The 111,106-nt window shown below is 54.0% G+C and carries 112 protein-coding genes, 4 tRNA genes, 10 pseudogenes and 1 riboswitch (2 of these 127 only partly in view); of the genes and pseudogenes, 33 read left to right on the forward strand and 93 right to left on the reverse strand.

The window, feature by feature from the left end; all coding sequences use genetic code 11:
* The 3 genes from H9K75_RS20795 to H9K75_RS20805 form a co-directional block, all read right to left on the reverse strand.
* Positions 1-308 carry the 5' portion of a hypothetical protein gene (locus H9K75_RS20795; RefSeq protein ID WP_187723958.1) on the reverse strand. Its footprint begins 571 nt before the window's first position, so only the first 308 of its 879 coding nucleotides appear in the window; the start codon lies at positions 306-308; its stop codon lies beyond the left edge, outside the window.
* A 93-nt stretch (positions 309-401) separates the two neighbouring features.
* Positions 402-1,304 (reverse strand): ankyrin repeat domain-containing protein, encoded by a 903-nt coding sequence (locus H9K75_RS20800; protein WP_187723959.1) that lies wholly within the window; start codon positions 1,302-1,304, stop codon positions 402-404.
* A 94-nt stretch (positions 1,305-1,398) separates the two neighbouring features.
* On the reverse strand, positions 1,399-2,238 hold the full coding sequence (locus H9K75_RS20805; protein WP_187723960.1) for a transporter substrate-binding domain-containing protein: 840 nt from the start codon (positions 2,236-2,238) through the stop codon (positions 1,399-1,401).
* 132 nt (positions 2,239-2,370) lie between these two features.
* Between H9K75_RS20805 and H9K75_RS20810 the strand changes: the two genes are divergently transcribed.
* Positions 2,371-2,817 carry an ArdC-like ssDNA-binding domain-containing protein gene (locus tag H9K75_RS20810; RefSeq protein WP_187723961.1) on the forward strand — a complete coding sequence of 149 codons (447 nt, stop codon included), beginning with the start codon at positions 2,371-2,373 and terminating at the stop codon, positions 2,815-2,817.
* Positions 2,818-2,825: 8 nt separating this feature from the next.
* The gene (locus H9K75_RS20815) at positions 2,826-3,395 is read left to right on the forward strand and encodes a zincin-like metallopeptidase domain-containing protein (RefSeq protein ID WP_187723962.1); all 570 of its coding nucleotides are present in this window, start codon (positions 2,826-2,828) and stop codon (positions 3,393-3,395) included.
* A gap of 1 nt (position 3,396) precedes the next feature.
* On the opposite strand, the gene H9K75_RS20820 is transcribed toward H9K75_RS20815, so the two are convergent.
* The 7 genes from H9K75_RS20820 to H9K75_RS20850 form a co-directional block, all read right to left on the reverse strand.
* Positions 3,397-3,552 (reverse strand): hypothetical protein, encoded by a 156-nt coding sequence (locus tag H9K75_RS20820; RefSeq protein ID WP_187723963.1) that lies wholly within the window; start codon positions 3,550-3,552, stop codon positions 3,397-3,399.
* Between the two features lie 11 nt (positions 3,553-3,563).
* Positions 3,564-3,950 carry a hypothetical protein gene (locus H9K75_RS20825; RefSeq protein ID WP_187723964.1) on the reverse strand — a complete coding sequence of 129 codons (387 nt, stop codon included), beginning with the start codon at positions 3,948-3,950 and terminating at the stop codon, positions 3,564-3,566.
* Between the two features lie 13 nt (positions 3,951-3,963).
* Positions 3,964-4,899 carry a hypothetical protein gene (locus H9K75_RS20830; protein ID WP_187723965.1) on the reverse strand — a complete coding sequence of 312 codons (936 nt, stop codon included), beginning with the start codon at positions 4,897-4,899 and terminating at the stop codon, positions 3,964-3,966.
* 98 nt (positions 4,900-4,997) lie between these two features.
* The gene (locus H9K75_RS20835; protein ID WP_187723966.1) at positions 4,998-5,882 is read right to left on the reverse strand and encodes a lysozyme family protein; all 885 of its coding nucleotides are present in this window, start codon (positions 5,880-5,882) and stop codon (positions 4,998-5,000) included.
* A 223-nt stretch (positions 5,883-6,105) separates the two neighbouring features.
* A complete protein-coding gene (locus tag H9K75_RS20840; protein ID WP_187723967.1) occupies positions 6,106-7,863 on the reverse strand; it encodes a type IV secretory system conjugative DNA transfer family protein in 1,758 nt (585 codons plus the stop codon).
* Positions 7,860-8,348, reverse strand: coding sequence for a hypothetical protein (locus tag H9K75_RS20845; protein ID WP_187723968.1), 489 nt, complete (start codon positions 8,346-8,348; stop codon positions 7,860-7,862). The genes H9K75_RS20840 and H9K75_RS20845 overlap by 4 nt, the downstream gene beginning before the upstream one ends.
* Positions 8,345-8,839, reverse strand: coding sequence for a hypothetical protein (locus tag H9K75_RS20850; RefSeq protein WP_187723969.1), 495 nt, complete (start codon positions 8,837-8,839; stop codon positions 8,345-8,347). Before H9K75_RS20850 ends, H9K75_RS20845 begins: the two co-directional genes overlap by 4 nt.
* Before the next feature lie 91 nt (positions 8,840-8,930).
* On the opposite strand from H9K75_RS20850, the gene H9K75_RS20855 reads away from it, so the two are divergent.
* A complete protein-coding gene (locus H9K75_RS20855; RefSeq protein ID WP_187723970.1) occupies positions 8,931-9,560 on the forward strand; it encodes a hypothetical protein in 630 nt (209 codons plus the stop codon).
* Here H9K75_RS20855 and H9K75_RS20860 read toward each other — a convergent pair.
* From H9K75_RS20860 to H9K75_RS20915, 12 genes are all read right to left on the reverse strand, one after another.
* Complete coding sequence (locus H9K75_RS20860; RefSeq protein ID WP_187723971.1) at positions 9,541-10,161, reverse strand: ankyrin repeat domain-containing protein; 621 nt, start codon at positions 10,159-10,161, stop codon at positions 9,541-9,543. The genes H9K75_RS20855 and H9K75_RS20860 overlap by 20 nt on opposite strands.
* Complete coding sequence (locus tag H9K75_RS20865) at positions 10,158-10,979, reverse strand: ankyrin repeat domain-containing protein (protein WP_187723972.1); 822 nt, start codon at positions 10,977-10,979, stop codon at positions 10,158-10,160. Before H9K75_RS20865 ends, H9K75_RS20860 begins: the two co-directional genes overlap by 4 nt.
* Before the next feature lie 78 nt (positions 10,980-11,057).
* Complete coding sequence (locus H9K75_RS20870; protein WP_187723973.1) at positions 11,058-11,798, reverse strand: hypothetical protein; 741 nt, start codon at positions 11,796-11,798, stop codon at positions 11,058-11,060.
* Positions 11,799-11,849: 51 nt separating this feature from the next.
* Complete coding sequence (locus H9K75_RS20875; protein WP_187723974.1) at positions 11,850-14,714, reverse strand: TraM recognition domain-containing protein; 2,865 nt, start codon at positions 14,712-14,714, stop codon at positions 11,850-11,852.
* Positions 14,711-15,223 (reverse strand): hypothetical protein, encoded by a 513-nt coding sequence (locus tag H9K75_RS20880; RefSeq protein ID WP_187723975.1) that lies wholly within the window; start codon positions 15,221-15,223, stop codon positions 14,711-14,713. Before H9K75_RS20880 ends, H9K75_RS20875 begins: the two co-directional genes overlap by 4 nt.
* A gap of 9 nt (positions 15,224-15,232) precedes the next feature.
* The gene (locus tag H9K75_RS20885; protein ID WP_187723976.1) at positions 15,233-15,493 is read right to left on the reverse strand and encodes a hypothetical protein; all 261 of its coding nucleotides are present in this window, start codon (positions 15,491-15,493) and stop codon (positions 15,233-15,235) included.
* A 122-nt stretch (positions 15,494-15,615) separates the two neighbouring features.
* The gene (locus tag H9K75_RS20890) at positions 15,616-16,032 is read right to left on the reverse strand and encodes a hypothetical protein (RefSeq protein ID WP_187723977.1); all 417 of its coding nucleotides are present in this window, start codon (positions 16,030-16,032) and stop codon (positions 15,616-15,618) included.
* Positions 16,033-16,315: 283 nt separating this feature from the next.
* Positions 16,316-19,675, reverse strand: a complete 3,360-nt coding sequence (locus tag H9K75_RS20895) for an AAA family ATPase (RefSeq protein ID WP_187723978.1) — start codon at positions 19,673-19,675, stop codon at positions 16,316-16,318.
* Positions 19,672-20,064 carry a hypothetical protein gene (locus H9K75_RS20900; RefSeq protein ID WP_187723979.1) on the reverse strand — a complete coding sequence of 131 codons (393 nt, stop codon included), beginning with the start codon at positions 20,062-20,064 and terminating at the stop codon, positions 19,672-19,674. The genes H9K75_RS20895 and H9K75_RS20900 overlap by 4 nt, the downstream gene beginning before the upstream one ends.
* A gap of 50 nt (positions 20,065-20,114) precedes the next feature.
* Positions 20,115-20,363 (reverse strand): hypothetical protein, encoded by a 249-nt coding sequence (locus tag H9K75_RS20905; protein ID WP_187723980.1) that lies wholly within the window; start codon positions 20,361-20,363, stop codon positions 20,115-20,117.
* Positions 20,364-20,366: 3 nt separating this feature from the next.
* Complete coding sequence (locus tag H9K75_RS20910) at positions 20,367-21,212, reverse strand: hypothetical protein (RefSeq protein WP_187723981.1); 846 nt, start codon at positions 21,210-21,212, stop codon at positions 20,367-20,369.
* Positions 21,213-21,237: 25 nt separating this feature from the next.
* Positions 21,238-22,011 carry a hypothetical protein gene (locus H9K75_RS20915; RefSeq protein WP_187723982.1) on the reverse strand — a complete coding sequence of 258 codons (774 nt, stop codon included), beginning with the start codon at positions 22,009-22,011 and terminating at the stop codon, positions 21,238-21,240.
* Positions 22,012-22,397: 386 nt separating this feature from the next.
* On the opposite strand from H9K75_RS20915, the gene H9K75_RS20920 reads away from it, so the two are divergent.
* Positions 22,398-23,156 carry a hypothetical protein gene (locus H9K75_RS20920; RefSeq protein WP_187723983.1) on the forward strand — a complete coding sequence of 253 codons (759 nt, stop codon included), beginning with the start codon at positions 22,398-22,400 and terminating at the stop codon, positions 23,154-23,156.
* Between the two features lie 43 nt (positions 23,157-23,199).
* On the opposite strand, the gene H9K75_RS20925 is transcribed toward H9K75_RS20920, so the two are convergent.
* The 22 genes from H9K75_RS20925 to H9K75_RS21030 form a co-directional block, all read right to left on the reverse strand.
* Positions 23,200-23,958 carry a hypothetical protein gene (locus tag H9K75_RS20925; RefSeq protein WP_187723984.1) on the reverse strand — a complete coding sequence of 253 codons (759 nt, stop codon included), beginning with the start codon at positions 23,956-23,958 and terminating at the stop codon, positions 23,200-23,202.
* Between the two features lie 218 nt (positions 23,959-24,176).
* Positions 24,177-24,635, reverse strand: a complete 459-nt coding sequence (locus H9K75_RS20930) for an N-6 DNA methylase (protein WP_187723985.1) — start codon at positions 24,633-24,635, stop codon at positions 24,177-24,179.
* Between the two features lie 145 nt (positions 24,636-24,780).
* Positions 24,781-25,530, reverse strand: coding sequence for a DNA methyltransferase family protein (locus H9K75_RS20935; RefSeq protein WP_187723986.1), 750 nt, complete (start codon positions 25,528-25,530; stop codon positions 24,781-24,783).
* Positions 25,531-25,538: 8 nt separating this feature from the next.
* Positions 25,539-26,570: a hypothetical protein gene (locus H9K75_RS20940; RefSeq protein ID WP_187723987.1), complete on the reverse strand. Its 1,032-nt coding sequence runs from the start codon at positions 26,568-26,570 to the stop codon at positions 25,539-25,541.
* Positions 26,571-26,587: 17 nt separating this feature from the next.
* Positions 26,588-27,778, reverse strand: coding sequence for a hypothetical protein (locus tag H9K75_RS20945; protein WP_187723988.1), 1,191 nt, complete (start codon positions 27,776-27,778; stop codon positions 26,588-26,590).
* Between the two features lie 17 nt (positions 27,779-27,795).
* Positions 27,796-28,134, reverse strand: coding sequence for a hypothetical protein (locus tag H9K75_RS20950; protein ID WP_187723989.1), 339 nt, complete (start codon positions 28,132-28,134; stop codon positions 27,796-27,798).
* Positions 28,135-28,285: 151 nt separating this feature from the next.
* A complete protein-coding gene (locus H9K75_RS20955) occupies positions 28,286-28,783 on the reverse strand; it encodes an HNH endonuclease (protein WP_187723990.1) in 498 nt (165 codons plus the stop codon).
* Positions 28,784-29,088: 305 nt separating this feature from the next.
* Positions 29,089-29,286, reverse strand: coding sequence for a hypothetical protein (locus H9K75_RS20960; RefSeq protein ID WP_187723991.1), 198 nt, complete (start codon positions 29,284-29,286; stop codon positions 29,089-29,091).
* Between the two features lie 10 nt (positions 29,287-29,296).
* Entirely contained in the window at positions 29,297-29,527 is a 231-nt protein-coding gene (locus tag H9K75_RS20965) for a hypothetical protein (protein WP_187723992.1), read from the reverse strand.
* A gap of 184 nt (positions 29,528-29,711) precedes the next feature.
* Complete coding sequence (locus H9K75_RS20970; RefSeq protein ID WP_187723993.1) at positions 29,712-29,972, reverse strand: hypothetical protein; 261 nt, start codon at positions 29,970-29,972, stop codon at positions 29,712-29,714.
* A 522-nt stretch (positions 29,973-30,494) separates the two neighbouring features.
* Positions 30,495-30,836, reverse strand: a complete 342-nt coding sequence (locus H9K75_RS20975) for a hypothetical protein (RefSeq protein ID WP_187723994.1) — start codon at positions 30,834-30,836, stop codon at positions 30,495-30,497.
* A 466-nt stretch (positions 30,837-31,302) separates the two neighbouring features.
* Entirely contained in the window at positions 31,303-31,689 is a 387-nt protein-coding gene (locus H9K75_RS20980) for a hypothetical protein (protein ID WP_187723995.1), read from the reverse strand.
* A gap of 3 nt (positions 31,690-31,692) precedes the next feature.
* Complete coding sequence (locus H9K75_RS20985; RefSeq protein ID WP_187723996.1) at positions 31,693-31,833, reverse strand: hypothetical protein; 141 nt, start codon at positions 31,831-31,833, stop codon at positions 31,693-31,695.
* A gap of 192 nt (positions 31,834-32,025) precedes the next feature.
* Positions 32,026-32,973 (reverse strand): amino acid ABC transporter substrate-binding protein, encoded by a 948-nt coding sequence (locus H9K75_RS20990; protein ID WP_187723997.1) that lies wholly within the window; start codon positions 32,971-32,973, stop codon positions 32,026-32,028.
* A 9-nt stretch (positions 32,974-32,982) separates the two neighbouring features.
* The gene (locus tag H9K75_RS20995; protein WP_187723998.1) at positions 32,983-33,300 is read right to left on the reverse strand and encodes a hypothetical protein; all 318 of its coding nucleotides are present in this window, start codon (positions 33,298-33,300) and stop codon (positions 32,983-32,985) included.
* A 227-nt stretch (positions 33,301-33,527) separates the two neighbouring features.
* Positions 33,528-34,283, reverse strand: a complete 756-nt coding sequence (locus H9K75_RS21000) for a hypothetical protein (RefSeq protein ID WP_187723999.1) — start codon at positions 34,281-34,283, stop codon at positions 33,528-33,530.
* Positions 34,284-34,293: 10 nt separating this feature from the next.
* Positions 34,294-34,560, reverse strand: coding sequence for a hypothetical protein (locus tag H9K75_RS21005; protein WP_187724000.1), 267 nt, complete (start codon positions 34,558-34,560; stop codon positions 34,294-34,296).
* Between the two features lie 234 nt (positions 34,561-34,794).
* Positions 34,795-35,298 (reverse strand): ankyrin repeat domain-containing protein, encoded by a 504-nt coding sequence (locus tag H9K75_RS21010; protein WP_187724001.1) that lies wholly within the window; start codon positions 35,296-35,298, stop codon positions 34,795-34,797.
* Positions 35,299-35,834: 536 nt separating this feature from the next.
* Positions 35,835-36,497 (reverse strand): hypothetical protein, encoded by a 663-nt coding sequence (locus H9K75_RS21015; protein WP_187724002.1) that lies wholly within the window; start codon positions 36,495-36,497, stop codon positions 35,835-35,837.
* Entirely contained in the window at positions 36,455-37,516 is a 1,062-nt protein-coding gene (locus H9K75_RS21020) for a hypothetical protein (RefSeq protein WP_187724003.1), read from the reverse strand. The genes H9K75_RS21015 and H9K75_RS21020 overlap by 43 nt, the downstream gene beginning before the upstream one ends.
* 128 nt (positions 37,517-37,644) lie before the next feature.
* Positions 37,645-37,824, reverse strand: coding sequence for a hypothetical protein (locus tag H9K75_RS21025; protein WP_187724004.1), 180 nt, complete (start codon positions 37,822-37,824; stop codon positions 37,645-37,647).
* A gap of 85 nt (positions 37,825-37,909) precedes the next feature.
* The gene (locus H9K75_RS21030; protein ID WP_187724005.1) at positions 37,910-38,110 is read right to left on the reverse strand and encodes a hypothetical protein; all 201 of its coding nucleotides are present in this window, start codon (positions 38,108-38,110) and stop codon (positions 37,910-37,912) included.
* Positions 38,111-38,371: 261 nt separating this feature from the next.
* Between H9K75_RS21030 and H9K75_RS21035 the strand changes: the two genes are divergently transcribed.
* A complete protein-coding gene (locus tag H9K75_RS21035; protein ID WP_187724006.1) occupies positions 38,372-38,581 on the forward strand; it encodes a KTSC domain-containing protein in 210 nt (69 codons plus the stop codon).
* A 38-nt stretch (positions 38,582-38,619) separates the two neighbouring features.
* On the opposite strand, the gene H9K75_RS21040 is transcribed toward H9K75_RS21035, so the two are convergent.
* The 10 genes from H9K75_RS21040 to H9K75_RS21085 form a co-directional block, all read right to left on the reverse strand.
* Positions 38,620-39,444, reverse strand: coding sequence for an ankyrin repeat domain-containing protein (locus tag H9K75_RS21040; RefSeq protein WP_226858338.1), 825 nt, complete (start codon positions 39,442-39,444; stop codon positions 38,620-38,622).
* Positions 39,445-39,987: 543 nt separating this feature from the next.
* Positions 39,988-40,422 carry a hypothetical protein gene (locus H9K75_RS21045; protein WP_187724008.1) on the reverse strand — a complete coding sequence of 145 codons (435 nt, stop codon included), beginning with the start codon at positions 40,420-40,422 and terminating at the stop codon, positions 39,988-39,990.
* 77 nt (positions 40,423-40,499) lie between these two features.
* The gene (locus tag H9K75_RS21050; protein WP_187724009.1) at positions 40,500-40,700 is read right to left on the reverse strand and encodes a hypothetical protein; all 201 of its coding nucleotides are present in this window, start codon (positions 40,698-40,700) and stop codon (positions 40,500-40,502) included.
* Between the two features lie 489 nt (positions 40,701-41,189).
* Entirely contained in the window at positions 41,190-41,942 is a 753-nt protein-coding gene (locus H9K75_RS21055) for a hypothetical protein (protein WP_187724010.1), read from the reverse strand.
* Between the two features lie 174 nt (positions 41,943-42,116).
* On the reverse strand, positions 42,117-43,412 hold the full coding sequence (locus H9K75_RS21060) for a Y-family DNA polymerase (protein ID WP_187724011.1): 1,296 nt from the start codon (positions 43,410-43,412) through the stop codon (positions 42,117-42,119).
* Entirely contained in the window at positions 43,409-43,819 is a 411-nt protein-coding gene (locus H9K75_RS21065) for a LexA family protein (RefSeq protein ID WP_226858339.1), read from the reverse strand. Before H9K75_RS21065 ends, H9K75_RS21060 begins: the two co-directional genes overlap by 4 nt.
* Positions 43,820-43,940: 121 nt before the next feature.
* Entirely contained in the window at positions 43,941-44,990 is a 1,050-nt protein-coding gene (locus H9K75_RS21070) for a hypothetical protein (RefSeq protein ID WP_187724013.1), read from the reverse strand.
* Complete coding sequence (locus tag H9K75_RS21075) at positions 44,987-45,949, reverse strand: ankyrin repeat domain-containing protein (protein WP_187724014.1); 963 nt, start codon at positions 45,947-45,949, stop codon at positions 44,987-44,989. Before H9K75_RS21075 ends, H9K75_RS21070 begins: the two co-directional genes overlap by 4 nt.
* Positions 45,950-46,155: 206 nt before the next feature.
* A tRNA-Val gene (locus tag H9K75_RS21080) sits at positions 46,156-46,232 on the reverse strand.
* Between the two features lie 472 nt (positions 46,233-46,704).
* On the reverse strand, positions 46,705-47,103 hold the full coding sequence (locus tag H9K75_RS21085) for a DUF4345 domain-containing protein (protein ID WP_187724015.1): 399 nt from the start codon (positions 47,101-47,103) through the stop codon (positions 46,705-46,707).
* A 189-nt stretch (positions 47,104-47,292) separates the two neighbouring features.
* Between H9K75_RS21085 and H9K75_RS25805 the strand changes: the two genes are divergently transcribed.
* Positions 47,293-47,661 (forward strand): GFA family protein, encoded by a 369-nt coding sequence (locus H9K75_RS25805; RefSeq protein WP_187724016.1) that lies wholly within the window; start codon positions 47,293-47,295, stop codon positions 47,659-47,661.
* Between the two features lie 59 nt (positions 47,662-47,720).
* Here the strand turns inward: H9K75_RS25805 and phnX are convergent, their stop codons facing one another.
* The 5 genes and pseudogenes from phnX to phnD all read right to left on the reverse strand — a co-directional run bounded on the left by phnX (position 47,721) and on the right by phnD (position 52,420).
* Positions 47,721-48,605: a phosphonoacetaldehyde hydrolase gene (gene phnX, locus H9K75_RS21095; protein ID WP_187724017.1), complete on the reverse strand. Its 885-nt coding sequence runs from the start codon at positions 48,603-48,605 to the stop codon at positions 47,721-47,723.
* Between the two features lie 113 nt (positions 48,606-48,718).
* Positions 48,719-49,809 (reverse strand): annotated as a pseudogene (psrA, locus tag H9K75_RS21100) (iron-containing alcohol dehydrogenase PsrA).
* A 55-nt stretch (positions 49,810-49,864) separates the two neighbouring features.
* Positions 49,865-50,706 (reverse strand): annotated as a pseudogene (gene phnE / locus H9K75_RS21105) (phosphonate ABC transporter, permease protein PhnE).
* Positions 50,703-51,548 carry a phosphonate ABC transporter ATP-binding protein gene (phnC, locus tag H9K75_RS21110; RefSeq protein ID WP_226858341.1) on the reverse strand — a complete coding sequence of 282 codons (846 nt, stop codon included), beginning with the start codon at positions 51,546-51,548 and terminating at the stop codon, positions 50,703-50,705. Before phnC ends, phnE begins: the two are co-directional and overlap by 4 nt.
* Positions 51,545-52,420: a phosphonate ABC transporter substrate-binding protein gene (phnD, locus tag H9K75_RS21115; RefSeq protein WP_187724018.1), complete on the reverse strand. Its 876-nt coding sequence runs from the start codon at positions 52,418-52,420 to the stop codon at positions 51,545-51,547. The genes phnC and phnD overlap by 4 nt, the downstream gene beginning before the upstream one ends.
* A gap of 152 nt (positions 52,421-52,572) precedes the next feature.
* On the opposite strand from phnD, the pseudogene H9K75_RS21120 reads away from it, so the two are divergent.
* The 8 genes and pseudogenes from H9K75_RS21120 to cobJ all read left to right on the forward strand — a co-directional run bounded on the left by H9K75_RS21120 (position 52,573) and on the right by cobJ (position 59,289).
* Positions 52,573-53,422: pseudogene (locus tag H9K75_RS21120) on the forward strand (LysR substrate-binding domain-containing protein).
* A 331-nt stretch (positions 53,423-53,753) separates the two neighbouring features.
* Positions 53,754-53,942, forward strand: coding sequence for a hypothetical protein (locus tag H9K75_RS24275; protein ID WP_226858342.1), 189 nt, complete (start codon positions 53,754-53,756; stop codon positions 53,940-53,942).
* A gap of 558 nt (positions 53,943-54,500) precedes the next feature.
* Positions 54,501-54,872, forward strand: a complete 372-nt coding sequence (locus H9K75_RS21125) for a nuclear transport factor 2 family protein (RefSeq protein ID WP_187724019.1) — start codon at positions 54,501-54,503, stop codon at positions 54,870-54,872.
* Positions 54,873-54,920: 48 nt separating this feature from the next.
* On the forward strand, positions 54,921-55,355 hold the full coding sequence (locus H9K75_RS21130; protein ID WP_187724020.1) for a hypothetical protein: 435 nt from the start codon (positions 54,921-54,923) through the stop codon (positions 55,353-55,355).
* A 50-nt stretch (positions 55,356-55,405) separates the two neighbouring features.
* A riboswitch (cobalamin riboswitch) is annotated at positions 55,406-55,657 on the forward strand.
* A gap of 241 nt (positions 55,658-55,898) precedes the next feature.
* Positions 55,899-57,119, forward strand: coding sequence for a nitrite reductase (locus H9K75_RS21135; protein WP_187724021.1), 1,221 nt, complete (start codon positions 55,899-55,901; stop codon positions 57,117-57,119).
* A pseudogene (locus H9K75_RS21140) lies at positions 57,103-57,731 on the forward strand (precorrin-8X methylmutase). Before H9K75_RS21135 ends, H9K75_RS21140 begins: the two are co-directional and overlap by 17 nt.
* A gap of 11 nt (positions 57,732-57,742) precedes the next feature.
* A complete protein-coding gene (gene cobI / locus H9K75_RS21145) occupies positions 57,743-58,510 on the forward strand; it encodes a precorrin-2 C(20)-methyltransferase (protein WP_187724022.1) in 768 nt (255 codons plus the stop codon).
* Between the two features lie 2 nt (positions 58,511-58,512).
* The gene (gene cobJ / locus H9K75_RS21150; RefSeq protein ID WP_404826371.1) at positions 58,513-59,289 is read left to right on the forward strand and encodes a precorrin-3B C(17)-methyltransferase; all 777 of its coding nucleotides are present in this window, start codon (positions 58,513-58,515) and stop codon (positions 59,287-59,289) included.
* A 28-nt stretch (positions 59,290-59,317) separates the two neighbouring features.
* Here the strand turns inward: cobJ and H9K75_RS21155 are convergent, their stop codons facing one another.
* Positions 59,318-60,085, reverse strand: a complete 768-nt coding sequence (locus tag H9K75_RS21155; RefSeq protein WP_187724023.1) for a cobalt-precorrin-6A reductase — start codon at positions 60,083-60,085, stop codon at positions 59,318-59,320.
* Here H9K75_RS21155 and H9K75_RS24280 point away from each other — a divergent pair.
* From H9K75_RS24280 to adhP, 9 genes and pseudogenes are all read left to right on the forward strand, one after another.
* The gene (locus H9K75_RS24280) at positions 60,084-60,524 is read left to right on the forward strand and encodes an SAM-dependent methyltransferase (protein ID WP_226858343.1); all 441 of its coding nucleotides are present in this window, start codon (positions 60,084-60,086) and stop codon (positions 60,522-60,524) included. The two genes, H9K75_RS21155 and H9K75_RS24280, sit on opposite strands and share 2 nt — an antisense overlap.
* Positions 60,514-61,278 carry a precorrin-6Y C5,15-methyltransferase (decarboxylating) subunit CbiT gene (cbiT, locus tag H9K75_RS24285; RefSeq protein ID WP_226858344.1) on the forward strand — a complete coding sequence of 255 codons (765 nt, stop codon included), beginning with the start codon at positions 60,514-60,516 and terminating at the stop codon, positions 61,276-61,278. The genes H9K75_RS24280 and cbiT overlap by 11 nt, the downstream gene beginning before the upstream one ends.
* Entirely contained in the window at positions 61,275-61,763 is a 489-nt protein-coding gene (locus H9K75_RS21165) for a cobalamin biosynthesis protein (protein ID WP_187724024.1), read from the forward strand. The genes cbiT and H9K75_RS21165 overlap by 4 nt, the downstream gene beginning before the upstream one ends.
* Positions 61,760-62,556: pseudogene (cobM, locus tag H9K75_RS21170) on the forward strand (precorrin-4 C(11)-methyltransferase). Before H9K75_RS21165 ends, cobM begins: the two are co-directional and overlap by 4 nt.
* Positions 62,557-62,559: 3 nt before the next feature.
* Entirely contained in the window at positions 62,560-63,315 is a 756-nt protein-coding gene (gene cobF, locus H9K75_RS21175; RefSeq protein ID WP_187724025.1) for a precorrin-6A synthase (deacetylating), read from the forward strand.
* A 192-nt stretch (positions 63,316-63,507) separates the two neighbouring features.
* Positions 63,508-64,061, forward strand: a pseudogene (phaR, locus tag H9K75_RS21180) (polyhydroxyalkanoate synthesis repressor PhaR).
* 95 nt (positions 64,062-64,156) lie between these two features.
* Positions 64,157-64,705 (forward strand): MgtC/SapB family protein, encoded by a 549-nt coding sequence (locus H9K75_RS21185; protein WP_187724026.1) that lies wholly within the window; start codon positions 64,157-64,159, stop codon positions 64,703-64,705.
* 86 nt (positions 64,706-64,791) lie between these two features.
* Positions 64,792-66,186 (forward strand): 30S ribosomal protein S12 methylthiotransferase RimO, encoded by a 1,395-nt coding sequence (rimO, locus tag H9K75_RS21190; RefSeq protein ID WP_187724027.1) that lies wholly within the window; start codon positions 64,792-64,794, stop codon positions 66,184-66,186.
* A 208-nt stretch (positions 66,187-66,394) separates the two neighbouring features.
* A complete protein-coding gene (gene adhP / locus H9K75_RS21195) occupies positions 66,395-67,423 on the forward strand; it encodes an alcohol dehydrogenase AdhP (protein ID WP_187724028.1) in 1,029 nt (342 codons plus the stop codon).
* A 74-nt stretch (positions 67,424-67,497) separates the two neighbouring features.
* Here the strand turns inward: adhP and efp are convergent, their stop codons facing one another.
* The 3 genes from efp to H9K75_RS21210 all read right to left on the reverse strand — a co-directional run bounded on the left by efp (position 67,498) and on the right by H9K75_RS21210 (position 70,183).
* Positions 67,498-68,052, reverse strand: a complete 555-nt coding sequence (gene efp, locus H9K75_RS21200; protein ID WP_187724029.1) for an elongation factor P — start codon at positions 68,050-68,052, stop codon at positions 67,498-67,500.
* Between the two features lie 152 nt (positions 68,053-68,204).
* Positions 68,205-69,272 carry an elongation factor P maturation arginine rhamnosyltransferase EarP gene (gene earP / locus H9K75_RS21205; protein WP_187724030.1) on the reverse strand — a complete coding sequence of 356 codons (1,068 nt, stop codon included), beginning with the start codon at positions 69,270-69,272 and terminating at the stop codon, positions 68,205-68,207.
* Positions 69,269-70,183: a LysR family transcriptional regulator gene (locus H9K75_RS21210; protein WP_187724031.1), complete on the reverse strand. Its 915-nt coding sequence runs from the start codon at positions 70,181-70,183 to the stop codon at positions 69,269-69,271. Before H9K75_RS21210 ends, earP begins: the two co-directional genes overlap by 4 nt.
* Before the next feature lie 225 nt (positions 70,184-70,408).
* On the opposite strand from H9K75_RS21210, the gene H9K75_RS21215 reads away from it, so the two are divergent.
* From H9K75_RS21215 to H9K75_RS21225, 3 genes are all read left to right on the forward strand, one after another.
* On the forward strand, positions 70,409-71,563 hold the full coding sequence (locus H9K75_RS21215) for a CaiB/BaiF CoA transferase family protein (RefSeq protein WP_264294049.1): 1,155 nt from the start codon (positions 70,409-70,411) through the stop codon (positions 71,561-71,563).
* A complete protein-coding gene (locus H9K75_RS21220; protein ID WP_187724033.1) occupies positions 71,560-72,555 on the forward strand; it encodes a hydroxymethylglutaryl-CoA lyase in 996 nt (331 codons plus the stop codon). Before H9K75_RS21215 ends, H9K75_RS21220 begins: the two co-directional genes overlap by 4 nt.
* Positions 72,556-72,627: 72 nt before the next feature.
* Positions 72,628-73,611, forward strand: coding sequence for a Bug family tripartite tricarboxylate transporter substrate binding protein (locus H9K75_RS21225; protein ID WP_187724034.1), 984 nt, complete (start codon positions 72,628-72,630; stop codon positions 73,609-73,611).
* Between the two features lie 113 nt (positions 73,612-73,724).
* Here H9K75_RS21225 and H9K75_RS21230 read toward each other — a convergent pair whose 3' ends face one another.
* The 22 genes and pseudogenes from H9K75_RS21230 to H9K75_RS21325 all read right to left on the reverse strand — a co-directional run bounded on the left by H9K75_RS21230 (position 73,725) and on the right by H9K75_RS21325 (position 94,877).
* Entirely contained in the window at positions 73,725-74,237 is a 513-nt protein-coding gene (locus tag H9K75_RS21230) for an ATP-binding protein (RefSeq protein ID WP_187724035.1), read from the reverse strand.
* 184 nt (positions 74,238-74,421) lie between these two features.
* A complete protein-coding gene (locus H9K75_RS25665) occupies positions 74,422-74,685 on the reverse strand; it encodes an ASCH domain-containing protein (protein WP_187724036.1) in 264 nt (87 codons plus the stop codon).
* Complete coding sequence (locus tag H9K75_RS21240) at positions 74,645-76,117, reverse strand: GNAT family N-acetyltransferase (RefSeq protein ID WP_187724037.1); 1,473 nt, start codon at positions 76,115-76,117, stop codon at positions 74,645-74,647. The genes H9K75_RS25665 and H9K75_RS21240 overlap by 41 nt, the downstream gene beginning before the upstream one ends.
* Before the next feature lie 34 nt (positions 76,118-76,151).
* Positions 76,152-77,003 (reverse strand): hypothetical protein, encoded by an 852-nt coding sequence (locus H9K75_RS21245; RefSeq protein ID WP_187724038.1) that lies wholly within the window; start codon positions 77,001-77,003, stop codon positions 76,152-76,154.
* Positions 77,000-78,124, reverse strand: a complete 1,125-nt coding sequence (locus tag H9K75_RS24290) for an AAA family ATPase (RefSeq protein WP_226858345.1) — start codon at positions 78,122-78,124, stop codon at positions 77,000-77,002. Before H9K75_RS24290 ends, H9K75_RS21245 begins: the two co-directional genes overlap by 4 nt.
* Positions 78,073-78,744: an OLD family protein gene (locus H9K75_RS24295; protein WP_226858346.1), complete on the reverse strand. Its 672-nt coding sequence runs from the start codon at positions 78,742-78,744 to the stop codon at positions 78,073-78,075. Before H9K75_RS24295 ends, H9K75_RS24290 begins: the two co-directional genes overlap by 52 nt.
* A gap of 2 nt (positions 78,745-78,746) precedes the next feature.
* Positions 78,747-79,844, reverse strand: a complete 1,098-nt coding sequence (locus H9K75_RS24300) for a restriction endonuclease subunit S (protein WP_226858347.1) — start codon at positions 79,842-79,844, stop codon at positions 78,747-78,749.
* A complete protein-coding gene (locus tag H9K75_RS24305) occupies positions 79,799-80,728 on the reverse strand; it encodes a restriction endonuclease subunit S (RefSeq protein WP_226858348.1) in 930 nt (309 codons plus the stop codon). Before H9K75_RS24305 ends, H9K75_RS24300 begins: the two co-directional genes overlap by 46 nt.
* Positions 80,728-82,503 (reverse strand): class I SAM-dependent DNA methyltransferase, encoded by a 1,776-nt coding sequence (locus H9K75_RS21260; RefSeq protein ID WP_187724039.1) that lies wholly within the window; start codon positions 82,501-82,503, stop codon positions 80,728-80,730. Before H9K75_RS21260 ends, H9K75_RS24305 begins: the two co-directional genes overlap by 1 nt.
* A gap of 35 nt (positions 82,504-82,538) precedes the next feature.
* A complete protein-coding gene (gene hsdR, locus H9K75_RS21265; RefSeq protein WP_187724040.1) occupies positions 82,539-84,965 on the reverse strand; it encodes an EcoAI/FtnUII family type I restriction enzme subunit R in 2,427 nt (808 codons plus the stop codon).
* A 27-nt stretch (positions 84,966-84,992) separates the two neighbouring features.
* Positions 84,993-85,412, reverse strand: a complete 420-nt coding sequence (locus H9K75_RS21270) for a type II toxin-antitoxin system VapC family toxin (protein ID WP_187724041.1) — start codon at positions 85,410-85,412, stop codon at positions 84,993-84,995.
* Complete coding sequence (locus H9K75_RS21275; protein ID WP_187726135.1) at positions 85,409-85,663, reverse strand: FitA-like ribbon-helix-helix domain-containing protein; 255 nt, start codon at positions 85,661-85,663, stop codon at positions 85,409-85,411. Before H9K75_RS21275 ends, H9K75_RS21270 begins: the two co-directional genes overlap by 4 nt.
* Before the next feature lie 194 nt (positions 85,664-85,857).
* Positions 85,858-85,933, reverse strand: a tRNA-His gene (locus H9K75_RS21280).
* An 84-nt stretch (positions 85,934-86,017) separates the two neighbouring features.
* Positions 86,018-87,923, reverse strand: a pseudogene (locus H9K75_RS21285) (peptidylprolyl isomerase).
* A gap of 385 nt (positions 87,924-88,308) precedes the next feature.
* A tRNA-Val gene (locus H9K75_RS21290) sits at positions 88,309-88,384 on the reverse strand.
* Between the two features lie 19 nt (positions 88,385-88,403).
* Positions 88,404-88,676, reverse strand: a complete 273-nt coding sequence (locus tag H9K75_RS21295; RefSeq protein ID WP_043387285.1) for an HU family DNA-binding protein — start codon at positions 88,674-88,676, stop codon at positions 88,404-88,406.
* Positions 88,677-88,988: 312 nt separating this feature from the next.
* Positions 88,989-89,558, reverse strand: coding sequence for a CDP-diacylglycerol--glycerol-3-phosphate 3-phosphatidyltransferase (pgsA, locus tag H9K75_RS21300; protein ID WP_187724042.1), 570 nt, complete (start codon positions 89,556-89,558; stop codon positions 88,989-88,991).
* Between the two features lie 82 nt (positions 89,559-89,640).
* Positions 89,641-91,563 carry an excinuclease ABC subunit UvrC gene (gene uvrC, locus H9K75_RS21305; RefSeq protein WP_404826372.1) on the reverse strand — a complete coding sequence of 641 codons (1,923 nt, stop codon included), beginning with the start codon at positions 91,561-91,563 and terminating at the stop codon, positions 89,641-89,643.
* A 163-nt stretch (positions 91,564-91,726) separates the two neighbouring features.
* Positions 91,727-92,626, reverse strand: coding sequence for a ZIP family metal transporter (locus tag H9K75_RS21310; protein ID WP_187724043.1), 900 nt, complete (start codon positions 92,624-92,626; stop codon positions 91,727-91,729).
* A 66-nt stretch (positions 92,627-92,692) separates the two neighbouring features.
* Positions 92,693-93,319: a superoxide dismutase gene (locus H9K75_RS21315; RefSeq protein ID WP_187724044.1), complete on the reverse strand. Its 627-nt coding sequence runs from the start codon at positions 93,317-93,319 to the stop codon at positions 92,693-92,695.
* 55 nt (positions 93,320-93,374) lie between these two features.
* Positions 93,375-93,923, reverse strand: coding sequence for a DUF2325 domain-containing protein (locus H9K75_RS21320; protein ID WP_226858349.1), 549 nt, complete (start codon positions 93,921-93,923; stop codon positions 93,375-93,377).
* Between the two features lie 165 nt (positions 93,924-94,088).
* Complete coding sequence (locus H9K75_RS21325) at positions 94,089-94,877, reverse strand: IclR family transcriptional regulator (RefSeq protein WP_187724045.1); 789 nt, start codon at positions 94,875-94,877, stop codon at positions 94,089-94,091.
* Between the two features lie 138 nt (positions 94,878-95,015).
* Between H9K75_RS21325 and H9K75_RS21330 the strand changes: the two genes are divergently transcribed.
* From H9K75_RS21330 to H9K75_RS21350, 5 genes are all read left to right on the forward strand, one after another.
* Positions 95,016-96,029, forward strand: a complete 1,014-nt coding sequence (locus H9K75_RS21330; protein WP_226858350.1) for a Bug family tripartite tricarboxylate transporter substrate binding protein — start codon at positions 95,016-95,018, stop codon at positions 96,027-96,029.
* 97 nt (positions 96,030-96,126) lie between these two features.
* On the forward strand, positions 96,127-96,813 hold the full coding sequence (locus tag H9K75_RS21335; RefSeq protein WP_187724046.1) for an RraA family protein: 687 nt from the start codon (positions 96,127-96,129) through the stop codon (positions 96,811-96,813).
* Entirely contained in the window at positions 96,810-97,739 is a 930-nt protein-coding gene (locus H9K75_RS21340) for an NAD(P)-dependent oxidoreductase (RefSeq protein ID WP_187724047.1), read from the forward strand. Before H9K75_RS21335 ends, H9K75_RS21340 begins: the two co-directional genes overlap by 4 nt.
* Before the next feature lie 12 nt (positions 97,740-97,751).
* A complete protein-coding gene (locus H9K75_RS21345) occupies positions 97,752-98,714 on the forward strand; it encodes a Bug family tripartite tricarboxylate transporter substrate binding protein (protein WP_187724048.1) in 963 nt (320 codons plus the stop codon).
* Positions 98,715-98,758: 44 nt separating this feature from the next.
* Positions 98,759-99,682, forward strand: coding sequence for an SMP-30/gluconolactonase/LRE family protein (locus tag H9K75_RS21350; RefSeq protein WP_187724049.1), 924 nt, complete (start codon positions 98,759-98,761; stop codon positions 99,680-99,682).
* A 70-nt stretch (positions 99,683-99,752) separates the two neighbouring features.
* Here H9K75_RS21350 and H9K75_RS21355 read toward each other — a convergent pair whose 3' ends face one another.
* The gene (locus H9K75_RS21355; protein WP_187724050.1) at positions 99,753-100,124 is read right to left on the reverse strand and encodes a hypothetical protein; all 372 of its coding nucleotides are present in this window, start codon (positions 100,122-100,124) and stop codon (positions 99,753-99,755) included.
* Between the two features lie 262 nt (positions 100,125-100,386).
* On the opposite strand from H9K75_RS21355, the pseudogene H9K75_RS21360 reads away from it, so the two are divergent.
* Positions 100,387-101,468, forward strand: a pseudogene (locus tag H9K75_RS21360) (metallophosphoesterase).
* Positions 101,469-101,483: 15 nt separating this feature from the next.
* Here the strand turns inward: H9K75_RS21360 and H9K75_RS21365 are convergent.
* The 7 genes and pseudogenes from H9K75_RS21365 to H9K75_RS21390 all read right to left on the reverse strand — a co-directional run bounded on the left by H9K75_RS21365 (position 101,484) and on the right by H9K75_RS21390 (position 110,230).
* Positions 101,484-102,452 carry a response regulator gene (locus H9K75_RS21365; RefSeq protein WP_187724051.1) on the reverse strand — a complete coding sequence of 323 codons (969 nt, stop codon included), beginning with the start codon at positions 102,450-102,452 and terminating at the stop codon, positions 101,484-101,486.
* Positions 102,453-102,511: 59 nt separating this feature from the next.
* Positions 102,512-103,207 carry a sensor histidine kinase gene (locus H9K75_RS24310; RefSeq protein ID WP_226858351.1) on the reverse strand — a complete coding sequence of 232 codons (696 nt, stop codon included), beginning with the start codon at positions 103,205-103,207 and terminating at the stop codon, positions 102,512-102,514.
* Positions 103,201-104,364, reverse strand: coding sequence for a DAHL domain-containing protein (locus tag H9K75_RS24315; protein WP_226858352.1), 1,164 nt, complete (start codon positions 104,362-104,364; stop codon positions 103,201-103,203). Before H9K75_RS24315 ends, H9K75_RS24310 begins: the two co-directional genes overlap by 7 nt.
* 27 nt (positions 104,365-104,391) lie before the next feature.
* Positions 104,392-105,378: a cytochrome-c peroxidase gene (locus H9K75_RS21375; RefSeq protein ID WP_226858353.1), complete on the reverse strand. Its 987-nt coding sequence runs from the start codon at positions 105,376-105,378 to the stop codon at positions 104,392-104,394.
* A 492-nt stretch (positions 105,379-105,870) separates the two neighbouring features.
* Positions 105,871-105,947 (reverse strand) — tRNA-Arg (locus tag H9K75_RS21380).
* A gap of 143 nt (positions 105,948-106,090) precedes the next feature.
* Positions 106,091-107,913: pseudogene (locus tag H9K75_RS21385) on the reverse strand (M14 family metallopeptidase).
* 388 nt (positions 107,914-108,301) lie between these two features.
* Positions 108,302-110,230, reverse strand: coding sequence for a DEAD/DEAH box helicase (locus H9K75_RS21390; protein WP_187724053.1), 1,929 nt, complete (start codon positions 110,228-110,230; stop codon positions 108,302-108,304).
* A gap of 258 nt (positions 110,231-110,488) precedes the next feature.
* Here H9K75_RS21390 and ettA point away from each other — a divergent pair.
* Positions 110,489-111,106, forward strand: a pseudogene (gene ettA / locus H9K75_RS21395) (energy-dependent translational throttle protein EttA); it runs 1,043 nt beyond the window's last position.

Genomic DNA, 111,106 nt, shown 5'->3' on the forward strand with positions numbered 1-111,106 from the left:
ACTGGCTCTGTGAAACCTTCTACCTCAAACTCAACTGGTCTTCTATTTCTTTTGAGTATGTTTTCTACAGTGTACGCCTCGTCGTATTCTTTGAAAGTGTAGGTATCATTGTTATCAGGGTCTATATTGTTATCTACAAATTTTGCGACAATACTAATGTCTTGACCGTCTTTGTTTATAGTGTAGATATCCCAAGTGTGATCTTCACCAAAAAGTTTTTGGATTATGTCGCCTCCAATAATTCTGTTTCTAAATTTTTGGCTTGTACGCTCTGCTGTTAGCAAGTCCAATTTTGTGATTTCTATCATTGTTGTTCTCCTTGTTGTTCCTTATAAGATAGCAGGTATATAGGAAAACGCAAATTTGGGGCAACAAAAAAAAGCACCACTCGGGTGCTATTTTTAAATTTTCATTCTTCGCTCTTGTTTCATTTGAGGTTTGACTGCAAGTGAGCTTTCCAAGTCTTTGACTCTATCAATTGAGTTCAATATTTTGGCGGCATGTTGACCAGTCTCATAGTCTTGAAATTGGGAAATGGTATCGCGTACTCTTGGCGTAGCCTCTAAGTTCATGTCAATCATGGCTGTACTAACAATATCATTGCTACCACTTTTTAAGATAGCCTGAATGTTTTTATCGGCGTACTTTGGATTATTGATATCAGCGCCTCTATCGTACAAGTCTTTGAAAGCTTCCTTGTTGCCAAGCTCTGCAGCAAGGTGAAGTCTAAAGTTGACTTGTTCGTCATTGTAGAAGTCGGTTAAAAATGTGCCGTGCTGAATGTCGTGGTCAAAAGCTTGCTTGAAGTCCTTTCCATAGACATTGATTTTTCTGGATACGTTTTCAATCAGGTGGTTTTGAGCACACTCCTTAAAGTACTCTTCTGCGCATGGTGAGAACTGAACCTTCAAAGATTTGGCTGCTTGTTTGTAGCCGTCCTCGTCTACTGCTCCTGTACTGCTTGCGCAATACTGGTAGTCGCGGTCTACAAAGAGTGAAACGGGTTCACTGAAAGCCTTTGTCCTCACTTCAAGAGGTTTGCTTTCCCTGAGTATGCTTTTATTGCTCTGAGCTACTTCGTATTCCTTGAGAGAGGCGTATGTATGCTTTTCAAGATCGGTGTTGCTGTCTTCATATCTAGCCGCAATGCTTATGTCTTGACCGTCTTTCTTCATGGTGTAGATATCCCAAGTAATATCATTTCCACGGAATACTTCGTAGCTATCTACGTCACCACCTATATTGTCAAATTTCTGGCTGCTAAGCTTGGCATTGAGCAAGTCTTGTTTTGTGATTTCTATCATTGTTGTTCTCCTTGTTGTTTCTACTAAGATAGCAGGAAGATAGGAAAACGCAAATTTAGAGCAATAAAAAAGCACCACTAGGGTGCTATTTTTTTTAGTTGCCTAAGACTGCTTTTCTTTGCTCGTCTGTCCATTTCAATCCAAGAGGTGTAAACCATTTGGAATACAATCTTTCTAAAGTGCCGTCTTTCTTGATACGCGCCTCAACTACTTTCACCATACGCTCTAACTCAGGGTCATTTTTTGGATACATGATTCCGATAAGTTCAGCCTCACCTACGATTACTTTAGGTAAAAGTTTGAACTTGCCATTGTTAAGTTTGGATATCTCACCAGCTAACAATACACCATTGGTAGATACGGCGTCTGTTCTTCCTTGTTCCACTTGAAGGAATGCTTCTGGATAGTCCTTGGCTAAAACAATAGTTGTTCCCCAGCCTTTTTCAGCATTCAATTTTTTGAAGATTTTTTCTGCTGTAGTACCTGCTACTACAGACACTCTTTTTCCTTTGAAGTCGTCCAAGGATTTGATACTGTTGTTGTTTGCTAAAGTGGCTGGAATCACTGGGTCGGCGTCAACAATCATGAAGTTCACTACCTTGGCTCTTTCTTCAGTGTAGCTAGTAGAACCACATTCAAGCTGAGTTGTGCCATTCATGACTAATGGTTGGCGTGTCTTACCGTCCACTTCTTGCATGGTCATGGCAAGAGTTTTTCCAAGTTTGCTTTCAATTTCCTTGATTATCACTTTACATATGTCGGTTGAGTAGCCTTCTGCTACACCTCTGGAAGTAATTTTTGAATAAGGAATTGAGTTTGCTCTTGAACCAATGTTCACATTACCAGTTTCATTGATTCTGTCGATTGAAGGACCTGCTAATGCTGAGCCTGCTAAAGTAATTCCTGCTGCGATTGCTAAAATTGTTTTTATCATTGTTGTCTCCTTGTTGTTAATGATAAATTCATTTAAGCAGATATATTGAAAAAGTCAATACCTCTTTTTTGACATTGTTTTTTATTCTGTTATTAATAAAGGATAAATAACTGATTCATTTAGGGGAATAACATGGCAACAAAAGGAAAATATAACGCTAAAGATTACGAAATAAAAGACCACCACCAAGAGCTAACCAATCGAATGATTGCTACTCTTGAGGAATCTAGGGAATCGGGCTGGGTCAAGCCTTGGTTTACCTGTAAGGAACTTCCTTTTAATCCTGTCACTGGAACAAAGTACAGGGGAATCAATGCCGCCACACTCATGACGGCTGGATTCTCTGACCCTCGTTTTTTTACCTTCAAGAATGTTCAGGACTATGCTGAGAGCAATGGTCTTGAGCTCCACGTTCGCAAGGGGTCAAAGGGAACACCTGTCTTTAAGGCTCTCAATATCGTGGTGTCTGGTGACACTCCCGAAGGGAAGAGGAAGGTGTTCTACCTGGTCAAGTCAAGTCGTTTTGGGTACAAAAATACGCTGGGACTGTCTTCAACGGTACTCAGATCGAGGGGTTAGAGCCGTATGTGAAGCTGGACAATGTTGTTGAGGACCACAAGGACATTGAGCTCTTCGCGCAAGCTCTGGAAGTGAGGACTGGACTCACCATTGAACACTCTGGCCAAGGACGTGCCTACTACCAAATAGGTGCTCACAAAATTCACATGCCGAACAAGGAATTGTTCAATTCCACTGACGCTTACTACAGCACCTTTTTACATGAGGCTACTCACGCAAGTGGCAAAGAACTGGGTCGTGATATGGGTGGTATGTTTGGCTCCAAATCCTATGCCTTTGAAGAGCTCGTTGCTGAAATGGGTAGCTACTTTATTGGCGCTGAACTGGGCCTTCCCTATGACCCTTCAGGACATGAAAATCACGCTGCTTACATGGAGTCCTGGCTAGGTCTGTTGAAGTCCGACAAGAACGCAATTTTCAGGGCTGCGTCTGGTGCGAGCAAGGCAACTGATTTCAACATGGGACACTTCAATGAACACAAGCTTGAGCTTGAAAAGTCCCTTCAGAACGATATCGTGATTGCCCAAAAAATAGAGCCTCAACAAGTGAGGACTCAGAAGGTTGTCATGAGCATGTAGCTCACATTTTCGGAATGACGGTAGGCTCCTTTTTAGGGGTCTTTTCTTGTGGCTTGACATACCTCTGTTTGAGGTCGCTCATGCCCTTGTCTAGCAAGTTTTGCTCTTGCATGAACTGCTCTGAAATACGCTTGAAAGCTGCTGCGAATCTGTTCATATTTTTCTCCTTTACATTGAACGAATTTTGGTTTGTGTCTTGGTACGGTCCTGGATGCGTTCCTGGCTACGCCCAAAAGATTGCTCTTGTGAGGTCAAGCTTGGGTACAAGGTGTCCTTGAGCCATGTGTCTAAACTTGCTGGGTCTGAGGTCTTGAAAACGTCTTCGTTGTGGCGATTCAAGGCACGAATAAAAATGTTTGGGCTATCGTCCCCTTTGGTGATAGTGACGAAGTAGCCAAGCTCTGTATGGTCACCCCAGCCTCTGTCTTTTTGTATGTGATAGCCATGTGGCGCGATACGGCTGTTGATATCGCAAAGGTGCGCGTATCCGTATAGTTCTGAGTAGGGGTTTGCTGCGAGTAGCAAGCGTTCGTAGGCGGCTTTTATCTTGTTCATTTTCTTCGTCTCCTTATGACATTGAACGGTTAAATTTGGGCTGTGTTTTCGGCTGCCTTTGCTGGATAGGTGCTTGTCGCTGAGGTTGAGCTACCTCGTCGGAAGGTGTACCAAGGAACAAATCTTTGGTCTTCATTTGAAGCAAACCTTGGACTCCTAAGCTCTCGCGCATACCGTCAAGAATCTTGGCGTCATGTGGTGGAACTTGGGGGTAGCGTGCGACATTCCAGTTGCTGATAAGAATGCCTTTCCAGTCTTCGCCAAAGTGTTCAGCGAATGCCATGAGTGCGTCTTTTTGAGTGCGATTGAAAGGTAGTGTTCTGGACTGCTCAGGTGCTTGTTCGCGTTGCTGAGTAGGCTGGTATTCAGACACTGAAACTCTTCCAGTGGGACCTACACTCATGTAGCGCATTTCTCCCATTGGGAAGTGTTTTTTTACGGCGTCTTCACGGTTCAAAAACTCGTCGCGTCCTTGAAGTACAGCATTGGTTTTGACAACCTGAAAGTACCTGTTGCCGTCCCTCTCGCCTTGCTCTAACACTGCGAAGAATTTCCCAGCATGAACCACCTTTCCAGTGGTGTAGCCACTCTCAGGTAAACGGTACTTGAAGCATGGTGTAGCACCATTGGAATGGTCAAAGGCAACGGTGTATTTGAAGTCCTCATGCTCGTTTTGAATTTCCTTGCTGGTACTTCTTGCGCTGATCATTTTTTGGTTGAAGTCGCGTACCTTGTTATCCGTGTTGAGTTTGTCTAAGGGAATGGTGAAGTAGGCTCTTGAAGGGTCTTCACTTCCATGGCGTTCAGCATAAGGAACACCGTTCTCGTCCTTGCGACTAAGTGACCAGTAAATGTCAAAGTTGTTTGGTGTGGATATGACGGCTCTGTTGTGTTCTGGTTCTGTCCAAACTTCGATTCCGTCAAGATTGATTTCTTGTATTTTTAGCATGTTGCCTCCCAATAATTCAGTGATACTTATATTGGTAGCAGAATTTTTTTTTTAATCAAATTTTCAGGCAACAAAAAAGCACCCGAAGGTGCAAATTTTCAGATTCCCCAAAAGACAATCGCATTGTTTCGTACCCTTGGTTTTGTGGGTGCTGGTGCTGTTGCTTGTGGTGCTGCTTGAAGTATCACGGTGTATGGAATACCTCTACTGATTAGCACCTCTTTAGCTTTGCCGTAGTCGTCCTGAATCTGGTCTTCTGCTGGTTTGCTGGTGTCAATTTTTTGACCTGAAAGCTGAGCTACTTTGCCAAAATCTGCAGGTGCTTTTGTGGTGCCAAGCAAGTAGGTGTATGCCTCAGGACTGGTGAACAAAGCACCCAGATAAAGAGCACTGCGAGCGTCTTGGTAGACGGTGCCATTTATGGTGTATTTGTAGGTGAAAGTGCCTGCTACTTTGAGCTTGTTTTCTTCACTCGGATTGGCTGCGTATGTCTTCAATGCTGCGAGCATTGAGGTGTACTTGGCTGCTCCACCAGCACCTACTTTATAGGCGTGATACACCAAAGCGTCTTGCTCATTTCGTTTGAGTTGTGACCAGCTTGGAACAAGCTTTCTCATGGGTGCTTCATACTGTTCGCGCATGAGCTCAACGGCTTTGCTTGACTGCTCTGGTGTGATTGCCACATTGGGAAGTGAAGTGGGGTTCTGAACACCTGAGTACGGTAGAAGTGCCTCAGTGCTTACGCCGTCCATTTCAATACCGAAAGCAAGCTCAGTATTGCGTTTGCGTGATTGCTGTCCAATGTTCCAGCCGTTGCCGATAGCAATTCCCTTGTTGTCAAAATATGGCCTGGAACGATAGCCCTCCACCTCAGACACGATTGAGGCGTACCAGTTGCCTTTTTCGGCCTGGGCAAGTGCTACCTTGCGACTTGTCGATTGAGAGCCGTATGAGCTGTTCTGAACGGTTTTAGGCTTGCTCACTGCTGGGGTGGTCGCAGTGTTTGAGTTCCCGATAGGTACGGGTATCAAGACTGGTTCTTGGGTTGCCCTACCTGGTTGAGAAGGCTTTTGGGTGTCCTCTGGAAACACAATGTCTTGAGGGAACAAGGGGCATGTTCCTTCTTCAAGCTCATGTAGTAGCCTGCGGCCGCAAGGACCACAAGCGTAGCAATCGCTATGACGGTTTTTGGGGATTGAAGTGTTCTCATACAACTTCCCCGAAGTCCACATTTTTAGTCAATAGCATTTGCTCTACGGTCACTGGAATTTCGTTGAAATCAGCGTCAAGAGGAATGGTTTTGATTATGTCTCTGCGTGGCACGCCTGCTCTTTGAAGAACGGCAATGGCTGTGAATGGCTCTGTGTTGATTACCTGAATGTCCTTGTCTTGAAGCAAGAAAACAGGCTCTTGCGTGAGTGTCATGGTGGCGTATGCGCCTGGACCAGTTTTGGCACCAGCACTACCAAGAGTCAACCTGCTCACCATGTTTCTCACCACTCCAAAGCTATGCAACTTCAACCAGCCACGCATTGGGTTTGTTGGGTCGAAAACTGGGTTTGCTAAAGCAAGTTTTGTGGTGAGTCCATAGCTGATACTTTGACTTTGTGAACTCTCAATCCAGATACGGTTTTTACCAATGCGATTGCGTAGGTATTCGTAGGTTGTGTGGGAAGATTTCAAGCTCACGAATGAACCCAAAGAGTCCAGCATGACAAGTGTTTTCTCTTCGCCATAGCGTGCTTTGTAGCTCTCCACATTCTGGGTTGCGAACACACATGACAAGTTCATTGAGCGTGCCATTGGCAACATTGCCAAGTCGCTGGAATCCACAACACGCTGAGCCTCGTCTATGAACAAGAACACTTTGGTGTTGCCGTCTTCAAGTTTGTCTCCACGGGTTTGAACTGCTCTGTAGAAGTTGCGTTTGAACAAGGCACTAGCGATCTTTCCAGCCACTGGGAACTCAGATTCTGGAAGGCACACGCCTACTTTTTTGCCCTTCAAGGTTTGAAGTATGTCCACGCTAGAAACTGCGCAATCACACCATGAGCGTAATTTTTCAGAACTGAAAAACGGTGCTAACCAAGCGTCAATGGTTGACTTGATATTCTGTTTGGTTTCGCCTTCCATACCTAACAAGTTGCTGTAGTAGGCAACTGCGTCCGCATACAACTGGGATTGCTTTTCCATGCCGTTGATATCGGCAAGCATGTGATTCATGGCTGAGAAAGCTTCGTCGTCACTGCGGTAGAGCATGTCCACCATGTGCTTGAAGTTGTTCAAGGTGTTGAGGTATGGCTTGTCTTTGTCCTTACTCTGGTCCACTTCATTCAAGTAGGTGCGATACAGCGCGGTATGAAACACCATTGCCACAAAGACACCTTGGCGTGCTGAGTCACTGAAGAATTTGCCATTGCCTTGTTGTCCACCGTCTGGTTCATTCAACTCTTGAAGTGTTGAGGAAAAGATTTCTGGGCTGGTCCCTTCAAGCAAATTCATTGGGCTGGTGTGATCGATTACGGCGTCTAATTTCTTGGCGCAATCGCGTGCCAAGTAGCCTTTACCGTCCAGCATGAGAGTGCCTGATTTGCTCGCTGCTACCTGCTTGAAAATGGTTCTGAGCAAGGTAGTTTTCCCTGCGCCTGTTGAACCAAACACGCCAAGGTGAGTGCTGAGGTCATAGATTGTTTGACCCATGCCAATGCCTGCGTCTACACCGAATGAGTCACCACTATCAGAGAGCAATCCCATGCTGTAGCCCATTTTGACGAATGGGGTGTGGTCACCTATGGCACGGATTGTTTGGATATGCCTTGCCTCGTTTTTGCCTGTTTTTGGTGCTCTTACTACAGCATTGGCAAACATTGCACCTTGGTAGGTAAGCTGGGAAGCTCTGTTCTTGTTCAAGTAGAGCATGTATGCCATGGGCATAAGGGTAGGTATCAAAGCTATGTAGTTCATATTCCGCCTCCTGTTATTGTTATGAATGCTTTGGCTGTTTGAAGGTATCTTTCCAAGTAGGGAAGAATCAATGTTGCGGCAACAGTCAAACCAGCAACAAGCAATGTGAATCGCAAGCTAAAGAACGCTATGAACCCAAGTGCGTAAAGAGCAATCATTGGTAGCACCAAGAACCTCAAGCCCACTTCAGGAAGGAATCCCGCAAGCGCTGCGACTACGGCAAACATTCCAAGGTACAAGGGAGTGGCTGGACTCATGGAACCAATGCCCGTGTCCTCTGGAAGAAGTTGCCCAGCAACTGGGTAGCCGTCTTTGGTCAATTGCCACGTTCCTTTTATGTCGCGCAAGTCTTCTGGAACATTGCTACCTTTTGGAATGTCGTGACGGCAACTCACATTGTTTACGTAGTCCATGTTTTCTTTGTTGATTGCCTCCCATGAGAACAATCTTGAGATATTTAAAATTTTAGAAATGTTGAATTTCATTTTGATTCCTCCAGTTTGTCGAATTCGTTTTGTAGCTCTTTTGCGCGAAGCAAATACTCTTCTTTTGAAATCTTCCCTGATTGCACGTCGTCCGCTAACTTTTTAGCCTCTTTCTGAATGGCTAATATTCGCAATGAGATTTCGTCCTTGGTCTTCATGCGTGCCTGCGCTGAGCTCACTAGCTCTTTTCCCTTGACAATGGTTGCTGTAGCTATGAAACCACCAGTGAAAATAACGATTGCTGCTGCTGTAGCAACATAGGTTATGTGTTTGAATGCTCTTCTGCGTGCCAAGTCCAAAAACAATGCTCTGCGCATGTTTTCCCATTTGTGAGCATTCAATGGGTGAAAAGCGATGGGGTTAGTTGCTGAACGTTCGTTTGGCAAACAATAGAATTCTTCCGGTGAACAATTTATTCCAAAGTTCTTTGGATTTCCGTAAATTAGAGTTCCCAAATAAATCAATACCCTCGATCTAATTGTTAGTTTCATATATATTTCTCCTTGTTGTTAAATATATATAGCAGATATATTGAAAAAATCAATATATCTGTTATGCTATTTTTGAAGGAGATTGAAAATAATGAATAAACAATTAGAGGAAATATTAAATACACTCACAACTGAAGAGCGTTCAAAGACTTTTGAATACTTGGAAAAGTCGGAAATACTTAACAATCCTATACTTGAGCAATACTTTGTCTTTCAGTATCAGAGTGCTCAAAGAATGAATGGATTGAGAGAGGACTTGGAAGGTATCGAACAAGTAGGGGATAAGTGGCGTCAAGAGTTCGTAGAGAACCTTCAACAAGAGGCCAATGTTTTTATGGATTCAATGGCTGAGTTCGTCGCTGAGCAAACCTATAAGCTCAAACAAGAGAGCGACAACATGGCAAAGACAATCGTTAATTTGCCACCTCATGTAATTCAGTCCGTGCGTGACCTCATTGAGCATGAGAAGGCTCAATTTGAAAAGGACATGACGGCTAGGCAACTGAACTGGGGTTTCCGTCTTGCTGAGCTCACTGAGACTGAGCGCAATAAAATTTTGAAGGAATTGCGAACTACCATGAAGACGGAACTCAAGCCTGCTGTAGAGAATGTCTTTGGTAGCACCTTGGACAAGTTCAAGCTCAAGGTGGTGTGTCGTGATATCGGTGTCGTGCTGATCGCCTTCGGACTATTTCAGGGAATCAAAGCAATCCTCTTTTGAGGGTTCTGGTAGGTGCTGGTGCTGGCTCTGGTGTTGCTATGTCGTCTCTCATGGCAAGGACCTTCAGGGCATAGCTCGCGTTGTTGTCCTTGAGGCGTTGCTGGTTGTTTGGGGACACGTCCAGGCTGAGCTCAATGAGGAAGTATTCGACTACCTCTTTGGCGTCGTTAAACGCTGCTCCAAGCAATGCTTGACCGTCCTGAGCTTCAGGGTCTGCGCCTCGCTCTATCAACACTTTGACGGTTTCAAGGTGGTTGTTTTCAGCGGCATTCAGAAGAGCGTTATCCTCTTCGGTGTGGATATCGGCGTCATGGTCCAGTAGGTAGGAAACAACCTGAGTGTGTCCATTGAGTGCGGCCACTCCAAGGGCATTGCCACCGAAGGAATCAATCTCTGCTCCACGGTTTAGAAGGTTCTCAACGGCGTTCAAATGACCGTGTTGAGAGGCTTGGGAAAGTGCCCAGTTCTTCACTGATTGAAGGTCTTGGATTCCCATGGGACTACTCACCATTCCAGCACCAAAAAGGTGGTTTAGCTGTTCGGTATCACCGTCCTGAGCCGCTTTAAAAATCTGCTCTCTCGTTTTCTGCGAAGGGTTCATGACATGTCCCTCCCTTTACCTTTAGCTGGTGCCATTCCTGAGGTAATTTGCTTGCCCACTTCCTGAAATTTCAGGGCATTGACTAAACGGGATCTGAGCGTGTCCAAATCGAAGGTGGTGCTGTTGCTATCCACTCTGAAAGACTCAAGAAGTTGCTTGTCTACCATGCTGGTATTACCAGTGGTGTTGCCTTGCTGCTGCTCATGACGAATAGCCAAGCGTGCGAGAGTGAGGTAGTTGTAGCCATGGCTCTCACGGCTCATATGAGCAAGTGCCTTGAGTCCAAATTTCTCAGCACATGTCGAGGCTAGGTTGAAGTCCTCGGGGTTCACCTTGAGTGCGAATGTGGCTTGCTCAAAACTCATACGGGACTGCTCGCGCTTGTCCAAGGTACTGAGAGCTACAAAGTGCTGGTTCTGCTCGAGCTTTGACCTGGTGGAAGGTGTTACCTCCATGTCTCTCTCAATGAGAAGGTAGTCCACAATTTCAGGTTGACCGTAATTAGCTGCGCTCAAAAGTACCTTCTGGTCATGAGCGTTGATATCGGCGCCACGGTCTAAAAGGAACTTGACGACTTCAAGGTGTCCGTCCTCTGCAGCTTGGGTGAGTGCCGTATTGCCAAAGGCATGAAGGTTGAGGTTTGCGCCACTATCAGCAAGGTATCTCACAAGGGGCAAGTGTCCATTGGCTGCTGCTACACGAATGGCGTAACCCTCGTCTGAATTGAGCTTGGCTTTTTCAACCTCAATCATTCTTTGGACTTCTTGTAGATTGCCGTCATAGCAATACTGGTAAAGTTCTTCTTGTTTTATGTTCATATGATTCTCCTACATAATATTAGATTAGCGTAGGAAAATGAATAGTCAAAAAAAAGCACCTTGAAAGGTGCTAGTGTTTTACATACCAAATTTTTGCCTCATGGCTCCTATGTTCTTGACGATTGCTTTGGTTTGCTCGGGTTGAACAACAGGCTCAGATTTCACTTGCTCTTGTTGAGTTTTGTATTTCTCAACAATAGGGTTCACCTTCAATTCATTGTTGATTTTAGGCACATAGGCAGGTTTCTCAACGGGTACTTGCTGATTTGTTGAGATACCAAATTTATCAGCATAGTATTCTTTGTATGCTTGGTGAGCCTGAAGATATTTCTTCTGAGCGTCTGGTTCATTCAAGTAGCTAGATTCCTGCGCGGCAAAGTATGCCTTCTCAAACTTATGTTGAGGCTCAAGCAAGTGAGCCATTTCTTTCGCCTCTTGGCGTTCCTGTTTGTGAGTCAACTCCATGTTGCGATAAGCAAGGTCGCGTGTGTCTTGAATCTTATGTTGAGCTGTTACGTCGCGTGAGTCCATTTTTTCATACTTTGAACGAATGTCTCTCACATTGAGCATACTATTGAACACCTGAAGTGTTTCGGCGTTTTGAGTAGTGTTGAAAAAGTCGCGTCCTTTGCGAGCCTCAGGTTTCACTCTCAAGCCGTTCATTCTCATTTCGTCGTCCATAGCTTTGGTAGTAAGCATTGGGTGAAGTTGAGTCTTTGGTTGAGCTTCGTGAGTTTCAATCCTATCCCTCATTCTGGATAAATAACCAGTAAAGGATTGAGCTTCTTTTTTCATTTCATTAGTAATGTCGTTGTTCATATATGTCTCCTTGTTATATATATTATTAAATTAGCAGAAAAGGCCAAAATGTCAATTTTTGGTGAGTGGATCTAAGCCTTCTTTTTTCTCTTTTTTCTTCCAGCTTTCGTGATACTTTGTTCTGGAAGTAGTGAGGTTCTTTGCCTTGGCTCCCAAAGCGTCAAGCAAATGAAGTCCAGTCTGTACAGCGCCACCACCGACCACCTCACCGATTACGTCTTTGAGAATGGTGTCTTGCATGTTCTCGTCCTCAGTAGGCAACTGGTAGTAGGTGCTACGCTCTTCCTTTTGGGTAGCCATTTCCAAAGCGTCTAGCTCTTCAGGGCTGAGCTCAAATTCGTCTGCAGCGTCGGCAACAGGTTTGTCTTCCATGTAAAGCCCTTTGGGGTTCGCTTTGGGTTTGTCCATTGATACACCACCACCACTACCACCTGAGCTAGAGACTGAGCTTGTGCCGTAGCCTTCCACTGCTTTCTTGATATCCTGAGTTGTGATTCTGGAAGGTTTGTAGGTCTTTCCAGATATCCAGTCTGCAGGCTCAGCTTGATACAACACTGGATAGTTCTCTACTGGAAGAGTGAGCATGAAAACGTCCTTCTCATTTCCAGGAAGATACAAGAATGTGGTTTCGCCGTGGGGTTTACCATTGACTTTGGTAAACCTCGTTCCAAGGAAACTATTGATTTCGTCGGGTGTAATAACGAGTTCATTGTCATGTACCTGAGGACTAAAACTTGACGAAGTTCCACTTTCCTGCTTTGTTTGGCTAGCATGAACTTTGCTGATATGTTTTTTACCGACAAGGTTAGACACCATTTCAGCAGAATCACCAGAATTCATACCCATGATATAAATGTTCATGGTGTTCGCAAGTACGAATTTTAAGAATTCTTCTTGATAGATAGCCTTCAATTGTGAGAAGTCTTGGCAACATAAATGTACAGTCACACCTTTAGAGGCAAACATTTCAAGTGCTGGTTCAATGAACTCCTTGACATTGCCTAAGTTCTGGAACTCGTCAAGAACCATGTGAAGGTTTCTTACGGTTTGACCATTCTTCTTGTCGTCCTTGAAATACTTGTCATTGATAGTACTCTTCATGTAGTACAACAATCCTTTGATAATTCCGTCAAGTTGATTATTGAAACGTCCTGAAGGTTTCATAATAACAATTTTGGTTTGGGGATTCTCGTCGTACAACCATTCTCTCATTGAGAACTTAGGACGGGTTTCATAGGCGTCCCAAATTTTGGCCCACTTCACAATAACTTCAATGTTCGCAATGTAGCTCTTGATATTTGACCTATCAAAAATCCTAATATCAAGCTTTGGATTGTCGCGCGTAACCATGCTCACTTGATCAGCCCATTTAATAAGTAAACGTTCTTTCAGGTCTACCCATTGCCAATCTGGATTAGATTTTGTTAAATCTTTAAAATGGTAATCAAGAATTGCTAGAGTTGCTTTTTCTCCATTTTTACTATCAAAGATTCTTTGCTTCAATCTTTCTTCAATTCTTATATTTTCCTCAAGTTCAGCAATTTCCTTATCTTTATCTTCAGAGGTTCCTTTTTTCGTATCAGCGAGAGATGTCTTTAATGAGGAAATTAACTCGGACTTCTTAAATATATCCTCCTTATTTTCCTCAGTTAATTCAATTGATAGGAATTTGTCTAAAAACCATTCTTGCCAGAATTGAAGTTTGAGCATTGCAGCGGTCATTTGGTGGATTTCTTTCTTGTAGTCGTACCCTTCCCAAATACGGGCAACGTCATTCATAAAGCCTAGTGAGGCGGCTAATGTTCCCATTATTGAACTCAATGGTTGCTCACCCATAGCTAGAATTTGATTTGACTCTGGATAATATTTTTTGAGAAGTGCGGCTATCTCTTCAGGCGGTAAATCTTTGAAGTATGCGAAGTGTGAGTAGCCCCAAAGTCCTTTTGCCTCTGCGCAAAGAAATGCTCCTATCCCAGTTGCTACACTTCTTGCCGCATTGCCCCAAAACGAATCTTTATCTGATACTGGAATCATTCCTGCTACAAATTGAGCCACGTCCTGAGTGAGTTCTAAATCAAGACTTATAGCGTGTGGTGTCATGTATTTTTCGTCTGTTGTGATTTGAAGTGCATGTCTCTTCTTGAACAAGCTCGCGTACTCACCTTTAGGCGTATCCACAATGAATAGCTTGTATGGCGTATCGTTCAAAGGCTTGAACTTGCGTCTAATGTTGTGGTAGTACATTTGCATGACTACCTTTTTGGTAGTGACACCTTTACCTCTGCGTGAGCCACCTATGTAAAAACAATGTCCACGGCGTTGAGGGTCGGGCATGTAGATTACGTCTTTGGGGTCTGCGAATGATTTTGCGTCAAGCACATTGAACCCCAAGCCCTTGTTACTCGCAATAATGTATGAGGCTCCTGCTGAGCTCGCCTGAGCGTCAAATGAGCGTTTCAGTTCAGCAAACCCTTCCTTCCCTTTCCAAAGCTTTCTACCTCGTACCTGGCGCGATTGCTCCACTGGTTTGAATGCTTTCCTACCGAAGAGCCAAGCTCCTGCTCCACCGGCAATGAGGGCAAGAATCCAGCGAATGACTATCAAGTACACCTCACCACGGCTCTCCCACCAAATAAGTGCTCTCGCGTAGGTTCTGAATCCCTCAAATTGAAAGGCTGGTGACACCATTCCAAAGGCAAGCTTGAAGAAGGCAAGGACGTGGAACCATGCTGGTTGATTGTTCGTCGGCATGGGGAAGAACGGATAGTTGATACATAGCACGGTGAGCGCTATGGTGAAAGCAAGTAAGAACATGAATATGGTGCTTAATAGCGCGGAAACCATATAAACATGTGGTCGTGTGCGATCATTAACTAATTGACTTGAGAACCAAACATAGATAGGTTTGTCGTTCATTTGAAAAGCACCTCTTTCCAGTTTGCTTTGAAGTAAACCCAAGGCTCTGGTGCTTTGTAGTTTTTCTTTTCTTCGTCGGCTTCAGCGCATAACATTTCAACGGCTTCTTCGTTCTCAATAATTTCTCTTGCCTTCTCGTAGACTCCACCTTTATTTCCTAATGATTTGTCTGCTTTTACAGCTTCGTAGAGTTCTGCGTTGTCAACCTCACTGAGAATAAATTTGATTTTTTTGTTATCCATTTCGCTTGTGGGTTTAAGGCAACTGAACTGATATGACTCGTCAAGTTCTTTTTGAACTCTGATTGATTCGCCTGCAATTGTTCCATTAACATTGTTCATTACACGGATTCCCCAGTAAGACGCTGGAACTCCCAAGATACACAACATAATAAAACTACCCATTACTATGCCTTCAATCTTTTGTCTAAAGTAGATTGCTTTTAGTTCTTCATTGAGCTTGCTGTTTACTTCCTCAAGAGCGTCAATTTTTTTATTCAAATTACTCATGGCGACTCCTTAAAATAAACTAACGATTGCTTTGATAACTTCGTATCCACCGAAAAGGATTGTTGTCGCTGCTGCGGTCACGGCAATGGGGGTAAGAGCATGGGTGTACTTGCTACGCAAGATTGAGAAGTTCACCTTTGTTCTAGTTGCCAATGCTTGTACTGGTTTAGCTTTGTAGCCGTCCATGATTGCAGGGGCAATGTAGCTATCTTGTCCGTCTGGACTATTTATGAAATCCTCATGATCTGTTAATTCATTTCTCAAAGTCATATCGTTCTCCTTTTATGTTCTTCTAATTTAGTTTTAGCAGATATATTGAAATAATCAATACCTCTTTGCCAAAAAAAAGCGACTTTTAAAGCCGCTTGTCTAATAGTTCTACCTTCCGTCGATCAGGTGATATCGTCATTCACTTCACTACCACTTTGACCTAATAATTCTTGAATGAATGGGTCTTCCAAGATATCTTTATTTGGTTGCTCTTGAGGCTGCTCTTCCTGAGGTTCAGGCTGAGTAGGGGAATCTTCAAGTGGAATGTTGTGGCTACAAATTAAGGTTGTGCCTATTTCTTTCGGTGTGTGAATGTCTTTATGGAACTTTTCACAATAGCCGTAAGCGCCTCTATTGTTAGCCGTCCAGCCTGCATGCGCACAATTGATACAAGTGAGATCTTCAGGTGGTGGTTTAGCACCTTCAGGAAGGTTTTCTAAAACGAAGTTGCCATTCTTGTTCTTGTTCATTCTTATGATTGCCACTTGAGGTAATTTCTCATTTGGTATCACCAGTGGTCTTTTTGTTTCTTTAGTCATTTGTTTTCCTTGTTGTTCTTTTAGTTGTAGCAGATATATTGAAATAATCAATACCTCTTTGGAAATTTGACAAACAGAATTGCTCTGCTATATTGATAATTGAAAAGTCTTTATCGCTCTTCAATTTCCTTTCTATAGTTCAAATATATCCCTTCCTCCGAGGGATATTTTTGTTTATGGAATAGGCAAAAAAAGTCCACCTTTTTTAAGGGTGGTCTTTTTCTACATTACAAGGAAACTCATACAACACTATATTAATAGCACAATTTTAGTGATTGTCAAATTACATGACTCTTCCTTTGTTGAGCTTTAGCTTTTTCTCTGGTTTCTTTGGCTGCTTAGGTTCAGGTGTAGGCTCAGGTTTGAAGATTTCCTTCACTTTATCCTTGACCACATGGATACCTGCGGCTATTGCTCGTTGCGCTTGTAGTCGCTTGAGTACATGCATTGGGATAGGTATCTCTTTGCTCTGTTGAGGTGCCTGCTCTGGTTTACGCTCAGCGATAGGTACGGCTTGAGGCTTGGATAAAGGTTTGTTGTCGTTGTCCATGCCCATAGCTTTCTTCAAGCGATTGGATAGGTAGCTCTTGACTTCGTGGTACTTCGAATACTCTTCCTCTTTACCCAAGTTGTAGTCAAAGGTGGTTTTCTTGAAAGCAGTCTGAGACATTGCCATGAAGATTTGCTTGAATGAGTCCAAGACGTTTTCTTGAGTAGGAACTTGCTCACCGTTAGAGCCCATTTTGTAGGTGTGCTTGTTCAAGAACTCGCGTGTCTCTTTGAATGATTTCAATGTTTCAGGCGCAAGCTCAATGTTCTCTTTTTTGGCAATCAACTGGGCTGTTTTAACCATACCTTTTGTCGGTGGTTTGCCGTCAAGCTTGTTCACCGTGGACTCAACCATGTCATTGGACAAGTACATTTTTAGTGTTTCTCTATGGCGAGAACATGCAACGTAGGCTTGGTGAAGATTGTTGAGGGTAGGACTCACCCAGTAGTAAACGGAATCCTTGGTGGACCCTTGGGACTTGTGGACGGTAGAGGCGTAGCCGTGCTTGATATTCAAGGGCTTGCCAAGGTTCAAGAAATGCTCTTCGCCGTTGTCCAGCTTGACCCTGATTGTGTTGAGCTTGCCGTTTGTAAGGCGTGTGAAACCTATCACCGTGCCACGCTCTGAATTGCTGATTTTTTCGCGCTCAGTACCTGCGTTGTCGCTCTTCTGTTTCTTGGTGAAAATGATTCGATCACCTTCCATGAAGTCGCGCCTGATACCGTCCTTACCTTCAATCTTCACCTCAGGACCCTCAAGCTTTCCTTGGCTCTTCAACTCGGCACGAATCGCATTGTTGATTGTGTCTACGTCCAAGTTTGTAGCCGCCACAATGAATTTTTCAGTGTAGGCTTTTGGGTCGGTCACATAGTCTTTGACAATTTGTTTTAAGCGTCCTTCGTTTGTTTTCTTGATAACAACATTGCCTTTTGAATGAAGGTAGTCAATTGCTTTGTTTGCTCTTCCACAAGCGAAGTCTTCCACCATTTCACGGTCTTTGGTATCAATTTGCCTGTTGATATCGGTCACTGCTTTGGTGACAAATCTTTCATTCATTGCCTTGAATAGGCCACCATATCCTACGCTCTGTAGCTGTTCCTTTTCACCGACTAAAATTAGTTTAGCTCCAGCCTCATTTGACGCCTTCACTAATTTGTAGAAGGTTTCTGTATCAGCCATGCCAGCTTCGTCAACAATACAAACGGTGTTAGGTTTGAACTTGTAGGAACCAGCTTTGAAGGCAATGAAAAGCTCTGCAGTGTTACAACATTTCTCAGCATTCATTCCTGTTGATTTGGCAAGTTCTTTGGTTGCCTGATCGCTTGTTGAAGTGCCTATGACTTCAAAGCCTGCTTTCTCGTATTGCTGTACAACGACTTTGAGCAATGTTGACTTACCTGCTCCTGCTCTACCAGCAATATTAATGATTGAACCCTTGTCCGTAAGTGCTGCTATCGCTGCTTCCTTTTGACCTTTGGCGAACTGGAAAGGCTTACCCTTGAATGGTTTCTGAGCCTTCTCAAAGTCCATGATTGCTTTAAAAATTTTGGTTTTATCAAGCTGGAACTTGGTTTCACGTATGCGAGCTTTTGAGGACTCAACAACATACTCTTCCATTTTGAGAATGGTCTTGCTGGTGAACCTTACGTCGCGTCCATAACGGATTTGCTTTTGCTTGTACTCGCGTGGGTCGGTGATTCTTCCCTCAATGAAGTCCTTGTAGTACTCAGCCTTTTCAGGCTCCAGAATCAAGACACCTTCCTCATTGAAAATTTTCTCGGCGTACTCGCGTGCCTTCTCACCAGTAGTGAGTCCAAGTAGCTGTTTGGTGACGTGTGCCTTCCACTGGTTTTCAGTAAAGGCAATGTCCTTGTGCTTGCGCATGAAGTTGCTCATGAGCTCAGCACCAGTAGGTAGCGCTGGTTCCACCTCTTTGACCTGGTTGAAGTCCTGGTGAGCCTTCATGTACTCAGCACTGAAGCCATGGCGCTGATACCACTTTGCCCACTCTGCTTTGAGCTCTGAAGGGGATAGCTCTGATTTGTCCTCGCGTGATTCCTTGCGGGCAATCTCCATGGCCAGGAATCCACCATGTCCTTGTGAGCGTGCGAACTCTTCCATTTCCTTGGTGCGCTTGCCAAGCTCAGTACGAAGTGACTGAGGAAGGAATTTGTCGTCAACGTCCCATGAGGTAATGTTGCGCTCGCTATCGGCTAGGTACTCGTTATCGCGGTCCTCGTCCAGGTAGATTGGCTTGAAGGTAAGGCCAAAGTTTTGCTCAAGGGCTGGTTTCAAATGCTCTTGGAAGATAGCCGTATAGACTTCCTTGTTTTGGCATATCAAGTCATTCATGACTGAGTAAAGTTCGCCGTCTTCCTCACCCATTGCTGTATTCAAAATATCGAAGTGGAAATGACGGAATGGCTCAGGACCTGAGGTGTCTGTTCCGCGATTCTCTATGTGCTGGAAACAAGCAATCAGCAACCCACTGGTGTAGTCTATTTCTGCGCCGTCCTTACCTTTACGAATGCCTCCGTCAATCTCCATTTGCGGAATGATATTTTTGATAAAAATATCCTTGGCAATGTCGGCAAATTTCTTCTCAACGCTTGGATCTGCTATAGCTAAAGCAGTGAGAGCATTGGAAGTGTTTTGACCCAATCCAAACACGAATTCAGTCCCTATACGCTTGTCCTTGGGTTGAAGGTCTGGACGGTACTCACCAGCCACAATAGGGGTAGGATTTTTGTTGAGCTTGACCATAGGACCGCGCTCGGTTTCAACTACTTTGTTTGAAAGTAGTGAGCCTTCAAGAAGGTACTTTGCTGGGCAATAGCCATTGCTCAAATCGCGCCAAAGCTCCAAGGTGAGTACTTCCTTGTCGATACCTAATTCCTTCGCTAGAGTGCCTGTGAGCAATGGTGCGAATGGGTGGTTCTCAATGATTTTTTTATACTTGGGGTCACTGAAATTTGGGTTGATATCCTCAGGAAAGTGCTGCTTGATTTCGGCAAGCAATCCAGTCATGTTGTATTCAATTTGCTTCTCATGGTATCCGCCACTTGTCATGTTCATGAAGTCGATTACTCTCATATCTTCACCTTTTTAGTTGTTGTTGTTTGTGTAGGTAGTGACTTCTCCAGATCGGCTTTTACAGTGATTGAAGAGATTTCAAAGTCGTGCTTGTGAAGGAAGTCAACAAGTGCGTGGAACTCAGTCACTGGGTCATGTAGGTCCTTGTACTCAACGACACAAAGAGTCTCGTAGTCATGCTCCAGCCTGAAGAAGTAGCGTGGTGGGATTCCTTTAGGTGTGTCGTTGTCTTGCCATTCGCGCTTGATATAGCAGACGGCCAAAAAGTACGCTGAAAGGTAGTCGTTCACTTCCTGCAGGTAGTCAAGGAATACGTCCTCGCGCTTGCCTCTGAGTAAGTGAAGGTCATGGCCTATGGCTATCTGTTGCCTTCTCAAGTCTTCGCTCATGTTCTTGAGAATGGATAGCTTGGTTTGGGTGGATTTAGGGCTAGGCAAGCTCATTGAACACCTCCCTGAACCACAAAGTACAACTGGGCTATCTGCTCCTTGAGCTCGCGTATTTCAGCGGTGAGACTTGCTACCTCTTGGTGTAGCTGCTGCGTGTCCTGGTAGCGTTCCAGGGCGATACGGTAGGCTCTGGATTTGCCTTGCTTTTCGCTGAGCTTGTGTTCGCTCATGATTGCCTTGAGAACCTTGTCGTCCTCAGGGAACACCTTCAATCCGTCGATACGAATGTGTTGTCTCATGGCTCACCTCACAATCCAAGCAAGGGACCCGACAAAGTAGGCAAGTGCGCCAATCTGGAACCACATGAATTGATTCTTCAGGCTTTTAAACTTCTTGGATAAAGCTTTGCCTGTTAAAAGTATGTGGTCACGGTCTTCAATGATTGTCTCAAGTGCCTGTTCTTTTTCTTTTAGGACTGTGGAAAGTTGAGAGCTATGTTCCTCAAATTGCGCTTGAACATTAGTCCAAGTGTTCAAAATCCTATCCATATTAGCTTGGTGTCTTTCCTCTAAAATTTTTCTTTTAGTATCCCAAGCCAATGTTGCTCTTGGGATTGAACACCTTATGTAGTCGGAGTAGTCATAAGCTTTCTGAACAAGTAAAGCAGGGTCGTTTACATAGCGAGCTAACCTTTTTGTTAAAAGGTGGATAAGTCTAGTGTTGATTCTTGATCTGCTTTCTGTATCTTGGTGGAAGTCGTAATAACGAATGAAGAATTCTGCTCTGTACTTAGTACCTTCACTCAAAGATAAAGCGTAATTCAGTGCGCCGTCTAAAAGGACGAAGTGTAGTGAATGGTGAACACTATAACCATGCTCTTTTAAAAGCTGGTGGGCATGTTCATGACGGGTTACATGGTATCCAGTCCAGTATTTTTTATCAATGTTTACTACATTGACAACAGTAGTCTTTTTTTCAGTGTCAGCGTAGCCACCTTGAGGAATGTCCTCGTTTGGCATTTCTAACTTGAGGTCTTTGACTGGTAAATTGTCATTCCAGAAATTAAACCATTTGGTTACGCACTCATTGGTGCTTAGATTGTCGAATTCGTTTTTCTCAGGAATTCCTTTGAGCTTGTTGTTGTTCATTCTTGTTTCCTTGTTGTTGTTCTTGTTAAATTACTGCTGCTATCAAACTCACCAAACCAAATACACAAGTTAAAATTTTAAATATTGTATTTTTGGTTTTTAGCTTGCCTATCTCTTCGTCTTTACTTTGAATGATTTCCTTGTAATCATTGTTTGACTCACTCCATTTGCTAAAAAGGTCTTCAATCTCCAAAGTATGTTTTGTGTTGCTTTGAAGATAAAGCTTTTCATAGTTGTACTTCTTGGAGCTTGTAGCACCTGTAATCATTTCGGCATAGATATCAGCTTTAGAGCAAAGAGTGTTAATGTCATTGACATGACGACTCAATCGTTTAATTGCTATGAACATTGCTCTTATATTCACGTTGCCATTGGCTCTATCGTTTTCATGAAGGTCATAGAACCTTATGAAATATTCGCCTTTATTTCCCATTAGATTTCTGAAATGATAAATGATTGCGTTCTGAACTAAGCAAAATTGAAGTGTGTGAACATGGAAATAGTGTTGTTGAGCTAAAATGTGGTGAACATGCTCATGAACAACGATATCAAAGTAGTGCCAAGTTTTGTCATTGACCAGGCTATTATTGAATGTTGTAGTGTTTTCTCTTATATCTGCTTGCGCTGCAGTTTCGTTACCTAAGTCGGAAAATTTGTGAGTCAAGCCTTCAATTGGATATCTATCATTCCAGAAGTGAAACCAGTAACTTACGAATTCCCTATCACTCATATTCTGTTTTATAGATAGTCCTGATTTTGTTGGTATCAAGAACTTTTGTTTTTTCTTTTGTTCTAGCATATTTATTCCTTTTCTTGTTCTTATAGGAATATTAATAGCACAAAAAAAGGAAATTTCAAGGTTAAACCTTACATTTTTTTTAAAAGTGGCTGTAAGCCTTTCTGGTATTCGGTTTCAAGGGTTTTTTACTAAGAATACATTTTAATGCGTTGGGTGCTTTGATCGTTAGACGCTAAACGAAGTGACAGAATATTGCGTAGCATAGAGGGGTATTAATATGACTTGGAATGACATTGCTATTTATTAAACGGTTCTTAATGTGACTTGGCATGACATTAAACGGTTATTAAACTGTTATTAATAGGTTCTTAATACATTCTTAAAGTTTTGGGCCTTGTTTTTTTGTTTTTGTCTGCTATTCTTTAAATAAAGGATAGGAGACTGAAATGAATGATAATTACAATGATATTGAGGCTTTTGTTTCGTCAATGGAACAAAAGGTGAAAGATATGTCTGAATCAAATGTGAACGTAGTGAGGAAGAACTATGCTCACTTTGAGAAGCTTTATGAGCTTCACAAATCAAATCCAAACCTTGCGCAAGCTGTCGGTCAAACTGCTGGTGAGCAAGTAGCGTTACTTTTACTGTCTAAGGGTGTGTGCAATTCGGAAGGTGGCGCTCTCTCTATCAATCAGGTTCATAACCTAATGAGCCGTGTACGCAAGGAACGCACTGTAAAATTGAGAGCAAATGAGGACGGCAAACTTGACCTAACAGGCGTTACTCTTACTGTTCCGAAGGTTGCCAAACCCTCTAAAACGCCTGTTGTAGCCCCTGAACCCGTTGCCGTGGTGCCTACCCCTGCGCCTGAGGTTAAAAGGGCACAATTGACGCCTAAACCAAACCCTGAATTGAAGTATGGGTTTATTCCCGTCATTGTTCCTGGTGTAGAACCTATTGAGATTACAGACTGGAAGTTACATGGTCAAAGAGTCAAGGACGAAGTGAAGATTAAAGATAGTGTTCCTCTGGTGTGGACTGGTGAAGATCAGTTCATGCATGAGGCTATCTATACGGCTGCTCAGAATTACCGTCTTAGACTTCCAAGCGAGATTTACAAACTTGAGGCTAAATTAGAAAACGTTTGGATGGGTGAGGCTATCAACGCCGTCTTCGAGAAAACTATTTATATCAAAAGACAATGATTATTTGGGCATAAAAAAACCAGCATTGCGCTGGTTTTTCTGTTTAGAAGACTTTGCTCCAAATTGCCTCTGTTCTGTTTTTCAATTGTGAGGCTAAGATTCTGGATTTGAAGTCGCCTTTTTTATCTTCAATGATTGTATTTAAAGGATACTGTTTCAACAATGTTTGAAAGTCCGAGGTCGGTACATTGTTGAAGGTAACTACTGTACCTTTGCCTGAGACAATACTATCTTTGACAAAATTGTTTTCATCAAATGCGGTTACGATTGCCTCTTTACCGTTTGCTTTCATGATTGACTCATTCAAGACAAAGATTACTCTGAAGTCATTGGTAGTTTCTTTGAACAACTGGTTCAGTCTAGATAAGCCGACAATACTTTTATCCAAGGTAGCAACTGGAACTATGAACACTGGTGTGTTCTGCGCCATATCCATACCCATGAGATAAGTATCTAAATCCCCCAAGACTTCGGTAAAGATATCAATGAATGCTGCTGGAGTATCAATGATAGTTACTTTGGCTTGCTCGTCTGCTGAGTTTATGAACGGCGCATTGTCCAAGCGAACGTCAAAACTTTTGGCATTGTAGAGTTTCACTAAGTCCTTGTGATTGATATCCCCTGAAAGAATATTCAAGTCGTAATTTGGTCTACACTGCTTGAAGAACTCAATCAAGGTACAAAGAATCAATGATTTACCTACGCCACCTTCATTTGATATTGGAATCAAAGTAAACTTGTCGTGGGGCATTGATAGTGTAGCTGTAGGCTCTGCACTAGGTTTAATGTTTGTTGCATTCATAGTTATTTCCTTTTCTTGTTATGCAACATTCATTTAAGCAGATATATTGAAAAAATCAATACCTCTTTCCAGTTTTTACGCAGGAACTTGAAAGAAATCTTTGTTTTTATTCTTTAGTTTCCTGTATTCAAGTTTGTCTTGATTGCTCAGTTCATTGTTCTTCATGTAGCTAGGGCAATCATAAATAGCGTATAGCGCCACTTCTTCATTCAGCCTGGTCAAGACATTCCCCCGATTACTTTTATGTGCGATAAGGGGATCTGGTGAACTATGGACGATAGAACCACCTGAGCGCTTGCTAGTTTGACCATGTGAGGGTCAATGTCCTGTAGCTCCAAGTAGAGGTTCTGTATCGCCTCCTTGCCTTGCGAGTGGTAGAGAGCATGGAGTTGCCCCAGTATGAGAGAGCCACCACCTACGCAACAGTCATGGATTGAGTTCGGCGTTCTCTCTTGGGCTACCTGTAAAGCACCCAGCAATTGCGATACGTCCCATGGCGTGAAGAATTGCCCAAGGTCCTCACCCAAATACTGGTCATACTGCGAGCTCATGACGTCGAAGAATGGCTCATTCTCGGCAATCAGGCTGAGCCATGTCTTGAACATTTCTACAAGCTGTTCCTGGTCGGACACACTCAGGTCAGTAGGGGACTTGGCGTAGTGAGGATTGAGGCTCATGTACCCCTTGGGAAAGCTCGCTCCCATAGCTTGGGGTTCGTGAGGTTGTTAAAGGCAATCTGAAAGAGGGCTTCCAGTGCCTGCTTTGGCCGGCGAATGGTTTTTGAGGACTTGACCAGTTCCTCAATCTGCTTAGAGAGTGTCTTCATAGTTGCCCCTCCAGTTCGCTAACCTTCGTCCCATAGGTTTCCATGTAGGCATACAAGCCCTTGAGATCGCTGGTGAAGACATAGGAAAGTGTCTTGGGGTCATTCGTCACGTAGTAGCGATAGTCAATGATTCCGTGCCCACGGTGTACGAAGAGGCTACCCAGTGGAACCGTGAAACGGATACAGGGAATGACGATTTGGCAAGCAGTGAGCAACACCATTTTGGGGTCGATATCTACTGCTTGAAGGTGTACCAGATTGAGCCTGGCTGGTGTGTCCTCGTAGATTGTGCGTAGTGGCGCGAGTAGTAATGAACCTGCTCCGCAACCCCCACAATCTGAGATAAATATCGGCTTGTCCTCGACCGACACTTCAATGAATTTGGCCGCGCCTGTTGCCACTTTGGACGGCGTGAGGAATTGCCCCAGTTGTATGGCAAGCTTTTGGTTCGGGAAACCAATGAGCTCAAACACGTCCGTGAAGGGTGGGTTGCTATCCACCATTTCAATGTAGTCCTTGGCAATCTCAACCAAGAGTGCGAAGTCTTGGGGTGCGTCCCTGTACTCACTGAGTCCATTGAGTACCCAGTCTGCGGAGAATACGTCCCAGTCATTGAGCTTGATGTACATGCTCGCCTGCTTGAGCGATAGCTGAGCAATGTCATGGATAACTTTGACCGGGGTAAGGCCCAGTTTGGAACTCTGGACAAGCCTCTCAATCTTTTTCTGAATAGTGTCATTTTTCATATGTCTCCTTAAATTTTGAATCGGTTTGTTATTACTTCCTTTGTGGAAAGATTATCTTCAAGCGATAAAGCAAGCTTCCTCGCATTGAGCTTTGGAATGAACTCATGTGCTCTCTCACCGTTGAAAGGGAAGTCGTAGCGCTCAGCAATCCTGTTAGCAATCCCCCAAGGATCTGAGTAGAAATCTTCGGATTCCTTGACTAGGTATTCCATGTACTTCAAAAAGTACTCTTCATTGTTCATGTCATTGATATAAAACTTAGGATAGAGGTCTGGACGGATTTCAATCGCCTTCTTTTGAAATTCTTTATCACAAAGCATATAGAGTGGTGGATTGGCTAGGCTCGCGCTACTCAGTACCCAGTCAATGTATTCAGGTTGTTCCATTACATAGGTCGCATACTTGAAACGAAGGGTATTCTTTTTACCCTCAACCAGTTTCTTAGCCTCTTCAATTGAAGGAAAGCTAGTTTGCTCAGAATCATTGAGTACCTTAGAAACAGGGAAACCACAAATCTCAAAAGTATTGATTGCCTCAGGACTTGTCAAAAGTTCATGTGGAACTGAAACCATGTACTCTTCAAGTTCGTTTGGTAGAACCTTCCAGTATTGCCAATAGCGAATCCAAAAGGAAGTATTCATACGCTGCTCTTTCGTACATAACTGAATGTTGTTAGGGTTAAATTTCAAATAAGCTTCCATGAGTTCAAAATCTTGAACGTCGAGGTGGTTGTCGCCAAATGGAATTACTTCAAGGAAGTTGTCACCTGTTGATTCAGCGAAGTCCATAAGAAACTGCTTACTAGCAATAATCTCGCGTGGAACATGCTCTATTACTTCTTCGTCGGCATAAATCATTGCCGCAACCAAAGGAATGTTATGAAGGTTCTCAGCCACAAACTCAGTCGTTACCTCCAGGCGATTGCCGTTTTCATTTGCTGCTAATATGCAATCAACGTCCGTCCAGAATTCTTTATAGATAGGGTCGTTGATATCTGCTGTATCGTTTTCAATGTGATACAAAAATTCTTGCTTGTTCATAGTGTTGTCTCCTAAAATTAGATTGCGAAAAGTTCGTGGTACTGCTTTGGAATGCTCTTCTTCACTTCTTTGTGAAAACGAGTAATCTCAGCAATGGAATCAGTCATAGACTTTGAGTAGTACTTACGAAAGAACTCAATGTATGAATTGAAGGACTTCACCGCTGCAACATATGAACTCTCTTCAAGCGATTGCTTGATTTCAAGTTTGATACACTGCTCGACCTCATGAATGTTGTCTTCATGTGATTTGCTCCAGTCGTATTCTTGGAGCCATTCAATGACGGTAGCCCTTGGGTTGTAGGTAAAGCCATACTTGTCGGCAAGGCGTACACCCATTTTGTTAAAGACCTTGCTGTAGTTTTTAATCAGGTTACGGCGTGTCTTTGGCACTTTCGTAGACTCTTCGTACTCAGCAACACGGTAGAGGAACTGAACAAACACCTCTTCCTCTTGATTGAGGATTTCAGGCACTTGAACATTGCGCTTGTGTGCCTTTGGTGACTTGCGAACTGCTGGGCTATCAGGCGTATCTTCAAAGGGATTGAAGTCGTCTGGATCTTCAAAAGGGTTGAAGTCCTCTTCTTGATAGTCAGCCATAGACACACCATTCGTGTCAAAAGTGGTCTGTACCTGGTCGGCAAAGTTTTCTTCAGCAAGGACCGTGAACATATCAAGCTGAGATTCGTCCACGACTTGACCACGCTGGATAGCGTCAATGAAGTTGTAGAGCTCTTCCACATGGGTAGGCAAGCTATCCTTGAAGGCGCGGTAGCAATAAGCGTCATGCTCCTTGGTCTGAGCCTCGCTTGTTGAGTGGTACTTGTTGTAGTACTCCAGATAGTGAAAGTACTCAGTAGCTGCGACAAAGTAGTTGCCCTCAGCTACAAGGGATTTCACTTCCTCAAAGCAATCGAACCACATGTCGGCAAGGTGAGCACTGGTTTGGGAATGCTCGCTGTATGTATCCAGCCAGCTAATCAAAGTAGCCTCAGGGTTGTAGGCAAAGCCATACTTTTGAGCAATCAGGTTTGCGTAGTCGTCCTCGTTGTATGAGTTCACGCAAAGCTCAGAATCACTCTTGTAATCCATTTTGTTGTAATCGCCGTGTACTTCGTCTTCATGATTGAACCCAAGTTCCTGGTCACGGATTGCCCAAAGTTTGGCTACAAAGTCTTTTTCAGTTTTGTTGAATGTTGCATTGTTCATAGTTAGTCTCCTTAAAATTAAATAGATTCGATTTCGGTAATGTTTACTTCAATTTCGTGGGCGCCTTCTTCAGATTCAACAAGAAGAATGTTGTCACTATCGATTACGACAACATAAATTCCATAACAGGACATGGTGTAAGTGCTGAAGGCTGTAGTCATGAGGGCTGAAAAGTCTTCTTTAACTTCGCTACTAAGAATTTCTTGAATTGCTGGTGTATTCAACACCTTCACAATGCCCATACAAAATTCGTCTTTACGATTGAGTACGTCATTTGTGTCTTCAAAGCGAGCCGATACCTCATTCATAGATTTGGAAAACTTTTTAGCGATTTTTTTGGTTTTAAATGATTTCATGTTGTCGTTCCTTTCATTTGTTTGTTGCGACAATTGAAGTGTCTCAAATAAAAAGGAATTCACCTATACGACATAATTTAGGAATGTCTGAACTTGTCCGAATATGTCGGAACTTGTCGGAATATGTCGTAGTGGGTTTTAATGTTGTTTGTTAATAGAAAACAACAGTTGAGCAATTACTTTTCTCGTTTTCAGTGAATTCAGTTCCCAAAAACGAATACTCGTAGTTATTCAAATAGGTGAGGTCTAGGGTCCAGGTGTAGGCGCTACGCTCCTTGACGGTGGCCATGGACTCACTGATATAGACGTCAAGCTGCGCTTCGCTCCAGCGGTTCACTCTCATGAGGTGCTTGCGTACCTGGCGCTCGTATCCCTGCTTGACGGCTAAACCGTAGTGCTTGGCTTTGTGGCACATAGGGCATAGAGAGAGCATTCCAGTGAGGGTCTGGGTGTGCCTCTTGTCGTCGTAGTGCCACTTCTCATGACACTCAACGGGCCACTCAAAGCCTTGGTCCTTGCCAGATTGCCTACAGATTTGGCAATGGTGTTTGAGTCCAGCTTGCTTGTGGACCACCTTGCAGACCTTCTTCCATTCTTCACTTGATATGCGAGAGCGCACATTGGCGCCATGCATAGTGAAAGGAACCATTTCTATGGAAAGCCTCGGTTCCTTTGTTTTGCTTGAACTACCTCCAAATAGCCAAGACCATATCTGTTTTATTATTGTTATCATGTCTTCCCCTATTTCTATTCAGAATAGGGAAAGATTTCATAATGTCCAGACGTTAAAACTAAAAATTTTAAATGTCTTCGGTATCAGATAAAGTAGTGAGTCACTACAGACACTACATGACAAAATCCGCAAGTAGCTAAAATAACTACAGGGGTGAATGCGATATAAAATTTGTTGTCCATGATATTCTCCTTGTTGTTGTTGTTGTTGTTTTATGTTGATTACCATATAAGTGTGAAGTCTGGTCCTTCTAATTTCAAGAATACGTCTATAGCATTGATATGTTTTGCTAAAGGTACTAAACCCTTGATATCCTGAATGTAGTTGTCTGCGTCGGCAAAGGTGGGAAATTCAAAGATTGCTCCCATAAATTTGTCTGGTACTTCTACATAAAATTTGCTTAAATCTATTTCTCTCATTGTCTTCTCCTTAGTTGTAAATGTTCATATTTTTGATTGCTTTGGTGAAACGGATTGATCTCTTTGGATTGCTCAAATAAAGTATCTCAGCGCATGTGATTACGTCGGTTATGCTGGTTTCCATTCCTGATAACTCTTCGTATATCATTCTGTTGCTTTGTAAAACGGCATACTTCAATTGATCTTTCCAGTCACTTAAAGCTTTTAATTCAGTGTTGATTTCTCTTGTTCTTGTGTTCATGATTGGCTCCTTTTTTATTCTTCTTATACTTATATTTAAGCAGATTAAAAGCTAAAGTCAAATTATTGAGGGTAAATATTTTAGGTTTCAGATAAGCGGTAAAACTTTAAGATATAAGGTTGATAAGGCTTTCAGGACGAAAAAAAAGCCACTGGGGTAGTGGCTCTTCTATCTATCTTTTGAATCATTTGAGTTTGTTGTAGCAGTCTTCGAGGAACTCTTTAAAGGTTCTTTTCTCATTCTTCAAGTTGAACTTCTTGGCTGTTTCGTTGTACTCCATGAGAGCGAACCTGAACACTGTTTCAGTCATGTCCTTGAACTCTACCTCACGTAACTCATTGAGGAAGCAACCCATGTTTGTGACTACGCCAGTACTATTCTGAGGCTTGTAGTTGAATGCTGGATAGTGCTTCATTTGTCTGTATATTTCGTTGAATGTTCTCATGATTGCCTCCTTTAGATTTCAGTGTTTAGAGTGTTGTAGCAGGACTCCATGAACTTTCTGAATGAGATTCTGTTAGTTCTGAAGTTCAAAATGAATTGTTTGGCTGAGTGTCTGTAAGACATTAAAAGAAAGTTGTACTTTTCAACACTCATGTCTTTGTATTCCTTCTCGCCTAATTCCTTGAAGAAGATATTCATGTTGTTGCTTGCCTCTTCCATAGTGGAAGGTGCTACTTTGTAGTTGTTATAAAGTTTAAGTTCGGTGTAAATAGTATTGAATTTTCTCATTTTGTTTTCCTTTGTTGTTAATACTATTTAAGCAGAAATTCATTAAATGTCAAATATTTGAGGGTAAATAATCAAATATATTTTTACTTTCAGATAAACGGTCGATCTAAAAGAATAGTGGCAATGATTGACGAAGTGAGAATGCTCGTAGAGTAAACCCCCTTTCAAAAGGAGGCTGTTTGGCTGTTGTGGGCGTTAAAAAAGCACCCGTAGGTGCTTTAATGTGCGTGAGCTATCAGTTCAGTTTCATATACAAGACTATGAATGACTCAACGACTTCACGCTTGTATGCCTCTATATGAAGATTGGAAACTTTAACAAGTTCTTCATATTTCTGGATTTTGACTAGCTCGTTTTGTAGATTGGATATCGCAATTTCTTTCCTCAGAAATTGAGATCTATCAGCAGCAACATACTTGTTCACTTTCATAGCAAACTGAGCGCTTGGTGTCTGATAGACATTGTTTGTATCTACGCCTGCTCGCTCTGCTATGTCCTTCGCTTTGAAGGGTTTGCCTTCTTTGAAGAGCTCAATCACTGCGGCGTCTATCTGTACTTTGTAGCCCTTGTTTTTCATACAAACACCTCGTCATGCATGGCGTCTATGGCTTTTCTCAGACTAGAACGAAACTCAGCGTAGGGCATTCTTGAATGAATGTACGCTTTACTGCGTTTGTTAGACTTTATGAGATACGTCTTTGTGACTTGCTCGCTATCCTTTTCCAGATAGATAGCAAAGCTGAACTCGTCTACGAAGTCTAGTCGTACCTGGTAGCCACCTTCAACTATTCGTTTGTACACGCCTATGGGTGCGCGTGGCTTGTATTTCTTGGAACCTTTTATTATTGTCATTTCTTCTCCTGTTGTTGTAATAATTCATTTATCTGTTTCATGAGCGCTATTGCCTTGATATCGTCCTTCCAGCCGATTAGTGGATATTTCCAAAATTCATTGCTTGCTTGCTTCAACCCTTCAAGAATCGTCTTGTTAACTGGAACAACGAATTTGTAATCAGGTGGTGCCGTAGGCTTGAGCTTCGCTCTCTAATAGATAGCTTCACCTACTTCACTTGTTCCTGTTATATCTACTTTGTCCGACATAACTAACTTGAAGAATGCTTCTCTAAACAATCGCTCGTCTACTCCGCTCACAAGCTCATAGAATCTATCTTGAACTTGCCTTGCTGTTGCCTCATTGACAAGTACGAATTTCAGAATGAAGTCTTGATAGTCTTCTGTAATATCCTTCAATGTATGTCTTTCGAATGAATGTTTTTTAAGGTAGCAGCGAGCAAAACTATTTTTATAGACTGTTTTGGTATCGAGTCCACATTCTTCAGCGATAGCATTGAAGCTCACTAAAGAGTTGCCAAGATTGAGTTTAGCGATAGCCTCCATGATTACCAAGTTTGTTCTGAGTGTGCTTGCCATGGCTTACTTCCACAACAATAAACCAGCGATTACGCCAAGACTCACCCATGAGATCACTTGCCATGCCAATGCTGTTTTCTTTGTGATTTCTAGTTGAGCTTTGGTTGTCTCTAATTCTTCTGCTATTTTGCTTAAATCGATCATTTTTTTTCCTTGTTGTTAATACTATTTAAGCAGAAATAAACCAAAAGTCAAATTATTGAGGGTATATATTTGAGGTTTCAGATAAAAGGTCGATCTACCCGAAGAATGGATAGCTCGTAGAGATACCCCCTTTTTAAAGGAGGCTGTTCGGCTGTTCTGAACCCATAAAAAAAGCACCCGAAGGTGCTTAGATTAGTTGCCAACAATTCGCGTCGGCATTCTCACGTACTCTCTAAGAAGTGGTGACATGGGTATCTTCAATGACTTGTTGAATGGTGGGATAGCTTCCAAGAACCAGCTTGTGTAATAGTTATCGAACTCGCCACTGAGCATGAGCTTTGTGATTGTCTTTGACACTGCTGTAGTCATGAACTCGTCGTCTTTTCTGGTCATTACAGCGTATGGTTCAAGTGAGAAGTTCTCGGGCAAGAATTCATACTTGGAAGGGTCTTTGCTGCGCTCAATGAGTCCTTTTAAAAGGATATCGTCATTTGCGAAGATATCGCCTTTGCCTGCAGTCAACAGGTCAAATGAATCTTGGTGGTCCTTACCCTTCATTAGCTTGAACACCTTCTGAGTGGACTTCACTCTGAAGTTAGGGTTGAACTTGCCCAAGCCGTCTGCTGTAGTTGTCTTGTCGGTGAAGATAACGGTTGAGTCTGGTCCGATATCGTCCAGGGTACGCACTGCTGTATTGCTCTTTAACTTCACTGCTTTCACTGAGGCAATGTAGTAGGGGACTGAAAAATTGACTTCTTTACGGCGTGAGGCTGAGTTAGTTGTAGATCCACACTCAAGGTCAATCTTGCCCTCTTTGAGCATGTCTATGCGGGTTGAACTGGTGACCTCAACGAACTTGAAATTCGCCTTGGGGTAGCTCTTCTTCATATCCTCAATGGCGCGAGTACAAAGGTCCACAGCTAAGCCGATGTAGGTGTTGCCGTCCTTGTATGAGACTGGTGAGCTCGAGGCTCGTACACCCATAAGAATGGGCTCTCCTGAGATTGCCTTGTCCTTCGTGGTAGAGGCCTTTGGTCCTGGTGCTGGTGCTGGTGCTGGTTCAGCAGCTTGACCTGGTAGGGATAGGGTAGCCGTCGCCAAAATTGCGGCTGCAGCGATTGTTGTAATTGTTCTGTTCATGGTGTCTCCTTATTTCTTCTTGGTGAATACGCAGTGTCCTTTGTTGTTGCTGAAGGTGGACCCTTCTACCTTGGCTCTCGCTACTGCTTTGCTGATTGCCTCGTCTTTGGAAAGATTTCGTGTGTACTCGTCTACTGAGTCGCTTTCAATCACTCCCTTTTTTGTGGTCATGAAGGTGATAGAGGTACAAGCCTTCAAGTCGTCGGCTTTGACTTCCTTCGCCTCTACATGAGGTTGTAATGTCATTGTGAGAATGACTGAGGCTATAGCCATGGATATCCATGTTGATTTCTTTGTGCCTCTCAATAAAAGTTCTTCTTGATTCATAGTGGTTCTCCTTGTTGTTATGAATTATTTGGCTAATGACGCAATGTAGAACATTGCTAAAGCGAATGCGACAAATCCAGTGATTCCTATACTTGAGTAAAGTATGATTTCGGCTGTATCTTTGATAATTGTTTTCATGCTGTTTCCTTTGTTATACTTTTATTTAAGCAGATTATTTTAGTTTGTCAAATTTTTGAGGGTAAATATTTGAGGTATCAGACAAACGGTTAGATTTTCAGTTTTTTGGTAGGCTTGTCATTCTTGGATAAACTAGCCTCTAATGATTTTGAGAAGTCCAGTGCTTGCATGCGCCTGATTGTTTTAAGTACTGTTGTGAAACCATCTTCATTTTCAAGTATTTCCATGACTTCGCTTGATACCGTCATTCCTCTATCAAATAGAGATTCAACTTCTTCTATGATTTGATTTTTTGATTCTTTGCCATAGTCATAGAATTTACTGCAAAGTAGAACCCATTCGTCACCAGCTTTGAATGTTGACTTAGCTAATGTTTCTTCAGATAGTTCTTCGCGTTCCTTCAATAGCAACAGATCGGTGCTAAGAACGAAGTTAGCATATGTGTTAGATAAGTCGTATGCTGATGTGATGATTTCTCTTTTGAAATTGGCTAGCCATTCTTTACCTTGGCTTTCGATAAAGTGATTTATGAGGTCTTCTTTACCACGACAAGTGAAAGTATCCGTTTCAGTCTCGCTGGTATAGTAGTAGTACTTGCGGTGGTAGTACGCGGCTGTATTGATATAAAGTTCTCTAAGGGTTGAGGACTTTATTTCTTGGTTGACCTTCTCATGGTCAATGAATGGTTCATAGACTTTACTGATAACGGTCACATAGTTTTCTTCAGGCTCAAACGGATCTAATGCGAACTCATGTTCAAAGATATGAACAATGGTCGTGTCGTCGCCGTAACCTTTGACGATTTGATTTCTCAGTTTTCTATGCTTGATTAGTTCGTAGCTCATGGTGTCTCCTTTATTGTTGTAGTTGTGAGTGAGTGTCGCTCAGGAAGTCTTTAAAACCATTGCCACGGCATGTGATCATGTACATAGAGGCACTGTTCCTGGTGCGCTGTACCAAGTTGTCGTACTGCTCTTCTTGAATGATTCCAAGTTCGCCACACTCTCTAAGCTTTGCCATAAAGCATGTGATTGATACGATAGCTTGACCACAAGTGTGTGGGTTTCTCAGAAATGTTTCGCTCTGGATTACTTCATTGTAGATTTCCTCAAATGCTTTCATGATTTATTCCTTCTTGTTCTACTTTTATTTAAGCAGAATAAAATGGAATGTCAAATTTTTGAGGGTAAATATTTGAGGTATTAGATAGACGGTCTATCTGCTGGAAGAATGGAATGCTTTTTACGAAGTGAGATAGCTCGTAGAGATACCACCCCCTTTTAAGGGAGGCTGTTCGGTATTCGGCTGTTTCGGTATTGAAAAAGCACCCGTAGGTGCTAGTGGCCGTAGCTCAGGTCAAAGCTTTGGACCGTTGCCCTCGGGCTTCGCCTTCGGTGCTGGTTTCACTGCTAGCGTGTCGTCTAGGTTCTCAGAGAATGAGCGTGAGTCCTGTATCTCAATGGCTAGGGTGTAGCCATGCTCTTTGAGAAGTCTTGCCTCGTCGTCACTCAGGGTGTGGTGACACTGGTTCATGAGGAAACGGACTATTTCGGGCTGCTCGTTTCTCTCAGCGTCAAAGACGGCGTTACGCCTGTAGCTGGATAGCTCTATGCCTGCTTTGAGTAGTACCCGCACCGTAGGTATTGACCCACTGGTGATAGCCCAATGTAGAGCGATTTGGTCATTGTGCTGGGGATCTGCGCCATGCTCTATGAGGTACTGGGCTACCTCATGGTGTCCACCTCTGCAGGCGTCCATGAGTAGGTGACTCGTCACCGTAGCACCGAGCTCCACCAGGCGGCGCACCTGGTCAATGTCACCAGCACGCACATAAGCGCCAAGAGCAAAGTTTGGGTTCATAGCTGGAGTGTAAAACACCCACTTGGTCTTACTTTTTTCCTCTTGAAAGAGGTATTTTTCCCCTTTTCAGGGGCTTTTTCCTTCGGTTTAGTCCCTTTAAGATTTTGGATTGTATAAAGTATCAATCCAAGTTCAAGTTTCCTCCAAATTACCTTGCAGGGGTTGCAGGGGTGTTGCAGGGGTAAAAACTCGGACCCCTGCAAGGTAACAATCCTTTATCCATAAGGGTTTCAAGAGGTTTTTTGGTTACCTTGCAGGGGTTGCAGGGGTAAAATTGAAAAAGTTTACGCGAGGCAATTTTTTTTTCAAAATTTCATTGAATCAAATTTTTAAAATTTTTTTTTCTTCTTTATAAAGGTTTTGCTTTGGACCCCTGCAACCCCTGCAAGCTCGATAAAAATCGTTCTGTAAGCCTTGCCACATATAGCTTTCTACCTTGCAGGGGTAGGCAAAAAATCCCCTGCAAGACCCCTGCAACCCCTGCAAGCTCCAGACAAAAAATAAGCACCTTCTGGTGCTTTATTTGCTTTTTAGGCTTAGAACGGAATTTCTTCAGTTTTAATTGTATGGCTGTCATCATTCAATGATTTCACCTTGAGATTGATAAATAACTTCTGTGAGCCATTGGACATTCTTCTGCTGTCTTTTAGCCCTGGAAATAGTTTCTTGATTCGTTTCCAGAAATTGTTTCCGTTTACTGGGGATCGGCTGTTGTCCCTGCACCAGTTGTTGTACTCTTGAAGGAACTCGGTCTTACCAGTAGGTGCCATGAGGTGGTCTTGAACATAGTTGAACTCAGTAATAAATCCAAGAACACTGTTGTTGGCAATCTTCTCTGCCTCATTTCTTTCGAGTACTGACAATGGAACGTCAAATTCTCCACGTTTTGTGAGTGCTTTAAGACCTTCCAAGCACCAGTCAACAACAAGGTGTAGTTCCTTCTCCATGATTAGCAAATCCAAGTCCTTGATTGCGTCGGAATTCTTGAACTGCCTATCCCAGCGAATGTAATGAAAGCGTCGGAACATGCCGTCTGTTTCGTCCTTGATAGTGAAGGCCGCATTACAGGCAATAATGAACTTGGCTTGTGGCGCATACTTGATTGTCGGCTTGAACTTCTGATCGAGAGCGATAGCGTCACCAGTCACGCACTTTTTCAATTGCTGTTCGTTGATACCACCCTTTGGTGTCTCAGCCACCACAACAAGTGAAGCATCGCGGATAGGGCGAGTGCGAACCCTTCCAGTTTGTCTAAGTCCAGTGCTGCCACCTTGTTGTGAAGCTTTTCCATGAGTTTCAGAAGGACTGACTTACCGTTAGCACCGTCACCCTCCCAAATTTGCGCTACCTGGTGCTTGATACTGTTGGTCAAGGTGTAGCCGCAGTATTCTTGAACGAGTTGGCGAACCTGAGGGTCTGGAAGACTTGACTCAATGAACTTGCGGAACATGCTGGACTCTGGAAGTGGCTTAGGCTCGTAGTAAACCTTCGTGTTCACTGGCTCAGTCTGATTGAACTTACGAAACTGCTTTGCAGGTAAGTCCTTGGTGTTCAATTCGGTGTTGATCACATAGGTCACACCGATATCCATGGTGGGCTCAACCACTTCAAGCTGACCTTCTTGGGTCGGCACAATCCATGTATTGAGCAATGGAATGAGTGTGTAATTTGGGCGAGCTGGCAACCTCTTCATGTAGTGGGTTGCTGTCTTGTATGCCTCAGTCGCTTTACGTTCATTGGCATGGAAGAAGTGGTTAGCCTCCAGCCAATTCAGTGCTTTGGTGACTGCCTCAAAGTTAGACTGAATTTCCCAAAATTGTTTGTTCCAGACATACATGTTGACGTTTTCTTCAAATACGTCCACGCTGTAATGAGTCTGTGTCTTGGCGAACCATGCGTATTCAAGTTGTGGGTTTACTTGGTTGTTCTGTTGTGTGGAACTATCTTTAAGCTGTTTAGTCTTCTCTTTTTGTTCTTGATTGTAGACTTTCTCAAGCTCGCAAAGTTCGTAGTAGCGCACCATATCCTTAGCTACTTTCGCCTCAATCTTCAGTTTGGCAAATTTACTAAGTTTTGTTGTATCAGTTGGGTCAATCTCCTGAGTAACACTATTTGTATTTACCTCATTTGAAACTGAAACGGCGTCATAACCAAAAGGGTCATTAATAATTTCGTTTGTGGTATTGACTTTCTCTTTATTGTCTGTTAATGTATTCATATCAAATCCTTGTATTCAAATTCTTGTATTTGTTTCGTTGTAGCAAATTCCTTTTTTCAAACTGGCTATAACTTGGTTCTAAATTAAGCAATTGTTTCCGCAGTTGCTTTTTTTTCGTCAATCAGTTCTTAGACTGATTGTTGTGCGTTCTTGTTGATAATGTCGCGCATGGCCTTCTTGAAGAAACCAGCCGTATTGATACTGTTCTTCTCAACATAAGCTTTCCAGTCCTCATAAAGCTTGCGCTCTTCAGGATTGTTTAAATTGAATTTGACGGTGCCCGCACTTTTTCTGATTTCTTTTGACATTGTTATGCTTCTTTAGTTTTGGGGGTTGTGTCCCCCTTCTATATATCTAAGCAGAAAATTTTTATTTGTCAAATATTTGGATAACTTAATCTGATCCACTGTCGATTTCATTACCATCTTCGTCGTAAGCAATCCAGTAGGTGTATGGCATACAGCCACCTTCATAGTTATCTTCACTGACGCAAATCGTGTAGTCCTTACCGTGAATGCCACCTTTATGTTCAAGGTAGTATTTAACTGAATGGACTTTTGGCGCTTGCTCTTCTTCGATTTCAATTTGGCTCATATTCATTCCTTGTGTTGTTGAGCCTCTATTGTTTCAAAATACCAAAATCTTGAAAAGTAAGACATTTTTCAAATGTCCGTGAATGTCGTAGTTTGTCTATGATTGTCGTAGTTTGTCGTAGTGGCTAATATGCAACGCTATATATTGAATGTCTGAGAATGTCCAAACTTGTCTAACAATGTCGTAGTTTGTCTAACATTGTCGTAGTTGCTTAAAACTATCATTCGTAATACAATATAGTTACATAAAAAAAGGAACTATATGTATAGAATAAAAGTTGAGTCCAGCGCAATAAAGGAAATTGGCTATCACCCTGAAAAGGAAATACTGGAAGTATTGTTTGCCAATGACACGGCATACCAGTACGTCAAGGTGGGATTTGAGGACTACATGAACCTCATTAGGGCTGAGAGCATAGGAAAGCACTTCGCGGACATGAAGGAAAGCTTTCAGTACGCGAGAATCCAGTAAAGAGTAGGCGAAAAAATAGCACCCCTGAGGTGCTATTTTTATATCTTCAGCTTGCGTTCCTGGCTGAGGTTTGGTTTGACTGCTAGCGACTTCTCCAAGTCATGAGCCATGTCACGGCGTTCAAGGACTTTTAGAGCGTAGTCACAATTGTTCTCTAAAAGCCATTTCTTAGTGTCGAGACTCACCTTCATGTTCTTGTCTATGAGAAGGTAGTCCACAATTTCAGTTCGTTTAATGAGCGCTGCTTCTTTCAGGCCGCTGTCGTCCTTGGTATGAATGTCTGCGTCATTCTCTACAAGATACCTCACAATTTCAATATAACCATACCTGCAAACTTCTGGAAAATTTGAGTTGACCTGTTCATGTACATTTAGACCTTGCTGTTCCAAATACTGAATTATTTCCAAATTCCCTGATCTACATGCTGAAGGAAATGGAGCATGACTGTGACCCTCATGAATGTTTGCTCCTTGCTCTACTAGATATTTAACTACTTCAATATGTCCGTTTCTACAGGCATTTTGTAATCCAGAGTTTATTCCCCATGCTCCGTAATCATAGGTATTTGCGCCGTTATCTAGAAGATACTTAACTACTTCTAGGTGTCCATTATTACATGCCTGCTCTAATCCCCACTTACCTCTGGAATCTATTGATACACCATACTCCTTAAAGTATTTAACCAATTCAATTTTTCCACTTTTACAAGAACTATCGAAGGCCAAATTTATTTTTGAGTTTACTTCCTCCTTTGTACTGTCTTTATTGTAAAGTTTGATAAACTTATCAACTTCGACTAAGTTTCCTTTTTCGCAATTTTTCTCAAATTTTTTAAGATCCTTATCAAATTTCTGAAAATCCATATTTGCTCCTTTGTTCTTATTATTCATTTAAGCAGATTATTTTTGTTTGTCAAATTTTTGAGGGTAAATATTTGAAGATTTGATATAATGTTTTGTTTGACGAAGTGAGATAGCTCATAGAGATTCCACCCCTTTCAAGAGGACCTGTAAGACCAAGCTGGTATTCCTGCGGGCACAAAAAAAGCACCTCATGGTGCTTTAATTGTTGTGCTATGTCGCTACTACAAATTCACGCTCTCAGCACTCCCCTTAGGTATAGATTTAGCAAAGAAGTTGCCAAAGTCAAGTGCTATGAGAGGAAATTGGTAATTATATTTTTGGCGGTATTTGGTACAACGATATCTAACTGAGGCGCTAGCATGAGCTCGCTAGGTTTTGTCATTTGTAGAAGCTGTTGCTCAAGCTCTAATGCTGGCTTGTTCCAGCTATTCCGAATGACATTCAGAACATGGTCTTGTGCTGGTATGTTTGTTGTGAAGTATCTACTTGGACCGTCTAACAAAAGCTGGCTTAGCTGGTAAATCGCGTGGTCAAATTGTTCTACTACATAGTGCCCTTGTTCAAGTTTAAGGTGTACTCGGGTATGCCGTCATGATTGGAGGTGTAGATAAAAGCATTCTTCCCGCCGCCTTGGGATCTGCCGATACTGAACACTGATAGTCGTGGTCTGTACTTCCAGTATGAAGCCCTTGCTTGAGCGTCGCCGTGATTGCCTTCCACTTCACCAAAGAAGGCTATAGGGGTGCGATTCTCGTAGCTGAGTACCAAGCATATGTCTGAACGGTTTAGCACTGTCTGAACGTCGTCTAGGCTGTCGCAATGCCCATAGACTTCATTAAAGCGAAGTTCTGTATTCTGGCTTAGGGTGGAATCCTTGCCTGCCATGTAGAACTTGTAGCTGGCGTAGTCATACTCAACTTCCAGTTGTGTGACTGTTTCAAGTTCTGAAAGCAATTCCTCAATCACCTTCTCATTCATGTTGAAGTTGAGGAAGGTTGTCAAGAAGTATTGAAGTCCATGGTTCTGGACATTACTTCTAATCTTTGCGAAAAAGTTTAGTGGCTGATTGCCCGAAGATTGGCAAGTGACCAGTTCAATGCCATGCTGTCGCGCTTGGGGGATAGCTCCAAGTTCTTTTGATAGAGAAGGCACTGAATCAAAGCAAGGTAGTGCGCCGCATAGTAGTCAATCTCACTACCTACCTGAATCGCTCCAATCTGGATAGGTCTGCTTATTGTTGCTTTGACGGTCTTCACTCTCTATTTCCCTTGGGCGATTGCTTTAATGTCGGCTATGGGCCGTATGTCAAAGGCTTGTGACCACATGGTTGCTGTCTCAGTCGCAAGCATGAGCAATGGTACTTCTAACTGGAAGTGTAGATTGACAAGTAGGGGGGCATTTTCGTGTTTGGCACTCTCCACCTGATAGGTGAAGCTGAACCTGAGCTCACTGCGCTCGATCTCCCTGAACCCCACATGAGACATACGGCAACCCATGCCGCCTAGCCACTTGGTAAAGGTGAGCAATCGGGATATCGCTTGCTGGGTCTGTGCTGGGGTGCTGGCTAGTCCAAAAGCGTCCAGTAGCTCCGTGCTCTTGAAGTAGTGTTCTCCGTGGTCATTCAGGTTCTGAGCCACCAGTTTATGAAGTGGTGAGAGGTTGATACCTACTGCCCCGTTGGATAGTGGTTTTGGACGGTGCATAAAAAAGCCCACCGAAGTGGGCTAGTTTGGGTTTTGAAGATATTAGGCTGTTGGAGTTTCAGCGTCTGGTGTTGTCGTCTTCTCTACTGCGTATTTAGTCCATTTTGCACCCTTGGACTTAATGTATTCCACAACGGTGTCAACGAACTTTTTACCTTCTTCGCTTGCCAAGTATTCATTCACCTTTTCAGCTTCACCAGCCTTGGTATTCTTGTTTGCCAAAAGATTGGTGCGCAGGTCACCGGGAAGTTCACCCAGTTTCGTCACGGATTGACTTACTGTAGTGGGCTTCACCATACCCTTTTTGAATTCAGCGGCGCGCTTTTTGGGGTCACCCTTGTAGCTGAAAATCACCAATGCGTCTCCCTTTTCTTTCGCTGGCTTGGGAGTAGTTGCTGCATTAACAGTGGTGCCACCTTCGGGTTTTGTGCCACTCAAGCGTTCAAGAGCATTCTTGATTTGGGTTTCCGAGAAAATATCTTCAGGCTTGATTTTCAGGTGCGAATCTACTTCCGTAGCCTTCTCATAGAGTTCCGCAAGATTCAGTTTATGCTCAACAATCAGCGATACCACTTTTTCAATGTTTTCGCGTGTTTTAGCTTCTAAAATCCGTTTTTCAGCACGAAGCTTTTGATACTCGGCTTCTTCCGCGTCGGACAAGTACACACCATCTTGAAGCTCCAGATAGCGCTTGAGGTTGAAAGGCTTCTTATCTTCTTTTGGTGCCGTTGTGGTTTCGGTGAGATCAGCTTGCTTGTTAGCTTGGGTTGCTGGGGTCACTTGCTTGCTTGCCATGATTGAATCCTTCGGTTGTTGAGTCTGTTGGTACAACAAACTCTTGGATTGGTTTGTTGTTGGAATCGACTTTATTCGAAGCTTTTTTTAGCGTCAACAACTTTCTGAGGAATTCAACAATCTTTTTGTGCGTCAAACTTTAACAAGCCAAAGAATCATATGTGTGCGTATCAATTAGGCTCTCACAATGGGCATGTCTTCCCACCTGGTTGTGTAGGCTGGCGTTCTTCTTTCTTGCTTCATGTGCCAAGTTCCTTTTCTGATTCCAGCGCTCGCTATTCCTATTGTTCCCTTGCCGTATCGGTCATTTAAGGTGTCCATAGCCGTCATGAGAGTGGTTCTATCTTGGGGGTCATTATCTAGGTCAAGTTCGCCTTGGCTCGTTGCTGTACTTTGCAATTCCAGTAGGTGAACACCTGCTTTGGCATAGTTGTAGCCCTTGAGATAGATTTGGCTTAGTCCTGCTAGTGCTGCCTGAGCAATGTAGTGGGTGTCCGCTGTAGGCCGCCGTAAAGGTATCGTGATAGCTCGGCTGTACTGCTCGTCATGTTTCCTGAATGGACTTGTCCGAATGAACACCATGAGTCTTGTTGTGTAGCTACCTTGTTTGCGTATCTTTTGCGCTGCTGTTGTGGCAAAGGTACTGATTGCCTCTCGCAAGGTATCCAGATCAGTGACTGGTCTACCAAAGGAACGTGTACAAGCTATTTCTTGGCGTGGTGCTGGTGCCTCGTCCAGAGTGATACAGGAAGTGCCGTGAAGCTCTCGGTGTGTCCTCTCCACTACAACACCCCAGTGAGCTCGTACCAGGCTGCTGGATAGCCTCATGAAGTCCTGGACCGTCTTCACATTGAGTGCCTGAAGTTGCTGGGATATTTGCCGGCCTATCCCCCAAATATCATTGACCTCAGTCCTGGCGAACAAGTATTCCTTTTCCTCTGGACTCAGGGTACTCAGATTACAGACTTGGGCTAGATTGCGGGGGTATGAACCTGGTTTTCTCTCTGAGGTCTTGGCTATGTGATTCGCAAGTTTTGCGAGTGTTTTGGTTTCACCGATTCCGATACAGCAGGGAACACCTACCCATTGAAGAATACGGCTGCGTAATTTGAATCCACGTTCAACAAGATCCCCACGTATTCCAGTGAGGTCTATGAACGATTCGTCTATTGAGTAGATTTCTTGGCGGTGGCCATATCCTGCGGTAATGCTCGCAATTCGGTCACTGATATCACCGTAGAGCTCAAAGTTTGCTGAGAGTCCCACTAAACCATGAGACTCATTGAAATGTTTGACCTTGAACCATGGGTCGGCCATTTTGATACCCAAAGCCTTTGCCTCATTGGAACGCGCGACACAACACCCGTCGTTATTACTCAAAACAACTACGGGGATACCTTCCAGACTGGGGCGAAAGATTCGCTCAGCCGACACATAAAAATTATTGGCGTCTATGAGGGCATAGGTCATATCAGGAACTGCTTGATTGAGGTGAGAACAATCCCCCAAATCAAGAGCTCTTGACCGTCCCTTGGAACGATATCAGGATAGGTTTCGTTGCCTGCTTTGAGCTTGAGGGTGCCGTTTCTCTTCCAGAGGTACTTACAGGTGAATTCGTTGTCTAGGTTGGCTACTACGATATGGCCATGGCGTGGACGAATGGCACGGTCGACGAGAACAGTGTCATGGTCAAAGATTCCGTACTCCAGCATGGAATTGCCCCGTATGGTGAGGGCATAGGTAGCTGCAGGGTGTATGACGATTCGCTCAAGAATGTCTATGCGCCTGCCCCCAAGGTCTTCGGCTGGACTTGGGAACCCAGCACGCAAGCACTGGGCAAACTCAGTCACTAGGACTGGCTCGTAGGCTATGGGCATGGGTGTACTGTACATGCATACAGTATAGCGATTTGACCCACTGGTGTGCTGAACAGACGAAAAAAAGCCCTCGGTGAGAGGGCAAGGGGTTGGAGTGTTCTCGCGCTGGCTATCTTACAGGCTACTTCTTGCCGCCAAACAATCCGAAGAGTCCCTTTTTCTGTGGTGGCATTGTTTTAATTTGCTCGTTCAATACTTCGGTGAAGCTAGCAAAGGGTGAACCTGCTGGACTTGGATTTCTAGTTACCTTTTGCTCAGGCGCTGGCTCAGCTTTCACTTCGTCCATTAGTGGCTTAACTGCGTCGATAATTTTTTGAAGATTGTTGTATTCCTCAACAGGTTTGTACTCAACATCAGGATTGTCCTTCATTGATTGAAGTGTTCTTGCTGCTAGGTTATCAATCTGGTGAGTGAACATTTTAAACCTGCGTAGCTTACCTTCGTCCTTGAAGTTGTAAAGCACGGTGTTACTCATTGGACTCATGATATCAACCAGAAGTTGAGCATGTGCCTCACTCTTGATAGCAAAGTTATTGGCGCTATTAACTACTTTGGCGTAATCGGCGTAAACAGTATTGCTATCTTTTAAAACACCAGTAGCTAATTCAATGTAGTCCAAGAATACAGGTTTGAAATCTTCAATGAGAGGTCTAAAGTAATCAAGTTCGCCGGGATTATTCTCAATCAACTTTTCAGCAAAAATGTAGTAACCCTTTTCCATTGGGTTTTCTTCAGGTGTATTCTCAGGCTCTGAATTATCGTCACTGCTGAAATTAAATCCATACTTATTAATCAAGCTATCTTTGGCACAGTTTTGAATTTCCAGTCCCAAAGCTGAAACTTTATCTGCCTCTTGCTTTCTTTCAGACTTCAAGCTTTCCACGCAAAACGAAGTAAAGATATGAGGAACGAAGTAATGAAAGATTGCCGCAACTTGATCTTTATTGCTTATTTTAGTGACAAAAGTTTTGTACAACTCTGATTCTTTGGTGTCATTGTTTTTATTGACAATATTGCTGACACAACTATGAAGTGTGGTGAAACTTACCAAATGCATTGGCTCGTTCTTGTACGACTCCAGCACGTCATAAGATTCAGGGTGATTTTCTTTTAGCTTATAAAAAACCAAGTCGTAAATTTCTTGTAATTGCTCTGGAAGCTTGTCAATCATTTGAATACTTTCTTTGGTTTGTCTGATTTCTCAACAAGTAAATTTTCCAAACTACTTGCCAAACTTTGGCTGTCGTACCACTTCAAAAAGTTGCTACCTTGAGGTGCTATCTCGGTAGGTGTCTTGCCTTCATTGTCCAAAGCATTGATATCTGCGCCGTTATCAATGAGGCATTCAATGAGGGAAGTAAGTTCTTGTGGTTGAGCAATAGTGTCGCCATACATAGCTAGCACATGTAGGCTATTGCGATAGAACTTCTCAGTGTCTTGATTGATTGCTACACCGTTGTTCGCAAGGTGCTTTATGGCATTCAATAAAGTGAGAGTCTTGGGTTTGTCGCTACTTAAAATTGAGTCAAGTAGGAATGTGGAAGTGTCAAAGTCCTTGGCAATCTCAGGGGTCAACTGAGGAAGGTTTTGACTTAAAAGAGCATTGCTGAACTCAGGAAAGCTGCTTTCATAAGTGGGCAAGAATTCCACTAGCTCAGGCTGAAAATCGGGGTGCGCAACAAGGAAGGTGACCCATGATTGTTCATTGTAGAACTTCTGTTCATGGTGGAAGACTGGGTAGTCATTCTGAGCAAAGCTGCTCATGCTACTGAGGATATCTTTTCCGAAATAGTAAACTCTTCCTCCCGTTGTAGTCACCTTCAGTTTGGTATCACCTCTTTCTCTTCTTTTATCCAAAGCAGCAATCGTGACGCGCAAAATATGCGCTGCTTCTTTTTTTGTGTAGAACTTATCTGGCTCGATAGGTGAGTGAGTGGAAGGCGTAGGGGTAGAGGTAGTGGAAGAGCTATCTCTGGAAGTGTCTACGCCTAACTTCTTCTGAAGTTCCGCAATCAAACTTTGCTGCTTTTGAACGATAGCAACAAGTTCACTGAATAGGCTATTGTTGACGCCTTGATCGGCTCTCATGTCCTGTAGCCGTTCGTTTAGCCTATCAATTTCCGTGCTCATTTCTGTCTCACTCCTAGACCTGGTGAGCCATTTTGATAGAGCTCAAGCCACTTGGGTAGGGGTGTGAAAGATTGCAACACTGATAGGCTGAAAACCCAGTGTTTACGCGGGGTGTAGGTGGTTTTCAGTCTGCAAGCGTGAGTACAGACGAAAAAAAACCCAAGTGGTTTATTCCTTGGGCTTTTTAAGACATAAATGTCTTGGTATGGTACCTGGTACAAGACTCGAACTTGTGACCTCCTGCATGTCAAGCAGGCGCTCTAACCAACTGAGCTAACCGGGTGTAATTTAGTGCAGACCACGATTGTAGCACACTTTTTTGAGCACCTTGGAACCTCACGGATTCATTGGGTTTGCTCGGCGTAGTGCTGAGTCGTTTCGTCAACAGAAGGCGATTGTAGCGCCACTTTTCACCCCGCTTGGCTATTTGCCAAAAATTTAAGGTCAACTAGGTTTACGCACCCTTCTGGAACCCGCGTCCAGCTTAGGTTTCGTCTTTTTTTGTGGTCAATTGCCAAAAATTCGCCAAAAAATCGTTTGCCAAAATTTAAAAGTGTTTAAAATCAGGTAATTAGTTAAATCTAACTGCTTCCTTGACATGGTGGGGGTCGTTGGTTCGAGTCCAATCGCGCCTACCAACTAACCATTGGTGCAAAGCCTTCTAGATCAACGATCTAGGAGGCTTTTTTGTTTTTGCTCTCGGCGTCCGGAGCAGCACTTGGTTCTCGTGCCAACGACGAAAAATCAAGAAAAATTCAGGCATTCGCCGATCCGGCGATTCTGCGTTGCCACCAGACAAATATCGGAGCACCCACAACCTCCAGAACTGTGAAGGCTATGAAGGGCAGAGGAGGCGCACCTACGATCAGCATCGATAAAAGCCGACCGATACCCCCTAGAAAGACTGCGCCCCAGCACACTGCAAACAGAACGCCTTGCTTCTCAATTCGAGGTATTGTCCAAAAAAGCGCGATACCCAGTACCAGCCAGACACCGCCAAAGAAGCGGAGGTTACTGTCGAGCAATGCGTTGTTCGGAATGCCCGCAGACGCGTAGATAGGATCATGTATTCCGAACATGGTGATGACTCCCGTGATGCAGGGAATCAACGCGAGCAGTGCGGTGAGAATTTGCAGGGACTTGCGGCTGGTCATCGGAAGTGAGAAGGGCGTGTTTTATCCGTTCTTGCCTATGATAGGTCTGAACTGATAGAAAAGCCACACGGAGGTGACGGGCAGATTCATGCTGCGCTCTGCGCCCAATACATCGACGGGGAACTATCCCTACACCATTGTTGTGGCGAGGCAATCACAATGGTTTCCCGCTCGCTATGAGGAGTTCCAATGCTGACCGGACGATGCCACTGTGGCCGCAACGTGTTCGAGATCGATGGAGATTTGCCGTCGGCGCTTACGCGATGTACCTGCTCATTTTGTTCTGCGCGCGGGCTCCTGTACGCGTACTTCGAGCCTGCAAGGCTGAAAGTCGTGGAAGCCACGAGCGACGCGGTCTATCGCTGGAATACGAAGAAGGTCGCACATCATTTTTGCAGTGCGTGTGGATGCAGCCTGTATTCGGATAGTCCGGCATTCGAGAAGGACGGTAGCTGGGATGGTCACACGCGGCGGATCGGCTTCAATGCGCGAATTCTGGAGGGCGTTGTTGCCGCTGACATGCCAGTTAAAGAAATCGACGGCAAGAATCTTTGGTAATGCGGCTGCGGAGCACCGCTTAGTGAGCAAGGGGTGCTGTCGGTATTTTTACGCGCCCATCAACCCGGCATTTTCCCGGCCCGCATGTCGGCTGCAATCTGCTCCAGCACTGCTGGCAAATCTGCCACGCTACGCACCACATAGTGCGCACCGGCCTTTTTGAGTTTGGCCTCGGCGACTGCCACGCGTGCGTCGACCTCGTCTTTGGGGGCGTTGGCGTATTCGTCCACGCTGTAGCCCACTTCGTTGCCTGACAGGCTCAGGCCCACGGTCCACATGCCTGCGCGCAGGCCTTCGTCGATGCCGGGGACGGTGTCGTCCACCTTCACGCAGGCGCGCACGTCGCCAATACCCAGCGCCAGCACGTTGGCCAAGGCCATGAACGGGCCGGGACGCCCGCCTGCCTGGAGTTCGTCGCCGGCGACCACGTGGTCGGGTTGGATGCCTGCGGCCTCTGCCTGAGGCAGCAACTGGTTCAGCACTTCGCGCGGATAGCCCGAGCAGGAGCCTACTTTCAGGCCGTTGGCGCGCAGCCATTGCAGCAATTGCACGGCACCTGTTATCGGCGCGGAGAACTCGCCGACCTTGGCGATCTGCATGGGCATGAAGCGGGCGTAGATGGCATCCACATCGGCATCGGTGGGAGCTTTACCAAACGCCTTCTGCCATTGTGCGGCGATGGTTTCGTCTTGCAGCAGTTGATGGATGTGATCCCACTTCGACAGGCCCATCGGCCCGCGCGCCTGCGCCAGCGTGATGGTGATACCGAATGTGGCGAAGGCCTCCACGAAGATCTGCGTGGGAGCGAGCGAGCCGAAGTCCACCAGCGTGCCGGCCCAGTCAAAGATGACGGCTTGCAGCGGCGAGAGGTTGGCGGCGGTAGGCGTGGCCAGAGTGTCGGTGTGGGGTGCAGCGGCAACAGGATTCGTAGTGGGGAAGTTCATGGTGATCGGTTCGCTCTAGGGACGGTAGTGGATTGCGCTGTGCATCGGGAGTCTCCGCATGGATGAGATCGATCAACGCGAGCAGCTTGACGATCGATTCATGCAGAAAATCCCTAAGCCAGCGCTCGAATGAAATTGCGACCACGCGGGCCGCTGGCGGCTTTTTTCACCATGGCCTGCCATGCGTTCGAATCTACGCCATAGCGCGCTGGATCGGTCGCAACGCCCAGGCCTTGCAGAAACGCTGTCAGGCGCTCGACGGCGGACGCGGGTGTGGTGGCATCAAAAATGGAAAGCAGCGCAGCGTCCGCAACATCGTCGGCGCCGAGCGCCATCTCCAGCACCAGCGGCAAGCTGAACGAGCAGGCAATGCCGTGAGGCACGCCGTACTGCAAGGTGATGTCGTAGGACAGCGAGTGCGCCAGTGCGGTCTTGGTGTTGGAGAACGCAAGCCCGGCCAGCAGCGCGGCCTCGGCCATGTGCGTGCGCAGGTCCTGGTTCGCGGGAGCCTGCATCAGCATGGGCAGGATGGCGATGGTGCGGCGCGCCGATTGCACGGCCAGCGAGGTGGACACCGGATTGCGATTCACATTCCAGATCGACTCCAGCGCGTGGGACAGCGCGTCCAGCCCGAGGCCAGCGTGGCGGCGGCAGGCAGGCTGATCATGAGTTCCGCATCGATGATGGCCGCCTCGGGCCATGTGCAGGGCTGGTGCAGCGAATATTTCTGGCCACCGGCGTGGTCCCAGATCGTGGCCCATGGTGTGACTTCGCTGCCCGTGCCAGCCGTGGTCGGAATGGCGATCAGCTGCTTGTGCAGGTCTGAGGCAGGCAGTTGCTCGCCCAACTTGAGAATCGAGAGCAGATCGCCAAACCGGCCTGATGGCGTATGGCAGATCAGCGCCTTGGCGGAATCAATGGCACTCCCGCCGCCAAGCGCCACGATGCACGGCACGTCGGCATGTTCGTGTTGCACCGTCTCGTATAGCGGTGCCAGCCACTGTACGTCGGGGTTGGGCTGGATGCCGTCGACGACACCACGAAGTTGCGTGCCGATGAGATCGCGCACTCGTCGCACCAGGCCCAGTTTGCGGGCTTCTGGAAACGTGACCAGCAGGCAGTTGCGACCCGCGAGCAAAGCGGGCAACTGCTCCAGGCTGCCATTTCCTGCGGCGATACGCACGGGGTTGTGATACGTCCACACGGGGATGCTTTCGAATTGAGATGAATAAACGAGCGTTGGCGGGTCGTGCCGAGGCTCAGTGGCGCGGGCCTTGTTGAATGCGGCTGCGCAGCCAGTTGGACACCAGATCGGCCGCGATCACCATCACAGTGATGACGATGATGCAGGTGGCGGTTTCCTGATAGCGGAACAGCTTGAGACTCGATACCAGCTCAAAGCCCAGACCGCCCGCGCCGACCATGCCCAGCACGGTGGCCGAGCGCAGGTTGACCTCAAAGCGATACAGCACGACGGCTATCCAGGCGGTGATGACCTGCGGCACCACGCCAAACGCGATGATCTGCAACTGGCTGGCACCGGTGCTTCGCAGGGCCTGTAGTGGACCGTCGTCGATTTCCTCGATGGCCTCGGCAAAGAACTTGCCGAGCATGCCCATGCCGTGCAGCGCGAGTGCCAGCACTCCGGGGAACGGACCCAGACCCACGGCAGAGACGAACACCAGCGCCAGAATCAGCTCGTTGATGCTGCGGATCACGTTGAGAAACTGGCGCGTGATGCGGCGAAGCCAGTGCCAGCCATGCAGATTGCTCGCCGCGATGAAGGACAGCGGCAGCGCCAGAATCACCGACAGCAAGGTGCCCCAGATCGCAATCTGTATGGTCTCGAGCGCAGGAGCCCATAAGCGGGGCAAGATGCCGAGATCGGGGGCACGGAGCGCGCCAGGAAATCGCCGATCTGCGGCATGCCGTTGGCCAGTTCGCCCCAGCTCATTTGCGCGCCACCGGCGCTCCAGTGCAGCACCCAGCCAATCGCCAGTGCCAGCGCGGCATAGCCGAGCCAGCCACCGGCGCTCGCGGGGCGCGCGGCGGTCCACTGCCAGGCATCGCGTCGCGCATTCAGGGCTTGAGCGTTCGTCATCGCGCGCCTCCTGCCGATACCGCTACGGACGATGTGTTGGCCGCAAACCAGCGACCTTTTGTCGCCGGGGCTTCCTCGAAGTCATGAGACCTCGCGGCACTACCGCCAGCCTGTGGCGCTGCGTGATAAATCGCCTCGAGCGCCGCTTCGTCGAGATCATCCGGCGCGCCGTTGAACACCATGCGTCCCTGCGCGAGGCCGACGACGCGGTCGCCAAACTCCCTGGCGTAATCCACCTGATGCAGGTTGCAGACCACCGCAATGCCCAGCTCGCGCGTGGCATCGCGCAGGTATTGCAGCACGCTGCGTGCGGTCTTGGGATCCAGACTCGCCACGGGCTCGTCGGCCAAGATCACCTGGGGCTGCTGGGCCAGCGCGCGGGCAATGCCCACGCGCTGCATTTGCCCGCCGGACAGCGCCTGGGTCCGTTCATGCGCCTTGTGGGCCAGGCCCACGCGCTCCAGACACTGGTCGGCCAATGCGACGTCGCTCTGGCGGAACCATTGCAGTACCGAGGCCAGCGTTCCCACCTGCCCGAGGCGACCCGTCAGCACGTTCTTGCGCACCGACAGGCGCTGCACCAGATTGTGGTGCTGGAACACCATGGCCACATGGCGTGCCAGTTCGCGGCGCGAGTGCTTTTGCATCAGGTCGATGCCGCCGACATGGAGCGTGCCGCTGTCCGGCGTGTTCAGGCCGTTCATGCAGCGCAGCAGCGTTGATTTTCCGGCGCCCGACAGGCCCAGCATCACGACGAACTCACCGGCCTTCACATCCATGTCGATGCCATGCAGCACGTGGTTGTTGCGGTAGCTCTTGCGAAGGTTCCGGATGGTGATCATTTCATCTTCCCCAGATCGAGTTTCAGGACCTTGGCGGTCTGGCGCACCACGTCGTACGCCTGGTCATTGGTGGGCGCGAAGCCGTTGAGCACACCCTGATCGCCCCAGGGAAGGTCCTTGATGTCGGCCATCGCCGCAGCAACCTTCTGCTTGGTGGCGGCGTCCAGATTCTTGCGCCAGACCATGGGTGATTCGGGAATCGGCTGGGAGCGCCAGACTACCGTGAAGTCTTCGCGCTTGACCAGTCCCTTGTTGACCGCGGAATCCAGAATCCGGTCGGCCACTGCGGCCGCATCGACCTTGTTGTTGGCGACGGCCATGATGCTGGCGTCGTGCGATCCCGAAAAAATCACGCGCGAAAATCCCTTGTCCGCATCAAAGCCTTCGCTCATCAATCCGGCCTTCGGAAACAGGTGACCCGAGGCTGAACTCGGGTCCACAAATGCAAAGGTGTGGCCCTTGAGCTGGGCGACGGTCTGAAGGCCCTTGTCCTTGCGAGCGATGATCTGGCTGTGATAGCTGCTCGTGCCGGTCTTCTTGGTCACGGCGACGGCAAAGGCTTCGGCTCCCGCCACCTCGCTCGCCAGCACATACGAGAACGGGCCAAGGTAGGCAATATCGAGCTTGCCCGAACGCAGCGCCTCGATCACACCGTTGTAGTCATTGGCCACGAAGGGCTTGACCTTCATGCCGGTCTTCGCAGCGAGTTGGTCCATCACCTGCTGGCTGGCGCGAATCATGGCCTGCGCGTCTTCCGAAGGGATCAGGCCGACGCGCAGTTCAGTGGGCTGCTGGGCCAACGCGGCACTTGTCACCACCAGGGAAAGACTTGCAACGACGCCTTTCAGCCAGGCTTTACGGGTCATCTTCATGGAGTACATCCTTTGCGTTTCGATCAGGCTCATCGCGATGTGTGGTGCGATAGGGCGAATGCTACGCACGACATATTTCTGCAACGTGAAAGTTTCAGAATCGCTTTTGACACTTTCCATAGATCGAAGCTTGAGATGATTTTTTCCTTTTCATGAGCACCGCCCGTTACCGCGCCTTCGTCGCCGTGGCCCAGCAGGGCAGCCTCAGCGCCGCCGCGCGCGTGCTGGGCCTGAGCCAACCCACGGTATCGAGCCAGATCGCCGCGCTGGAGCGGCAAAGCCAGGTGGAGCTGTTTCACCGTCAGGGCTACCGCATGTCGTTGACGGGGCAGGGCACAAGCTGATGTCGCTCGCGCAGAAGCTGCTCGCGCTGGAGTCGGAGGCGGATTTCTTTCTGCGCGACTCGGGCAAGCTCAATCAGGGGAACTCAAGATCGGCGCCGTGGGGCCGTTTCATGTGATCGAGATGGTCGCGGCGTATCGCTCGCGTCATCCGGGTATGCAACTGTCCATCCGCATGGGCAATTCGCAGCAGGTGCTGCACGACCTTGAAAACTACACGACCGATGTGGCCGTGCTTGCGGGTTCATATGACCGAACGGATTTGCTGGCTCGCGAGTACGCGCGGCATGCGGTGATTCTTTTTGCCCACGTGACGCACCCCCTCGCGCGGCACGATCAGGTCGATATTTCCGAACTGCAGGGCCAGCCGTTGTTGATGCGCGAGCGGGGTTCAACCACGCGCGTTGCCCTTGAAGCAGCGCTGAACGCTGCGGGCATCAAACCTCACCTGCAACTTGAAATTGGCAGCCGCGAGGCCATCCGTGAGGCTGTGATACGCGGGCTCGGCATTGGCGCGGTATCGGAAGCCGAGTTCATTCCCGATCCCCGCATCAAGCCGATACGCATCGCCGCTGCACCCGCCTGCACGACAACCTACGTCTATTGCATGAAGGAACGCAGCGACAGCATCTTGATACGGTCGTTTTGGGATGCGATTTGAACCCGGCTGCGCAGAGCCCTCAAACTCCCTGAGCTTGTCCTTGCGCTCGATGTCTTCCCAGATTTCGTTCGCCCGCCGCCATGCGGCCTGCGCAGCCGGTTCCGCGCTGTCCCAATCCATACGGCTCGCGCCACGCTCGGCAGACCATTTGTCGCGCCACTCTGTGCGCACAGTGTCCCAATCGGTCTTGCCTTCGGCGCGGCTGGTATAGCCAGCGCGGTATGCAGGTTCGTAGTCTTCGTAGGTATAGCTGTCGGAGTAATACGGTTCCGCTGCGTAGCGCTCTTTCCAGTAGGCATCTTCCTGCGATGGATCGAACGACTCGGCAATCTTGCTGCCCGCAAAGCCGCCTACCACGGCGCCCACCACGGCACCGACAGCGGCGGTCACCGGGCCTCCGATCATGCCCGCCGCAGCTCCGGCCGCAGCGCCACCGGCGACTCCGACGCCCGCACCCACGCGGGTCGCGGTGGTGTCATCGTCCACTTTTCCGCTTGGCGGTGGTGTCTTCTTGTCTTGAGAATCGGTCATTTTGTGCCCCTTCCATGTGGGTGAACTTGCGGGTGAAAGACAGTGTGCGCTGTGGCGCTTGACGCGTGCTGCCCTGATCGCAATCTTGTACAACGCAATGCAGACAATGAAAAGCCCGTTCAATACGGGCTGGAATCAGAGCAAGTCAACGTCATTGTTGCTGCTGCTGATCTTCTTGCTGCTGGCGCTCTTGCGGGCTCACCTGGCCGGGCTTTGTTGCTGCTGCTGTGGTGCAGGACGCTGCTGGCCGGGGCTCTGGTTGGGGGTCTGCGGATTGCTCATGTCTGTCTCCGGTTGTGTACTTCGTGCCGCAATTTCTTCAGGGCACGACCGAAGGTTAAACAGCGCGCGTCTTCGTGCATGTAGTCCGAATTCTCGCCGCCGTGCGAGTCAGTCGCGACGGCAACCGTCGTGGGCAAAAGCCTTCCTCGAAGGAGGATATTCGCGCTGTAGGAATGCGCTTTCGCGAACGGTCACCATCGATACATGTACGACGCTTTGCGTTCGCGGCACGATGATGAAATGTCCACCAACTCAGGAGGCGATCATGGATGAAGCCAAAGGCCTGTTGTTACGACTCGAAGCCCAATTCTGGGAAGCCATGACGCGGCAGGATGCGCAAGCGGGTATCGACCTTTTGCATGAACCGGCCATCATGGTGACGGGACGCGGTGTGATGCAGTTCGGCCACGAGGAATATCGCAAGATGGCCGAGGGCGACGCGGTGCGCATTCTGTCGTTCGACATGACCGACGAAACCGTCTTGTTCCCTCGTGAAGATGTTGCCTGTGTCACCTACAAGGTGAAGGTGAAAACCAGCACTGGCGAATTCGACGCGTTTGAGTCGACCACGTGGGTCAAGACGGACGGGCTGTGGAAGTGCGTGCTGCATACGGAAACCACGGCAGATTCCAAGTGATCCCTGACGAGCGTTGTTAAACTTCGGGCGCTTTTCTCAAGGGGTTCCATGCCATTCGCGATTCGCTCACTCTTCATTGCATTCCCGGTTTTCGTTGCAGGCTTTTCCATGGCTGCGTCGGCGGTAGAGCCCTCGGATCCGCGTCGTGACTATGCGGACACCATGATGCTTTGCAATGCGCACACGCTGCTCCTGCAGATGTACGCCAAGGGCGATGTTCCGGCCCGCGTTCCCAAGCCGGCCAACTATCGCGATCTGGCTTATCAGATCGGTGGCAAGGAGTATGTGCAGGAACGCATTGACTCCAGTGCCGTGCGCGATCTGGCGCTTGGACAGCTCGAAGACCTGCTCAAGACCAAGCCCTATGGCGAGCTGACCGAGAAAGAGCGTGACGACCACACCTACGCGGCGTGGACCAGCATTCTCAATGTGTGCAATGAGCGCGCGCTGAAGCGACCGCGCGCAGCCACTCGCAAGAAATAAGCGGCTGAAACGGGTTGGAATAACGCGATCATCCGCGCGAACATGACGTAAAATCCTCGCAAACTTCAGGTGCTTCACGGCGCGTTCTGCGCCTTGAAGTGAAACGGGAAGCAGGTGAGTGAATTGTTTGTCCGATCCACTATTCCTGCACTGCACCCGCAACGGTAAGCAAAGACGTTGAAACGCAAGTCCATCGCCCATGCGATGGCAGCCACTGCAAAAAGCGGGAAGGTGCGTGTCAGCCTCGACCTCAATGGTCGAACTTTGCAAGTCCGGAGACCGGCCTGATGTGTTCAAGGCGCAGCGGGAGTGCATGCGGCCTGATGGGTTTCGCACGTGAGTGCGAGCCGGTCTTCGCTTCTTTTTCTCTCTCCTGCACATTTCATCACGCATGCGGCCCGGGTTGTGGCCGGATGCCTTGGGGTATTGCATGGCGCGAGAGTCTTGCCACTGTTTCTGTTTTGCACGGGTTGTCGTTCCCGTCGCGCACCGTGCATCTGCCGCGCGGGCACTGCCTGCCGCGTCCCTGTGTTGAGCACCGGTATGTTCAAAACCCAGGGCTGGTGTCCAACCGCGTGGCAGCCCATGCGTTCGCAGGATGGCTGGATCATGCGAGTGCGCCCGCATTGCGCCTCGGTCAGCGTTGCGCAGTGGCGAGTGTTGGCGGCGCTGGCGCTGTCGAGTGCGGAGCCGCAGATCGAGCTGACGCGGCTTGGCAACCTGCAATTGCGCGGGGTGAAGGACACCGATCTGGCCCGCGTGCGCAGGGACCTGATCGATGCGCAACTGGTGCCCGCAGACGCCGATGCCGACCTCGCTCCACCCGTGCATTGCACGCCGTTCTATCGCCATGGCGATGCGGTGCATTCGCTGGCGAGCGCGGTGGCCCGCGCGGTGGTCGACCATCTGGGGCCGCGTGCATTGAATCGCGAAGGAATCGATGCGTTGGCGAGCAAATTCGGCATCGTGGTGGATGATGATCGGCGGCTGCTTGCAGGCATGCAGGCTGACATCGATCTGTGGGTGAATATGCAAGGGCAATACGGCCTGCTGGCTGCCGATTTTGTTGAACCCGTGTTCTTTGACGATGAAGAACGCGTGGTCGCCGCCGCAATCGACAAGGCGCGCTGGTTCGCGCGCAGGCGCATGCGCATATCGCATTCACCGACACGACTGCGCGGTGTGGTGCAGTCCGGGCGAACCCCACTGGTATCGAACGGCGTACCCATGCTGCCAGGACCGTTGACGGCAAACGCGCGAATCGTCGGCCTACCCCTCGGGCGTATCGATGCCCAAGCGATGCTGGCTGCCGCGCATTCACTGCCCGATTCCGCAGAGCTGCGTGTGACGCCCTGGCGCTCTCTGTTGATGACCGGCGAATCGTTGCAGGTCGAGGCCCATCCCTTTCACGACGAAACGCGCTGGATCGTTCGCGCGGACGACGCCCGTTTGCGCGTGTCCACCTGCGCGGGCGCGCCGCGCTGCGAGCAAGGGGTTTTTGCTGCGCAACAACTGTCGTCGTCAATCGCGTCTCATCTGCCAGCGGGTGCGCACGTGCATGTGAGCGGCTGCGCCAAGCTCTGCGCGCTCTCGGCCGATGCGACGGTCCTGGTGGTGGCCGACGCGGTGAACGACGATGGCCGCGTGGTGCTGAGCATCGACAAACCGGAACGACGAAGACCGGCGCCATTGCAAATACCGCTGAACACCTTGCAGGAATCGCCGCAGATCATTCGAGACCTCATCCATGACCTACACCTATGAAACGCGCGGTGAAGCGATCTACCGGCAATCCTTCTCCATCATCCGCAGCGAGGCCGCGCTTGACCGATTCACCGCGTTGGAAGAGCGCATTGTCTGCCGGATGATTCACGCCGCAGGCATGGTGGAGCTTGCGGCACATGTGCATTTTTCTGCGGAATTCGCTGTGGCTGCGGAGCGCGCGATCCAGCGCGGTGCGGTGATTCTCTGCGATGCGCGCATGGTCAGCGAAGGCATCACGCGCCAACGTCTTTCTGCGGGCAATCCTGTCATCTGCACCCTGCAGGATGAACGCGTCGCCGAACTCGCCACGCGCATGGGCAACACGCGCAGCGCGGCGGCGCTGGAGCTGTGGCGCGAGCAGCTCGCCGGTTCGTTGGTGGTCATAGGCAACGCGCCGACGGCCCTGTTCCATCTGCTCAACATGCTGGAGGATCGGGCCTGCGCGCGTCCGGCGGCGATCATTGGTTTTCCGGTGGGCTTTGTCGGGCGGCTGAGTCCAAGGAGGCGCTGCGGGCATGGGGAGAGATTCCCTGGGCCATTGTGCAAGGCCGACTGGGCGGATCGGCGGTTGCGGTGGCTGCCGTGAACGCGCTGGCGAGCCCTGCCGAATGAGGGCGACCACGATGAGCAGGAACGAATGCCGAGGCCAAATCGTATGCCTGGGACTGGGTCCCGGTGATCCGGAACTGATGAGCGTGAAGGCCGACCGCATTCTGCGCAACGCCCGCCATGTGGCCTTTTTCCGCAAGCGCGGACACCCGGGCAAGGCGCGGCAACTGGTCACCGGCATGCTGCACGAGCAGGTGACTGAATATCCGATGGAGTATCCGATCACCACCGAAATCCCGGCGAGCGATCCGCGCTATGTCGCCCAGTTATCGGAGTTCTACAGAGGCTGGCAGGCGCGTTTGACCGAGCTGGCACGGGAAAAGGAGGTGATCGTTCTCTGTGAAGGTGACCCGTTTTTCTACGGTTCGTTCATGCATCTGTACATACGTTTGCGTGATGCCGGAGAGGTGCCCGTGCAGGTGCTTCCAGGCATACCCGGGATGGTGGGGTGCTGGCACGCCACGGGCATTCCGGTGACCTGGGGAGACGATGCGATGAGCGTGTTGCCCGCAACCTTGCCCGATCTGCAACTGCGTCAGCACATGGAGTGCTCCGACGCGCTGGTCATCATGAAGGTGGGTCGGCATCTGGGACGGATTCGCAGCCTGCTTGCCGAACGGGGAACGCTCGACCGCGCCTGGCTGGTGATCAACGGAACCATGGAAGATCAACAGGTCATGCCGCTGCGCGACGCGCCCGAGCGCTGCCCGTATTTCGCCATCGTGATCGTTCATGGCCAGGGCAGGCGCCCGGCCGATGACATGCCGGTGGATGCGAGGTGACGATGAAGACGGATTTGCCGGGGTGCCTCAGCATAGTGGGGCTCGGACCGGGGGCTGAGGGATTGTTGACGGATCAGGTGCGCGCGGCGATTTCCGACGCGTCCGATGCGTTTGGTTATTTTCCTTATGTTGACCGGTTGTCGAGTCTTCAACATTTGCAATTGCATGCCAGCGACAACGGCGAGGAGTTAAGCCGTGCAAGCGAGGCGCTGAATCGGGCGTCAACGGGCAGGCGCGTGCTCCTGCTCTCGTCAGGAGATCCCGGTGTATTTGCGATGGCGAGCGCGGTGTTCGAGGCCTTGCAAGCGGCATCGCTCGAAGAGCGCGAGCGCTGGAGCCGTGTGGATATCCGGGTCCTGCCTGGCATCACCGCCATGCTGGCTGCGGCGGCGCGACTGGGTGCGCCACTCGGACATGATTTCTGTGCGATCAATCTTTCGGACAATCTCAAGCCCGCATCCGTGATCGAGCGCCGCGTTCGCCTTGCGGCGCAGGCCGATTTTGCAATGGCGTTCTACAACCCCGCCTCCAGAGCACGCCCTGAGGGATTTGCCCGCGCGCTGCGCGTTCTGCGTGAAGAATGCGAGCCCGGGCGATTGATCTGTTTTGCCCGCAACGTGAGCCGCGCGGATGAAACCCTTTGCGTGCATCGCCTCGACGCGGTGGATGCGTCGATGGCGGATATGCGCACCCTCGTCATCGTGGGCAACAGCCTGACGCAGCAGGTCGGTCGATATGTCTACACGCCGCGCAGTTATGGCGGGGCTGACCATGAGTGATTTCGCACGAATTCCGTTCGGCCCGCGGTCAGGTGGCGTGCGCGATGATTCCGGTACGCAGCCATTCCATGGCCTGCTCGGGCGTCTCGCAGAGCGCACGTTCGGGCAGGCTGGGGCGGTCTACCATGATGACGGGAATCTGCAATTCCCGCGCCGCCTCGATCTTGGCGTAGGTGTCCTTGCCACCCGCATTCTTGCTGACGATGCAATCGACCAAATGCTTTTGCAGCAGCGCGAGTTCGTCTTCAAGCGCAAACGGGCCGCGAGCGATGATCAGTTCGTGCTCGTCCGCAAGCAGCGGCGTTTGCTGCGGGTCGATCACACGCAGGATGAAGCGGTAACGCTTCGCAAGCTGCGAGAACGCGGCAAGCTGCTTGCGGCCAATCGCAAGAAATACGCGACGAGCCGTGGCGGGCAACAGGGCCGCTGCCGCGCTCATGTCGGTCGCGTGCGTCCAGCGATCTCCGGGTCTGGCCTGCCATACAGGCCGTTCCATGGCGATCAGCGGAATATCCAGAGCGCCGCACGCCTCGATGGCGTGTCTGCTCATCTGCGCGGCGAACGGGTGGGTCGCATCGATCACATGCGTGATGCGATGTTCCTGCAGATAACGCATCAGACCTTCGACGCCACCAAATCCGCCCACGCGTGTGGGAAGCGCCGATGTGCGGCGATTCAGCGTCGCGCCTGCATACGAGTAGGTTGCGGCAATGCCCGCAGCCTGCAATTGCAGGGACAGAACATGGGCGTCGAATGTGCCACCTAACAGCAAAACATGGGAAAGCGTCGAGGTCATGACCCGTCCGTGGCTATTCATTGTCGGTATGCATCCGTCGGGGCTTGAGGGGTTGAGCGCAGCCGCGCGGCGCGATCTCGATGATGCCAGCATTGTGTTCGGAAGTCCGCGTCTTCTTGCACTTGCCGATGTCGGCGAGCGCGGCAAGCCATGGCCTGTGCCGTTTGCCGTCGCGCCGGTGTTGGCGCTGCGCGGACAGGCGCGCGTGGCGGTGCTGGCGTCCGGCGATCCGTTTCATTTCGGCGGCGGCGCGTCGCTGGCGCGTCACCTCGATGTGGGCGAGTGGCGCAACCATCCGCAGCCTTCGACGTTTTCATGGATTGCGGGCGAACTTGGCTGGTCGCAGGAAAGCACGCATTGTCTCGGCCTGCATGCGCAGCCGTTCGAGACGCTCACTCCCTTGCTCGCTGAGCGAGAAGTTCATCTGCTTGCTGCGTGATGCAGCCGCGGCGCACAGTCTGGCTACCTGGTTGAGCGCAGAAGGTTGGGGCGATAGCCGCATGTGGCTGGTGTCTCAGGCCGGTGGCGCCGAGTGCGAAATCCGCAGTGGCACGGCGAAGGCGCTTTCCGTATCGAGCACTACGGCTTCGGCTCCCGTGGCCGCCGCGTTTGAAGCGCTCGGTGGCGATGGCTGGGTGCGGGTGGCGGGCAGGAGCACGGATGCGTTCGTGCACGACGGCCAGATTACCAAGAGCCCCGTGCGTGCCCTGACGCTCGCGGCGCTTGCGCCCCGGCGTGGTGAATGCCTGTGGGATCTGGGCGCGGGATCGGGGTCGGTGTCCATCGAGTGGTGCCTTGCCGGAGGCCGCGCCGTCTGCGTTGAACGCAAGGCGGAACGTGTGGCCCATATCGCGCAAAACGCGAGACGTTATGCGGTGAATCTGCAAATTGTTCACGGCGATTCGCGCATGTGTCTGCACGATCTTGAGCCAAGGCCACAGGCGGTTTTTGTGGGTGGCGGATTCGACAAAACGCTGTTCGAGGACCTGCGTGCGATGCTGCACGAGCCGTGGCGATTGGTGGTGAGCGCGGTGACCCTGGAGACCCAGGCACTGCTGATGCAGTTGCATTGCGCGCACGGCGGTCAGTTGCTGCACCTGCAATACAGCGAAGCCGAGCCTCTTGGATCGATGCCTGCATGGAAGCCTGCGCGACCATTGCTGCAATGGATGTGGAGCGCCGAAACATCATGAAGCGGGTCGCGGGCTGGGGATTTCGTGCAACGGCCACACGGCAGTCGTTTGCCAGTTGCTGGGCGCGTGCGATGCAAAGCCTCGGGCTTCACCCGGTGCAGCAAGCGCAATGGCTATTCGCGGCGCTTGATATCAAACGCGACACTGTTGCGATGGCCGAATTCAACGCGTGGAGAGCGCAGGCCGCACCATGCGCCTCACTGGTGTTCTATGCCGGGTCAGAGATACGGGGCATCGAGACGCCATCCAGGTCGCTCCGGTTGCTGGGCCGTTTCGGTACCGGCAGCGTCGCCGAGGCATTGGCGGCGTATGGAGCGGGGCAGCGCTCATTTTCTTGCGCACCTTCGGAAATTCGTTGGCTGATGCCGCGCGTTGTTTCCGCAGATGGCTGCGCGACGCTTGCCATCGCCACCGGCATTTCAGAACCGCTGCGCGGCATCCTGCGCATATCCCGGATTCATCTTCTAAAAGGATTCGAGTCGTGACAGTTCATTTCATCGGAGCAGGCCCGGGCGCCGCCGATCTCATCACCGTTCGCGGGCGCGATCTGCTGGCGGCATCTCCAGTGTGTCTCTATGCCGGATCGCTCGTCCCGGCTGAGCTGCTGGCGCATTGTCCGCGAGGGCCAGACTGGTCAATACGGCGCCGATGTCGCTCGACGAAATCATTGCCGAGATGGTCGATGCGCACACGCGTGGGCTCGATGTGGCGCGGCTGCACTCCGGCGATCTGAGCATCTGGTCGGCCATGGGCGAGCAGTTGCGCGGTCTGCGCGCGCACGATGTGCCTTTCAGCATAACGCCGGGCGTGCCGTCATTCAGTGCCGCCGCAGCGGCTTTGGAGGCCGAGCTGACCTTGCCGGGTTCGTGCCAGTCGGTGGTGCTCACGCGCACCACGGGGCGCGCGTCGAGCATGCCAGACAGTGAGACGCTGGCCGCGTTTGCCGCGACCGGCGCGGTGCTCGCAATCCATTTATCCGTGCATGTCGCGGCGCAAGTGCAAAACGAATTGCTCAGGCACTACGGCGCGGATTGCCCTGCGGCCATCGTCTGGCGCGCATCCTGGCCCGATGAACGGATCGCGCGCACCCGCGTGGGCGGGATTGCCGACGCGGCGCAGACCAACGCACTACAACGCAGCGCCCTGATTCTGGTGGGGCGAACGCTCGATCAGCGCAACTTCGGATCCAGCCGACTCTATGCCGACGACTACGACCGGCGCTATCGCCCACGTGGCAACGAGCCGCGTTTTCCCTTGGGTCGGGACGAGGGCGGCTGAGCGATGCGGGAAATCTGTCTGATCGGCATCGGCACGGGCAATCCGGAGCACATCACGCTGGAGGCGGAGCGCGCCATTCGGCAGGCGGACCTGGTGCTGTTGCCGCACAAGGAAGACGGCAAGGCCGAGCTGGCCCATGTGCGAATCACTTTGTTGCAGCGCTTGGGTGTGGGGCCGGAGCGCATCGCCCATTTCGACATGCCCGTTCGGCGCCAGCACGGCGACGACTACGGCCAGCAGGTCGATGAATGGCACGACGCCATCGCGCAGCGTTGGCGCGCGAGCCTTGTTGCTCACTCGATGGCGCAGAGTTGCCGCGTAGCCTTGCTGGTCTGGGGCGATCCGGTCCTGTATGACAGCAGCCTGCGCATTGCGGCGCGGCTTGGCCTTTCGCCGCAGCAAGTGCGCGTGGTGCCCGGAATCACGTCGATGCAATTGCTGTGCGGCGCGCATGGCATTGCGCTCAATGACATCGGCGCGCCCTTTCTCGTGACCACGGGGCGCCAACTGCAAAAAAGCGGCTGGCCCAAGGGCATCGACACACTGGTGGTGATGCTGGACGGGCAATGCACCTATGAACAGGTGTGCGAGCCCGATGCAGACATTTATTGGGGCGCGTATCTGGGGATGCCGCAGCAGATGTTGATCAGGGGAAAGCTCGCGGACGTGAAGGCGCGCATCACGGACCAGCGACGACAGGCACGGGCGCGGCACGGCTGGATCATGGACATCTATCTGCTCAGGCGGCGACCCGCATAGGTGTTGATTTAGTTCATTACTATTTGCATTACCCCATATCGCGTCCACGGCATACCGGATCGACCGATCTGCGCGAGAATCAACGTACCAAGTCGCATCAGGGAAACCCTGCGAAGCGTAAAGCTGGCCACTGCCTAGAATCAAACGGCAGCATGAGATTGCCGCCTAGTTGATCGTTGAGGAACCATGGAAATGTCCGAGGAGTCGCCTGTGCAAGAAGAGAACCCAAGCCCCGAAACCAAGACTGCGCAGCGCGTAATCAAAAAGTATCCGAATCGCCGTCTGTACGACACATCCACGTCCACCTACATCACGCTCAGCGAGGTCAAGGATCTGGTCATGGGTGGCGAGAGCGTTGTCGTGCGCGATGCCAAGTCCAGCGAAGACCTGACGCGCAGCATCCTGTTGCAGATCATTCTCGAAGAAGAGGCCGGCGGCGCGCCGATGTTCAGCGAGGCCGTGCTGGCCAACATCATCCGCTTCTACGGCCATGCCATGCAGGGCTTCATGGGTCATACCTTGAGAAGAACATTCAGGCATTCACCGACATGCAGGCCAAGCTGGCCGAACAGGCAAAGGGCTTCACACCCGAGATGTGGACGCAGTTCATGAGCCCGCAGTCGCCCGTCTACAAGGGCATGATGGGCAACTACATGGAGCAGTCGCAAAACATGTTCGCGCAGATGCAGGAGCAGATGCAAAAGCAGACCGAACAAATGCTCGGCGCGTTCGGCATCAAGCGCTGAGAGCACGTAGGTCTCGTTTTAGTGGCTCGCTGACACACCAGTGAGGTGCGTTTCTATAGAATTGTTCGATGCCGTCTTCCGCGCCCCCGTCTCCGATGAATTCCGAATCCTCAATTCCCGACCTTATCTGGCAGACGGTTGCGCGCGAGTTTGCCGACGTGTCCGACGTGGAGCAGGCCACCCGCATCGTCTTGCGACTGGTGCTTGCCGCGCTGCTCGGCGGACTGCTGGGCTGGGAGCGCGAAAGTCGGGGAAAGGCCGCCGGCTTGCGCACCCACATGCTGGTGGCCATGGGGTCCGCCACGTTCGTGCTGATTCCCCAAATGATGGGTGCTCAGGCCGGTGACCTGAGCCGCGTGATCCAGGGCGTGATCGCAGGCGTCGGCTTCCTCGGCGCAGGCGCCATCCTGAAATCCTCGGAAAACGGCAAGGAACACGTGAAGGGGCTCACCACCGCAGCGGGTGTCTGGTTCACCGCTGCCATCGGTGTGGCGATAGGCGCGGGCAAGGACACCGCCGCGCTCATCTGTGCACTGCTCGCTCTGCTGGTACTGGCCGTGGTGCCCTGGCTCAGCAAGGATCGGGACGACGACGCGCACCAACACACGCACAAGCACGCGGTAGGCAAGGATTCCGACGATTGAGCAGCCGGTTGCCGCGAGTGCGCTGATTTGTCGCCCGGAAAATCCGTGCGGCGGCGTAGCGGCTGCAGAACTGGGACAATAGAGGGATGAGCGAAGCAGTCTCCCCCACGAAAACACCCAAAGTCGGTTTTGTGTCCCTCGGATGCCCGAAGGCACTCACCGACAGCGAGTTGATCCTCACGCAACTGAGCGCCGAGGGCTATGAAACCTCCAAAACCTTCCAGGGCGCCGATCTGGTGATCGTCAACACCTGCGGTTTCATTGACGATGCGGTCAAGGAAAGCCTGGACACGATTGGCGAGGCGCTGGCCGAGAACGGCCGGGTGATCGTCACCGGCTGCCTCGGCGCGAAGGCGGGCAAGGAGGGCGGTGACAACCTGATTCGCGAAGTGCATCCCAGCGTGCTCGCCGTGACCGGCCCGCATGCGACGCAAGAGGTGATGAATGCGGTGCACGCACATTTGCCCAAACCCCACGATCCGTTCATCGATCTGGTGCCGGGCGCTTTCGGTGAGGCGGGCATCAAGCTCACGCCCAGGCACTATGCGTACCTGAAGATCAGCGAGGGCTGCAATCATCGCTGCACCTTTTGCATCATCCCGTCGATGCGCGGCGACCTGGTGTCGCGTCCGATTGGCGACGTGCTCAAGGAGGCACGCGCGCTGTTTGAAGGCGGCGTGAAGGAATTGCTCGTCATCAGCCAAGACACGTCGGCCTATGGTGTCGATGTGAAGTACCGCACGGGCTTCTGGGATGGCAAGCCCGTCAAGACGCGCATGCTGGAACTGGTGCAGGCCCTTGGCGAGATCGCGCGGCCTTATGGTGCCTGGGTGCGCCTGCACTATGTCTACCCCTACCCGAGCGTGGACGACGTGATTCCGTTGATGGCGACCGGCGCGGTGCTGCCGTATCTGGACGTTCCGCTGCAGCACAGCCACCCGGACGTGCTCAAGCGAATGAAGCGTCCGGCCAGCGGTGAGAAGAACCTGGAGCGCATACTGCGGTGGCGCGAGGCCTGCCCGGAAATCGTGATTCGCAGCACCTTCATCACCGGGTTTCCGGGCGAGACCGAAGCGGAATTCCAGCATCTGCTCGATTTCATCCGCGAGGCAGGCATCGACCGTGCGGGCTGCTTCGCGTACAGCGACGTCGAGGGCGCGGCCGCCAACGAACTGCCGGGCATGCTGCCCTTTGAAGTGCGCGAGGAGCGCCGCTCGCGCTTCATGGCCGTCGCCGAAGAGGTTTCGACGGCGCGCTTGCAGCGCCGTGTCGGCCAGACCTTGCAGGTGCTGGTCGACAAGTCGATTGCGCTCGGAAAAAAAGGCGGCGTGGGCCGCAGTTTTGCCGATGCGCCCGAGATCGACGGTGTGGTGCATCTGCTGCCACCCGAGAAGATCAGCAAGACCTACAAGGTCGGCGAATTCACCAAGGTACGCATCGTCGGCACGCAGGGCCACGACCTGGTGGGCGTGCCGGTGTAGATTCACCATTTTTAGCGCGCCCTGAGGGGGCGACGAGAGCGATGCACGGGTTTTCGTGCATCGCTTTTTTGTTGGGTCGAGGCGCGGCCTGCCTTCGACGCGCGGAGCATCCATGGCGATCTCGCATGGCTTGATGCTGCGCAGTCGGGCGATAGGGCATCGGTGCAATGCTGGCGGTTTGTTTGACACCCATCCAAAGGAGAAGCAAATGAAACAGACCATGAAGGCCGCCGTTGTCCGCGAATTTGGAAAGCCGCTGGTGATTGAAGAGGTCGCGGTTCCGCGTCCCGATCCCGGCTTTGTGCTGGTGAAGATCGAGGCATGCGGCGTGTGCCACACCGACCTGCACGCCGCCGAGGGTGACTGGCCGGTCAGGCCCAATCCTCCGTTCATTCCCGGTCACGAAGGGGTGGGCTACGTGGCGGCCGTGGGCGCAGGCGTCACGCATGTGAAGGAGGGCGACCGGGTCGGCATCCCTTGGCTCTACACCGCATGCGGTCATTGCGAACACTGCCTTGGAGGCTGGGAGACGCTGTGCGAGCAGCAGAAGAACACTGGCTACTCGGTCAATGGCGGATTCGCCGAATACGCGGTCGCCGATGCCAATTTCGTTGGCCACTTGCCGGACGGCGTGAACATGCTCGAAATCGCCCCGGTGCTGTGCGCTGGCGTCACGGTCTACAAGGGCCTCAAAGTGACCGACACCAAACCCGGCGACTGGGTCGTCATCTCGGGCATTGGTGGGCTGGGACACATGGCGGTGCAATACGCCAGGGCGATGGGCATGAACGTGGCAGCGGTCGATGTGGATGACGGCAAGCTCGACTTCGCCAAGCGTCTGGGCGCTTCGGTCACAGTCAACGCAATGAAGACCGATCCCGGCGCGTATCTGAAAAAGGAAATCGGAGGCGCGCACGGCGTGCTGGTGACCGCGGTGTCGCCCAAGGCATTCGAACAGGCTCTGGGCATGGTGCGGCGCGGCGGCACCGTGTCGCTCAACGGGCTGCCGCCGGGCAACTTCCCGCTGCCGATCTTCAACATGGTGCTCAACGGCGTGACGGTACGCGGCTCGATTGTCGGAACGCGCCTCGATCTTCAGGAGTCACTGGCCTTCGCCGCACTCGGCAAGGTCAAGGCCACGGTCACGGCTGACCGGCTTGAAAACATCAACGAGATCTTTGCGCGCATGCACGCCAACAAGATCGAAGGCCGTGTGGTGCTGGACATGAATCTCTGACCTCACAAAAGCAAAAAAGGCTTCCCTCGGGAAGCCTTTTCATTGGAGTGCCGAAGCACTTCGCGACAACACGCTTAGACGCGCTTGCGGTATTCGCCGGTGCGGGTGTCGATTTCGATCTTGTCTTCCTGCGCAACGAACAGCGGCACGGCCACTTCAAAGCCGGTGGCGATCTTGGCGGGCTTGAGAACCTTGCCCGAGGTGTCGCCCTTGACGGCGGGTTCGGTCCAGGTGACTTCACGCACGACGGAAGTCGGCAGTTCGACCGAGATGGCCTTGCCGTCATAGAACACCACTTCGGCGGTCATGCCGTCTTCGAGGTAGTTGATGGCATCGCCCATGTTCTCGGCTTCGACTTCGTACTGGTTGAAATCGGGGTCCATCCACACGTACATCGGGTCGGCGAAGTAGGAATAGGTGCAATCCTTCTTGTCCAGGATGACGTTGTCGATCTTGTCGTCGGCCTTGAACACGATTTCGGTGCCCATGTTGTTGAGCAGGGCCTTGAGCTTCATGCGCACGGTGGCTGCGCCACGGCCGCCACGGGCGTATTCGGTCCTCAGAACGATCATCGGGTCTTTGCCCTGCATGATCACGTTGCCGGCGCGGATTTCTTGAGCGATTTTCATAGCTTGCTTGACTGCGAGTTGGGCCGCTCCACTGACGGGGCGGCAAAGGCGAGGTCGATGGGACTGCCCGTCACCCCGGCGCATGGTCCGCGGCGGGACGCGCCGGCTGGGCACGAGATGTGCAGCCTTGGTTTGGCGCAAAGACTGCCATTTTAGCTTTTTTCCAGAACAAAGCCCAGCATCTGCGTGAGAAGGTCATTTTGCGCCAGCAACCGATCACGGGCTGAGCAAGCGCTGGCGCGCCATTCGGCGAGTATGGCCGTGTCGATATGGGGCGGTTTGGGCGCTCCCGGAAGCTCATTCCAGGCCGCATGCATGTCCCGAAGCGACTGCGGCGCCTGCATCCAGTCGAGAAACGCATGCAGCTTGTCGTGGTGGGCGTCGTCGTGTTGCGGGTAAATCTGCCAGACAAAGGGCTGGCCCGCCCAGAGCGCACGCACGAGCGAATCCTCGCCACGCACGAAATTCAGGTCGCAGGCCCAGAGCAGTTCGTCGAATTCCCGCTGGCTGCGAGGCGGCAGAAACCGGACGTTGTCGGGATGCGCCGGGAGCAGGGCGGCACGCACGGCCGCAGCAGCGCGGCCCGGCGTCACCAGCCATTGCGCCGACGAGCGTGTGTCGGCAAATACCGGTTCAAAGGCCTTGGGTTCGTAGCAGAACAGCATGCAGGCGGTGTCCTGCTCGCCGAGTCCCTGTCGCGCTCGCCATGCCTTGCGGTCGAATGCTGCTTGCCGCTCAGGCAGATCGGGCTCGCGCAAAAGTCCTCCTGTACGCACCGTGAATCCGGGGTAGAAAAACCAGCGCGTGAGTCCGGCGGCCGGGCCGCTCATGAGCGGCGAGGGCAGGCGGTGACAGCGCTCCACATAACTTTCGGCGGAAAGGTATTCGAGATTGATCCAGAGGATGCTGTTGGCGTCGGCCCGGTGCCTGTCTGCCATGGCCGCGAGAAACGTCTCGGGGATTTCGCAGCCAAACGCCTCGATGATCACCTCACCCGGACCACCTTCGGGCACCTGCGCGGGCCAGGGCAGTACGGTCACACCCGCGCCGCCATGAGGTGCCATCCACCAAAGCGCGCTCGCATCGTCGATGAAAAGCCGCACCTGATGGCCGCGCGCGCCGAGGTCGGCCGCGAGTCGCCAGCACACGCCGATGTCGCCAAAATTGTCGATCACCTGACAGAAGATGTCCCAGCGCCGGGGGGAAAGAATAGGGCTCATGGGGAAGCAGGGGCGGCGTCCGTGTTTTCCTCAGGCCGCAGGTGATCCACCAGCAGCCGCGCGACGCCCGAGAGCGATTCGAGTGATCGCACGCACAGCGACAACCGCCGCCTGGCCCAGGGCTCGACCAGAGGAATGGTGCGCAGCGCGAGCGCTCCGCGGTAGATCTGCGCACTGCCCAGCGGCAGCACGCCGACGCCAAGGCCCGCCGAAACCATCAGGCACAGCGCGTCATAGCTCGTGACCTGGATGCGCACCTTGAGTGGCATGTCCTGCTCCGCCGCGTTGCGCATGAGCAGGTTGTTGATGGCGCTCCCGGTGTGCATGCCCACCAGATCGAAGGGCAGGATGTCTGCAAACTTCAGGCTGCGCCGTCGCGCCAGAGCATGGCCAGCAGGTACCGCCACGACGAGTTCGTCCTCGCGATACGGCAGCAGCGTGATTCCCTCGCCGTAGCTGCCGTGGTTCAGGATGCCCACATCCGCTGCGTTCTCTGCAACGGAATGCGCGATGCTGGTGCTGATCTGCTCCAGCAATTGCACCTGCACCTGCGGATGTGCGGCCATGAAACTCTGCAGCTCGCCGGGCAGGAATTGCGTGATGGCCGAGATGTTGGCGACCACGCGCACATGGCCGCGCACGCCCGCGCCATAGTCACGCATCTGCGCGCCGATGCCATCCAGATCATTGAGCACGCCGCGCGCCAGATTCAGCAGCGCAAAAGCCGCCGCCGTGGGTTCGGTGCCGCGATTGCTGCGCGCGAACAGTTCGACCTGCAGCGTGTCCTCCAGCTCGGCGAGGCGACGGCTTGCGGCGGATGCGGCAATGTGTTCGCGCGCGGCGGCGCGGGCGATGGCGTTTTCTTCCATCACCGCCACAAACAGGCGCAGGGATACGGGGTCGAGCTTCATGGATTTGTGGGTATTGTCGCCTGCCATGCCGGTTTGCGATGGCAGCGTCGCGCATCAGCGTTTTGCACGCGTGCCGAATGGCGACATTATCCGCGCGGGTGATGTTGTGAAAGGAGACGAACCATGACCGAGCCGACGGCAACGACAACGACAGCGACAACCACGACGGCGAGCGCGCCGCACCCACTGACACCTGCCGCGCTTGAAGGCGTGCGCGTGGTGGAGATGGGCCAACTCATCGCCGGCCCGTTCTGCGGCAAGACGCTGGGTGACTTTGGCGCGCAGGTCATCAAGATCGAGGCCACGGGCGCGGGCGATCCGCTGCGCAACTGGCGGCTCCTGAAGAACGGCACCTCCGTCTGGTGGCAGGTGCAGTCGCGCAACAAGAAATCGGTGGCGCTCGATCTGCGCCAGCAGGAAGCGCAGGACATCGCCCGCAAGCTGATTGCCGAGGCCGACGTGCTGATCGAGAACTTCCGTCCCGGCACGCTCGAGGGCTGGGGCATGTCGCCCGATGAACTGCACAAGCTCAATCCGGGCCTGATCATTCTGCGCATCTCCGGCTACGGCCAGACCGGACCCTATCGTGATTTGCCGGGCTTTGGCGTGATCGGTGAGGCCATGGGCGGCCTGCGCCACCTGACCGCCGAGCCGGGCCGCGTACCGGTGCGCGTCGGCGTGTCAATGGGTGACACGCTTGCGGCGCTGCATGGTGCCATCGGCGTGCTGATGGCGCTCTATCACCGCAAGGCACATGGCGGAAAAGGGCAGGTGATCGACGTGGCGCTGCACGAAGCGGTGTTCAACTGCATGGAAAGCCTGATCCCCGAATACAGCGCGTTCGGCGCGGTGCGCGAGGCGGCGGGCAGCGCGCTGCCGGGCATCGCGCCGTCAAATGCCTATCCCTGCAAGGACGGCTGGGTGCTGGTGGCGGGCAACGGCGACAGCATCTTCAAGCGCCTGATGACGACGATTGGCCGCGACGATCTGGGAGAAGCGCCAGACCTGGCCAGCAATGCGGGGCGCGTCGCACGCATCACCGAGATCGATGCCGCCATCGCCGTCTGGACCACGTCGCGCACCGTGCAGGAGGTAATGGACGCACTGGGTGCAGCGCGCGTGCCTGCGGGCAAGGTCTATACCGCCAGGGATATCTGCGAAGACCCGCATTACAAGGCGCGCGACATGCTGCTCACGCAGCAAACGCGCGACGGCTATTCGGTGACCGTGCCGGGTGTGATTCCGAAGATGTCGGGCACGCCGGGCACCGTGCGCAGCAGCGCTCCGGGCCTCGGTGACGACACCGACGCGGTGCTGGCCGAGGCGGGACTGACCAGTGAACAAATCACGCTGCTGCGCAGCAAAGGAGTGATTCAATGAGGAGCACGACAGTCTGGGATGGAGGCGGCACGCGGCTGCGCATGTGCGAGGTCGGCACGCGCGATGGTCTGCAGATGGAATCGCAGTTCGTGCCGACCGAAGACAAGATTGCGCTGGTGAACGCGCTCTCGCACACCGGCCTTGCGAAGATCGAGGTGACTTCGTTCACCTCGCCCACGGCGATCCCTGCGCTGCGCGATGCGGAAATCGTCATGTGCGAGATCGACCGCGTGCCGGGTGTCGTCTACACCGCGCTCGTGCCCAATATGCGCGGTGCGGAGCGCGCGATCGATGCGCGAACCGATGAACTCAATCTCGTGATGTCGGTCAGCGAGACGCACAACATCGCCAACCTGCGCATGACGCGCGAACAGTCGTTTGCGTCGTTGTCGCAGGTGATCGCGCTCGCCCAGCAGGCCAGGGTGCCCGTCAACGTATCGCTTTCCTGCGTGTTCGGCTGTCCGATGGAAGGAGACGTGGCCGAGGAGCAGGTGTTCGCGTTCGTGCAGCGCTTTGCGGATCTGGGTGTGCAGGGCATCACGCTGTGCGACACCACGGGCATGGCATTCCCATCGCAGGTCGCGCGCATCACCTCGCATGCGATCAAGGGCTGGCCGACGCTCGAATTCACCCTGCATTTTCACAACACGCGCGGCATGGGGCTGTCCAATGTGCTGGCCGCCATCGATGCGGGGGCGCGGCAATTCGATGCGTCGCTTGGCGGTCTCGGCGGCTGCCCTTATGCACCCGGTGCGTCGGGCAATGTGTGCAGCGAGGAAATCGTGCATGCGCTGCAATGCATGGGCTATGACACCGGCGTCGATCTCGATGCGCTGATCGCCGCAGCAGGGCGCCTGCCAGCGCTCATCGGGCACGACGTGCCCAGCCAGATCGTCAAGGCAGGCAAGCGCCTGGATACGCATCCCGCGCCCGCTGATTTCGATGCCATCCGCGAACGCGCGCTGGCGCGTGCTTCGCAACGCGCGGCCTGATCTTTCTTTTTTTTTCGTGCTTCAAATTCGATTTTTGCGAATTTCCATTCTTAGTTCATCAGGAGACATACCATGAAAAACATTCGACGCAGCCTGCTTGCCGTCGCCGCACTCGCCACCTTTGGCGGCTTCGCAGTCAACGGCGCGATGGCCCAGGGCAACTATCCCAACCACCCGATCACCTTCGTCGTGCCTGCCGCAGCCGGCGGCACAACCGACCTCGCGGGCCGCATGGCCGCGCAGGCGCTCGGCCCGGTGATCGGCCAGAGCGTGGTCGTCGACAACAAGGGCGGCGGCAACGGCGCCATAGCCGCCACGTTCGTCAAGCGCGCAGAGCCCGATGGCTGCACGCTGCTGATGCAGTACTCCGGCTACCACGTGATCACGCCGCACATCACCAAGGCTCCGCAGTGGGAGCAAAAGGACTTCCAACCGGTCGCCAACATCATGTCCGCGCCGCAAATCATCGTCGTGCGCGACAGCGTTCCCGCCAAGACACTCAAGGAGCTGGTCGCCTACGCCAAGGCCAACCCCGGCAAGCTCAACTACGCATCCTCCGGCAACGGCTCGCTGCAACACGTGACGGGCGCGATGCTGGAACAGCAGGCAGGCATCAAGATGGTGCACGTGCCCTACAAAGGCACAGGTCCCGCCCTGCAGGATCTGCTCGGCGGCCAGGTCGACCTGACATTTGGCACGGCGCCCCCATTCATGTCCCACATCCAGTCGGGCAAACTGCGCGTGCTGGCGGTGACCGGCAAGGAACGCCTGCCCAGCCTGCCCAACGTGCCGACCACCGCAGAAACCGGCCTGCCGGGCGTGAACGCCACATCCTGGTTCGGCCTTTTCGCCCCCGCAGCCGTTCCCAAGGCAGTCGTGGACAAGCTCACGACCGACCTCAAGAAGGTAGTGGAAGATCCCGCCTTCCGCAAAAAAGCCGAAGAGCAGGGCGCAACCGCCGACTACCAGAACCCGCAACAATTCGGCGAACGCGTGAAGTCCGACTATGCCAACTGGGCAGCGGTGGTGAAGAGCGCGAAGATCGAAGCGGATTGATTTTGTTCCAGCGTTCGCGTGGCGCTGAGTTAGTGCAGGGCTTCGAGCGAAAGCTCGAGCTTTTTTCTCCAATGTCGCGGGACCGCATACCCCAAATGCTAGGCTGCACCCCTTCAGGCTAACGCTAACCGAAATCTACCAGCATCCGGCAAGTCGAGCACCGTCAGAGGCACCGCCAGATCAGCAGCAACCAGCTTTGCTTGCTGCAATTCAGCCGCGCTGAACGCTTCCAGCTCCGTTGATGTCCAGGTTTCGTCGCCTCGTTCTCTAAGACGATTTAAAAGCGTTTCTGCAGGAGCCGTCAACAAAACGATTCGCCTGCACTGCAACCCACGGAACACATCCGAAGCAAGTCGGTGGTGCACATGCGGACTGCTGCGCAGGACAAAGTGACCGTCCAGAAGCAGCGTCTCTCCACTTGTCAGGATACGCGCGACAGCGTTTATCAGTGCGACTTGATTTTGATCGATGTCGGTGACTTGCCTGGTGGCAGTCCAGGTGGCGAGGCCCCGCTCTTCTCGAATCAACTGGCTCGCGGTCGCATAGCGGAGGCCAAGCTCCTGGGCGGCAGGCTTTGCGAGGAATGTCTTGCCCACTCCATGGGCGCCCGCGATCAAGATGGTCATGTGCTCATGCTCCTGACAATTCGCTTCAACTCAGGTTCCGTCAGGTATCTAAAGGACTGCGGTGCGCGAAACGGCGACGCCAGCTTCGCCGGAGCAACAGGCTGAGAAGGGATGAGCCGCTGCCCCAAGAGCACCGCATAGCCCACCTTCTTGTCGGCGAAATAGCTTCGAAGTTCGGCCCTCGTCAGCCCCCTCCAAGCTCCTCGTTGAATTCCCACAAAGCCGTCAACGACGCAACCTCAACGGACTTGACCTCGATCAGCCCCACGATTTTTTGTTCAGGACTGCTACTGTAGATCGCAATTGCCCGCACTGGCTCAGCCGCCCACGCGCGCCGGAACTCCACTCGTTTGACCCCTGCGACGATCAGTTGCGAATACCGTGGCTTGATTGAGAGAAGAACGGCTCTACCGCCCTGCGGCGGCGAGCACTCTATAAAAGGAGGCATCGGAAATCTGTCTGATTGTTTGAATTGGGCCACCGACGACTTTCTCGCTGAGAAGCCGCTCGTAAGAAATCGGACGCGGAAAGTGACCCACAAGGCGAAATAGGATCACCTTGGTCAGCTTTTGCGCCATCTGGGTGATCTCGTCGATGCCATAAACGGTACGGCGACTGACCAGACCTGCAATCCGGGCAGCGTCTGTGAGCATCTCGAACTTATCGACGATACCGACCGAAGTCACAGCTTTCTCGTCCTCGGTTCGGTAGAACAGCACCACGTCACCAGGGCGAATGCCCTTGGTTTGAGCATGGCACAGATAGGCCAGCTTGATGGCGTTTCCAACACTTCCGGCTGTTCCGAACAGCCGCCCCTGGACCGAGCTGTAGTCCGGGAAGAGCTCTGCGTGAAAGTGGGGCTGAATCGGAATCACGAACTTCTGTACGACCGGATCTTGGCGATAGTGCGGAAAGAACTCGCGCGCGTACTCAAGAGGTGGGGCGACAGATGCGTCCGGCGGGGATGGGGGATGGGGTTTCACCAACACCATGTCGCCCTTGTATGTTCCGCGCTGCTTGAAGCCGAAGTCGACCAGCACGCGAATGAGGTAATCATGCTTGTCGGCGTTCGCGTGAATGAAGATGTGCTCGCAGGCGTTCTCGGTTGCATACCTGAACGCCGCCTTCAGGAACAACTCGCCGATTTTTCGGCCACGAACAGTTTCTGCAACCTTGAACGTACAAAGCTTGAGTGACGTGTTTGGCAGATGCTCGCCGCTGTCGTTCACCACCTCATCTGCTTGAGTGGCGTAGATGCAGATTGCCGCAAGCTTCGCATCGCTGTCGCGATAGATCCAAGCCATACGGTTCTCGCGCGCCTTTCGGCGGAACCAGTCGTCGAATCCGTTGTACCCCTCCCGAAGACTGTTGAAGAACTCGGAGCCTAGAAGAGGCGTCAGGCTGTGAAGAGGTGCGTCCTGAATGTTCGGTAGGGCCACGAGCCTAGGCTCGTGGAGTCGGCGAAGCCAATCCTCTGCCGTCTGGATCGTGTATGTCCGGTCTCGCAAACCATGGGCGGCGGCCTTGGCATGAATGCCCCTGTCCTCGGTAATCAGCGCATGGACGGCGTCGCACTCCAGCGCGTAGAGAATCTCGTTGTCGCACACGTCATTGGCGCTCGTCGCCGCCATGTTCCATGGACACGGTGCCGGCTGCTCCAACGCTGCGTACTGCCGAACACGCTGAAGAGTTCGCGTACGCCGCGCTTCGTCAGGATCACGCTGAAGGTCGGTGATCGATGCAGGGTGATAGAGCAACTGGTGCCCTCCAACCCCGGCCAAGCGAACGAAGTTGGCTAGGTTCGCCTCAAGAACTTGGTACGAGTCCTGAAGAGGGATCAGGATGTTCGTGTCCAGCAGAAAACGAAGTCTCTGAGTCATGGCGTGGCATTCAACATGCTGGGTTCACTGCCTGTCAGGCAATCAGCCTCTGTAACTCCGGCTTGTTGCTTAGTCGCACGCACCACTTGGCGACGGACGACAGCTCAGCTTCCGGCTTGGTGAGCGTAGCAATCTCGCGAGCCGTCTCCTTCACCGCTTGGCGAGCAGCTGCTGAGGTTCGCGTCTTCGTGAGCTCCTGCTGATACTTGTCGAGCAGCCTTGCCATCCTCTGCCAGATCTTCCTTCTCTCCTCTGCCAAGGCCTGATGTTCAACAAGTTTGAGCCGCTCTACGGTTCGCTTCGCCCGCACGAGTTCCCAGCGCTGTGCGCCCGGAGCAGGCACGGCTTTCCCCTCCTCGTCGAAAGCCAGCAATGTGACGTCGTGAGCGTTCGTGGGGTCGAGGAAGTGAGGCACTTCATCACCTTCACATCGCTTTGCGTAGGTTGAACACGGAGAAGCGTGCCGCAACGGGAACCAAGCACCCTTCTTCCGATTCGGCACGGTGCCAGCGATGCGGAAATTCGTGTATTCGAAAGCCAACCACCAGTAGCCATCCCGCTCCGGGCCTTTGACACCGCGAGCGATCTTCTTCGGGCGGAAATGTTCAACATCCAAATGCGATGCGATGTCGCGCGCTTCGGTGAACCAACACTTGCCACCCGACAACGCCAGCAACCAAGGCTTGAGCCTTCCCCAATGGCCACTGTGGTGGTCGATGAGCTCGTTGCGCTCTTTGACCTTCCCAGCCGCATTGAGCTTGGCGAGTTCGCCGACCAAGCGTTTTGACTCTGCCAGCCAAGCATCCCAGTCGGCCTGTTGCCAGCGTACCGCTGATGGCAAGTCAGCATCGGTGGGCAACTTATTGTCCAGGTCAATGAAAATCATTTGCCCGCCTCCTCGCGCAGAATCTCATCGATGATCCCGTCAGCGATGCGGTCCTGCTCTGCCTGCTCTTCCGGCGTCAGCGTAGGCTTGCGGAACTTGCGATGCTTTGCCATCCTCCGCACAAACAATGCGTAGTCCGGGTCGCGGAAGTCGGCTGTCGAGAAACCCAAATCAGCCAGCTCGGCCGACAGGCGGCTCAGTTCGGCATTTTCTTCCGCCGTACGGGGCGTCTTGACGAACAGCTCATTGCGCCTGAAGAGACGCCGCTCGGTCTCGATGTCCAGCGTGGACGTCAGGCCGAACAGCTCGCTCTTCAGCAGGCCCGTAACGCCCATGCCCTGCGGATGCACGTCGGGCATGTCTACCGCCGTGCTCTGGCCCTGCCTGCGCAGGATGTGCACCTGCTCGCGCTTCAAGCTGCCCACCATCATCGGATCGTGCGTGGTGATGAGGATCTGCGATTGACCTTGGGCCAACTGGCCGGACTCGGAACCAAGCACCCCTTCGATGTCGTCGAAGTAGCGCAGCTTCCAGATCGGGTTCAGGTGCGTGTCGGGCTCATCGAGCAGGAACAGACAGTGGTCCTCACGGGTAATGCGCATGAGGCCCAGCACGGTCAGCATCTGCAGTTCGCCTTCGGACAACTGCGTGAAGCTCACCGCGCCGCCGTGCTCGTCGCGCTTCTTCACCGTGATGCGTACCTCCTCGATCAGGTCGCCGATGTAGGCACCCTCGGCATAGCGGAAGAAGCTGTCGGTACCGCCCACCAGCTCGCCCAGTTGCTTGAGCTTGGCATGGCTGGGCACATAAAGGTAGAGCTGCTTCTGCTTCTCCGTCCGGCCCCGGAAGTCAATCTGCTGCGTGGCCTCTTGCTCGATGGGCGCCCACGCCACCTGCCACAGCTTGTCGAGGAACTCGCTGACCACATTGCCCCGCGCGTACCAGAAGCGCGGATCGCCTTCGTTCAGCTCGTTCTCGTCGAAGCGACCACCCCGGCGCTTCTCGCGCAACCGATGCGGCTCTTTCAACACGAACAGGGCCGATTCCAGCGCCTCGATGTGCAGGTTCTTCAGCACTTTCTGGAAGACCGGGTCATCGGACAACAGGCAGGCCAGCAGCACCAGTTGGCTGTGGCCACCACGGCAATAGAACAGTCGGCGCAGCCGGTCGTCCCCGCCTGTTTCAGCCGCGCCTCGCGGCGCCGCCGCACCTCTTCCAAAGCGCGGATGTCGGCATCACTGGCCGAGAACTGGTTCAGCAACTGCTCGGGCAGTACCTCGTCGGTGGTGATCTCCTGCCTCTGATTGAAGCGGCGCTGGTGCTCCTGGAAAAGCGCTTCGATGCGCTCGTTGCGGCCCGAGTAGTAGGCGAAGACATGCGAGGGCAGCAGTTCCCGGTTTTTCAGCAAGTGGCCTTGAGATTCGGCTCTACCGTCCACCCACACGAAGGGCCGCTTCTTCTTGGCTGTGTCGGCCTGCAGCTTGACGGTGTGGCCGCGAATCTCATATTCCAGCGTGTAGTCCAGCGCTGCGTCGCGGTCCAGGTCTACATCGCGGAAAATGGTGATCAGCGCCTCGATAAGGTTGGACTTGCCCACGCCGTTCTGGCCGATCAGCGCATGGCTGCGGATGGCCCTGGCTGTCATGGCCGAGGCCGGCACCGGCTCCAGTTGGGTCGAGAAGTCAATCGCCACACCACGCAGATTGCGAAACTGTGGAATGGCCAGGTGCCGCAACTGCATAGTCAGGCCTTGGCCGCTTCGGTAGCGGCTTTCTCGCGCACCTGCGCCACATCCGGTTCAGCGATCCAACCGTGAGCCACCTCGGTCTTCAGCTGCGCGTAGAAGGCGTCAATCTCACCGCCGAAGCGTTGCCACAGATCGCGCGCAGCCATCTCGCCTTGGTGGCGGGCCAATAGCGTAGCGAGCGGCGCCTGGGCCTTCACGTCGGGCGGCATGGCAAGGCGCAGGTGGGCGATCAGTTCGGTTTGCGGGGCTTTCACGGCGGTTTCCTCGTCTAGTTCGATGCTGATGCCGGTAAGGGAAGCAACGGACGCCGCAGCGAACAGCGATGCCAAGTCCCCCTTGTGCTTCAACTGCCGCCGCCATTCCTCGCACAGGTCAGTGAGCGTCGCCAGTGCATCAAGAATGCGTCGCTGCTCGTCCACCGGCGGGATCGGCAGGGGGAAGCTGCGAAGCTGTGTCATGTTGATGGACGCGAGATTGGTCGTTTGCTTCGACGCCCCGGCAAAATAGTCCCTGCCGATGCCGGAGTTGAAGACCAACTCCACCCACGCTTTCAGAAGCTTCTCGCTGGGAACGCGAGCCTTGAAGACGTGGTTCTGATGGAGGCACTTCTCTACGCCGCCTTGCCAGATTGCTGTTCGGCCAACCTTGTCCCAATCCCCGCCCTCGGTGATCAAGAGGTCACCCTCGTGGACCAGGTACTTCGGCAGCTCGTCCTCTGCAATCTCGATGGACTTCAGGTGCTCCAGTTTGAAGTAACCGCGCTGAACGTTGGCAACTGCCAAGTAGGGGCACATCACCACCGGCTTGCCCCGCAGATCTCGGCCTTTGGTGACACCGCCAATGACCACTGCGACCTCATCGAACGCCGCCACGGCCCAGTGCTCTGGGTAGGTCATATCGCGTTCCACCATACCCGCCAGCTTCTGCCGTCGCATCACACCAGTGGCGATGTACTTCGAACGAAGTGCCGAACAATCCGCTGTGATGCGCGCCAGATCGACGTCAGATTTGCTGGCTCGCACCAGCACCCCACGCACAGCCAAGTTCTTCAGCTCGGCGATGACGTCATCGACATCCGCCGGCTCGCTGAACAAGCCCCGAAGTTGGCTTGCAGGCGTAGCCAACTCGTCTGCAATTCGTGCGGGCTTTGGGCGCTGGTGAGGGCTTGCAGGGTGGACTGCCGCAGGGCGTTCTGCAGCTTGCGGCGGTCTTGCTGCTGCTGCTCCAGCTGATCGCACAAGACCATCAGCTCGTCGACTTTGGCGACGATGCGGATTTGCTCCTGCCTTGGCGGAAAAGGAAACAGCGCCTCACGTGCCGCGTTCGTCCCCAGACGGGGAAGGTTCATGCCGTAGGTTGAGCCGTCTGCATAGGCAACAAAGTAAGGGGACTTCAAATACCACCGCAGATAACCTGCCTCGATGTGTTCAAAGAATGAGATCGGGCTAATCTCCGTCGTACAAACACCGGGCGAGTCCGCGATCAGGACTTTGTCAAGATACGGACGCAACTTCCCATACAGAACTGCACCAGCTGGAAAGCCGTTCTTGGTGCTCTTGAACTGACGATCCCGGACCAAGACTTTGGTCGACAGCTTTGAGGTGCTCTTTTCAATGTCTTCGAGCTCAAGGACCCATGTGTCTTCGTCAACGTCCCCGAGTGCAATCTTGGGCGCATCCCCGTAGTTTGTGACGTGGCCAAGTCGTGTCCAGGCCCAGCCATCCGGCAACAGCCATGGCTGATCACCTTTCGAAACTCCGGTCGGATCCGGTTGCCTCTTGATCTCCTTCTTAGCGATCAGAGTCTTTTGGTGCCGCCTGTTCAGCTCAATCAACGAGTCCGCCGTGACGTCGCCCGGCACACGCTCCGTCGCCCGCCCAGAAATGGCAAGTTGAAGGATAAGCGCCCGGAGCTTCGCTACTCCCCCAGGTGAGTTGGCGATGTGCCCGAACTCCGCCAGGAACTGCTGCGCATTCATCAAGCGTCCTCGCCCACGAAGTGGTGCGCCAACGCCGCAGCCAGCTCGCTCTTCAGGCGGTTCTCGGTCTCGTCGATCTGGCCCAGCAGCGCCTTGTACTTGTCGAGCAGCACATCGGGGTCATGGCTCTCTTCCTCGGGCGCGTTGGGGTTCTTGAGGTCCAGGTTGTAGATCGGCCAGTACAGCCGGTCCCCGGCCCCCTTGGCATCGCGGGCTTGCGAGCGCAAGGTTTCGGCCTGGGCGCGCAATGTGTCGATCTCTGCCTCCACCGGCTGGCGCTGTTTAGCATCGCTCAAACTCTTGATGGACTCGCGCAGGTCGGGGACACGTTTTTCAAGAGCGCTGGCCTCGTTACCCAACTGCTCGGCCCGGTCCCAATGCGGCTTCGCGGCGGCCTCCGCCTGTTCGCGCTTGGTCTTGAAATCCACCTTCCAGGCGAACTCGTTCTCCACCCGGTCGGCAAAGTCATTGGCCTCGCTGCCCCACCAGTCTTGCTCGGGTTTGAACTCTTCGAAGCGGATGGGCTTGGTCTTGCTGTAGCTCTTGTAGCCGGGCGGATACGGGTGCTCGTAGTACCAGATGGTGTCGGTGTGAAAGTGCTCGGTGCCATCGTCCACCGTGGCGCCCCTGGTGAAGAACAGCAGGTTGGTCTTGATGGTGGTGTACGGGGCGAACACGCCCTTGGGCAGGCGCACAATGGTGTGGAGCTTGCAGTCGCGCAGCAGCAGCTTCTTCAGTATGGCCTTGGTGCCGTCGCCAAACAGGAAGCCGTCGGGCAGCACGACGGCGGCGCGGCCGTTCTCCTTCAGCAGCTTCTTGACGATCAGCGCCATGAACATGTCGGCGGTTTCTCGCGTGCGCAGGTCAGCCGGGTAGTCACCGCCCACGCCGTCGTCCTCGTAGCCGCCGAAGGGCGGGTTGGTGATGATGCAGTCCACCTTGTCGTTGGCGTTCCACTCGTTCCAGCCTACGCCCAGGGTGTTGCGGTGCTCGATCTGGCTGGGCACGTCGATGCCGTGCAGCAGCATGTTTGTGGTGCACAGCAGGTGCGGCAGCTGCTTCTTCTCGATGCCGCGGATCAGGCCCTCGATGGCGGCCTTGTCGGCCGCGCTGGATTTGGCCGTCAGTTGGTTGCGCAGGTGGTCGATGGCGGCCGTGAGGAAGCCGCCGGTACCGCAGGCCGGATCCATCACGGTCTCACGCTTGGCCAAGCTGGGATTTAGCCGGTCGGCCATGAATTGGGTGATGGCGCGCGGGGTGTAGAACTCGCCCGCGTTGCCGGCGCCGCGCAGGTCGTTCAGCAACTGCTCGTACACGTCCCCCAGACTGGCGCGGGTCTTGAAGTCGTGGAAGTTGATGGCCTCTTCCAGCTTCTCGACCACGGCGAGCAACTGGGTGCCGGACTTCATGTAGTTGTTGGCGTCCTCGAAGACGCTGCGGATCACCTTGTGCTGCGGGCTGGCGTTGGCGTTCAACTCCTTCAGCGTGGGGAACAACTCATTGTTGACGAAGCTGATGATGGCGCTGCCGGCGATCTGCGGCTTCTTCTTGCCGTCTGGCCCTGCCACGTAGGCCGCCCAGTTGCGCCAGCGCATGGCCTTCGGCAGCGGGGACTTGTACTTCGCGTTGTCGTCTTCCCATTCTTCCTCACGCTGATCAAAGACCTTGAGGAAGAGCATCCAGGTGAGTTGGCCCAGGCGCTGGGCGTCGCCGTCGACGCCGTCGTCCTTACGCATGATGTCTTGGATGGACTTGATGGTGCTGGTGAGGTTCATCTCGTTGTTCTCGGATCAAGCCGCCCGCCAGTGGGTCAGGCTTGCTTCTTGTCGTTCTCTTCGTAAAGTGCTTGTTCCAGAGCCTGCACGGCCTGGGTGAACTGTTCGACCCCGCCAAAGATGCCGCGCCGGATCTGCGTCTTGCTGCCGAACTGGTCGAAAGGCGGCAACTCCAGGACCTTGGCGTCTTCGATGTTCTGCACGCCGTGGTCAGCGAACTTGTCGAGCAAGGCTTCCAACACGGCCCGGGCTTGGTCACCGTATTTCCCGAACACGTCGCGCTTCTTGACGTTGTTGGCGCGCTCGCGCCGGGTCAGCGGTTTCTGGTCGAAGGCGACATGGGCCACGAGGTCGAACACGTCCAGCTCGGCGCCGTTCAGTACGGCTTGCTGCAGGACCTCCAGGGGGACGCCGTGGTCAGCCAACTCTTCAAGGACTGCCTGCTTGCGCTCGGCGCCATTCCAGCGGCGGAGGAAGTCGGTCAAGCCGCCGAACTCGGCCTGCAGCGCCTTCTTGATGTCGTCTTTGAGCAGGACGCGGTAGTCCTCGGTGATGAGCTTGCCGTCGGCATCAAGGTACTGCGATCGCTCGACAGCAACGCGCACGTTGACGTCTCCGATGATGTACTTTATACGGCCTTCGCCCCCGCCGCCGGTGGTGATGCCAGGCGGTGTGACCTCTGTGCTGGACTGTGCGGGTCCAAGGGACGAAGGATCGGGCTCACCTGTTCCCAATGGAACCTCGGGCGGCAGCACCGGTTCGTCGTCCTTGGGCTCGTAGATCACCACAGGTTCGCCGTCGAAGTCCGGATCGGCAAACAAGCGCGTGGCGCCCTTGAAGTCCATGATGGTGAAGTACAGCTTCTGGTAGTCCTCGCGCAGGCGCGTTCCGCGGCCGATGATCTGCTTGAACTCGGTCATCGAGTTGATGTTCTGGTCCAGCACGATCAGTTTGCAGGTCTTCGCGTCCACCCCGGTGGTCAACAGCTTCGATGTGGTGGCGATCACGGGATACGGCTCGTCGTTGTCGATGAAGTACGACAGCTGGGCTTTGCCCTCGTTGTCATCGCCGGTGATGCGCATGACGTACCGACGGTTGCTGGCGGCGGCGGGGATGATCTTGACCAGCTCCTGACGCATGCGCTCGGCATGGTCCTGGTCGTCGCAAAACACGATGGTCTTGGCCATCGGATCCGTGGCCTTCAGGTACTCCCACACCTTGCAAGCAACCAGCCGGGTGCGCTTCTCTAGCACCAGGTTGCGGTCGAAGTCCTTGGTGGTGTACTGGCGCTGCGCGACAGGCTGGCCCAGCTTGTCGACCTTGCCTTTCTCCGGGGTGTAGCCGACTGCATCCATGTCGGTCGCGATGCGGATGACCTTGTAGGGTGCGAGGAAGCCGTCCTCTATGCCTTGCTTCAGCGAGTAGGTGTAGATCGGATCGCCGAAGTAGGTGAGGTTGCTCACCTCCTTGGTCTCTTTCGGTGTCGCAGTCATGCCTAGGTGCGTTGCTGCACTGAAGTAGTCCAGTACGTCCCGCCAGGCGGAATCATCGGCAGCGCTGCCGCGATGGCACTCGTCGATGACCACCAAGTCGAAGAAGTCGGCGGGGAACTGCCGATAGATCTGCTTCCACTCCTCGCGCCCTGTCACGGCCTGGTACAGCGCGAGGTAGATCTCGTAGTTCTTCTTGACCTCGCGGTTGGTGACCTTGTGCATCGCCTCGCCGAACGGGGCGAAGTCCTGCTGCATGGTCTGGTCGACCAGGATGTTTCGGTCCGCCAGGAAGAGGATCCGCTTCTTGGCCTTGGCCTTCCACAGCCGCCAGATGATCTGGAAGGCGGTGTAGGTCTTGCCCGTGCCTGTGGCCATGACCAGCAACACGCGCTGCTGACCCTTGGCAATCGCCTCAATCGCGCGATTGATGGCGACGCGCTGGTAGTAGCGGGGTTCCCTGTCGCTGCCGTCCGTATAGAACGGCTGCTCCACTAGCGCCACTGCTGCTGGCTCTGTCAGCCCCTTCCACTGCTGAAACAATGCCCATAGCTCGGCGTGAGTCAAAAAGGCGTCCATTGGAACTTCGCGTTCCGCAGGCGAGGTCAGCCCAGTCCGGTCGTGCACCAGGAATGCAATACCGTTGCTACTGATGGCGAATGGGGCGTCCAGCATCTCGGCATAGGCTAGAGCCTGCTGCATGCCGTGGCCAACCGGGAACCGAGCTTGCTTCGCCTCGATCACGGCCAGTGGAACGTTCGGCCGGGCGTAGAGGACATAGTCAGCCCGCTTGGGCCCGCCTTTGGCATCCGGATTGCGCACCCGAGACGCCAGCTTGCCGCGCACCACCACTCGCCCATCGGTAAGACCCACTTCCTCGCGAAACTGATGCTGCAACCAACCAGCCTGCTGAATCGAAGGCGTGATGAACTTGGTGCAGATGTCGCGTTCGCTCAAGTCGCGCTTATCCATCCGATCCTCCCAATCCGCATTTTCCGATTACCCTTGCCATGGGTTGATCACGCCTGCGCCCGCTGCTTCGAAGAGACTGGTATCCCGCGTTGCAACGGCAAATCCATTGGCCGATGCGATGGCGGCGATGTAGGCGTCTGCCGAAGAGATGGCCGTGCCCACGGCGCGTGCCTTGGCCATCAGCGCCGCATAGGCCTGGGTGCAGGCTAAGTCAAAGGGCAGTACCCGGCCAGCAAACAACGGCAGCACGCGCTTTTCCAAGTTCTCTTGCAGGCATGCGCGCCGCTTGCCAGCCGGCAGCAAGACGACACCCGCCCGCAATTCGGCCACCGTGATGGCGGAAAGGAACAAAGTATCCATCGCCTGGGCGTCGATCCACTCGATCACCCGCGGCTCAGGAGCGTGCCGGAGAGGCTCCAACATCACATTGGTGTCGAGCAGAATCATTCGAAGCTCACCGGACGCGCAGGCGTTTCGTCGCGCACCTGCTCGAACACAGCAAACTCTTCATCACTCAGCTTGGCTTGGCGGCCCATGTCAGCCAGGAGCGAACCCAGCTTCACGCGCCCTTTGGGACTAATCGCTGACTCCAAAATCTCGCGCACTTCAGCCTCCATGCTCTGGCCGTGCTGGGCAGCGCGAACGCGTAGAGCACGGTGCACTTCCTCGGGAAGATTTCGAACTGTCAGCATGGCCATGGGGATCATCCAAATGCATTCGATGCATGCATCGTAGCGAAATGCATTCATGATGAAAATAGTTGAACTGAAAACTAATGCCGAATGACTCCCCTAAATTACGCAGCTTGTTCGAATTGCGCGAAAGGGAAGATGGCAGTGTGTAGACCCCCGAAACGAAACAAGGACCCGAAGGTCCTTGTTTTACTGGCATTTGGGGTGGCTGATGGGGCTCGAACCCACGACAACAGGAATCACAATCCTGGACTCTACCAACTGAGCTACAGCCACCGTAGTGTAGAAATCGATTATAGCGCCATTTTCGGGGTCAGCCCCAGACGCTGTCGAAATTTTTAGCGTCCGGGCCTTCCGTCGTTATTCCGTGCTGGGGCGGGGAACCTTGATTTCTGCCTTGAATTGCTGTTTGAGCAGTTCGTAGTACGCCATGGCTTCCACGCCGGACCAGACTTGGGTGTATTGCTGGAGTTCGCGCTCGGTGGTGGCGGCGTCCTGCGGTGCGCGGGGACGATCTTTTCCACCTTCGCAACGGCGTAGCCTGCGGCGCCCAGATTCACGCCGACCCAGGTGGGCAGGTTGTCGATGGGGGCCTGCAGCACGGCGTCGAGAACGGGGCGGGGCTGGTCGTGCGGCTGTTCGCGCGAGACCGTCATCGGAGCGGACAGGCCGGTGGCAGAAGCGGGGGCGGCTTTCCATGCGGCGAGCTTGGCGTCGCCGTCCTGGCGTGCGAGTTCAGCGGCCTTGTCTGCGATGTAGAACGTCCTGGCCTTTTCCTTGGCTTGCTCCCAGGGGATGGTCATTGCGGGCGTGTAGCTGGTCACGCGGCCGGCGGCCAGCATGCTCGGGCCTACTTCGATGGCTTCGGTGGCGCGCTTGTTTTGCAGGGCGTCCTGCGAGAACAGTGCTTCGAGGAAGCGCGCGTTGGCCAGCGGACCTTGTGTTTCGGGACCGGGCACGCGAGTGACGTTGTTCACGGTTTGCAGCTTGAGCTTGAACTTGTCGGCGACGGCCTTCAGGTTGTCGCCTTGTTCGTAGACGGTGTTCGTGAAGGTGTCGGCGATTTCTGCGTACTTGCGTTGGGCCTGCTGGTCACGCAGTTCGGCTTCGAGCTTGGGGCGCAGTTCTTCGAACGTGGGGCGCGGCGGCGTCTTCACGTCGGTCAGCATGATGATGTGGAAACCGAAGTCGGAGGCCACGACGTCGCTGATGTCGCCTTTCTTCAGCGCATAGGCGGAGTCTTCGAATGGCTTGACCATCGAGCCGCGCGAGAAGAATCCCAGATCGCCCCGGACGCTGCAGACCCAGGATCTTGCGATTCCTTCCTGGCCACGTCGGCAAAGCTCGCGGGATTCTTGCGGACTTCGGCGAGGATGGCCTCGGCCTTTGCCTTGGCTTTTTCGCGGTCGCCGGACGAGGCTTCCTTGGGTGCGCTGATCAGGATGTGGCTTGCGCGGCGTTCTTCCTTGCCGGACAGGCGCTCGAGGTTTTCCTTGTAGAAGGTGCGCAGGTCGTCTTCGTTCGGAACGATGGTGGCCTTGACGGCATCGAGATTCAGCACAAGGTATTCGACCGCGGCCTGCTCGTTCTGCTGGAAGCGCGGCGCATTCGCCTTGTAGAAGGCTTCGACGTCGGCATCCGACGCGGTGACCTTGGATGTGTAGTTGCTGGCGTCGAAACGCGCAACCTGGATCTGACGGCCTTGCCAGACGGCGTCCATGCCGAGCTTCACTTCGGGTTCGGTGCTGAACGACGATGTGAGCAGACCGCCCATCACCTGATTGACCGACAGATCGTAGCGAACCTGGTTCTCGAAGCCTTCGGGTGTCAAGCCTTGGGCGCCGACGAGCGCGCGATACGCTTCGGCATCCAGCGTGCCGTCGGGCTTGCGCAGTGCGGCGATCTGCGGAATCTTCTGCAGCTCGCGCGCCAGCCGCACGTCGGTGGTCGCGAAGTGCATCTTGCGCGCGGCCGACTCGTACACCTTGTCGCGCACGATGCGCTCAAGCGTTTCGTACTTGGCCTGCGGGGAGTCCAGCAGCTTGTTGTCCATGGCCGGGTTCTGCGCGCGCAGGCGGTCGCTGGCCTGGCGGTGCGCGGCGTCCCAATCCGCTTGCGTGATGTCCTTGCCGTCCACGCGCGCCACGACGGGGCTCTTCTCGGTGAAGTAGTTCTGGTTCACTCCCACGAGAATGAACGAGGGAACGATCAGCAAGACCAGCAAGAACATCACTATTTTTGAGTGCTTGCGGATGGCTTCAAACATGGTCAGTCAGTCTTTCTTGCAACAAAAGAAAAGGCGAACCTGACGTTCGCCTTTGCTTGGGCGGCTGGCAAATTGCACGGCAAGAGCGCGATGCAAGCACCAACGAGGCTTGTCACCCGACATGGGCGACCAGCCCAAGATTGTACCTTTTCGCCCGGAGTTTTCGATCTCATGCGCATTCGCAAACCACTTGGGCCTGCAATGCCAATGCGTTTTTGCCACGCGGGCGCGAGAGTGGGCGATTCGCACGGCGTGCGCAGCAGGCGTTTTTCAGGGGGTAGGGCGACAGCGTGGAGCTCGATCAGAAGCTCGTCAAATCAATTGCGAACAAGCATTAAAAAAGCCACTCGAATGACTTCAAGTGGCTTCTTCGTTCGGGATCTAGTGGTGGGTGCTAACGGGGTCGAACCGCTGACCTACGCCTTGTAAGGGCGCCGCTCTACCAACTGAGCTAAGCACCCACTTCAATCAACCTGTTGTTTAGTTCAGCGCGTCTTTCAGGGCCTTGCCTGGGCGGAACTTTGGCACCTTGGCTGCCTTGATCTTGATTGTATCACCGGTGCGGGGGTTGCGACCCGTACGAGCGGCACGCTTGCCCACCGCGAAGGTGCCGAAACCGACGAGCGACACCGTGCCACCCTTTTTCAGCGTCTTCTTGACCGCATCGATCGTGGATTCCAGAGCGCGTGCAGCAGCAGCCTTGGAGATGTCAGCGTTGTTAGCAATGTGCTCAATCAGTTCGGTTTTATTCACAAGGAACCTCTCGCAAATGAGTGGAAGGGATTAATTCGTTCTTGCAGACCTGGAGGGAGTTTTCTGTCGCTGCTTTGCAGCAACTCATCAATCCCTTGAAAAGATTGACCGCTCGACAGATTGCTGCTCCAGATTAAAGCTATCCCCTTCGTTGGTGTCAATACAGACCGCCGCCGGGCAACAGCATGGGTGGGAATTCTAGTCGTATTTTTCGCTTGGACTTTGGCTCGTTGCAGCATTTGCCTCGCAAAAGCGCATGCGGCCTGCTACCGGTTGACTTGGATGCAACACATCAATCGAGATTGACACTTGCTACTTGACAACCCGCGCACGAATTTCCGGTAAAGCCTTGCGCAAGTAGTAAACCATCGACCAGATCGTGAGGATCGCGGCGATCCAGATGAGCCAGGTGCCCCACACACCGGTATCGATCACGCCAAACAGCTTGCCGTCGTAGAGCAGGAATGGAATGGCCACCATCTGAACGGTTGTCTTGAGTTTGCCGATCATGTGCACGGCCACGCTCTTGCTCGCGCCGATCTGCGCCATCCATTCGCGCAGCGCGGAAATCGCGATCTCACGGCCAATGATGATCAGCGCCACGAGCACATCGGCGCGCTGCAGATGTACCAATACCAGCAACGCGGCGCAGACCAGAAACTTGTCGGCTACCGGATCGAGGAACGCCCCGAAGGACGATGTCTGATTGAGCTTGCGCGCGAGATAGCCGTCAAGCCAGTCGGTGATGGCAAACGCGATGAACATCACCGTGGCCACCAGATTCTGCGTTTGCGGCTCCAGCGGCGCGGAGAACACTCCCACGATCAAAGGGATCGCGACGATGCGCGTCCAAGTCATTATGGTGGGGATGGTGAAAAACATGCGGCGATTGTGTCATGCAAAACAAAGCCCTGCTCAGAACTGCTCCCCGGCAGGCTGCGGAGCGTGCGCATGCTTCGCCCATTCAACGTAACGCGCGGTAAATCTCCTCGGCGAGTTCGCGCGAAATTCCTTCCACCGATGCCAGATCGGCGACGCTCGCATCGCCCACGCCGCGCACGCCGCCAAAGCGTTGCAGCAGCCGCGCCCGTTTCTTGGGACCGATGCCGGGAATGTCTTCGAGGCGACTGCCACCCACGCGCACCTTGGCGCGCGCTGCGCGCATGCCGGTGATCGCAAACCGGTGGGCCTCATCGCGAATCTGCGCGACCAGCATGAGGGCGGCGGAATCCTTGCCCAGGTAGACCTTTTCTCGGCCATCGGCAAACACCAGTTCTTCGAGACCGACCTTGCGGCCTTCGCCTTTTTCGACGCCGACGATGCGCGAAAGATCCAGTCCCAGCGACTCGAAGACTTCGCGCGCCATGCTCACCTGTCCCTTGCCGCCATCGACCAGCACCAGATCGGGCAGACGCGCCTGCCCGGCGGCCACCTCGGCGCCGCCGGCTTCGCGCTGGGCCTCGGCCACCTTGCTGTAGCGGCGCGTGAGCACCTGGCGCATCGCGGCGTAGTCGTCGCCGCCGGTGATGCCTTCGATCTTGAAACGGCGGTATTCGCTGCTCTGCATCTTGTGATGATGAAAGACCACGCACGACGCCTGCGTGGATTCGCCTGCCGTATGCGAGATGTCGAAGCATTCGATCGTGAGCTGGTCGAGGTCTTCCGCTTCGAGATCCAGCGCTTCGGCGAGCGCGCGTGTGCGCGCCTGTTGCGAACCTTCTTCGGACAACAACCGGGCAAGCTGGATATCGGCGTTCTTCTGCGCCATCTCCAGCCATGCGCGACGCTGCTCGCGTGGCTGGCTCACCGCATGCACGCGCACTCCGCTTTGCTCGGATAGCGCGTCGATCAGCGACTCATCGACCGGCTCGCTCACCAGCAGGGTTGGCGGCACGGGAACATGCAGATAGTGCTGCGCGATGAACGCTTCCAACACCTGCACCGCGACCGAGCGCTCGGGTTTTTCGCGCACGTGCTGCGCGGTGTCGCTGGCGTTTTCTTCTTCTTCCACGGCGATTTGCTCGCGGTAGATGGCGGTGGCGTCTTCCACATGCGTCGGGAAATAGGCGCGATCACCCAGATGCCGACCGCCACGCACCATCGCCAGATTCACGCAGGCGCGGCCGCCCTGAACCTTCACGGCGAGAATGTCCACGTCCTTGTCCGAGACCGTTTCAATGGCCTGCTGGTGAAGCACCCGCGACAGTGCGGTGATCTGGTTGCGCACCTCGGCGGCCTGCTCGAATTCGAGTCTTCCGGAATGCGCCATCATGCGCGCCTCCAGTTGATCGAGCAGTTCCTGGGTCTCGCCGCGCAGCATCGCTTCGGCGTGCCCCACATCGAGTGCATAGTCCTGCGGCGAAATCAGATCGACGCATGGCCCCGTGCAGCGCTTGATCTGATAGAGAAGGCAGGGGCGGGTGCGGTTCGCAAACACGGTGTCTTCGCAGGTGCGCAGGCGGAACACTTTCTGCAGCAGCAGAATCGTTTCCTTGACTGCCCACGCGCCCGGATAGGGGCCGAAGTAGCGATGGCGCTTGTCCACGGCGCCCCGGTAGTAGGCAAGGCGCGGAAACTTCTGGCCCGGCGCCGAGCCCGTGCCATCCTTGGCCGCCACGCCGGTGATCTTGAGATAGGGATAACTCTTGTCGTCGCGGAACAGGATGTTGTACTTGGGGTTCAGCGACTTGATGAGGTTGTTCTCGAGCAGCAGCGCTTCGGCTTCGGAACGCACGACCGTGGTCTCCAGCCGCGCGATCTTGCCGACCATGTGGCCGATGCGCGTGCCGCCGTGGTTCTTGGCAAAGTAGCTCGAGACGCGCTTCTTCAGATTGCGCGCCTTGCCGACATACAGCAGCGCACCCTGGGCATCGATATAGCGGTACACGCCGGGCAGGGGGGCAGGGCGGCCACCTGGGCCAGCAATTCAGCGGAATGCAATTCGGGAAACTCGGACGACATGGTTGCTATTGTCGTCCCAGTTCGCCATCGCTGCCGGGAGGGCGGAAGACGTGGTGCGAGCGTTCACCGCCCCACGCAATGCCAAGCCTTCACAGCGCGGTATCCAGTACCATCATCATCACGAATCCCGCCATCAATCCCGCCGTTGCAAAGGCTTCGTGCCCCTTGCGGTGTGACTCGGGAATGATCTCGTGGCTGATCACGAACAGCATCGCCCCCGCGGCAAAGCCGAGGCCCCAGGGCAGCAGTGTGATCGAGTGGCTGATCGCGCCCGCGCCGATCACGGCGCCCAGCGGCTCGACGAGACCGGAGAGCATTCCGATGGCCACCGATAGGCCCCGCGCGTAACCCACGGCCAGCAGCGCGGCGGCGACCACAAAGCCTTCGGGCACGTCCTGAATGGCGATCCCGATGGCCAGCGCATTGGCGCGCATGCCTTCGTTGCCCGCATATCCGACGCCGATGGCCAGACCCTCCGGCAGGTTGTGCAGCACGATGGCGATGACGAACAACCAAGTACGGCGCAGTTGCTGGCCGGAGGCGCCTTCGCGTCCCTTGATGAAATGCTCGTGCGGCAGCAGCCGGTCGAGCGCAAGCAGTGCGAGGCCACCCAGCAGAATAGCCGATCCCACGATGCCGCCGGCACCCCAGGGATTGCTGCCGAAGGCGGACGCGCGCGCGGCCTCCAATGCAGGCATCACCAAGGAGAACGCGCACGCTGCAAGCATGACGCCCGCGCCAAAACCGAACAGCGTGTCCTGCACACGTTCCGAGGGTCGCTGCGCGAGCAGCACTGGCAGCGTTCCGAGAGCGGTAGCGAGTGCGGCGATGCCGCCGCCAATCAGTGCGCTGCGTGCAGCGGGCAGCGCCTGCACGGCGTTCCACAACAGCATGCATGCGGCCACAATGCCCAGCGCGCAGATTGCAAGGCCGAAGCGGGTCTGCGCGCGAAATCCGAAGCGGCGTGTGGTATGAACAGGCCCTGGCATGTCGATGTCCTCCGGTTTTGTGTTTGCAGGCATTGTGGAGGTGCTACCTTGCAGATCAAACGCGTTTCAACGTGAGGTGGCCGCAGCGTGGCGGCGCGCGACTTCGGGCCAGTGGATGACGTTGAAGAACGCGGCGATGTATTCGGGGCGGCGGTTCTGGTATTTCAGATAGTAGGCGTGCTCCCACACATCGAGCCCGAGAATCGGCGTGTGGCCCGAGGCAATGCCGCACATGAGCGGCGAATCCTGATTGGCGCTGCTCTCCACGGACAGGCGGCCTTTCTGATCCGTCACCAGCCAAGCCCAACCGCTGCCGAAACGGCTCAATGCGGCCTTGGTGAATTCGTCGCGGAATGCCGCCAATCCACCGAGGTCCTTCGTGATCGCCGTGGCCAGTTCGCCCTCGGGCTCGCCACCTCCTTGGGGTGACATCACCTCCCAGAAAAGGCTGTGATTCGCATGTCCACCACCGTTGTTGCGGACTGCTACGCGAAGCTTATCGGGCAAGGTGTCGATTTGCGAAATCAGTTGCTCGACCGGAAGATTGGCATAAGTGGTGCCATCCAGTGCGGCGTTCAGATTGTTCACATACGTCTGGTGGTGCCTGGAGTGGTGGATTTCCATTGTCTTGGCGTCGATGTGCGGCTCCAGCGCGTCATAGGCGTAGGGCAGTTGGGGAAGGGCGTGTGGCATGGCGGATATCCTTGCTACGAGGTGAATGGGAAACCGGAGGATTTATGCGTTGCGTTCACGATGGCTCCTTTTCATCCCAGGAGGTCGCGGCAAGCTGTTCCGTCTTGCCCGACGGATGGACACGCACGATGCGCAACGCGTCGGGCTGTTCGACCAGCACGCAGGCCTTTCCGGTGCGCTTGCAGTGATCCTCGACGCGCCAGAACGAGTCTTGCGAAACACAGCCGGTCTGGCAGATCACGAGGTCGGCGGCATGCAGGCTGTGTTCAAGCAGTGCGGGATCGACGTCGGGGTCTTCATCAGCGTCGACGTGGCTGTGCGCCCTGCCCACGGGCGCGGCGCGCGCTGCGGTGGCGCCGCCATATATCGCCCAACTGTTCAGCGTGCGCTGCAATCGCTGGCGCTCCTCGCGCTCCCACGCGAGCAGGCTGTCGCGCACGATGACCCGTGCACGGCTGCGCATGAGTTCGGCGCGCAGGCGTTCGATTTCGTGATCCTGCGTGATGGCCTGCTCAGTGCATCGCCCTTGCAGCGCACCACAGCGCCGCAGCAAAACCCCGTGCTCCAGCACGATCTGTTGGATATCTTCGTTGCGGTATGACACGATGCATTTGCCTCCGATGCTGTGGTACCGACACCATGGGATGAATGGCGTTTTGTCAGCACCCGGAGCAAATGATAAATGATAATCGTTCTCGTTTAATTATCCGCTTGCGCTGTGTTGATTTTTGCGATCCGCGATCCGTGGCTCGGCGGGCATCCCGTCGAATCACGGATGCCAGGACGCCATGCGCGATTGCAGTGGCGCGCTGGTGCTTGCCGCGAGAATGTAGGAGAGCTTGGTGGCCGCACCGATCACCATCGGCGCCAGTTCTTCGAGGCGGCTTTGAGGCAGGCGTGAAGAGGGGCCGGAAATGCACAGCGATCCCAGCAGTCGCCAGTGCATGCCGAACACCGGTGCGGACACCGTGGAGACGCCTTGCTCGCGCTCGCCGATCGACCAATGGAATCCGCGCTTGCGGATCTGCTCGTAGACGTCGCCCGGCTCTCCGGCGAATGCGAGCAGCACGCGGCCCGGTGATCCCTGATCCAGCGGCAGGCCCTCGCCCATGCGTGCGTGATGGCGCAGCGCCTGCGGTCCCTCCACGCGCACCAGGCAGGTTCGCACGTTGCCCTCGCGCACGTAGAAGGCCGCACTCTCACCGCTTTGCTGAGTGAGTTCGCGCAGCGCCGGTTCGAGTTCGTTCTGCACGTCGAAGCCGGCCTGGTAGCGCGCGCCCAACCAGCCAGCGGCGGGGCCGAGTCGCCAATCGCCATCGTCGCGCTGGACCATGTAGCCCGACAGCGCAAGCGTGCGCGCAAGCCGTAGCACCGTGGTCTTGTGCAGTGCGCAGCGACGGCTGAGTTCGGCGAGCGACAGATGCGATTCACCCAAATTGAACGCCTCGAGCACGTGCAGTGCGCGCGTCACCGCGATCACGCCGTTTGCGCTTGGCACGTCCGCGGCGGGTGGCGGTTCGGGCGTTGGGAGTAGCGGTGGGATGCGTTGACGAGGCATGGTTTGGGTATTTCTCTCTGTGCAATGTGTTTCATGGTACGCAACGCTATTGTATGGGTTGAAACTACTTCGTAAAGTCAGCCCATGTTCGGGATGCCACCCGGGCTGGTTCAAAAACATCAATCTGGAGACAACATCATGGCAACTCACGTGAAATCGCGTGTTCAGCGCGCACGCATGCAGGCGCTTTGCGCCGTCGCTCTCGGCGTGGCGGCATTCGCTGCGCCGCTGCAGTCATCGTTTGCGCAGGACAACTATCCGGCCAAGCCCATTCGCTTGATCGTGCCATTTCCTCCGGGCGGCGGCACCGACATGATTGCGCGCGCCGTGGCGCAGAAGATGTCGGATCAGAACAAGTGGAACATCGTCGTGGACAACCGCCCCGGCGCAGGCGGCAATCTGGGCGTGGACGCGGCGGCCAAGGCGAGCCCCGACGGCTATACGCTGGTGATGGGGCAGACGAGCAATCTCGCGATCAACCCGTCGCTGTATGCCAAGCTGCCCTACGATCCGATCAAGGACCTCGTGCCGGTTGCACTGGTGTCTTCCGCGCCGATCGTGATGGCGACCGGGGTGTCGTCGAAATACAAGACCTTTCCGGAAGTCGTCGCCGCGAGCAAAAACAAGCCCGATGCGCTCACGCTCGGTTATTCGGGCAACGGCACGGTCGCACATCTTGCCGGTGAGCAGGCAGAAAACGCCGCCGGTATCAAGCTGCGCCACGTGCCTTACAAGGGCGCAGCGCAGGCCATGACCGATCTGATGGGTGGCAACATCGATCTCTACATGTCCGCGATTCCCACCTTGCTCGGCCATGTGCGCAACGGCAAGCTGCGCCCGGTCGTCGTGACGTCGCTGAAGCGCTCGCCGCAATTGCCGGACACGCCCACGCTGGCCGAGCTGGGCTACAAGGACTTCGAGGCGATTTCCTGGTATGGCGTGCTCGCTCCCGCCGGTACGCCCGCGCCCATCGTGGATAAGTTGAACAAGGCCATCAACGACGCTCTGACCCAGCCGGATGTGGTCGAGAAACTGCGCTCGGAAGGCGGTGATGTGCTGGGCGGAACTTCGCAGAAATTCAGTCAGTTGCTGCGAGCCGAAGTTCCGCGCTGGTCGAAGATCGTCAAGGACTCGGGCGCGACGCTCGATTGAGTCGCGACCGCCTTCAGTCCACATTCCCGTCATTTTTTGAGTCATCCCCGTTTGATGCGAGGGGCGGCCCTTTCCTCATCTTTCGATCGGCAAAATCATGAACCAACTTCCCGAAGTCATTCGAGATTTCGAGCGCGTCAGCGCTGACGTCGTCAAGCAGGCCGCTGAATTCCAGGCGGCGATCCTCTCCGATGTGTCCGGCCGCCGCGGCACGATGCACAGCCGCGTGGCTCCCGTGCATGAAAGCATGAAGCTCGCAGGCCCCGCATTCACCGTGGAAGTGCGCCCCGGCGACAACCTGATGATTCACGCGGCGATTGCGCTCGCCAGGCCCGGCGACATCATCGTCGTCGATGGCAAGGGCGACCAGACCTCGGCACTCATGGGCACGCTGATGCTCAGCGCCTGCAAGAAGCTGGGACTCGGCGGCGTCATCATCGACGGAGCGATTCGCGACAAGCTCGAGCTGCTCGATCTTGACTTTCCCGTTTTCAGCGCTGGCTTCAATCCGGCGGGTCCGACGAAGTTCGTTCCCGGCCGCATCAACCACCCGATCTCGGCGGGCGGTGTCACCATCCATCCCGGCGATCTCGTGGTTGCCGATGCCGATGGCGTGGTCGTCATCGAGCGCGTCAAGGCTCCGGCAATGATGCCGCTCGCGGTGAAGAAGGTGGCCGATGAAGCGGCGCGCATCGAAGCGATTGCGCGCGGCGAAACGGCTTCCGGCTGGCTTCCCGCAGCCTTGCGCGCGGCCGGTGTTCTCAAGGAAGGAGAAGCACTGTGAGTCACGGAACAATTTTGATCACCGCCGCCGATCTGGCACCGCAGGCGCTCGAATTGCTCGGCGAATACGACATCGTCTATGCCGGCAAGACTCCCACGGAAGACGATATCGTCGCGCTGTGCCGTGAGCACGATCCGGTCGCGATCATCGTGCGCTACAGCAAGGTGGGCGCGGCTGCGATGGACGCAGCGCCATCGCTCAAGGTGATTTCCAAGCACGGCAGCGGCACGGACACCATCGACAAGGTCGCCGCAAAAGAGCGCGGCATCGAAGTGGTTGCCGCCGTCGGTGCCAACGCGGCGGCCGTGGCGGAGCAGGCGCTCACGCTGCTGCTCGCGTGCGCCAAGTCCGTGCCGCAGCTCAACGAGCGCATGCACGCGGGCTTCTGGGACAAGGCCACGCACAAGAGCGTGGAGCTTGGCGGACGCACCGTCGGCCTCATCGGGCTCGGCGCCATCGGCCAGCGCTTTGCGAGCATGGCCTCGGCCCTCGGCATGCGCGTGCTCGGCTTTGATCCTTACGCGAAACAATGGCCCGAGGGCGTGCAGCGCGCCGATCTCGAGACCATCTGGCGCGAGTCCGATGCGATCTCGTTGCACTGCCCGCTCACCGAAGACAACCGCCAGTTGCTCAACGCCGAAAATCTCGCAAAGTGCAAAAAAGGCGTGATCATCGTGAATACCGCACGCGGTGGCCTGATTGACGAGCGGGCGCTGCTGGAAGCCGTGCAAAGCGGGCAGGTGCGCATGGCAGGTCTCGACAGCTTCGCCGTGGAACCGATGACCGAGGGCCACATGTTCCAGCACCAGCCGGGTTTCATTCTGAGTCCGCACATCGGCGGCGTCACCAGCGATGCCTACGTGAACATGGGGCTGGGCGCGGCGCGCAACGCACTGGCCGTGCTGGCCGTCAGCGTGGCGAATTAAGGAGTATTCGAGATGAAAATTTTCCTGAAAAATGCGCTCCTTGCGGTCGCTGCCGCAGTGGCGGCGTTCTCGGCGCATGCGGAATTCCCTGATCGCACAATCACCATCATCGTGCCGTACGCGCCGGGCGGGGCAGCCGATACCACTGCGCGCGTTCTGGCGTCGCGCATGGGTGTGAAGCTGGGCACCAGCGTGATCGTGGACAACAAGCCGGGTGCGAGCGGAACCATTGGCGCGGCCTTCGTTGCCAAGGCTGCGGCCGACGGCTACACCATGCTCTACGACGCCACGCCGTACTCCATCAATCCGCACCTGTTTGCCAGGATGCCGTACGCGAGCAATGCGCTCCAGCCGTTGTCGCTGGTGTCTCTGACACCGAACGTCCTCATCGTGAAGAGCGATTCGCCGTTCAAGAACGTGAATGATCTGATCGCCAAGGCGAAGGCGCAGCCAGGGAAGATGAACTTTGCGTCGGGCGGCAGTGGTACGGTGCAGCGTCTGGCGTCGGAGCTGTTCCGTCAGAAGCTCGATCTGAACATGGTGCACGTGCCCTACAAGAGCGGCGGCCCGGCGATTGCCGACGTCATGGGCGGGCAGGTGGACTTTATGTTCGGCACCATTGCGGCGTCGTACCCGCTGGTTGCGGGCGGCAAGCTGCGCGCGCTTGCGATTTCCTCGCCCGAGCGATCCAGGCGACTGCCGGATGTTCCCACCGTGGCCGAGACCGTCATTCCGGGGTATGAGGCCTACGAATGGAACGGCGTGTTCGTTCCCGCAAAGACTCCGCCCGCCGTAGCCGCCAAGCTGCATAAGGCGCTGGTCGAAGTGCTCAACGAGGACGAAGTGAAGCAGCGCCTGAACGACGTCGGCGCCAAGCCGGTAGCCTCCACGCCCGAGGAGTTTGCTGCCTTCCTCAAGAAGGAAGACGCGAAATGGGGCGAGGTGGTTCGCAAGGGCCAGATCAAACTGGATTGATAGATCGAGCTGTTGATGGATGCAACGACCCAAGGAACAAAATCATGTTTCTCCTGAACGCTCCCCGGATCAGTGAACTCGAAGTTTTCACCACGATGCCGCAGCAATACCGGCGCGACGAACCCAGCGACTGGGCCAACGCGAACCGTGGCGGCGCACATGCAGATTCGTTTCTTGAGGGGCCGGTATTCGACGATGCCGGCCATCTTTATGTGACGGATATTCCCTGGGGCCGTATTTTTCAAATCGACCCCCAGGGCGCATGGACACTGATAGCCGAGTACGACGGTGAGCCCAACGGCATGAAGTTCCTGGATGCCGGGACGCTGCTGATCACCGACTACAAGAATGGACTGATGACGCTCGATGTGCAAAGCGGCAGGGTTGCCGGGTATCTGGAGCGCCGCAACAGCGAGCGTTTCAAGGGCGTCAACGATCTGATCTTCGACAGCCAGGGAAATCTGTACTTCACCGATCAGGGGCAGAGCGGGCTGCACGATCCGTCCGGGCGACTGTACCGTTTGCGGCCCAATGGTCAGCTCGACCTGTTGCTGTCCAACGTGCCCAGTCCCAACGGCGTTGCCTTGTCACCCGATGAGCGCGTTCTCTATCTCGCCGTGACGCGCGGCAACTGCGTCTGGCGTGTCCCGTTGTTGCCCGATGGCAGCGTGGCGAAGGTGAACCAGTTCTTCACATCCTACGGACCCAGCGGCCCGGACGGCCTCGCGGTGGATGAAAGCGGGCAACTGCTGATTGCGAATCCCGGCCTCGGCTATGTCTGGATGCTCAATTCCCGCGCCGAGCCGGTATGCATCCTGCGCGGCAAGCCGGGCAGCTCGCTCACGAATCTGACGTTTGGCGGCGCGGATCGGCGCGATGTGTATGTGACCGATTCCACGCACGGCACGGTGCTGCGCGCCCGCACAGACGTTGCAGGTGTGGCCCTGCAGCGAGGTCCCCGGAACTGAACGAACTCCCGGAGCAATGTCAGGCTGGCGCACAGACCTGCATCGTTCCGAGGGCTTCCATAATCGTCGATCAACCTGCTGCACCCTGCGAGAGCAGGCCGTGAGAGGGGTTCAGCGATGACGAGGCTTCGTCGCGTTTGTTGCCGTAGCGCGGAACGATGCGGTGAACCTGCGCCGCCGCTGCTGCATCTTCGGCAAGCTCGGCAGGAGCAGGCTGACTCTCGCTTCGAACCGCCTTGACGGTGCTGCCAGCGGTGCGCTCGTTGGTCACGTTTTCCAGCTCGCCCTGGAGCCGCCGCACGCGATCACGGTACATCGTCGCGAGCGCGGCGTGATGTTCCGCAGCGCTTTCATGTTCCAGAGCGGCCATGCGCGCCTCTTCCAGACCACGCTGGATGCGACGCATGTAGACGACAGTGGGATTCAGGAAGTGCTCGAACATGATGCTTCTCCTTGGTTGCTACGGAACGTGATCCGTGCCGTGCTTTCTATGATGACGCCGTCTCGCGGCTGCTGCGTCAGACGACTTCCCTACTTTGTGCACGCCATGTATTGCGCACTCGCGAAAAATCAGGGCGATGTTGCAAACTGCGCAAAATGTTGCAATTGTTCCCGTCTTTATCAGGTGACCGCCACGGTCTGCCGCCAGGGCTTCCAGGAGGCCCGAGCGGTATCGCCGGATTGCTGACAGAATCGTTCGCATCATGAGTCTGATACAAGCATTGCCGGAGGATCCTCTGGACATCGTCGGCGACATTCATGGCGAGTTTTTCGCGCTGACCCAATTGATGCGTCATCTGGGCTATGACGCCAACGGCAATCACCCCGGGGCCGCACGCTGGTGTTCGTGGGTGATTTTTGCGATCGAGGTCAGGACAGCCCCGCAGTTCTGGCACTGGCGCAGCGGCTGATCGAATCGGGCCGCGCGGTGGCGGTTCTGGGCAATCACGAAATCAATCTGTTGCGCGAAGACGTGAAGGACGGCTCGGGCTGGTTCTTCGACGAGCGCGTGGAGCGCGACAACCTCAAGTACGCGCCTTACCAGCGAATCGACCAGGCGCAGCGCGAGAGCATCATGCGGCTCGTCGGAAGCCTGCCCATTGCGCTGGAGCGCGACGACCTGCGTGTCATTCATGCCGCCTGGTGCCCAGAGCAGATTGCGCTGGCACGGCAGTTGCCGATGGGCTCGGTGCGCAGGGAATACGATCATTGGGAAGACGAGGCCGCGCGCCATGCCCAACTGACGCGATTGCAGGACCGCATGCACGCCGAGCGCATGCAGTGGCCTCACGATCTGGAAGATGGCGAGAGAAAGCCGCCGTTTCTGGCCGCCCATGCGGAGAACGAGTCCAACAAGCAGATGCTCAATCCGCTCAAGGTGCTCACCTCGGGAGTGGAGCGCAAGGGCAGCGATCCGTTCTATGCGGGCGGCAAGTGGCGATTCGTCGAGCGCGTGGGCTGGTGGGATGAATACACTGACCGCGTTCCCGTGGTCGTCGGCCACTACTGGCGGCGGCTGCATGCCATCGACCGCGCTCAACTGGGCAAGGGCGATCAGGACCTGTTCCGGGACATCGCGCCGCTCGCCTGGCATGGCCGACATGGCAACGTGTTCTGCGTGGATTTCTCGGTCGGCGCTCGCTGGAGCGCACGTCGGCAGGGCCGGGAGCCGGATCGCGATTTCAAGCTCGCGGCATTGCGCTGGCCAGAGCGCGTGCTGCAATTCGATGATGGCGTGACGCTGGCGACCGAGGGGTTCGGCGCGGAGCATGCTCCGCAGCCCTGATGCTCAGTACCGGAACTAGGTGGTCTCGCGCTTTCGTCCGAACAGCGAGAAACGCTGGCGGAAGCTGCTCAGGCTCTGCATCATGCTGTTGACCAGCGAGGTGTCTGCTTTCGCAGTTTCGTCCTCGGCGACGCGATGACGGTTCACCAGCGCCGGGTTGGCGCGGTAGTTGAAATGCGCCTTCATGGCCGCAGCGACCGCGAGCTGGAACGAGCTCTTGCGCAGTGGCTTCGTCGCGAAGCGGAAGATCTGGGCCTTGTTGATCATGCGAATGACAAGGTCGGCATCTCCCGCGCGGCTCAGCATGACCGTCGTGATCATCGGATGGTGCTGCTTCAACAGGTGCAGGAAGCTGCCCATGTCACTGCGGCCCACGCGGGCCTCGGAAACGATCACGCCGATGTCGTTGTGCGAAAGGGCTTCAAGCGCTTCGCTGATGGAAGTGGCAAGCACGCACCGCTGATCGGTGGACAGCACTTGTGACATGGCCTGAAGTTCGCTGAGATTGGTATCGATCAACAGCACCTTGGGCGGGTTGGCGGCGGTGCTGGCGAGCAATTGTGCTGCGGCCTCCTGCGTGGCGGCGCTGCCGGCGCTGCGTGCCGCCTCACCCGCCGCGACTGCATCCGCGACGATGCGCTGGATTTCGTCGTGGTCCCAGGGCTTGTTGATGAAGCGGAAAACCTCGCCCTCATTGACGGATCCGACGATGGCCGCCAGATCGGAGTAGCCGGTGAGCAGCAGGCGCATGGTGTCCGGGGACAGCTTGCGGGCTTTTTCCAGCAACTCCACGCCGAGCATGCCCGGCATGCGCTGATCGCTGACCAGCACGTCGATGCGTGTCGAGTGGAGGATCTTCAGCGCTTCCTCGCCAGAGGTGGCGGTATGCACGGTATAGCCGTTGCGGAAGATCAGGCGCAACTGGTTGACGATGCGCTCCTCGTCATCCACGAAAAGAACCGAAGGAATGGTGTTGGTATTCATTGGTTTGTCCTCATTGAACGTCAACTGGTTGCGCTCGGAGATCTGGGATCTGCGGCAACTTAGTCGGCGAACAGTGCCTCGCTATCTGTGGATGTTGTGGCGTTGTCGTCAATCGCGTCATGAAGCTGACGCTGCACCGGCAGAAGAATCGTGAAGGCCGTACCGACATCACGGACCGACTCCACGAGGATGGTTCCGCCATGTTCGTTGATGATCTTGTACGAGATCGACAAGCCCATGCCGGTGCCTTCGCCAATCGGCTTGGTCGTGTAGAACGGATCGAAGATGTGGGGCAACACGTCGTCGGGAATTCCGGTACCGTTGTCCTGAATTTCCACCTCCACCATGTCTCCGGCAGGGCTGACGCTGGTGCGCAGGGTGATGATGTTCTTGCCCTCGCGCTCGGGCATGGCCTGCACGGCATTGGTGATGATGTTCAGGAACACCTGGTTGACCTGCGACGGCGAGCCCGAAATATCGGGCACGTCATCGCCGTAGTCCTTGCGGATCTCGACCTTGCCCTTCAGCACGTTGCGCGCCAGCAGCAGGGTGCTGTCCAGACCTTCCTCGACCGAGAAGTTGCTGACCTTCTCGCGATCAAGTCGGCTGAAGTTTTTCAGGTTCAGAACGATTTCCGAGATCTGGTCGATGCCGTGAATGCCGTCGTTGAGCAAGGTGTCGACCTCTTTCAAAACGCCCTGGTTGACCACGTCCGATGCGACGTTTTCGAAATTGCGGAAATGCGTGTTCAACACCGCGTTGTCACGTTGAGGGCTCTCACGGCATTCGCGAAGCCAAGGCCTTCCACTGCCAGTTTGCCGAACGGGTTGATCTGGTCGCGCACCACGTTGAACGTGCTCCGGATGTAGGCCAGCGGCGTGTTGATCTCATGCGCAATGCCGGCAACCATCTGGCCGAGTGCGGACATTTTTTCCGACTGCACCAGTCGCACGTGCGATTCGCGCAGTTCCAGATTGGCGTTGGCCAGCGTGTCGTTGGTTTGTTTGAGCGTGTCGTTCGTGGTGTTGAGCAACTGGAAGTTGCGAAACAGCTTCCAGCCCACCCAGGCGAGCAGGCACAGCAGAAAAACCGAGTAGAGCACCAACGCACGCTGGTAGTTCTGCAGGTGTTCGAGCAGCTTGCTGTTCTCGCGCGTGTGTGCGTCGGACAACTGGTCGAGCGTCTGAGCGGTCGGCATCGCGCTCAGTTCCGCCAGCAGCGTGGCGCCCCGGTCCTGCTGGCGCATCAAGGTGTTGACGTGAGCAAGAAAAATACCGGCACGCTCCTTCACCGCAGTGTCTGCGTCGTCGGTGAAGGCCTGCAGTGCGGCAGCATTCTGTGCAATGCGCTCCTTGAGCGCGGCCTCGGGGTTCTGGGTATAGCTGATGGCGTTGGCCAGCAGGTCATTGAGCAGGCGCTCGAGTGTCTGGCGCGCGGTGGCGCTCATCGAACTGCTGCGTGTGGTTTCCACCAGATCGGTGGCGGCCACCGGAAGAAAGCGGGAGGAATTGCGCAGGATCGCGTTCTGCGACTTGAACTGCTCGATCGCGGAGATCTTCTCGTCCATCAACGATTGAAAGCGCTTGAGCATCGGCTGCATTGCCGAGATGCTTTCGCTGTGACCCACCCAGTATTTGGTGGTGGTATCGGACAACTGGCTCGCCAGGCGCGAGATCAGCGGCAGCGGGCTGGCGACCTGATCGTAGTTGGTGCTGATGCCGGTCTTGGCACGCAGCACGTCCACGTTCCATTCAGCGTCGACCTGTTTGAGTTCACGCAGCGTGTTGACGATCTCGTTGCTGGTGTTGAAGTTGATCGACCGTGTCTGCAGAACGAGGAACGCCAGGATGGCGATGAGCACGACTGCAACCACGCCGACCAGTTTCATCGGCAGTTTCTTGCTGTTGTTCATAGGGCGAGTTCGAGGAAAGAGGGTGAATTACTGGGCGGCCTGGAGGCTCTTCAGTGGCTTGCCGTCAAGCTCTCCCGAAAGCGTGTGCAGGAACTGCACGATCAGTTTTTTGTCCTCTGCCGAGGCCTGACGACCCAGTTGAAACTGGAACATCACATCCACGGCATCTCCCAGGGTCTTTGCCGATCCGTCATGAAAATAGGGCGCCGTAAGCGCTACGTTGCGCAGGCTCGGTACCTTGAAGGAATACTTGTCGCTGTCTTTTTTCGTGACGTTGTAGCGGCCCAGGTCGGCAATCGTGGGATTGCCGCGCTTGCCGAAGTAGTCGCCCATCACGCCGAATGTCTGGAACATGTTGCCGCCCACGTTCACTCCCTGGTGGCAGGCCACGCAGCCATAGCTCTTGAACAGTTGATAACCGCGCAATTCATCGGTGGTCAACGCCGACTTGTCACCGCGCAGATATTTGTCGAACCGCGCGTTGGGCGTGATCAACGTCCGCTGAAAACTCGCAAGCGCGTTGGCGACGTTGTTGGCAGTGATACCGTCCGGGTAGCTCTGCTTGAACTCGCTTGTCAGGGCGCTGTCCTGACCGAGCTTGCGCAGCACCTCGGCCCAACTGGTGTCCATTTCGTTGATGTCGTGAATCGGACCCGAAACCTGCTCTTCCAGCGACGCGGCGCGACCATCCCAGAACTGGCGAAAGTTCAGGCCAGAGTTCAGCACCGTCGGCGAATTCACCTTGCCGACTCGCCCCTGCACACCCTTGGACAAAGCGATGGCGTCGGAGCCACCCACGGGCAGGTTGTGGCAACTGGCACAGGAGACCGTGTTGCCGTGCGACAGGCGAGTGTCGTTGAAGAGTTTCTTCCCCAGTGCCGCCTTCTTCGCGTCTTCCTTGTGAGCTTGCGGCACCGGAAGAATGGGCTCGTTGAGCGGTGTGCCCTGCGCCTGAGCGACGCCGGCCACGCATAGAATTTGCGCCGCCAGCATGCCGATACCTATGTTTTTCAAGATGCGTGCTGCCTTCCCGGCAGTCCGCTTTGGAATATTGGAAACCATTCCCTGTCCCTCGTGGCAGCCACGGTTCTGGCTGCTTTCGCTTCAACATTGCCTGCTTGCCTGCAATGACGCGCTCTCATCTTTTCAAGACGTGCGCCCCTCCTCGCATGCATCCCTTGTGATCTCGAAACACAGGTCATCGTTGTCCGGCGTTCTTGGGCCGCATAGCGTGTATCAATTAATTGACCGCTGTTCTGAGTCGGTATCTATAGTATCAAAATGCGGCAATCATAGACAATTTCAATTATTAAAAATTGTCCATTGATGGTGAACTGGCGAATTGTGAGTGCCGCTTGAGTTATAGAGCGCTGAAATGCAAGGGCTGTGGACGGGGTATGAGGTGCGGTTATTGCGCCAGTAGAGCGTCCAGCGGGCATGAAAGGCCCTCAGTGCAAAAATGAATGCGGGGCAATTTGCGACTGTATGTAACTTGCGACAGTTCTGTGGCCTGCCCAGAGGGACTCGAACCCCCGACCTATTGCTTAGAAGGCAATTGCTCTATCCAGTTGAGCTATGGGCAGTTTGTGGATCGTCACTCGTGTTCAGGAGTCGCGAAAGCGATCCTTGACGGTGAGAACCCGGATCATACCTGCACACCACGGGTGCGGATGAAGCCGGGGCCGGGTTTATGGGGCAGAAAAAGCTGCGTTGGTGCGAACAGGCCCTAGTCCGTATCTTCGAAAACCAAGGCGGGCACGGTCATGATGCGGGCCACGCTGCCGAGGTCGGTGATCAGGTTGTTGGCGAAGTAGCTGTTTTGCGAATCGGGCTCGAGCGCGGCGACGGCGATGTTGGCCAGGGGTTGGTTCAGGGGTACGTAGTAGCTGCCTTCGGGGATGTCGATGGCGCTGCGCGTGGGGGTGACGCTCACACGGGTGATCGGGCCGGCGCCTGCGACCGTGCCGCGCACGTCGGGGCGGTCCGTGCTGCTGCGGCTGTTTTCGACGTAGATGTCGGCCAGCACATTGCCGGGTTCGGCCACGCGCATGACCTGCACGCCCAGCATCTGAAGACGTTCGACGGCCATGTCCGATTGTCCGGAGAGCCAATAGCCGCAAGGACGTGGGCGGGTCTTGAGGGTGCGAAGATGCAGCGAGGAATTCCAATCCACGTTCATCGTCATATCTGCGCCGGTGTTCGGGTCGAGCAGGACGACGTCGCGCTTCTCGGGTGTCTGGGCGGCTTCGATCACGACGTTGCCCCTACAGGCTTGCGAGGAGACCTCGCGCGTGACGAAGGAGCGTACCTGCTGCAGTTCGGCGGCGCGTTCCGACGTGGTGCGCAGCGCCGAGCCGATGGCCGTGACCTGAGCGTGCACGCGGCGCTGGATGTCGAGGCGGTCCATGCCGACGCCGCGCGTCTCCACGAGCAGGCTCACCGAATTCTTGAGACCGTTGACGTTGCGCCCGGTGTCGGGCTGGGCGCCGCCCATCGAGAGGCTGCGGTCGGCGAGGTCCGTGGAGGTCGTGTAGTACCAGTCCGCAGTGAGTTGCTGGTCGTTCAGCGCCTTGCGCATGGGGTCGAGATACCACTGCGTGGCGGCCTTGGTCACGAACTCGGGCATGTTGGCGGCGGTGGCGTGCTGCAGCAGCGCGTCGTATTTCTGGACGGCGTTGTACTTCTGCAGATAGCGGCCAACGACGGTGTATTCGTGTGCGTCGATCACGGCGATGGGGCGGTAGGCGCTGGTCAGCTTGGCGAGCGCCTGTGCCTCCGGCGTGTTCAGCAACAGATGATCGCGGTTCATGTCGACGCCGTTCTCCGTCACCCGTTTGTGGGCGTCCGCGCCATCCGGATTGGCGCGTGGAACGATCACCACATTGATGCGTTGCAGCAGCGGCTCGAGCAGGCCCTGCGAAAGCTCACGCGCGATGATCAGCAGGGCTTCGGAGCCAGCGGGCTCGTCGCCATGCTGCTGCCCGACCAGCATGATGGTCGGGCGCTTGGAATCCTCGAGAGCTGCCGGGCTGGTGCCCGCCGCCTGGGTGATGATCAACGCCTGCAGCGGCGCTCCGCGCTGCGACGATCCGATGGTCTGGACCTGCGCGTGCGTGCGGCCACGGCTCGTGGCGGCGATCTGATTGAGCCAGTCCGAGATTTCCGTGTTCGTGGTGAACGCGCGGCGGCCTTGTTCGAGGCCCGGCGTGGCATAGCGGACTTCTGGCGCGGGAAAGCGCGCGGCGACCGCAGGGCTGTAGGGCAGGCGGGCGTCGGACTGTGGATCGTCCACGGAACTGGGCGCGAGCGGCGACGAGGTCACTGCGCCGGTTTGTACCTGCTGCTGGTCGTAGGGCCGTTGTTGCGGTGGTTGCTGCTGCGGCGCGCCCCGTTGCGTGCCAAGAGGCGGGGCGGCATCTGCCGCTGCGAGTTGGGCACGGGGCGACCCGAGGCCGAAGTGACCGAGCCGGACTGCGCTGGCCACGGCGGTAACGGCGTACTGCTGCAGGCGGCAAGCAGCGCTGCTGACATCAGCACGCCCAGCCGCATGGAGAGCGCAGCATGCTGCTTGAGCAACGAAGACTGGGCAGACGAGGGCGGTGTGGTGTTCTGTGTCATGGTGATGGCGGTCTCGCAGGATGATCCTCGGCACGAATCGATTCGACGCAGCATGCCGATCAATTCCTGCAGAGTATCCCTAACGAACCAGAAAACTCGTGAGTAGGTCGGGCCGATGTTACCGCGCAGCGATTTCATTCGAGCGTTTTGCAAACCCGGCGGCTCGAAGTCGCGGCGAATTCTCACAAAATCGGACATTTATCGCGTGGATTGCGACAAATGTTGACGTTTTTTGGCCTTTGCGTGGCCGGCAGATGCAAAAAAGCCCGGCGGCTGCCGGGCTTGTGAATCGCTTGAATTGCGCGGGGTTTGTTGGCAATCAGCGGTTGCCGCCGAAACGCCCACCGCGATTTCCACCGCCACCGCCGCCGCCGAAGCCGCCACGGTTGCCGCCGCCAAAGCCGCCCGCACCGCCATTGCCGCCACGGAAACCACCGCCGCCACGGCGACCGCCGCCCATGCTGTCGACGCTGGTGCGCATGGGATCAGGCTGGCCGCCCGCAGCGCCGCCACGCGCGTTGTGGCGCGCGCCGCCGCCGAGGTGGCCGAGTTGCGTGCCCAGATGAGCGTTTTCGCCACGAGGCTGGCTGTCGTCATGGCGACGACCGCCGCCGTTACCGGCGTTGTGACCACCGGCGCTGCGGCCATTGCCGCCACCGAGACCCGCGCCATTGCCGGCACCCTCAGGACGGCGACGTGGGCCGCCATTGTTGTTCTGCAGCGACTGGCCTGGGCCACGGCGCGGGCCGCGTCGGTTGTCGTCGCGCTGACCCTGGCCTTGGCCCTGACCCTGGCGATCATGGTTGCGCTCGCCACCGCGCTCCTGCGGGCTGCGGCGCTCGGCGCGCATTGGCTGCTGCTCGGAGCCGCCGTCAACGTACTGCTGCTCTCCCGCGCCGCCGCCCTCGGGCGCGCTGGTGCGACGGGCACCGCCGCGCTTGCCGCGCGTATCGCCCTGGGTGGCCTTGGTCGAGCGCACGCGCTCCATCATTTCCTGACGCGCGGCCTTGGCTGCAGCCTGCATCACGTCACGGCTTGGTGGCCGGCCGGCGCCGCCCCAGATGGTCTGGCGGCCCATGGCGATGGGCTCGGCCTTCTCGTCAGGAGCGGGTCCGAAGCCTTCGAGCATGTGCACCGGGATTTCCTGCTTGGTGAAGCGCTCGATCTCCATCATGAAGCCTTCTTCGTCCATGCAGACCAGGCTCACGGCGTGGCCTTCGCGACCGGCGCGGCCCGTGCGGCCGATGCGGTGCACATAGTCTTCGGAGACGTTGGGGATCTCATAGTTCACGACATGCGGCAGGTCGTCGATGTCGATGCCGCGAGCGGCGATGTCGGTGGCCACGAGCGCGCGGATGTCGCCGGACTTGAAGCCGCCGAGCGCCTGTGTGCGGGCGCTCTGGCTCTTGTTGCCGTGCAGCGCCATGGCGGTAACGCCGTTCTTGGTGAGGTAGTCGGCCACGTTGTTGGCGCCGAACTTGGTGCGTGTGAAGACCAGCACCTGGCTCCAGTTGTTCTCGCGGATGATGTGCAGCAGCACTTCCTTCTTGCGACCGCGTCCGACCGGGTGAATCACCTGCGTGATGCGCTGCACCGTGGTGTTGCTCGGCGTGACCTGAATGGACATCGGATCGTGCAGGAGACCATTGGCCAGTTCGCGGATTTCATCGCTGAAGGTGGCCGAGAACAGCAGGCTCTGCTTTTCCTTGGGAACCAGCTTGAGCACCTTCTTCACGTCGTGGATGAAGCCCATGTCGAGCATGCGGTCGGCTTCGTCGAGCACGAGGATTTCGACGGTGGACAGGTCGAGAAAACCTTGCTGCGCCAGATCCAGCAGACGGCCGGGGGTGGCGACCAGCACGTCCACGCCGCGCTTGATGCGGTCGATCTGCGGGTTCATGCCCACGCCGCCAAAGACGACGCAGGACTTGATCTTCAGGTGCTGGCCGTAAACGCGCACGGACTCTTCGACCTGTGCGGCCAGCTCGCGCGTGGGCGTGAGCACCAGAGCGCGAATGCCCTTGCCGCCAAATTTGTTGGTGGGTGCGCTACCCTTGGCCAGGCGCGTGAGCATGGGCAGGGTGAAGGCGGCGGTCTTGCCGGTACCGGTCTGGGCACCCGCCAGAAGATCCTTGCCGGCGAGGACGGCGGGAATCGCCTGTTCTTGAATGGGAGTCGGGTTGGTGTAGCCCTGTTCGTGCACGGCCTGCAGAATGGCAGGATCCAGCTCTAGTTCGTCAAATGTCATTTATTTTCGATTGGCGCCCATCCGGGGCGCTGGGTATCAGCCTGTTCCTGACGACTTCAGCAAGTCATCAGGCCAGCTCAAAAGGCGGATATGGTTTAAAGGTGGGAGCGTGGAAAATGCTTCCCTTGTCCCCAGCTGTGGTGCTGATGCCAAAGGCAAACTGGTACCTTGGGCTACGGATATTGTCGCATGGACTGATAATCCGGGGTTACGCGCGAAATTATGGCGTTTTTTTTCTGACTTCTGAACAACTAATTCATGGCTCAATACGTTTTTTCGATGAATCATGTCACCAAGACTGTGCCGCCAAAGCGACAGATCTTGAAGGACATCTCCCTCAGCTTCTTCCCGGAGCCAAGATTGGCGTGCTGGGCCTGAACGGTTCCGGCAAGTCGTCGTTGCTCAAGATCATGGCCGGCGTGGACAAGGAAATCGAAGGCGAGGCGATCCCCATGCCCGGCCTGTCCATCGGTTATCTGCCGCAGGAGCCCCAGCTCAACCCCGAGCACACGGTGCGTCAGGCGGTGGAGGAGGCCATGTCCGAGGTGAACAATGCGCGCGCCCGTCTTGAAGAGGTCTATGCCGCCTACGCCGAGGAAGACGCCGACTTCGACGCGCTCGCTGCCGAGCAGGGCCAACTGGAAGCCATCATTGCCGCTGCGGGCACGGATTCCGAGCACCAGCTTGAGATCGCCGCCGACGCACTGCGACTGCCCGCGTGGGACGCCATCGTCGGCCAGCTCTCCGGTGGCGAAAAGCGCCGCGTGGCGCTGTGCCAGCTATTGCTCTCCAAGCCCGACATGCTGCTGCTTGACGAGCCGACCAACCACCTGGACGCCGAATCGGTCGACTGGCTCGAGCAGTTTCTGCACCGCT

Source organism: Diaphorobacter aerolatus (assembly GCF_014489535.1).
Classification (GTDB): Bacteria; Pseudomonadota; Gammaproteobacteria; order Burkholderiales; family Burkholderiaceae_C; genus Diaphorobacter_A; species Diaphorobacter_A aerolatus.

What these genes read in the sequence shown, in the direction of transcription:
- H9K75_RS21030 (WP_187724005.1), bottom strand. Translation starts at nt 38,110, where the DNA reads ATGAGCCAAATTGAAATCGAAGAAGAGCAAGCGCCAAAAGTCCATTCA.
- H9K75_RS20915 (WP_187723982.1), bottom strand. Translation starts at nt 22,011, where the DNA reads ATGCTAGAACAAAAGAAAAAACAAAAGTTCTTGATACCAACAAAATCA.
- H9K75_RS21325 (WP_187724045.1), bottom strand. Translation starts at nt 94,877, where the DNA reads ATGCCTCGTCAACGCATCCCACCGCTACTCCCAACGCCCGAACCGCCA.
- H9K75_RS20905 (WP_187723980.1), bottom strand. Translation starts at nt 20,363, where the DNA reads ATGAGACAACACATTCGTATCGACGGATTGAAGGTGTTCCCTGAGGAC.
- H9K75_RS24305 (WP_226858348.1), bottom strand. Translation starts at nt 80,728, where the DNA reads ATGAATGCGCAGCAGTTCCTGGCGGAGTTCGGGCACATCGCCAACTCA.
- H9K75_RS20850 (WP_187723969.1), bottom strand. Translation starts at nt 8,839, where the DNA reads ATGAAACTAACAATTAGATCGAGGGTATTGATTTATTTGGGAACTCTA.
- H9K75_RS20895 (WP_187723978.1), bottom strand. Translation starts at nt 19,675, where the DNA reads ATGAGAGTAATCGACTTCATGAACATGACAAGTGGCGGATACCATGAG.
- hsdR (WP_187724040.1), bottom strand. Translation starts at nt 84,965, where the DNA reads ATGGATAAGCGCGACTTGAGCGAACGCGACATCTGCACCAAGTTCATC.
- H9K75_RS20975 (WP_187723994.1), bottom strand. Translation starts at nt 30,836, where the DNA reads ATGAAAAACAAGGGCTACAAAGTACAGATAGACGCCGCAGTGATTGAG.
- H9K75_RS21185 (WP_187724026.1), top strand. Translation starts at nt 64,157, where the DNA reads ATGAATTCCGAATCCTCAATTCCCGACCTTATCTGGCAGACGGTTGCG.
- H9K75_RS21020 (WP_187724003.1), bottom strand. Translation starts at nt 37,516, where the DNA reads ATGAATACATTAACAGACAATAAAGAGAAAGTCAATACCACAAACGAA.
- H9K75_RS21390 (WP_187724053.1), bottom strand. Translation starts at nt 110,230, where the DNA reads ATGACATTTGACGAACTAGAGCTGGATCCTGCCATTCTGCAGGCCGTG.
- H9K75_RS25805 (WP_187724016.1), top strand. Translation starts at nt 47,293, where the DNA reads ATGCTGACCGGACGATGCCACTGTGGCCGCAACGTGTTCGAGATCGAT.
- H9K75_RS21240 (WP_187724037.1), bottom strand. Translation starts at nt 76,117, where the DNA reads ATGACTCAGAGACTTCGTTTTCTGCTGGACACGAACATCCTGATCCCT.
- H9K75_RS21055 (WP_187724010.1), bottom strand. Translation starts at nt 41,942, where the DNA reads ATGGCAAGCAAGCAAGTGACCCCAGCAACCCAAGCTAACAAGCAAGCT.
- cobI (WP_187724022.1), top strand. Translation starts at nt 57,743, where the DNA reads ATGAGCAGGAACGAATGCCGAGGCCAAATCGTATGCCTGGGACTGGGT.
- H9K75_RS21040 (WP_226858338.1), bottom strand. Translation starts at nt 39,444, where the DNA reads ATGGATTTTCAGAAATTTGATAAGGATCTTAAAAAATTTGAGAAAAAT.
- H9K75_RS24295 (WP_226858346.1), bottom strand. Translation starts at nt 78,744, where the DNA reads ATGCAGTTGCGGCACCTGGCCATTCCACAGTTTCGCAATCTGCGTGGT.
- H9K75_RS20970 (WP_187723993.1), bottom strand. Translation starts at nt 29,972, where the DNA reads ATGAGAACATTCAACGAAATATACAGACAAATGAAGCACTATCCAGCA.
- H9K75_RS20910 (WP_187723981.1), bottom strand. Translation starts at nt 21,212, where the DNA reads ATGAACAACAACAAGCTCAAAGGAATTCCTGAGAAAAACGAATTCGAC.
- H9K75_RS20820 (WP_187723963.1), bottom strand. Translation starts at nt 3,552, where the DNA reads ATGAACAGATTCGCAGCAGCTTTCAAGCGTATTTCAGAGCAGTTCATG.
- H9K75_RS20925 (WP_187723984.1), bottom strand. Translation starts at nt 23,958, where the DNA reads ATGAATGCAACAAACATTAAACCTAGTGCAGAGCCTACAGCTACACTA.
- phnX (WP_187724017.1), bottom strand. Translation starts at nt 48,605, where the DNA reads ATGAACTTCCCCACTACGAATCCTGTTGCCGCTGCACCCCACACCGAC.
- H9K75_RS21010 (WP_187724001.1), bottom strand. Translation starts at nt 35,298, where the DNA reads ATGAACCCAAACTTTGCTCTTGGCGCTTATGTGCGTGCTGGTGACATT.
- H9K75_RS20845 (WP_187723968.1), bottom strand. Translation starts at nt 8,348, where the DNA reads ATGAAATTCAACATTTCTAAAATTTTAAATATCTCAAGATTGTTCTCA.
- H9K75_RS20985 (WP_187723996.1), bottom strand. Translation starts at nt 31,833, where the DNA reads ATGATCGATTTAAGCAAAATAGCAGAAGAATTAGAGACAACCAAAGCT.
- H9K75_RS21210 (WP_187724031.1), bottom strand. Translation starts at nt 70,183, where the DNA reads ATGAAGCTCGACCCCGTATCCCTGCGCCTGTTTGTGGCGGTGATGGAA.
- H9K75_RS21135 (WP_187724021.1), top strand. Translation starts at nt 55,899, where the DNA reads ATGTTCAAAACCCAGGGCTGGTGTCCAACCGCGTGGCAGCCCATGCGT.
- H9K75_RS20890 (WP_187723977.1), bottom strand. Translation starts at nt 16,032, where the DNA reads ATGACTAAAGAAACAAAAAGACCACTGGTGATACCAAATGAGAAATTA.
- H9K75_RS21155 (WP_187724023.1), bottom strand. Translation starts at nt 60,085, where the DNA reads ATGACCTCGACGCTTTCCCATGTTTTGCTGTTAGGTGGCACATTCGAC.
- H9K75_RS21315 (WP_187724044.1), bottom strand. Translation starts at nt 93,319, where the DNA reads ATGCCACACGCCCTTCCCCAACTGCCCTACGCCTATGACGCGCTGGAG.
- H9K75_RS24315 (WP_226858352.1), bottom strand. Translation starts at nt 104,364, where the DNA reads ATGAACAACAGCAAGAAACTGCCGATGAAACTGGTCGGCGTGGTTGCA.
- H9K75_RS20955 (WP_187723990.1), bottom strand. Translation starts at nt 28,783, where the DNA reads ATGGTTCCTTTCACTATGCATGGCGCCAATGTGCGCTCTCGCATATCA.
- H9K75_RS21215 (WP_264294049.1), top strand. Translation starts at nt 70,409, where the DNA reads ATGGGCCAACTCATCGCCGGCCCGTTCTGCGGCAAGACGCTGGGTGAC.
- rimO (WP_187724027.1), top strand. Translation starts at nt 64,792, where the DNA reads ATGAGCGAAGCAGTCTCCCCCACGAAAACACCCAAAGTCGGTTTTGTG.
- H9K75_RS25665 (WP_187724036.1), bottom strand. Translation starts at nt 74,685, where the DNA reads ATGCCTCCTTTTATAGAGTGCTCGCCGCCGCAGGGCGGTAGAGCCGTT.
- H9K75_RS20840 (WP_187723967.1), bottom strand. Translation starts at nt 7,863, where the DNA reads ATGAACTACATAGCTTTGATACCTACCCTTATGCCCATGGCATACATG.
- H9K75_RS20950 (WP_187723989.1), bottom strand. Translation starts at nt 28,134, where the DNA reads ATGAAATCATTTAAAACCAAAAAAATCGCTAAAAAGTTTTCCAAATCT.
- efp (WP_187724029.1), bottom strand. Translation starts at nt 68,052, where the DNA reads ATGAAAATCGCTCAAGAAATCCGCGCCGGCAACGTGATCATGCAGGGC.
- phnD (WP_187724018.1), bottom strand. Translation starts at nt 52,420, where the DNA reads ATGAAGATGACCCGTAAAGCCTGGCTGAAAGGCGTCGTTGCAAGTCTT.
- H9K75_RS20855 (WP_187723970.1), top strand. Translation starts at nt 8,931, where the DNA reads ATGAATAAACAATTAGAGGAAATATTAAATACACTCACAACTGAAGAG.
- H9K75_RS21165 (WP_187724024.1), top strand. Translation starts at nt 61,275, where the DNA reads ATGAAGCGGGTCGCGGGCTGGGGATTTCGTGCAACGGCCACACGGCAG.
- H9K75_RS21065 (WP_226858339.1), bottom strand. Translation starts at nt 43,819, where the DNA reads ATGCCCATAGCCTACGAGCCAGTCCTAGTGACTGAGTTTGCCCAGTGC.
- H9K75_RS20870 (WP_187723973.1), bottom strand. Translation starts at nt 11,798, where the DNA reads ATGAACAACGACATTACTAATGAAATGAAAAAAGAAGCTCAATCCTTT.
- pgsA (WP_187724042.1), bottom strand. Translation starts at nt 89,558, where the DNA reads ATGTTTTTCACCATCCCCACCATAATGACTTGGACGCGCATCGTCGCG.
- H9K75_RS20995 (WP_187723998.1), bottom strand. Translation starts at nt 33,300, where the DNA reads ATGAATCAAGAAGAACTTTTATTGAGAGGCACAAAGAAATCAACATGG.
- H9K75_RS21220 (WP_187724033.1), top strand. Translation starts at nt 71,560, where the DNA reads ATGAGGAGCACGACAGTCTGGGATGGAGGCGGCACGCGGCTGCGCATG.
- H9K75_RS20900 (WP_187723979.1), bottom strand. Translation starts at nt 20,064, where the DNA reads ATGAGCGAAGACTTGAGAAGGCAACAGATAGCCATAGGCCATGACCTT.
- H9K75_RS20860 (WP_187723971.1), bottom strand. Translation starts at nt 10,161, where the DNA reads ATGAACCCTTCGCAGAAAACGAGAGAGCAGATTTTTAAAGCGGCTCAG.
- H9K75_RS20990 (WP_187723997.1), bottom strand. Translation starts at nt 32,973, where the DNA reads ATGAACAGAACAATTACAACAATCGCTGCAGCCGCAATTTTGGCGACG.
- H9K75_RS21000 (WP_187723999.1), bottom strand. Translation starts at nt 34,283, where the DNA reads ATGAGCTACGAACTAATCAAGCATAGAAAACTGAGAAATCAAATCGTC.
- H9K75_RS20800 (WP_187723959.1), bottom strand. Translation starts at nt 1,304, where the DNA reads ATGATAGAAATCACAAAACAAGACTTGCTCAATGCCAAGCTTAGCAGC.
- earP (WP_187724030.1), bottom strand. Translation starts at nt 69,272, where the DNA reads ATGAGCCCTATTCTTTCCCCCCGGCGCTGGGACATCTTCTGTCAGGTG.
- H9K75_RS20960 (WP_187723991.1), bottom strand. Translation starts at nt 29,286, where the DNA reads ATGAGAGAAATAGATTTAAGCAAATTTTATGTAGAAGTACCAGACAAA.
- H9K75_RS20830 (WP_187723965.1), bottom strand. Translation starts at nt 4,899, where the DNA reads ATGCTAAAAATACAAGAAATCAATCTTGACGGAATCGAAGTTTGGACA.
- H9K75_RS20965 (WP_187723992.1), bottom strand. Translation starts at nt 29,527, where the DNA reads ATGAACACAAGAACAAGAGAAATCAACACTGAATTAAAAGCTTTAAGT.
- H9K75_RS21310 (WP_187724043.1), bottom strand. Translation starts at nt 92,626, where the DNA reads ATGCCAGGGCCTGTTCATACCACACGCCGCTTCGGATTTCGCGCGCAG.
- H9K75_RS20885 (WP_187723976.1), bottom strand. Translation starts at nt 15,493, where the DNA reads ATGACTTTGAGAAATGAATTAACAGATCATGAGGATTTCATAAATAGT.
- adhP (WP_187724028.1), top strand. Translation starts at nt 66,395, where the DNA reads ATGAAACAGACCATGAAGGCCGCCGTTGTCCGCGAATTTGGAAAGCCG.
- H9K75_RS21330 (WP_226858350.1), top strand. Translation starts at nt 95,016, where the DNA reads ATGGCAACTCACGTGAAATCGCGTGTTCAGCGCGCACGCATGCAGGCG.
- H9K75_RS20880 (WP_187723975.1), bottom strand. Translation starts at nt 15,223, where the DNA reads ATGAGTAATTTGAATAAAAAAATTGACGCTCTTGAGGAAGTAAACAGC.
- H9K75_RS21275 (WP_187726135.1), bottom strand. Translation starts at nt 85,663, where the DNA reads ATGGCCATGCTGACAGTTCGAAATCTTCCCGAGGAAGTGCACCGTGCT.
- H9K75_RS21130 (WP_187724020.1), top strand. Translation starts at nt 54,921, where the DNA reads ATGCCATTCGCGATTCGCTCACTCTTCATTGCATTCCCGGTTTTCGTT.
- H9K75_RS20865 (WP_187723972.1), bottom strand. Translation starts at nt 10,979, where the DNA reads ATGAACATAAAACAAGAAGAACTTTACCAGTATTGCTATGACGGCAAT.
- H9K75_RS21070 (WP_187724013.1), bottom strand. Translation starts at nt 44,990, where the DNA reads ATGATTGACAAGCTTCCAGAGCAATTACAAGAAATTTACGACTTGGTT.
- H9K75_RS21005 (WP_187724000.1), bottom strand. Translation starts at nt 34,560, where the DNA reads ATGAAAGCATTTGAGGAAATCTACAATGAAGTAATCCAGAGCGAAACA.
- phnC (WP_226858341.1), bottom strand. Translation starts at nt 51,548, where the DNA reads ATGATCACCATCCGGAACCTTCGCAAGAGCTACCGCAACAACCACGTG.
- H9K75_RS21260 (WP_187724039.1), bottom strand. Translation starts at nt 82,503, where the DNA reads ATGAACCTCACCAGCACCATCAAGTCCATCCAAGACATCATGCGTAAG.
- H9K75_RS20825 (WP_187723964.1), bottom strand. Translation starts at nt 3,950, where the DNA reads ATGAACAAGATAAAAGCCGCCTACGAACGCTTGCTACTCGCAGCAAAC.
- H9K75_RS20945 (WP_187723988.1), bottom strand. Translation starts at nt 27,778, where the DNA reads ATGAACAATGCAACATTCAACAAAACTGAAAAAGACTTTGTAGCCAAA.
- H9K75_RS20920 (WP_187723983.1), top strand. Translation starts at nt 22,398, where the DNA reads ATGAATGATAATTACAATGATATTGAGGCTTTTGTTTCGTCAATGGAA.
- H9K75_RS20805 (WP_187723960.1), bottom strand. Translation starts at nt 2,238, where the DNA reads ATGATAAAAACAATTTTAGCAATCGCAGCAGGAATTACTTTAGCAGGC.
- H9K75_RS20935 (WP_187723986.1), bottom strand. Translation starts at nt 25,530, where the DNA reads ATGAAAAATGACACTATTCAGAAAAAGATTGAGAGGCTTGTCCAGAGT.
- H9K75_RS21335 (WP_187724046.1), top strand. Translation starts at nt 96,127, where the DNA reads ATGAACCAACTTCCCGAAGTCATTCGAGATTTCGAGCGCGTCAGCGCT.
- H9K75_RS21350 (WP_187724049.1), top strand. Translation starts at nt 98,759, where the DNA reads ATGTTTCTCCTGAACGCTCCCCGGATCAGTGAACTCGAAGTTTTCACC.
- H9K75_RS21075 (WP_187724014.1), bottom strand. Translation starts at nt 45,949, where the DNA reads ATGAGCACGGAAATTGATAGGCTAAACGAACGGCTACAGGACATGAGA.
- H9K75_RS21230 (WP_187724035.1), bottom strand. Translation starts at nt 74,237, where the DNA reads ATGACCATCTTGATCGCGGGCGCCCATGGAGTGGGCAAGACATTCCTC.
- H9K75_RS21270 (WP_187724041.1), bottom strand. Translation starts at nt 85,412, where the DNA reads ATGATTCTGCTCGACACCAATGTGATGTTGGAGCCTCTCCGGCACGCT.
- H9K75_RS21355 (WP_187724050.1), bottom strand. Translation starts at nt 100,124, where the DNA reads ATGTTCGAGCACTTCCTGAATCCCACTGTCGTCTACATGCGTCGCATC.
- cobF (WP_187724025.1), top strand. Translation starts at nt 62,560, where the DNA reads ATGCGGGAAATCTGTCTGATCGGCATCGGCACGGGCAATCCGGAGCAC.
- H9K75_RS20930 (WP_187723985.1), bottom strand. Translation starts at nt 24,635, where the DNA reads ATGAGCCTCAATCCTCACTACGCCAAGTCCCCTACTGACCTGAGTGTG.
- H9K75_RS24280 (WP_226858343.1), top strand. Translation starts at nt 60,084, where the DNA reads ATGACCCGTCCGTGGCTATTCATTGTCGGTATGCATCCGTCGGGGCTT.
- cobJ (WP_404826371.1), top strand. Translation starts at nt 58,513, where the DNA reads ATGAAGACGGATTTGCCGGGGTGCCTCAGCATAGTGGGGCTCGGACCG.
- H9K75_RS21125 (WP_187724019.1), top strand. Translation starts at nt 54,501, where the DNA reads ATGGATGAAGCCAAAGGCCTGTTGTTACGACTCGAAGCCCAATTCTGG.
- H9K75_RS21045 (WP_187724008.1), bottom strand. Translation starts at nt 40,422, where the DNA reads ATGAATGAGAAGGTGATTGAGGAATTGCTTTCAGAACTTGAAACAGTC.
- H9K75_RS20810 (WP_187723961.1), top strand. Translation starts at nt 2,371, where the DNA reads ATGGCAACAAAAGGAAAATATAACGCTAAAGATTACGAAATAAAAGAC.
- H9K75_RS21365 (WP_187724051.1), bottom strand. Translation starts at nt 102,452, where the DNA reads ATGAATACCAACACCATTCCTTCGGTTCTTTTCGTGGATGACGAGGAG.
- H9K75_RS20940 (WP_187723987.1), bottom strand. Translation starts at nt 26,570, where the DNA reads ATGAACAAGCAAGAATTTTTGTATCACATTGAAAACGATACAGCAGAT.
- H9K75_RS20875 (WP_187723974.1), bottom strand. Translation starts at nt 14,714, where the DNA reads ATGAACGACAAACCTATCTATGTTTGGTTCTCAAGTCAATTAGTTAAT.
- H9K75_RS21060 (WP_187724011.1), bottom strand. Translation starts at nt 43,412, where the DNA reads ATGACCTATGCCCTCATAGACGCCAATAATTTTTATGTGTCGGCTGAG.
- H9K75_RS21225 (WP_187724034.1), top strand. Translation starts at nt 72,628, where the DNA reads ATGAAAAACATTCGACGCAGCCTGCTTGCCGTCGCCGCACTCGCCACC.
- H9K75_RS20980 (WP_187723995.1), bottom strand. Translation starts at nt 31,689, where the DNA reads ATGGCAAGCACACTCAGAACAAACTTGGTAATCATGGAGGCTATCGCT.
- H9K75_RS21025 (WP_187724004.1), bottom strand. Translation starts at nt 37,824, where the DNA reads ATGTCAAAAGAAATCAGAAAAAGTGCGGGCACCGTCAAATTCAATTTA.
- H9K75_RS21245 (WP_187724038.1), bottom strand. Translation starts at nt 77,003, where the DNA reads ATGATTTTCATTGACCTGGACAATAAGTTGCCCACCGATGCTGACTTG.
- H9K75_RS21345 (WP_187724048.1), top strand. Translation starts at nt 97,752, where the DNA reads ATGAAAATTTTCCTGAAAAATGCGCTCCTTGCGGTCGCTGCCGCAGTG.
- H9K75_RS21035 (WP_187724006.1), top strand. Translation starts at nt 38,372, where the DNA reads ATGTATAGAATAAAAGTTGAGTCCAGCGCAATAAAGGAAATTGGCTAT.
- H9K75_RS21085 (WP_187724015.1), bottom strand. Translation starts at nt 47,103, where the DNA reads ATGACCAGCCGCAAGTCCCTGCAAATTCTCACCGCACTGCTCGCGTTG.